The following is a 91,740-nucleotide window of genomic DNA, read 5'->3' as shown; positions in this document are numbered from 1 at the left end:
CGCGCTTCAACGCGTTCCCGAAGATCTTCTGAATACGCCTTGCCCATGATCCACCTCCGATAAAGATGAATCACATCCAGACCAAAAAGGGAATCCTTCGATTCCGCTTTCTCGCGCGATGCTCTAGGTCGACAGGGATGTTGACGCCGCCGCGCGTTTCTGGCGGGTGCGGGTCCATATCATCCAGCCCATGCCGATGGCCTGCAAAATCAGGCCGGTTGTTCCTAACACCAGGGCAGGGCCGACGGCCCCATTATCGATACCAAGCTGGAACTGGTTGGCGCTGAACAGGATCAGCCGTGCCACCGGCATGATGACCCAGGCCAGATAGGGCAGGGCAACCGCCAGGGTCGGCCCGCGCAGGGCCGGATCACGATGGCGCAACAACAGGAGCAGCGTCGGGGTGATCAGCAGGATCTGCGCCAGCATGGACAGGCTGAGAATGATCCCGATCAACGGACCATAGGCGGTGGCGATGACCATCAACATGATGATGGTGACAGTTCCCACCAGCAGGCCGGGCCAAGCCCCTGTGGAGCGACCCAGGAACCGGCAATGGCCGACATAATCCAGCAGAAACGCCAGATATATCAGCAGGAAGCCCGGCAGGAACAGCAGACGTAACTCCGGCTCGATGCCGACCAGATGCACGGCAGCACCAGCGGCCAGCGCCAAGCGTGCCAACGCCCAGGTGCCTACCCCCCGCAGATGCGGATTGCCAAGCCGAAAAAAAACCAACATGACGGCGGTGGCCAGCGCCACAGCCATCATGTTCAGGAACAGTGGTGCCAGATTAAGGCTGGCTGGCAATCAAGGCTCCCGCGCGCAAACAACAGCCCAATCATACAAATGTCGGACCTGCCCCTATGCCTACCTCGAAAGGGTAGGAAAGTCAGCCATTGATCAGCAGGATGCCCCATAATCTTGCAGTGGCGGCATCATTGGCAAATGCCAAGGCCGGGGCGCCCCCGCCCCGGCCGTCCCGATCATCAGATCTTGGCGACGCGCAGATTGTTGGTGCTGCCGGACTGGCCGAAGGGAATGCCGGCCACGATGACGATGCGCTGGCCGCTCTGCGCGAAGTCGGATGTCACGGCCAGTTCCTTGGCGCGGGTCACCATTTCCTCGTAATTGCCGACATCGCCGGTCTGGATGGCGTGCGCGCCCCAGACCAGGGCCAGACGGCGGGCGACATCGGCATTGGGGGTGGCGGCCAGCACGGCCACGTCGGGCCGGTTGCGGGCGATACGGGCCACGGTATTGCCGCTGGCGGTGAAGGCGAAAATGGCGGCGGCCTTGATGGTGTCGGCCAGATCGGCAGCCGCCCCGGCCACAGCATGGGACGGGGTGCTGTCCAGCTCCGGCTCCAGCGCGGTGACGATGGGGCGATAGGCGCTGTGCTTTTCAGTGGAGGTGATGATCCGGCTCATCATTTCCACCGATTCAACCGGGTACTGGCCCGACGCGCTTTCCGCCGACAGCATCACCGCATCGGCGCCATCATAGACGGCGGTGGCGACGTCGGATGCCTCGGCACGGGTGGGGGTGGGGGCGCTGACCATGCTGTCCAGCATCTGGGTGGCGACGATCACCGGCTTGGCGGCCAGACGCGCGGCGCGCACCAGCTCCTTCTGCCGGCCGGGCACCTGTTCGGGCGGGATTTCCACGCCCAGATCGCCGCGCGCCACCATGATGGCATCCGACAGGCGGATGATATCATCGATCTTTTCCAGGGCCTGCGGCTTTTCGATCTTGGCAATCAGCCCGGCGCGGTCGCCGATCAGGCTCTTGGCCTCCATCACGTCGGACGGGCGCTGCACGAAGGACAGCGCCACCCAATCCACGCCCAGCGACAGGCCGAATGCCAGGTCGGCCCGGTCCTTTTCCGTCAGCGGCGACAGGTCCAGCGCCGTGCCCGGCAGGTTGACGCCCTTGCGGTTGGAAATGACGCCATCCACCATCACGTCGGCGTCAATGGCATTGTCGGTGACGCCACGCACGGTGACGCGCACCCGGCCATCATCGATCAGCAAATCCTGGCCCGGCATGATAGCGGCGAAGATTTCCGGGTGCGGCAGGGGGATATTCTGCTTGGTCCCCGGCTCCTTGCCCAGAACGAAGCGCACCCGCTCGCCCTTCACCAGCTCTTCCTTGCCATTGATCAGGGTGCCGATGCGGATCTTCGGGCCCTGCAGATCCTGCAGGATGCCGATGGGGCGGCCGACTTCCTTTTCCAGGGCGCGGATGGCGGCATGGACCTTGGCATGGTCCTCATGCGTGCCATGGCTGAAATTCAGCCGGAACACATCGGCCCCGGCCAGGAACAGTTCGCGCAGCTTTTCCGGCGTATTGCTGGCCGGGCCGACGGTGGCGACGATCTTGGCGTGACGATGGCGACGCATGGGGACGGTGCTTCCTTCCTGAAACGGATTGGCGGCCGACGGGTGCAGCCGCTCGTTATCCCTTTCTAGCACCGATCCGGGCGGATTTGATCCCCCAACATGCGGGACGGGGTAAAAAATGTAACCCCGTTACCAGATTTGGTGCCAGAAAGGGATGTAACGTTTCAGGGGGTGCGCTATCGGGGGTGATTACCCCGCCGTGGGGCGCGGGCCCCGTGGCCCGCGCTGGGCATGGCCAGTGCCGGAGCCGGCGGCGCCAACCCCATTGCCCCGGTGCCGGCGACGGCGGCGGGCGGGGTCGCCCTGCTTCTCCCCGCCGGCCTCTTCTGTGGCGCGCGGGGCTGGCCGGGCGGCGCGGGGGGTGTCGCCCCGGCTGCCGGTCGGCTTGGCCTGGGCCGGGCGGGCCCCCTCCGGCCGGGGACGGCGCGGGCGCTGCGGCTGGGCAGGCCGGTCGGGCTTGGGCATCGGCAGGGCCGCAGCGGCGGCCGGCAGCATGGCATCCGCCGCGATGGTCTGGCGCGTCAGCTTTTCAATGGCGCGCAGCAGCGGCCGCTCACCGGGGGTGACCAGGGAGACGGCGCGGCCTTCCCGACCCGCACGGCCGGTGCGGCCGATGCGGTGCACATAGGCTTCGGCCACTTCCGGCAGGTCGAAATTGAACACATGGGTGACGCCATCCACATCAATGCCGCGCGCGGCAATGTCGGTGGCGACCAGGGCGCGGGTTTCGCCATCGCGGAAGGCGTTCAGCGCCCGTTCGCGGGCATTTTGCGACTTGTTGGCGTGATAGGCGGCCGCCTCGATCCCGGCGCCGGCCAGTTGGGCGGCCAGCCGGTTGGCGCCATGCTTGGTGCGGGTGAAGATGATCGCCCCCTTCACCGCCGGATCGCGCAGCAGCGCCACCAGGGTGGGGGCCTTCTGCGTCGGTTCCAGCATGATGACGGACTGGGCGATCCGTTCCACCGTGGTGGATGGCGGCGTCACCTCCACCCGGACATGTTCGCGCAGCAGGCCGGCGGCCAGGGTGGAAACCTGATCGGGCATGGTGGCGGAGAAGAACATGGTCTGCCGCTTCTTCGGCAGGGCGGCGACGATCTTCTTCACCGCTGGCAGGAAGCCCATGTCCAGCATCCGGTCGGCTTCGTCCAGCACGAAATATTCCACCGCATCCAGCCGGCATTTGCCCTGGGCCATCAGGTCGATCAGGCGGCCGGGCGTGGCCACCAGGATATCGATCCCGGCGGAGAGCTGGCGGATTTGCGGATTGATGGAAACGCCGCCATGCACGACGGCGATATTCTTGTCCAACTGGATGCCCAGCAGGTCGAAAACAGTGCTGACCTGGATGCCCAGTTCGCGGGTCGGCACCACCACCAGGGCGCGCGGCGCACCGGGGCGTGCCCGGCCACCGCTGTTGGCCAGTGCCTGCAGCACGGGCAGGGCGAAGGCGGCGGTCTTGCCGGTGCCCGTCTGGGCCAACCCCAGCACGTCGCGCCCGGCCAAGGCTGCCGGCAGGGCGGCGGCCTGGATGGGGGTGGGCTTGGAATAACCGGCGGCAACCAGACCAGCATTAAGGGGAGCCGTCAGGCCCAGCGTCGAGAAATCATCCATGGAGAACTGAAAATCCTTGTAAGCTCTGCCGGCCGCGCATGTCGCGGCCGCCCGGCTTCTTCGGGGCCGCCGGTGCCCATCCTCGCTGTATGCAGGCCATGGCGCCCCCAACACAAGCGGGCTTTCCGGCCCGCTGGCATGTGTGGAACGGCGGTAGGTGTTTTCCGGTTCCCTTAATCGCCGGGCGCCGTCATCCGGCGGCTTGGCTTGCCCGTCCACGCGGACGCGGGCCGGCAGTCGCCGGCCGCCAAGGGGCACGCCCCTTGGCCTTACCCCTTGCCCGCGCTGGATTGCTCCAACGCCGCCGCCAGCCGCTTCAACGTGCTGCGCAGTTCCACAATATCGGGCAGGTCCATGCCGGTGGCATGGCCGATTTCCAGCGGGATGCGGCGGGCCTTTTCCCGCATGGTGCGGCCTTCTTCGGTCAGGTCGATGCGCACCACCCGTTCATCGGCGGTGTCCCGCCGGCGGGTGACGATGCCCTGTGCCTCCAGCCGCTTCAGCAAGGGGGTCAGGGTGGCGCTGTCCAGCCCCAGCCGCTCCCCCAATGCCCGCACCGGCAGCCCGTCCCCCTCCCACAGTACCAGCATCACCAGATATTGCGGATAGGTCAGGCCCAGCGCATCAAGCCGGGGGCGATAGGCCCGCGTCATGGCGTGGGACGCCGAATAGAGCGAGAAGCAAAGCTGCTCCGACAGCAACAAAGGGTCGCGGGCGTCGTTTTCCATGGGATGGGTCGTTTCAAGGCTCGTCTGGTCAAGCCGACCATAACACGCCTGCCGGCAAAGCGGCACCAGCATCAAAAACGCATAGCAAGCGATCTATTTGCGTCCGATCAAAATCCTTGCGAGCGATCAATTATCGTGCGATCTATATCCCATCAAACGGGGCGCGCTGCGGCGGTCCCACCCTTAACCGAAACAAGACAGACCAGGAGATGTCATCATGAAGATCCTTTATACCGCAACGGCCAAGGCAACCGGTGGCCGTGATGGCCGCGCCACCTCGGACGACGGCCTGCTGGATGTGGCGCTGGCCGCCCCCAAGGCGCTCGGCGGGGCCGGTGGTGCCACCAATCCGGAACAGTTGTTCGCCGCCGGTTATTCGGCCTGTTTCATCGGCGCGCTGAAATTTGTTGGCGGGCGTGACAAGATCGCCGTGCCGGCCGATGTCTCCGTCACCGCCAATGTCGGCATCGGCCCGCGTGATGATGGCGAAGGGTTCGGCCTGGATGTGACGCTGAATGTCAGCCTGCCGGGCCTGGATGCCGCTGCGGCGGAGGATCTGGTGACCCGCGCCCACAAGGTTTGCCCCTACAGCCACGCCACCCGTGGCAATATCAATGTGGCCACCAAGCTGGTCTGATCCAGTCTTGCTGCCCCGCAAAACCCCCGTGGCATAAGCCACGGGGGTTTTGTGTTCACGAAACTGTCTTGATCCCTGTGATAGCTCTTGGCTTTGCCGTTCAGGCCGCGTTCAGGCTGGTCCCGCCAGGATGCCCGCCATCCAGAATCGCATGAGACCAAGGAGTTGACGATGAAGGCCCCCTCCGCCGCCCTGTTGACGGCGCTGCTGTTGCTGTCCGCCTGTTCACCGGAAAAGAAAGCGGAGGCGCCCCCGGCACCGTCCGCCAGTACAGCGCAGGCCGGACTGGTGGCGGTGGCAGAGGTGGCGCCGGTGCTGGAGGTGGCCCCCGGTCAGCCCGATGACGCACATAAGGGCGATGCGGATGACCCGGCCTTCTGGCTGAACCCGGCTGATCCGGCCAAAAGCCTGGTGATCGGCGCGGTGAAGAATGCTGGCCTGCGCGTCTATGACCTGTCGGGCAAGCTGGTGCAGCGCCTCGATCCAATTGCCGATGGCCGTTACAACAATGTCGACGTCGCCTATGGGCTGAAGCGCCCGGACGGCAGCCGCATCGATATCGCCGTGGCCAGCGACCGGGGCGGCGACCGGCTGATCGTCTGGCGCATCGATCCGGCGGCCCCAGGCGGCCCGCTGGTCGATATCACCGACCTGTCCCAGGGCCAGGTCTTCCCCACCCGCCGCGCGCCGGACAGTTCGGGGGAGGTGGAAAACCCTGTTACCGATCAGCACAGCGCCTATGGCCTGACGCTCTGGCATGACAAGGCCACCGACACGGTCAATGCCATCGTCGCCCAGCGCAAGGAAGGCCGGCTGGTGCAGCAGCGGCTGGTGGTGAAACAAGACGGCACCGTCGGCCATGAACGGGTGCGCGCCTGGGATTTCCCCTATAGCCACAAGGGCCAGGATCTGACGGCCAAGGAATGGTCGCCGCAATTCGAAGGGCTGGTGGTGGATGAGGAACGGTCGATCCTGTTCGCCGGGCAGGAGGATGTGGGCCTGTGGCGGGTGAACCTTGCCACCGGTGTGGCGGACGACAAGCCCTTCTATGAAACCCGCGGGGCGACCGACAGCCCGTTCAACAATCCCGACAGCCGGGTGGTGCGGGATGTGGAAGGGCTGGCGCTGTATCGCGGGGCCAATGGTCAGGGCTATCTGGTGGTCTCCAGCCAGGGCAGTGCCCATGGCGATCATCCCAAGCCGGATGGGGCCGGGCTGGATGACACGTTCGCCGTGTTCGAACGCGGTGGGGATAACCGCTATCTTGGTTCCTTCCGCATCAAGGCCGCCAATGGCGTGGATGGGGTGCAGGAATGCGACGGGGCGGAGATCGTCTCTTTCGTGCTGCCGGGATATCCGCAGGGTCTGCTGATGGTGCAGGATGGCTATAATGACGATCTGAACGGGATGAGCGGCAAACCCGCCTCCACCAATTTCAAGTTCGTCTCCTGGGCGGATGTGGTCAGCGCTTTCCCCGTACCGCTGCCGGTGCAGCCGGGTGGGCATGATCCCCGTGCCGGCTTTGCGCCGTAACGATCAGAAAGAAGGGGGCCGCAATTCGGCGGCCCCCTGTTAAAGCTCAGACGCAGGCCGCCACGGCCTGGGCAAAGCGGCTGGCGGTTTCCACCGTCAGCCCGGCAATGTTGATGCGACCCGAACCGGCCATATAGACGGCATGTTCGGTGCGCAGCCGGGCCACCACCGGCGGCGACAAGGGCAGCAGGCTGAACATGCCGTGCTGTTCATTGACATGGGCCAGCGCCCCGCCATGGCCGGCCAGCGCCCGGCGCACGGCGCGCAGCCGGTCGCGCATCTGGTCCAGCTCCACCTTCCAGTCGGCGGTCAGGGCCGGATCGTCCAGCAACAGGGCGATGGCGGCGGCGCCATGGTCGGGCGGCATGGACCAGTTGGCGCGGGCCAGCAGCAGCATGTTGGAATTCACCCGCTCGGCATCGGCGGCATCGGCTACCTGGGCGAACAGGGCACCCACCCGTTCCCGGTAGACGCCGAAATTCTTGTCGCAGGAATAGGCGACCAGCGCCTCCGGGCAGCGCTGCAGCACCAGCCGCACACCGGCCGCATCCTCTTCCATCCCCTGGCCCAGCCCCTGATAGGCCAGATCCAGCAGGGGGAACAGGCCGCGCGCCTGCATCAGCTCGGCCACCGCCGCCCATTGCTCCAGGTTCAGGTCGGCCCCGGTGGGGTTGTGGCAGCAACCATGCAGCAGCACCACATCGCCGGCCGCCGCCTTGTCCAGAGCCGCCATCATCTCATCAAAGCACAGGCGCTGGCTGGCCACGTCGAAATGGCGGAACGTCTCCACCTTCAACCCGGCGGCCCCCATGACCGGCGGATGGTTGGGCCAGGTGGGCGTGCCAACAAAGACGCGGGCACCGGGGCGGGATGCGGCGATCAGCTCCGCCGCCAGCCGCAACGCGCCGGTGCCGCCCGGCGTCTGCACGCCGGTCAGCCGGGCACCATCCACCGCCGTGCCAAAGGCAAGCCTGGCCATGTGGCGGGTGAAGGCGACATTGCCCTCCGGTCCCAGATAGGATTTGCTGTCCTGGCTTTCCAGCAGGCGGCGTTCTGCTTCCTTTACCGATCGCATGACGGGGGTACGACCGTCATCGTCACGATAGACGCCAACCCCCAGATCCAGCTTCTGCGGGCGCGGATCGTCACGATAGAGCCCGATCAGGGCGAGCAGCGCATCGGCGGGCTGCGGACGCAGCGGGGCGAAGAAGGACATGGTTCGCAAAGCCATCCGTTTGGGGAGCAGGGAGCGGAATCATAGCCCCATCGGGCGGCAATTTCCCTGCGATATCGCCGGGAAACAGCCCTGTCCCCATCGCAAACCATCGCCCTTCCTGGGGAAAATTGCGCAAGCGCCGCGCTTCTCCCAAGGAAGCGCTTGAAAGCGGGGCGGCCGCACTGGCACCTTCCGTTGTAGGGGTTATCGGGGGATAGCATGAGTGAGGAACTGGAAGCGGTGGGCGCCATGGCGACCGCCGGGCTGGCGGCGTCAGTGCTGGAGCCTGATCAGGCCCATGGTAAGGGGCATGGCCATGGTGCCTGTGCCAATTGCGGCACTGCCCTGGTCGGCAGCTTCTGTCATGCCTGCGGGCAGGTGGGGCATGTCCACCGCTCCATGCTGCATATTGTGGAGGAATTTTTCCACGGCATCCTGCATTTCGACGGCAAGGTCTGGCACACGCTGCCCGCCCTGATCCTATGGCCGGGCCGGCTGACGCGGGATTACATCATGGGCCACCGGGTCCGCTATGTCTCCCCGCTGGCCCTGTTCCTGTTCACCGTCTTCATGATGTTCATGGTGTTTTCACTGGCCGGCGTTGCCAAGCTGCCGGAAGGCGGGGTGGCGGCGGATAACAAGGGTGTCGCCACTGCCCTGGCCAGCCTGGAAGAGGAATTAGTCGATGCCAGGGCTAAGCTGGACGCCGCCACCGTGAAACTGGCAGAGGTGGAAGCTGCCGGTGGCGATGTGGCATCGGCAAAGCAGGCCCAGGACAAGGCACAGGCGGATGTGGCTGACGCCCAGACGGCCCTGGATGCGGTAAAACAGACGGTATCGGCGACGGCTGGCCCAGCCGCGCAGGACGCCGAGGCAGTGGACCGGAACACGCAGCTGGGCCAGGTCTTGAGCAAGAATGCCAATCTGAATATCGGCAACCCGGCGCTTGAAGCCAAGATCAAGCACAAGCTGGAGAATCCGGACCTGCTGCTCTACAAGCTGCAGAATACGGCCTATAAATTCTCCTGGATACTGATCCCGATCTCGCTGCCATTTCTTTGGCTGTTGTTCTTCTGGCGCCGCGATGTGGTCATGTATGACCATGCCATCTTCGCGCTTTATTCACTGTCCTTCATGTCACTGCTGTTCATTGTGCTGTCGCTATTGTTGAAAAGCAACAGCGGTTGGGCCTCCAGCCTGACGAATATTCTGCTGCTGGCCCCGCCCGTGCATATGTTCTTCCACCTGAAGGGCACCTATGCCCTGGGGGTGGGCAGCGCTTTGTGGCGCACCTTCGCCCTGTTGCTCATCACCGCTATCACCAGCACGCTGTTTTTGCTGTTCATCCTGTCGATGGGGGTGTTGGGGTGAAGGGCATAGGTGAACTTGCTTTTTTGTGAACTATAGTTTACAAAATGATCATGGTCACGGTTCGCAAAACCTTGGCATTCACGGACTGGCTTGATGGTTTACGTGACAGGCAGGCGAGAGCCAGAATCCTTGTCCGTCTGGCCCGACTGGCAGAAGGTAATGCTGGCGATGTCAAATCCGTTGGGGGCGGCATCGCCGAATTGCGGATTGATTATGGCCCCGGCTATCGGGTCTATCTTACCCAGCGGGGCGGCGTTCTTGTCATATTGCTGGCGGGTGGGGACAAGACGACCCAAGACAGGGACATTGCGAAAGCACGCAGATTGGCTGCCGATCTGCCCGATGAGCTGACGGAGAAACCCAATGGCTGACCAATTTACCCAAACCGCTCTTTTCGATCCGGCGGAGCATCTTCAAACTGCCGAGGACATAGCCGCCTTTCTGGATGCGGCGGCGGAAGAGGATGATCCGGCTTTCATGGTGCGGGCGCTGGGGGTTGCTGCCCGTGCCCATGGCATGATGCAATTGTCCCGCGATACAGGTGTTTCCCGCGAGGGCCTTTACAAGGCATTGGGGGAGGAGGGCAATCCCACCCTGTCCACCTTGATGGCGGTGGCCAAGGCACTGAACCTGCACTTGTCCTTTACCCCCCGTTCCTGAAACCCCCAGCGGCAGGCCGGTGACACGGGCCCGCCGCTGGGGAAAGCCTCACCCCCCATGCGCCGCGCGGCGCACCTTGGCGGCAAGGCCCAGAAACGCCGGATAGGGGTGGGTGACGACATAGGTGGGCACCGGCCCCAGGAAGGCGCGCATCCGGCCCTTTTCCACGAAGCGCTTGCGGAAGCGGCTGTGGCTGAACCAGCCCAGGAAACGGGGGATGATGCCGCCGGCAATATAAACCCCGCCGCGTGCCCCCACCGACAAGGTGAGATTGCCGGCCACGGAACCCAGCATGGCGCAGAACATGTCCAGCGCCTCGACACAAACCTGATCGCGGCCAGCCACGGCACGGTCGGAAATTTCCGCCGCTGTCAGCTTCTTCGGCTCCACCCCTTCCAGGAAGGCCAGCGTCTCATAGAGGTTCACCAGACCGGGACCGCAGACGACGCGCTCGGCAGAGACATGCTCATATTGTTTGCGTAACTGCGCCAGCACAGCACTTTCGCGGTCGGTGATGGCGGGCATGGTGACATGGCCGCCCTCGGTCGCCAACGCCGTCCAATGGCCATTGTGGCCGGGCACCAAGGCGGAAACGCCTAACCCGCTGCCGGGCCCCAGCACGGCGATGGGATGGCCCGCCACGGGCGCGCCGTCGCCCACTTGCACCTTGTCTTCCTCCCCCAGTTCGGGGATGGCCAGGGCTACGGCGGTGAAATCATTAATCACATCCAGATGGCTCAGCCCCAGATCGTGCTGTACGCCCTTGATGGAGAATTCCCAGGCCAGATTGGTCATGCGGATCAGGTCGCCCAGGATGGGGGAGGCGACGGCGAAGGCTGCCACCTTGGGCGCCACCGGCAGTTTCTGTTCCAGCAGATAGAAACGGGCCGCATCGGTCAGCGTCGGGTAATCGGCGCAGCGCAGCACCTGTTCGGCGTAAGGCGCGCCATTTTCGCCCACCAGGGCGAAACGGGCATTGGTGCCGCCGATATCGGCGATCAGGAAGGGGGCCTGGTTGGTCGCGGTGCCGTCGGTCATATCTGGCTTCCTGGCAGGGCTGGGGCGGTTGACGGGGCTGGCGCGTTGAGCGCCCGGCATCTGAGGGTAAAGGTTCAGCTTGGGACTGGGGCGGTAGACGCCCGGATGATCAGCTTATGGTCAAGGTGACGGTGGGGCAGGGGATTGTCCCACACGCCGGCATCCTTGCGGCGGATCAGTTCCACCAGCATGTCGGCCGCCGCTTCCGCCATCGCCGTCACCGGCTGATGAATGGTGGTCAGTTGCGGCCAGACCTGCGCGGCGATGGGCATATCGTCGAAACCGACGATGGAAAGCTGTTCCGGCACAGCGATGGAAAGCTGGCGGGCGGCGGCAATGGCACCGGCCGCCATTTCATCATTGCTGGCCAGAATGGCGGTGGGGCGGTCGGGCCGGCTCAACATGCGCAGGGCGCATTCCATACCGGTTTCAAAGGAAAATTCGCCCTGTTCCACCAGATCAGGCACCGGGGCCAGCCCCCGATCGGCCAGCGCCTCGCAGAAACCGGCATAGCGCAGGCGGGTGGCGGCGTGGGCCTGCTTACCCTTGATGAAGCCGATGCGGCGATGGCCCAGTGCCAGCAGATGGTCCGCCAGATCGCGCGTGGCCTGCCATTCATCAATGCGCACAATCGGGGACGTATCGATATCCCGGTCGGGCGCGATGCGCACATAGGGCACGGCGGCGCGCTGCAGCACATTCAGGATGATCGGATTGTCCGTTACCGGCGGCAGCAGCACCACGCCGGCCATACGGACCTGATTGACCAGCATCCCCGCCCGGTCGGCCACGTCCTGGGCCTTATAGTCGATTTCCTCGACCAGCAGATGGTATCCGGCCAGCCGGCAGCGGTTCAACATGCCCAACTGGATATCGTGGGTATATTGGCCGCCGGTATCGCCATAGAACAGGCCGATCAGGAAGGAGCGTTCGCCGGCCAGGGAGCGGGCCGACATGCTGGGCTGATAGCCAAGTTGGGTGACAGCCGCCATCACCTTTTCCCGCACCGCGTCGCGGACGTTCGGCTCCTTGTTCATCACCCGCGATACGGTCTTGATCGACACGCCGGCCAGATCGGCCACATCATTGATGGTGGGTTTGCGGGTGCGGGGCGGGGCCATGCATCTCTCCGACAGGGGCGCTTTCATTAGGGGGCGCGTTGCCGGCGGGACAGGCCGCCGGCAACGCCCTCCGGCACTTTTACTTGGCCAGCGCCACACCCGCCTTGGCCTGACGGCCGACGCGGTTTTCCAGCACCGAACGGGCGCAAAGCATGGCGAAGACAATGATGGAGAGATAGCACAGCACCGGCACGAACAGGGCAACATGCAGATTGGTCATGTCGGCAATCTTGCCGGTGATGACCGGCAAGATTGCGCCACCGACAATGGCCAGGCAGAGCAGGCCGGAGGCGGCCGGCGTCTGGTCATCCATGTCCTTCACCGAGAGCGAGAAGATGGTGGGGAACATGATGGAGTTGAACAGGCCGATGGCCATGACGGCATAGGCGGAGATCGCCCCCGTGGTCAGGGCCGAGACGGTGGCGAGTGCCGCTGCCACTATGGCGCATAAGCTCAACAGCCGGGTTGGTGCGATCTTCGACATCAGCAGGAAGCCGAGGATGCGGCCGACCATCGCCCCACCCCAGTAGTAGCTCAAATAATGCGCGGCGGTGTGTTCCGGCAGGGCCAGCGTGCTTTCCAGCCCCAGATAGTTGATCATCAGGCTGCCGATGGCCACTTCCGCACCGACATAGGTGAAGATGCAGAATGCGCCGAAGGCCAGACGCGGGTTTTCCGACAGAGACGGCATGTGCCAATGGCTGGTCTCCCGGCGCTCGACCTTTTCATTCCCGCGCAGAGCCCAGAAGGCAAATGCGATGACAAACATCACGATTGCCAGCACTATGCAGGGCGTTTCCAGCACGCGCAGGGCAGCAGTAGCGTCGCCGGCTGTGGCCAGATTCGCCCCCTCCGTCGCCGTATCGAAAATGATATAGCCGGCTATCATCGGGCCAACTGTGGTCGCCACCGAATTGAAGGCCTGCGCCAGGGTCAGGCGCTGCGGTGCCGTGGCTGCCGGGCCCAGGCCGGATGCCAGCGGGTTCATCACCACCTGGATCATCGTCACGCCGGTGGCGATGACGAACAGGGCCGCCAGGAAGACCCAGAATTTGGCGATTTCAATGGCGGGAATGAACAGCAGGATGCCGATGCCCACCGTGCTGAAACCGACAATGGCCCCGCGCAGATAGCCCAGACGGTCCAGCACGCGGCTGGCCGGCAGGGAGATCAGGAAATAGGCCATGAAATAGCAGAACTGGGTGAGCATCGCCTCGGTATAGCTAAGCTCGAACGCGCCCTTGAACTTTGCCACCAGCGGATCGACCAGCACGGTGACAAAGCCGACAATGAAGAACAGCATGAAGGTGAAGGGCAACATTTTGGTCGCCACCGGGAAGGTGGACGAACCCCCCGTGGCGGCTGAGGAAACGGACTGCGCCAAGGCGACCTCCCTAACGGATTATTGCCGGTTTGATTGACCGTACCATGTGGCAAAGCATGACAACGCTGTCGACAGAATTCCGCCGAACGGTCAGCATTTTTCTCGCTTTTTGTAATTAAGCAACAAAAATTGCATAGGGTTTGGTTATTTTGCTGCGTTGCAGCATGTTTTTCTTGCGGGTGCGTCCAGTGTTCGTCTTGGTTTCTTTGTGGTAACCGGTAGACAACATGCTGCAACTGCTAAATAGCCTCTAGAATAAGGGCGGCAAAGGCCGGTAATTCCGTTTCGGTCAATCGCGCGCCATTGATCGCCTGCAACGTCTGCCAAGCGGACATATCGGGCAGCCGCAAGGGAACCGATTCCGCCGACAGGTTGAACAGGCAGAGCAGCCGGCGATTGCCATAGGTCCGTTCCATGCCGAGCAGGGGCGGGGGCAGATCGCAAAAACGGGTTTCCCCCCAGCGCAGCGCCGGGTCTTCCCGCCGCAGGGCCAGCAGCCGGCGGGTGACATGCAAAGTGCTGTCTGGGTCGGCCTCCTGCCGATCCACCGCCAGGGGGCGGTGGCGCGGGTCAAGCGGCAGCCAGGGCCTGGCCCGGCTGAACCCGCCCTGCGGCGCCTCGGCCAGCCAGGGCATCGGCGTGCGCGCACCATCGCGGCCCAACGTGTGGGGCCAGTTGGCGATGGCTTCGGGGTCCACCAGATCGTCAAACGCCACCTCCGCCTGCGGCAGCCCCAATTCCTCCCCGTAATAAAGGAACAGGGTGCCGGGCAGGCAGAGCAGCAGGGCATTCAGCAGCTTGGCCTGTGCCGGGCTTGCTGCCCCCATGGCCCAGCGGCTGAGCGCGCGGGGGGCGTCATGGTTGGAGAAGGTCCAGGACGGCCAGGCCCCACCCGATGCCTGTTGCCAGCCCTCAATCACCTGCCGGGGCAGGGCGGCATCCAGCGCCCAGCGATAGAGGAAGGCGAAATTATAGGCCGTGTGGCAGCGCTTGCCGGGCTGTGTATAGTCCGCCACCAGGGAGAAGGGGGCTTCCCCCAGTTCCGCCACCATGAAGCGGTCGCCATACCCATCCACCAGCCGGCGCAATTCCTCAATGAAATCCAGCGTTTCGGGCTGGGAGATATTGTGCAGCGCCTGCTGGAACTCCACCGGCCGTTTCGGGGCGGTGGCCGCCTTGTTGGGCGGGTTGTCGCGCAACTGCCGATCATGGGTGAAGAAATTGGCGGCATCCAGCCGCAACCCGTCCGCCCCCCGGTCCAGCCAGAAACGGGCGATAGTCTTGATCGCTTCCTGCACGGCCGGATGATGGACATTCAGGTCCGGCTGGGAGGACAGGAAATTATGCATGTAGTACTGGCGGCGGCGGGCATCCCAGGTCCAGGCCGGTCCGCCGAAGATGGATTGCCAATTGTTGGGCGGGCTGCCATCGGGCTTGGCATCCTGCCAGACATACCAGTCGGCGTAATCATTGCGCCGGTCCTGCCGGCTGGCCTGGAACCAGGGATGATCGGCCGCCGTGTGGGAATAGACCTGATCGATCACCAGCCGCAGGCCCAACGCATGGGCGCGTTCCACCACGGCGTCCCAATCCGCCATGGTGCCGAAAATCGGATCGATATCGCAATGATCGGATATATCGTAGCCGAAATCATCCATGGGAGACTTGAAGAAAGGCGAGATCCAGACACTGTCCACGCCCAGGGCGGCAATATAATCCAGCCGGCCCAGCAGGCCCGGCAGATCGCCGATGCCATCGCCATTGCTGTCGGCGAAACTGCGCAGATAGACGTGATAGATGACGCCGCCCTGCCACCAGGGATGGCCGGGCCCAGCCGGGCCGGCCTGCTGTTGCTGATCAACCATGATGGATATCCGAGTTCCGCTTCCAGGTCGGGTTGCACTCGGGGTTTGTTCCTGCTGTCGTTGGTGCTGTTACCCACCGCCGACGGTTTCCCCCAATTTATCTGATCCGATCATAGGGGGCGGCTTCCGGCACCTCCAGCAGGCGCATACGTATTCGCCAGAAGGGTGCGCCGCAGCACATACGTATTCAGGCCGCGCCGGCCGGCCGGCTTGGGTCATCAATGGGATAGCCAAGGCGGCGGCGCAGGATGCCGGGGCCGGCAACAAGCGTTGAAATGGGGAGTGAGATGAACAGGAAGATGATGGCGCGCCGTATGTTTGGCAGCTTCGCCGCCCTGCTGCTGGCGGGCACCAGTCTGGCGGCCACCGCGCCACAGGTGGCCCCTGGCGCGCCCGGTGCGCCGGCCACCTGGGCCTATTCCGGCAAGACCGGCATCGGCACATCCTACGAATCCTATCAGAATGGGCGCTATCAGGATGGCGGGGCCACCGGCCCGATCTCCCGCGTCTGGTTCTCCCTGGCCCATGGCATCGTTACGGAGACGATGCGCGGCCAGATCCATGAGGCGCAGTTGCGCGAACTGCAATTTGCCATCAAGGGCGACGGTTTCCTGCATCTGGAAGCGGGCGATATGGACAGCCATATCGATTATCTGCACCAGGATGCGCAGGGCCGGCCGCTGTCGCTGGCCTATCGCATCATCAACCGCGACCGCCAGGGCCGGTATGAGGTGGAAAAGCATATTTTCACCGACCCCGACCGCGATGTGCTGTTCATCCGGACCATTTTCCGGGCGCTTACGGCCGATATCACCCCGGTGCTGCTGGCCGATCCGCAGATGGCGGGGACCGGTGGCGGTGACCGGGCGGACAGCGGCGGCGGCACCCTGAATGCCTGGGAAGGGGCCAATGCCCTGTCCATTCGTTCCGCTACCGGTTTTATCCGTACATCCGTGGGCTTTGTCGGGGCGTCGGACGGGCTGACGGCCCTGCGACGGGATGGCGTGCTGCCCGCCTATCAGACCAGCGGCACCCGCACCGGCAATGTCGCCCTGGCGGGGGAACTGCCCAAGGTGGCGAAGGGGACGGAGCGGGTGCAGGATATCGTCATCGGTTTCGGGGCTGACAAGGCGGCGGCCGCTGCTGCGGCGGATGCCAGCCTGCGCCGCGGCTACAGCGCCGTGCTGGCTGCCTATAATGGCGAAGGCGACGCTGTGGGCTGGGAGGATTACCTGGTCAGCCTCGCCCCGCTGCCCGATCTGGCCGCCACGGCCACCGATGGCGGCAAGCTTGCCTATGTCAGCGCCATGGTGCTGAAGGCGCAGGAGGATAAGACTCATGCCGGGGCGCTGATCGCCTCCCTCTCCACGCCCTGGGGCGACACGGTGTCGGCGGAGACATTCGCCACCGGTTACAAGGCCGTCTGGCCGCGCGATTTCTATCAATGCGCCATGGCGTTGCTGGCGCTGGGCGACAAGCAGACCCCGCTGGCCGCCTTCAATTATCTGAAAACCATTCAGGTCCGCCCGGATACCAAGGGCAACAAGGGGGTGACCGGCTGGTTCCTGCAAAAGACCCATGTGGATGGCACGCGCGAATGGGTGGCGGTGCAACTGGACCAGACGGCCATGCCCATCATGCTGGGCTGGAAGCTGGCCCAGGCCGGCGTGCTGGACAAGGCCACGCTGAACGCGATGTGGGCGGATATGCTGAAGCCTGCCGCCGATTTCCTGGTCACGGGCGGCAAGCCCGGTATCGACTGGAACAATAAGGACACCGTCACCCCGCCCGCCACCCAGCAGGAACGCTGGGAGGAACAGGGCGGCTATTCCCCCTCCACCACGGCGGCCGTGGTGGCCGGTCTGGTGGCGGCGGCGGAGATTGCCGAGGGGGTCGGCGATAAGGCTTCCGCCGTCCGTTACCGGGAAAAGGCCGATGCCATCAATGCCCGGATCGAGGCGACGATGTTCACCACCAACGGCCCCTATAAAGAACGCGGCGGCAATGGCCGCTATTTCCTGCGCATCACCCGGAATGACAATCCCAATGACAAGGGGCCGCTGACCGCCCGCAACGGCAAACCGGCGCTGACAGAGGATATCTATCTGGATGCCGGTTTCCTGGAACTGGTGCGTTATGGCGTGCGCCGGGCCGATGCGCCCGCCATCCTGGACAGTCTGCCGGAACTGGATGATACGGGCCTGCCCGATGAGGTGCGGGTGAAATACCTGTTCAAATTCCCCGGCGATGACGGCACCTATCCCGGCTGGCGCCGCTATGGCAATGACGGTTATGGGGAAGATGTGCGCAATGGCGCCAATTACGGCACCGGGGAGCTGGAAGGCGGCATGGGGGCCGGCCAGCGCGGCCGCGTCTGGCCCATCTTCACCGGCGAACGCGGGCATTATGAACTGGCCGCCGCCAGCCTGAAACCCGGCGGGGCGACGCCGGCGGATATCGACGCCATCCGCCGCACCTATGCGCGCGGCATGGAGAAATTCGCCAATGAAGGGCTGATGATCCCGGAACAGGTCTGGGATGGGGTGGGCGTTGCCCCGCCCGGCTATAGCCTGGGCCAGGGCACCAATTCCGCCACGCCCCTGGCCTGGAGCCATGCGGAATATGTGAAACTGCTGCGGTCGCTGCATGACCGCCGGGTCTGGGACTGGTACGCGCCGGTGGCGGCGCGTTACGCAAAATAACCCAAAGGGGCGGCAGGGAGTAACCCGCCGCCCCGTTCCGCTTACCAGTGGAAGGCGTCGACCGTGCGGCGTTCGCCGCGCAGGAAGGCGTCGGCGACCAGATGCAGCGGTGCCATATCGGCGTCGATGCCGGCCTTGGGCACCAGTTGGGCGAAACGGCGGTACAGGCCGGGATACTCCTGTTCCTTCTGTTCCAGTTGCGCCACGCCATCAATGGACATGGCAGCCCCGCCGCGCGACAGGGTCAACACGCCGTCTTCGGCCTCCACCTGGATATCCCAGGTCTGCGGGCCGGTCTGCAGCCAATGGAAATCGGCCGTCACCGGCAGTCCCGCCACATCTTTCATCGACAATGTCGCCGTGACCGGCGAATGGCGGTTGGCGGGGAAATCCAGCGTCGCTTCCTGCATGATCAGCGGGTTGGGCAGGATGGCGGTGATGATCGACAGGGCATTGATGCCGGGGTCGAATACACCCAGCCCGCCGGCTTCCCACACCCAATCCTGGCCGGGGTGCCAATGGCGCACATCTTCGCGCCAAGTGACATGCACGCGGCGCAACCGGCGCTGGGCGATCCATTCCTTGGCCGGAATGACTGCCGGGGCGTAACGGGAATGCCAGGTGGCCATCAGCGCCAGATCGCGCCGGCAAGCCAGATCGATCAGATCATGCACCTCTGTCACCGTGGCGCCGGGCGGCTTTTCCATCATCACATGCCGCCCGCTTTCCAGCACGAAACGGGCAATCTCATGCCGGCTCTGCGGGGGGGTGCAGATGGAGACGGCTTCAATCTCCGGGTGGGCGGCCAGCATTTCCGCCACATCATGATAGCTGGGCAACCCATCGACCGTGGCGTGGCGGCTGGCCACGGCCACCAGATCGAAATCCGGGTTGGCATGAATGGCGGGGAAATGCTGGTCGCGGGCGATCTTGCCAACACCGACCAGCCCGAGCTTGATAGCAGCCATGGGCGGTTTCCAATCCTTCCTGTTCGGCCTGTCACTGCCCCGGCGGTGCGGCCGGGGCAAGGCGGCCGTTTCATTGGCATCATTTATATGATTAGTTCGGCAACACCAACCATAAACATCGGCCCCCCAGCAGACGGGAAAGATCGGGATGGAAACAAGAATGGCGGAATGCAGGCCCTTCGGCCAATTGAACCGGGGGGGCAGCGTTGATTGCATTACCCTGCGTAATGGGGCACTGTCGGCCACCATCCTGACCCTGGGCGCCACCCTGCAGGGACTGGTGGTGCCGGACCGGGCGGGGAAGCCGGCCGATATTGTTCTGGGGCATGACGATCCGCAGGCCTATCTGGATCATGCCTGCTATCTGGGCAGCGTCGTCGGCCGCTATGCCAACCGCATTGCCGGCGGCCGTTTCAGCCTGGATGGGGTGATGCGGCAGGTGGATGTCAATAACGGTCCCAACAGCCTGCATGGCGGGACCGGCGGCTTACATCAACGGATCTGGCAGGTGGCGGGGCTGACGGCCGATCCGGTGCCGCAGGTAACCCTTTGCCTGGACAGCCCGGATGGCGACCAGGGTTTCCCCGGTCAGTTGCGCGCCAGCGCCACCTATCGCCTGCATGAAGACCGGCTGGAACTGGTGCTGGAGGCGGTCAGCAACGCCCCCACCATCGTCAACCTGACCGGCCATGCCTATTTCAATCTGGCCGGTCAGGCGGCGGGGCGGGACATCAGCGGCCATCATCTGGAAATCGCCGCCGACAGCTTTCTGCCGGTGGATGCCAGCGCCATCCCCAGCGGCCCGGCCCGGTCGGTGGCCGGCGGCTGGTTCGATTTCACGCAAACCCGACGGGTGGGGGAGGGGCTGGAACAGGGCGGCGGTGACGAGCAACTGGCGCTGGGTCATGGCTATGACCATGATTTTGTGCTGCGCGCCGGTCGCCAGCCGGAACCCGCCTTCGCCGCCCGCCTGTCGGAGCCGGAAAGCGGCCGGGTGATGGAGGTCTGGACAACCGAACCCGGCCTGCAATTCTATACCGGTAATTTCCTGCCTGACGGATTGTCCGGCAAGGGCGGTGCCGCCTATGGACGGCGCGGGGGCCTGTGCCTGGAACCGCAGGCTTTTCCGGACACGCCCAACCGGCCCGATTTCCCCCCCTGTCGGCTGGACCCCGGTCAGACCTACCGCCACCAGATTCTTTATCGGTTCAGCACCGATGCGGGGGCTTGATCAGCCCCCGTTTCTGCCGCATCCAGACTATCCCGCAACCAATGACAAGAAATCGGACAGGATCATGAAACGGGGAAAGATTGCCACGTTGCTGGCCGGGCTGCTGCTGCTGCTGTCGGCCGCCTGCCTGCCGGCCATGGCGGAGACCAGCATCATCCATGCCGGCCATCTGCTGGCCGTGCCGGGTGAAAAGGTGCTGGAAAAGCAGAGCATCATCGTTACCGACGGGCGCATCAAGGATGTGCGCCCCGGCTATCTGGGCGCGGCGGCGGCTGGGGTGGCCCGGGCGACGCTGATCGACCTGAAGGATGCCTGGGTGCTGCCCGGCCTGATTGACCTGCATGTGCATTTCAGTGGCGAACTGGGCTCCAACAACCTGTTGGAAGAGGTGCAGGAAGACCCGGAAGCCACCGTGCTGAAAGGTGTCGTCTATGCCGGGCGCACCCTGCAGGCGGGCTTCACCACGGTGCGGGAACTGGGGTCGCCGGCCCGCACTGGCTTTGCGCTCCGCGATGCCATCAACCGGGGGGCGGTGGAGGGGCCGACCATCTATGCCGCCGGGCACATGATCTCCATCACCGCCGGCCATGGCGACGCTAATGGCTTCAACGAGGCGGTGACCCATGCGCTGCGGCCGGAAAGCGTGTGCAATGGCCCGGATGATTGCCGCCGCGCCGTGCGCGAACAGATCCGCATGGGGGCCGATGTCATCAAGCTGGCCACCACCGGCGGTGTGCTGTCCAACATCGCCGCCGGCACCGGGCAGCAGATGTTCGATGATGAGATCAAGGCCATCATCGATACCGCCCATCTGATGGGCAAGCGCGTCGCCTCCCACGCCCATGCCGCCGCCGGCATCAACGCCGCGCTCCGGGCCGGTGTGGATACGGTGGAACATGGCAGCTACCTGGATGCCGAGTCCATCAAACTGTTCCGCCAGACCGGGGCCTCTCTGGTGCCCACCCTGCTGGCCGGCCATACGGTGACGGAGCTGGCGCGCAACAGCGCCACCCTGACCCCGGCACAGAAGGAAAAGGCCTTGGAGGTGGGACCGAAGATGCAGGCCGCCTTCGGCGGGGCGGTCAAGGCGGGGGTCAAGGTGGGTTTCGGCACCGACAGCGGTGTCAGCCACCATGGGCTGAATGCGCAGGAATTCGAGCTGATGGTGGATGCCGGCATGGCACCAGCCGATGCCATCCGTTCCGCCACCGTAACAGCAGCCGAAATCCTTGAAAAGCAAAACAGAATTGGGGCCATCCGCACCGGTCTGGATGCCGATATCATTGCCGTGGCGCGCGACCCGCTGGCCGATATCACCGCCTTGCAGCAGGTGGCCTTCGTCATGCGGCGCGGTCTGGTCCATCGCAGCGCGGGCCAGCCCGCACCCTTCGTCCCCTCCCCCTGACCCGGACTATCGATTCGATCTAACCTTCAAGCTGGCGTGCCAAAGAATATTCCCCATTGGCCTATTGATGGGGCAATGTTGTTATATCAGGAAACAAGCGGCAGTGCCGGTAAGGGCAGAGAGACCGTTACATCCTGTCTATCGCGTTGGGAGGTGCAACATGGGATCGGATTGCCTGATCTATACCCGCCATGCCACGGAAGGTGTGGCGGAGATCATTTTCAATCGGCCCGCCGTGCTGAATGCCATGAATGTAGAAATGGCGGCCACGCTGGCCGGCATGGCAACGGAGGCGGCCAATGACCCGGCGGTGCGGGTGCTGGTGCTGACCGGCCGTGGCACCAGCTTCATGTCGGGTGGGGATATCCCGGCCTTCCACAAGATGCTGTCGGCGCCCGCAACTGAGCGGCGTGATTATTTCACCAAGCTGATGGATTTCACCCATCAGGCCGTCACCGCCCTGCGCCGCATGGAAAAGCCGGTGATTGCTGGGGTGCATGGCACGGCGGCCGGGCCGGGCCTGGGCATTGTGCTGGCCTGCGATCTGGTGGTGGCGTCCGACCGGGCGGTCTTCCAGATGGCCTATGGTCCCTTGGGCACTACGCCCGATGGCGGGGCCACCCATTCGCTGCCCCGTCTGGTCGGTTCCCGCCGCGCGGCTGAACTGGCCCTGCTGGATCGCCGCCTGACAGCGGCGGAGGCACTGGAGCTGGGCATGGTCAACCGTGTCTGCCCGGCCTCGCGTCTGGCGGAGGAAACCCGCTGCACCGCCCGCCAGCTGGCCTTTGGGGCGGCCACGGCGTCGGGGCGGACCAAGCGGCTGCTCTATCTGTCGCTGGAACATAATTTCCAGCAGCAGCTGGCGGCGGAACGAGAGACCTTCCTGGCCGCCATCGACAGCGCGGAATTTGCCGAGGGCATCACCGCCTTTGTGGAACGTCGCCGCCCGCAATTCAGCCGCTGCGCCATGCCTGCCTGCGCTGACTAAAGACGATAAGGGAAAAAGGGGGCCTTGGGTCATGGTCGACCCAAGGCCCTTCCCTGTTTTACTCCGCCCCGAAGCCACCAGGGGCGGTGGGCCCCTTTTCATCCGCGCGTACGCGGAACCAGGCGGCATACATGGCCGGCAAGCTGTAGATGGTCAGCAGCGTGGCCACCAGCAGCCCGCCCATGATGGCAATCGCCATCGGCCCCCAGAAGGTGGAGCGCGACAGCGGGATCATGGCCAGCACCGCCGCCGCCGCCGTCAGCATGATCGGGCGGGCGCGGCGGACCGTGGCATCCACCACCGCATCGAAACGCCCGTGACCGGCGGCAATATCCTGTTCGATCTGATCGACCAGGATGACGGAATTGCGCATGATCATGCCGGCCAGCGCGATCACGCCCAACTGGGCCACGAAGCCGAAGGGCTGGTTGAAGGCCAGCAGGGCGATGGTGACCCCGATCAGCCCCAGCGGGGCGGTCAGGAACACCAGCACCACGCGCTGGAAGCTCTGCAATTGTATCATCAGCGCCACCAGCATGATCATCATCATGGTCGGCATCACCGCCATGATGGATGCCTGACCCTTGGCGCTTTCCTCCACCGCGCCGCCCAGTTCAATACGATAGCCGGTGGGCAGGCGGGATTTCAGATCAACCAGGGCCTTTTCAATCTGCCCCGTGACGGTCGGTGCCTGCACATTGCCAACGATGTCGGCGCGCACCGTCATGGCCAGATCGCGCGAACGGGTCCAGAGGATGCCTTCCTCCTGCCCATATTCGATGCGGGCGATCTGGCTCAGCGGCAGGGTCACGCCATTGGCGCCGCGCAGACGGATTTCCCCCAGCCGGTCGACGGCGCGGCGCTCATCCTCATTGGCGCGCAGCACCACATTGATCAGCTCGATCCCTTCCCGGAACTGGGTGGCGGTATAGCCGGTCAGCACCGTCTGCATCGCCTGTGCCAGTTCCTGGCTGCTGATGCCCAGCGCCCGGGCGCGTTCCTGATCCACCACCAACCGCACTGACTTGATCTTTTCGTTCCAGTCGAAATTCACGTCAGCGGTATGCGGGTTGGCCCGCATGATCTCCCGCACCTCACCAGCGATCTGGCGGATCACATCGGCATTGCGCCCCATCACGCGGAACTGCACCGGATAGCCCACGGGCGGCCCATTTTCCAGCCGCGCCACGCGGATGCGGAATTCGGGGAACTGGTTTTCCAGGGCCGGCTGCAAGCTCTTGGCCAGCCGGGTCGTATCCGCCAGCGAGGTGGTCATCAAGATGAACTGGGCGAAATTCGGCCGCTTCAGTTCCTGGTTCAACGGCATGTAGAAGCGGGGCGACCCGCTGCCGATGAAGGCGCTCTGCCGGGTGATGGCCTTTTCCTTGGCGAAGAAGGCTTCCATCTCCTTCACCTTGGCCGTGGTGGCGGCGATGGCGGTGCCTTCGGGCAATTCCATATCCACCACCAGTTCCAGCCGGGCCGAATTGGGGAAGAATTGCTGCTGCACAAAGCCAAAGCCGAAGACCGAGAGGCCAAAGGCCCCCACCGTCAGGATGATGACGATCCAGCGATGGTTCACCGTCCAGATCAGGCTGCGGCGCAGCCGGCGATAGATTGGCTTGTCATAGGCCGCATCATGGCTGTTTTCCGGGTCGTGCCCCTGTTGCCCATCATGCGGGGCGGGCAGCATCTTGAAGCCCAGATAGGGGGTGAAGATCACCGCCACGAACCAGGAAACCAGCAGGGCGGTGGCCACCACCCAGAAAATGGCGCCGGTATATTCACCGGCCGCCGAATGGGCAAAGCCCACCGGCACAAAACCCGCCGCCGTCACTACCGTGCCGGTCAGCATGGGGAAGGCCGTGCTGGTCCAGGCAAAGGCGGCGGCGCGTGCCCGGTCCCAGCCCTGTTCCAGCTTCACCATCATCATTTCCACCGCGATGATGGCATCATCCACCAGCAGGCCGAGCGCGATGATCAGCGCGCCGACGGAAATTTTGTGCAGGTCGATCCCCGCCGCCATCATGACGGCGAAGGTCACCGCCAGCACCAGGGGCACCGACAGGGCCACCACCACACCGGTGCGCACCCCCAGGCTGATGAAGGTGACGACCAGGACGATGCCCAGTGCCTCAGCCAGGGCCTTGATGAATTCGTTGATACTGTCCTTCACCACAGTCGGCTGGTCGGCGATCTTCTCAATCTCGACACCCAGCGGCAGGGTGGACTGGATGGTGGCCATTTCGGCATCCAGCGCGTCCCCCAGCTTCAGGATGTCGCCACCGGCCGCCATGGACACGGCAAGCCCGGTCACACGTTCCCCATTATGGCGCATCAGGGTTTCCGGCGGGTCTTGCAGGCCGCGGCGCACCGTGGCGATATCGCCCAGCCGCATCTGCCGTCCATTGGCCTGGATGGGGACGGCGCGGACCTGATCTTCGGTGGACAGGGCACCGGTGATGCGCACCCGCACCCGTTCCTGCCCCGTTTCCACAATGCCGCTGGCATTCACCGCATTCTGGGCGGCCAGGGCCTGGCCGATCTGCTGTACCGTCACGCCATATTGGGCCAGCCGGCCGCTGTCGAACTCCACATAGATGCGTTCATCCAGCAGACCCAGCAAATCCACCTTGGCGACCGAGGGGATGCGCAGCAGCCGCTGGCGGGCGGCCAGCAACACCTGATGCATCTCGGTATCGCTGAAGCCCTCACCGGTGAAGGCATAGACATTGCCGAACGTGTCGCCGAACTCGTCATTGAATTGCGGGCCGATCACGCCGGCGGGCAGCTTGTCGGCAATGTCGCCCACCTTCTTGCGCACCTGATACCAGATATCCGGCACCACATTGGACCGGGTATAATCCATCAGATTGACGAAGATCACCGTCTCGCCGGGGCGGGCATAGGTCTTGGTATGGTAGAAATTGGGGATCTGCTGCAGCGCCTGTTCGATGCGGTCGGTGACCTGTTCCTGCATCTCCTTGGCGGTGGAACCGGGCCATTGCGCCGTCACCACCATGGTGCGGATGGTGAATTGCGGGTCTTCTGCCCGGCCCAGATGGAAATAGGCATAGACCCCCATCACCAGCGACAGGATGATGGAGAACAGCACCAGCGCCTGGTGCCGGATGGCCCAGGCGGAGAGATTGAATTGGCTCACGGCAGGCCCCCGTCCCAGACGCGGACGGGCAGGTTGGCGTCCAGCCGGTGGACACCGGCCGTCACCACCAGCTCCCCGGGGCGCAGACCATCCGCCACGACGATGGCGTTGGGCCGGTAGCGCGCGATGGTGACGGGGCGCAGGACCACACGGTCCTTCTTGTCATTCATCACCCAGACCGCCGGCTTGTCCCCCTGCTGGTACAGGGCGGTGGTGGGCAGCACCACCACCTCCTGCGCCTGTTCACGGTCGAACAGCACGGTGGCGGTCATGCCCAGCCGCACCTTGTCGGCCTGATCCTCCGGCAGGGCCACCCGTACGCGGAAGGTGCGGCTGGCGGTATCGGCAATGGGGGTGATCTCCCGCACCGTGCCGGTCAAGGTCAATTCACGGTCGGCCCACAGCGAAAGGTTGGCCGGTGTGCCCACCTTCAGCCGGGTCACCTGGCTTTCCGCCACATCAATGGCCACTTCGCGGCCCAGATCGGTGGCGACGCGCATCACGGCCTGTCCGGCGGCCACCACCTGGCCGACATCGGCATCCAGTGCCGTCACCGTGCCGGCCTGGGTCAGGGTCAGATCGGCATAGGAGAGTTCATTGCGGGCCAGCGACAGCCCGGATTTGGCCTGCGCCAGTTGGGCATCGGCCGCCTGCGAGGCTGCCTTCACCTGATCAAACTGCGCCTGGGAGACATGGCCGGATTTCAGCAGCGGCGTATAGCGCCGCAGATCGGCGGCGGCCTGCGTGGCACCGGCCTCTGCCTGGGCCAGCCGCGCTTCGGCCTGACGCAGTGATAGTTTCAGATCGGCCGGGTCCAGTTGGGCCAGCTTCTGCCCTGCCTCCACCCGATTGCCCACCTCCACCAGACGCTGGGTGATGCGCCCCCCAACGCGGAAGGCGGCCACCGTTTCGGTGCGCGCCACCACGGTGCCGGTATAGCGCATGACGGAGTCGGCCTTGCTGAGCGCCACCTCCGCCACCCGCACCGCCCGGACGGGGGCCTTCACCTCCTCCTTGGCGCCGCATCCCGACAGGATCAGCAGAGGCACAAGCAGCAATGCGGACCGGGTGAGCGGCCAAACCATGATCTATTCCTTCGGAAGGGGTACGGCGCAAAGGGCAGGAGAAACCGCGCGACAGCGTGGCAGAAGATAATGTAACGTACATTACAGTTCTTCAAGTGACGCGTGTCACAGAACAGACGAAGGAAAGCGGTGTGGCGGAAGGGGAACAGTCGGCGAAGATGGCAGCCCGGCGGCAGGCGATGCTGGATGCTGCGGCGGCCGTCATCTTCGAGGTTGGCTATGAAAGGGCCAGTCTGGCAGCCATTGTGCGCCGCTCCGGCGGCTCGCTCAGCACATTGTATCAGCTGTTCGGCAGCAAGGAAGGGCTATTCGAAGCCATGATCGTCGAGCGCTGCGCCTGCATCATGGAGGAGCTGTCATCCCCTGACCTGTCCGCCCGGGGCGCGCGGGCCGTGTTATTGGCCATCGGCCATGCCTTCATGCGCGTGCTGTTGGCGCCCGATGCCCTGGCGCTGTGGCGCATGGTGATGGCGGAGGGGATCAAATTCCCCCGCCTGCCGCAGATTTTCTTCTCCTGCGGGCCGGACCGGCTTCATGCAAAGCTGGCGGAATATCTTCATGGTCTGGATCAGGCCGGCTACGCCCGCGTGCCTGAACCGTTGTTCACGGCCAAGTCGTTCTGCATGTTGGTGCATGGCGATCTTTACTATCGCGTCGTCACCGGCGTGAGGCCGCAGCCGGAGCCGGCGGAACTGGCCGCCCATATCGAACGGGCCATCGACATGTTTTGCCGTATCATTCAGCTGGCCCCGGCAGGGGAGGCGGGAGACAGCGGGGCTTAATCCCGCCCCTCTTCCCGATCCCGCCGGCGCTGGCGGCGCTGCAGTGTGGTGAACAGGATGAACAGGCCAAGCGCCCCGATAATGGCCGCGGCCATGGCCCCGCGTGCCGCCAGCGGCAGCGGTTCCAGCCCCATGGTCAGGTGAAAGGCGGCATAGGCCAGCAGGCCCAGCAAAAGGCCGGCGACCAGGATCAGCAGGAGGGCGGCGCGCATGGGCAAAGCTTTCACTGCGGGTGAGGGGGCTATCCTATCACACAAATTTCCCTCAATCGCCGGGCACCCGCTTCCGCGGGCTTGGCTCACACCGCATAAGCGGCGGGCCGGCGGTCGCCGGCCTTCACCCCGCCTGAGGCACAACCTTCAGGCGGGGTGGTTTCATACCAACGCTGTCGCCATCTCTGTCACCGGTGGGGGCCAGATCAGCCGCAGCGCCTGTTCCGGCCCCCGCCCGTGCGGTTGCCATTGCTTGGGATAGCCCAGGGAGACCTCTTCAAACCGCACCCCGTCACGCCAATGGGTGGCCGGTACATGCAGGTGCCCATGCACGCAGACCACAGCGCCGAACTGCTGGTGCCAGTCCTGCGTCAGCACCGTGCCGCACCAGGGGCTGAACCGGGGGATGCGGCGCAATGTCACCAGATCGGCCCGCAGCGGGAAATGGTTTACCAGGATGGTGGGCATCCCGGCCGGCCGTTCCGCCGTCAGCCGCTCAGCCGTGGTGGCCACCCGTGCGGCACACCAGGCGGCGCGGCTGTCATAGGGGGCGGGTGACAACCGCACCTCATCAGCGCTGCGCAGCCGATGTTCCCAGGCCCAGGCCAGTACATCGGCAGCCGCCACCGTCGCCGGGCGGAAGCTGTAATCATAGAGCAGGAACAGCGGCACGATCAGCACCGGCCCATCAGGGCCGGTCCAGACCGGGTAGGGGTCTTCCGGGGTCAGCACACCGTGGCGGCGGGCGACATCCAGCATGGCCTGATATTTTGCCTGCCCGCGCAGGGGGCCATCGGGGCCGGGCAGGGTCCATAGCTCATGATTGCCCGGCACCCAGATCAGCCGGGCGAAACGCTGGGCCAACAGGCTGAAAGCGTCGTCCAGATGGTCCGGCCGTTCGGCCACGTCCCCGGCCAGGATCAGCCAGTCATCGCCATGGTCCGGCAGACTGGCCAGGGCGGCGCGATTTTCCGCAGCCGCCAGATGCAGGTCGGCGATGGCCCATAGCCGCATCAACCCACCACCACCCGGTTGCGCCCGGCCCGTTTGGCGGCATAGAGGGCGGCGTCGGCCGCCTCGATCAGGGTGCCAGCCTCGGCCTGCCCGTCATCCTGCACGATGCCAGCGCTGAAGGTGACGCGGAAATCACCCATTCTGTGCGGCTGCACCAATTGGGCAAACTGCACCCGTAACGCGTCCAGGCGGCGTTGGGCATCAGCCAGGGGGGTGCGTGGCAGGATGATGGCGAATTCCTCCCCGCCATAGCGGCCGATATGGTCGCTGCGGCGCAGGTTCTGGCGCAGCAGCCGGGCCAGGGATTTGATCACCCGGTCGCCGCTGGCATGGCCGCGGCTGTCATTGACCTGCTTGAAATGGTCGATATCGATCATGGCGAGGCAGAGCCCGTCTCCCTCCCGCCGGACCCGACCCAACTCACTGACCAGCATCTCCTTGATGCTGCCATGGTTCAGGGTGCCGGTCAGGCTGTCGCGCACCATCAGGGCACGCAGCGCCCGTGCCCGCCGGGCGCGCGCCCGCGCCGTTTCTACCAGATCGCCCAGCTGCACCGGCTTGGTCAGAAAGGCGTCGCTGCCCAGGTTGACGGCGCTGCGCCGGCTGTCCTGCCCGGCATCCCCGGTCAGGAACACGATGGGCAAGGCGGTCAAATCCGCATGGCTGCGGATGACGGCGGCCAGTTCCAGGCCGGAACATTGCGGCATGTTCAGATCGGTGATCAGCAGGTCGGGATCGCTGTCATGGATCGCCTCGATCACCAGGGTCGGATCGGCGATGCTGCGCACCTCCATTCCCGCCCGGACCAGGGCGGCCAGATAAATCTGCCCCATCACCGGATCATCTTCGACCAGCAGAATGCGGAAAGGCTGCGGCGGCTGCATCTCCGTCAGCTCATCCAGCCGTTCCAGCAATGTCTGCGGGTCAACCGGCTGGCCCAGGAACGCCGCCGCCCCGGCCCTCACGGCCGCCAGCCGGGCAGCAAAATCCTGCTGGTCGGCCGTAACGATCAGCGGGCAGCGCGTCCGCCCCGCTGCATCACGGGGCACCAGATCCGCCAGAGCCGGCATATGCTCGGCCAGCGGCTGCTGGCTGGCGCCCAGAATGACCGCATCCGGCACAGCCTCTGCCATCCCGGCGGCCAGCTGCGCAGGATTGTCAAAAAACTGGACCGCATATCCGTAGAGTTGTAGGAAATCGATCAGGCTATCCCCGAGGCACGGGCCATCATCGAGGAAATATATCGTGCGCATCGTTTGATCCACCCGCCGGCAACGGGCGGCCTTTATTCCAAAACGGCAACTGGACCATATTTCGTTGCCTTGATCAGAACCTACTGGTTTGGATCAAGGCCCTCAATCGCCAGCGCCGCCATCCGGCGGCTTGGCTTCACGCGGCACGTGCCGCGCGGTAGCGGTCGCCGCCATACCAAACCGCGATGAGTTCTGTCCATCACGGTTTAGCATAACACGGGTGCTGGAATTTTGCAGCGTCGCCACATGCCACCATAGGCCGCTTTGGACGGCTTCTTTAATAACTCAGTATGATTTTCTTTGTATGTTCCAAAAAAATCCGGTCACGCCATCAGCTATCAGCAACGTACAGGACGATCCTTCATTCATGGCTGCCTGTGCGCGGGGGCGGTATGCGCAAGAGATGAAAAGAAAAACCAAGGCATTGATCTTTAACGTTCTGGCAGGGTTCAGGCGCTGGTTAGGATACCGGGCCTGGCTGGTGCTGTCGGCTTGCCTGCTGCTGGCGGGCGGATCAATGGCGGCACCGGCGTCTGAGCGCTATTGGGAAGATCAGTCGGCCGTGATGTTCCAGCGCCTGGGGCGGGACCGCGGCCTGCCCGGCGATATCGTTACCGCCATTGCCCAGGATGGGGCGGGATTCATCTGGGTGGGTACGCCCGTGGGGCTGGCCCGTTATGATGGCTATCGTTTCACCCTGTTCCAGCCCGATCCGCGTGACCCGGCCTCCCTGCCCGATGGCTATGTCAACGCCCTGCATGTGGACAGGGTGGGGCGGCTGTGGGTGGCCACGAATACGGGCGGCCTTGTCCGCTATGTGCCGGATACGGGCGGCTTCGCGCGCTACGCCGTCCATGCCGGTGGCCGGGGCGAGGTGCCGGTGGAGCGCATCGCAGAGGATTTCCAGGGGGATTTATGGCTGGCCACGCGTGCCGGCCTGGTTCGGATGAACCCTGACAGCGGCGTGCTGCAAACCGTTCCCCTGGACGGGCCAGTGCCCGTGACGGCCGGGGCGGGCATCGATGTAACGGCCCTTCAGGTTGATCATGATGGTGTGCTGTGGATTGGTACCAGCCGTGGCCTGCGGCGGCGGACGCCCGCTGATCCTGTGTTTCAAGATGCCGGGGCCCTGTTGCGACAGGCGGGGCTTCCCGAGGATGCCGCCATCTCTGCCCTGTTCAGCGATGGCCAGGGCCGGTTATGGGTGGCCACCCGATCGGGTTTTGTGCTCTGCCATGATCTGCTGCACCAGACGGTGCGCCTTTATGATGTCCGGCTGGCAACGGATCAGATGGCAGACCACCATGTGATCCAGGCGCTCCAGGATTTGCCACCCGTCGCGGGGGGCGATTCCCGCCGACGCATCTGGATGGCGACCAGCCCTGGCGGTCTGCTGGAACTGGAGGAGGCGACGGGCATGGTGCGGCCCATCCGCCACGATCCGGCGCTGGGCACCAGCCTTAGCGGTGATGCGGTTCATATGATGCTGCGCGATCGGGCCGGGCTGATCTGGGTTGCCACCTGGGGTAGCGGGTTGAATGTGCATAATCCTGCCAATACCGGCATTCTCTCGGTCTTCTATCTACCAGGGCCGTCCGGCGTCCCCCGGCAGGCGCTGGTGCGCTCCGCCTTAACCACCCGCGAGGGGGAAGTCTGGCTGGGGTTGGAAGGGCAGGGCATTGAACGGCTGGACCCGGCCAGCGGTCGCAATGCCTTGTTGCTGCCGGGCACCGGCAACGCTGCCGCACTGCCACGTGCCACGGTGCTTTCCCTGGCGCAGGATGCGGCCGGCGATGTCTGGATCGGCACCCTGCTGGGGTTGGTCCGCTATAACCGCCAGGCTGGGCGGGTGGAGCGGGTGCCCCTGCCGGCCGGCCTGGACCTGCTGCCGGTTTATGCCATCCTGCCGGTGGAGGGTGCCCTGTGGCTGGCCAGCGATGGCTTGATCCGCTACGAACCGGCCAGCGGCGCCGTCACCCGCTTTCGTCATGATCCCGATGATGAAGGCAGCCTGTCGGATGATCGGGTACGCGTGCTGGCGGCGGCTCCCGGCGGGGCCATCTGGGTGGGCACCCATAATGGCCTGCACCTGCTGGATACCAGCGAGGGCCGGCTGCGGCGGGTGCAGAACCGGTCATGGGATCTGCGGTCGCTGGCGCATAATTTTATCACCGCCCTGCTTTATGATCGGAACGGACAGCTCTGGGTGGGTACGCTGGGCGGCGGCATCAGCGTTCAGGATAAAAACGCCGGTGCAGGGCATTTCCGTTTCCATCAGGTCAACAGCCGCACCGGCCTGCCCGGCGACAGTGTCCATGCCCTGGTGCAGGACGCCGATGGCCGCATCTGGGCCAATACGGAAGGCGGGCTGGCCCGCATCGATCCGGAAACCCTCAGCGTGCGGGCCTTTGATCTGGATGATGGGGTTGGGGTGCATGGGGCCAGCATGGCCGTCGCCGTCGCCCTGCCGGATGGCGCCCTGCTGTTCGGCGGGCGGGAGGGGCTCAGCATCGTGCGGCCGGCCTGGCTGCGCGACTGGACCTATCAGCCGCCGCTGGTGGTGACGGATATGCGGATCGACAATCGCCCGGTGCCGTCCGGGGCCCTGAATAATGCCGTCAGTGCAGTCAACGGGCGCCCGCCTACCAGCCCGACCCAGGTGACGCTGCCGCCGCACAGCCGCACGCTGGCCCTGTCCTTTGCGGCGTTGGATTTTGCCGGACCGGACTCGGTGCATTATGCCTATCATCTCAGCGGCTTTGATGAAGGCTGGGTCCAGGCGGATGCCTTGAGCCGGACGGCCACCTATACCAACCTGCCACCCGGTGATTATGTGCTGCGGCTGCGGGCCACCAATAAGGATGGGCAATGGGGGGCCAGCATCCGTTCCCTGGCGGTGAAGGTGCTGCCGGCCTGGTATCAGACCCTGTGGGCAAGGGCGGCAGCCCTCCTGTTGGGGCTGGGGCTGGTGGCCCTGCTGGTGCAGGCCCGCACGGCGGCCTTGCGCCACCAGCGCCGGCGCCTGGAATCGGTGGTGGCGGAACGCACCCGCGACCTGATGGAGGCCAATGCCGAGCTGCAGCGGCTGGCCAGCACCGACCCGCTGACCGGTCTGCTGAACCGGCGGCGGTTCGATGAACTGGCCCAGGCGGAGATTGACCGCGCTTCCCGCTATGCCCGTCCGCTCAGCCTGCTGCTGATTGATCTGGACCATTTCAAGCGCATCAATGATACGCATGGCCATGCCATGGGCGATGTCGCCTTGCAGGAAGCAGCGCGCCGTCTGCTGAAGGCGGTGCGCTCCACCGATCGGGTGGCGCGCTATGGCGGGGAGGAAGTGGCCGTACTGCTGCCGGAAACCCCGGTAGAGGTGGCGCGGGAACTGGCGGAACGGCTGCGGCGGGTGATCAGTGATCTGCCGATCAGCCATGAAGGGCTGGCCGTGCGGCTGACGGCCAGCCTGGGGGTGGCCAGTTTCCAGGCCGCCGATGGGGACGTTGCCCACCTGCTGAGCCGGGCTGATGCCGCGCTTTATGTTGCCAAGCAGCAGGGGCGCGACCGGGTGGTGGTCGCCGATGATGCGGCCACTGCTGCGGCGGCGTCAGCATAAAAAAGGGGCGGCCCGTGCCGGCCGCCCCTGTCACATTTAAATACCCACCGCGTGACCGTCGGCCTGATCAAGCGCCAGGTTGCGGCGGATATGGGCGATCAGCAGTTCGGTGGTGGTGGGTATGTCGAATTCCGCCGTATCCAGCACCAGATCGGGGCTGGCGGGGGCTTCGAACGGGGCCGACACGCCGGTGAACTGGGCGATCTTGCCGTCGCGGGCGGCGGCATACAGGCCCTTGGGGTCACGCTGGGCGCAGGTATTGACGTCGGCCTTCACCCATACTTCATGGAACCCGTCCCCGACGATGGACCGCGCCAGCTCGCGCAGTTCGGCGGTGGGGGAGATCAGGCTGACCAGCACGACGCTGCCATTTTCCGCCATCAGCTTGGCCACTTCGGCCACGCGGCGGACATTTTCCAGCCGTTCGGCGGGGCTGAAGCCGAGATCCTTGTTCAGCCCCTTGCGCAGATTGTCGCCATCCAGCACCAGCACGCGCCAGCCATCATCAAACAGGCGGCGTTGGGCCCCCATGGCCACGGTGGACTTGCCGGCACCCGACAGGCCGGACAGCCACAGCACGCCACCGCGATGGCCGTTGCGCGCTTCGAACGCCACACGGTCAACGGAGCTGTCAACCGCCGTCACCGGGCCCTTGACGCTGCCGGCATTCTCCGCCGCCCCCAGCACCACGGCCCCGCCGACGATGCGGGTGCCACGGGCGAGACCGGCGCGGCCGGTGATCGGCAGATCGGTATGGGGGTCAAAGGCGATGGGGGCCGCACTGCGCAGCACGATCTCCGCGATGCCACCCTGGCCCAACTCCTGGCTGTCGGCATCGTTGAGGTTTTCCACATCGACGATGCGTTCGAACTTCTCCACCACCACGGCATGTTCAGCCGTGGTCAGGCGCAGGGTCAGGCGGGAACCGACGACCAGCGGCTCGCTATCCAGCCAGAAGGCCCGCACGCGGAGCGCCAGGGCCAGATGCGGCATATGGCCGGCAGGGGCGATGATCTGGCCACGCGCCAGGGCCGCATCTTCAATGAAGGAGATGGCGGCGGACTGGCCGGCGCGGGCGAACTGCTCACCGTCACCGCGACCGGTATCGATGCTGGCCACCGTGGCTGGCTGGCCGGTGGGCGCAATTTCCACCTTGTCACCCAGGCGGATACGGCCCGTCTCGATCCGGCCAACCGCCATGCGGCGGTCGCCGCGGCGATACACGTCCTGGATCGGCATCCGGAAGGTGGCATCGGCCCGGCCTGCCGGCGGGGTCAGCAAATCCAGCGCTTCCAGCAGGGTCGGCCCCTGGTACCAGCCCATCTGCTGGCTGCGCGTGGCGATATTGTCGCCATGGCGCGCCGACAGCGGGATGACGTACAGCGGCTGCATCCCCAGCTTGGCGAGATAGGCGGACACCTCGTCCTTCACCGCCTGCCAGGCCGCCTCCGCATGGCCCATCAGGTCCATCTTGTTGACGGCGATGATGACCTTGGTGACGCCCAGCAGCGACAGCAGATAGGCATGGCGGCGGGTCTGTTCCGACACGCCGCGTTCGGCATCCGTCACCAGCACGGCGGCATCGGCTCCGGATGCACCGGTCACCATGTTGCGCAGGAATTCGCGGTGGCCCGGCGCATCGATGATCACATAGGGGCGCTTGGCGGTCTTGAACCAGATGCGGGTGGTGTCCAGGGTGATGCCCTGGTCTCGTTCGATCTGCAAGGCGTCCAGCAGGAAGGACCATTCCAGTTCCAGCCCGCGCTGGCTGGAAACCTTCTGCAATTCGGCCAGACGGCCTTCCGGCAGGCTGTCCGTATCATGCAGCAAACGGCCGATCAGGGTGGATTTGCCATGGTCGACATGGCCGACGATCACGATCGGATAGGGGGCCTGGGCCTTGCGGGGGGCCAGGACCGGGGCTTCGGCGCGCGGGGCGGCCAAGGTAGCGGCGGGTGCCATGATCTTGCTCTTTTCCGCTAAGGCTTACAGGTAACCGGTGGTGCGCAGGCGCTCAAACGCGTCTTCGGCCTCATGGTCCATGGACCGGCCGGCGCGTTCAGGCGTGCGGGTATTCTCCAGCTCCTCGATGATTTCCTCGATGGTGCTGGCATGGCTATCCACCGGGAAGGTGATGCCGATTTCGCCCAGCGAGCGGAAGCGCTTGCCATCCTTGGCGAAATAGAGCGGCACCAGGGGGATTTCCTCCCGCTGGATGTAGCGCCAGACATCCAGTTCGGTCCAGGCCAGCAGCGGATGCACGCGCATATGGGTGCCCGGCGCGCGTTCAATGGTGAACTGGTCCCAGAACTCCGGCGGCTGGTTGGCCGCCTGCCAGGAACCGTCCAGCCCGCGCGGGCTGAAAATACGTTCCTTGGCGCGGGTAGCCTGTTCGTCGCGGCGGATACCGGTGATCAGCCCGTCAAACTGGTATTTTTCCAATGCGGCCGCCAGACCCAGCGACTTGCGCGCAGCGATACGGGTGCCGGGCGGCAGGGTCGGGTCCGTCATCTCAATCGGCGGGCACTCATCCTTGATCAGGTTCAGGCCCCATTCCTGGCTGTACCGGTCGCGGAACTCATAGGATTCCGGGAATTCCAGACCGGTATCCAGATGCGCCACCGGGAAGGGAAGCTCGCCCAAAAAGGCCTTGCGGCACAGCCAGATCAGGACATTGCTGTCCTTGCCCAGCGACCAGAGCAGACCCAGCCGCTTCAGGCGCACGCGCGCCTCGCGCAGGATGAAGATGCTCTGGGCTTCCAGTTGGTCGAGATGGTCGAGATGCTGTTGGTCGAGGCTGCTCATTTGGAGGCTCCCACCCCTTAGCTGTTAATCGGCGAAAGCGGCAGGTGGATTCCGCATTCCGTCTTTTCTTGACCGCGCCAGCGGCCGGCTCGAATGTCTTCACCGGGGGCGACCCGGTCGGTACAGGGCATACAGCCGATGGAGAGGTAACCATCCTCCTCCAGCGGATGCCGGGGCAGGTCGTACCGGTCCAGATAGGTTTCCACATCCGTCCGGTCCCAGCCGGCCAGTGGGTTCACTTTGATCCGGCCGTCCGCCGCCTCGAACAAGGGCAGTTCGACGCGGGTGGTCGCCTGATAGCGCTTGCGACCGGTGATCCAGGCATCAAATGGGGCCAGCCCGGCATCTAGCACCTTCACCTTGCGGAAGTCACAGCAGGCCAGATTGTTGGTACGCCAGAGCATCCCATCCCTGTCATGCTCCGTCTCCGCTTCCGGGGTCGGTGACAGTTCGCGGATACCGGTCAGGCCCAAGCGCTGTTCCAGGGTGCGGCGGTAACGCAGCGTTTCCCCGAACAGCTTGCGGGTATTGACGAACAGCACCGGCAGCGACGGGTCGATCTGCGCGATCTGGTGCAGCAGCACCGCCGATTCCGTCCCGAAGGACGACACCAGCGCCAGCTTGCCCTTAAAAACCTCTTCGATCAGCGGGCGCAGCAGCGCCTCGCCTTCCAGATGGCCATAGGCGGCGGTCAAATCGCGCGCCTTCGCGGCCAGCGCTTTCATGCTCATCCCTGCACCTCTGGTTTCAGATGCCGGCGCAGCAGCGACACGGTGCCGTGATCCTGCAAGGCCGGCTGATAGGCGATGGAAATCTCGGTCAGCGCATGGGCCCAGGCGGGGCCGAGGCGATCGGCCGGCACCACCACCGTATTCACGCCCAACCGGGTCAGGAACTGATACTGGTCGGGGATGATATGGCCGAAGGCGCGGATTTCGCCCTTATAGCCAAACCGCTCCCGCAGCTCGCGGGCGGCGGAAAAGGCGCGGCCATCGCGGAATTTGGGGAATTCCAGCGCCACCACACCCAGATGCGCCAGATCATCCGCCAGTTCCGTGGCCAACTGATTGGATTTCAGCCGCACGCCCACCGGCTGGCCACGGGCGATCAGCGCATCACGCTCCGCCCGCCAGCGCTCCAGAGAGACGATCACCCCACCTTCGGCGGGCAAGGCCGCATCATCGGCCAGATCGGTCCAGCGGTCTTCGATCTCACGACCATGATCAAGCACGGGCATAGAGGGCCTCCTTGAACGGGGCGTGGCCGGTACGGGCCAAGGTATCGATGAAGCGTTCGCCCTGCTGACGCAGGCCGACAAAGGTGGACACCACGGTTTCCACCGCATTGACGATCTCGTCATAGGAGAAGCCGGGGCCGACAATCTCCGCCAGGGCTGCCGTGTTGGTGGCATCGCCACCCAGCAGGATCTGGAAGAATTCCTCGCCCTTCTTGTCCACACCCAGAATGCCGATATGGCCGACATGGTGATGGCCGCAGGCATTGATGCAGCCGCTGATCTTGATCTTCAGCTCACCCAGATCATGCTGGCGGTCCAGATCGGCAAAGCGTTCGGAAATTTCCTGCGCGATGGGGATGGAGCGCGTATTGGCCAGGGCGCAATAATCCAGGCCGGGGCAGGCGATGATGTCGGAGATCAGGCCGGCATTGGCCGTGCCCAGCCCCACCTTGTCCAGCCCCAGCCACAGATCATACAGGTCATCTTGTTTGACATGGGCCAGCACCAGATTCTGCTCGTGGCTGACGCGCAACTCCCCAAAGCTGTAGCGTTCGGCCAGATCGGCCACCGCTTCCATCTGCTCGGCCTCAATATCGCCGGGGATGCCGCCGATGGGCTTCACGCTGATGGTGGCAATGGCGTAACCGGGTGCCCGGTGGGCGCTCAGGTTGCTGCGCGTCCAGCGGGCGAAAGCCGGATCGGCTGCCTTGGCCGCTTCGAACTTCTCTGAAACCGCCGGCAGGTTCTCCCAAGGGGGAGAGGTGAAATGCTGCTCAATCGCCTCTACAATGGCGGGGTCGAGATCGTATTTCTGCCGGGGCAGGCGGGCATATTCCTCTTCGATCAGGCCGATGAACTTGTCCGGCCCCATCTCATTGACGGTGATCTTGATGCGCGCCTTATAGATATTATCGCGCCGGCCCAACTGGTTATAGGTGCGCAGCACCGCTTCCAGATAGCCCAGGATTTCCGGCACCGGCACGAAGTCCCGCGCCTTGGTGCCCAGATAGGGCGTGCGGCCCAGCCCGCCGCCGACATAGACGGTGAAGCCGATCTCGCCGGCCTCGTTCTTCCTGGCGATCAGGCCGACATCGTGGATCTGTACGGCGGCGCGGTCGTTCGGCGCGCCGGAAATGGCGATCTTGAACTTGCGCGGCAGGAAGGTGAATTCCGGGTGCAGCGTGGACCATTGCCGCAGAATTTCGGCATAGACGCGCGGGTCCACCAGCTCATCCGCCGCCGCCCCGCAGAACTGGTCGGTGGTGACATTGCGGATGCAGTTGCCGCTGGTCTGGATGGCGTGCATGTCCACTTCCGCCAGCTCATGCAAAATGGCGGGAATGTCCTTCAGTTCCGGCCAGTTGAACTGGATGTTCTGCCGGGTGGTCAGGTGGCCATAGCCCTTGTCATAGACGCGCGCAATGCGGGCCAGCCGGCGCAGCTTGGTGCTGTCCAACATGCCATAGGGCACTGCAACCCGCAGCATATAGGCGTGAAGCTGAAGGTAGAGCCCGTTCATCAGCCGGATCGGCTTGAACTCTTCCTCCGTGATCTCGCCCTTCAGGCGGCGTTCCACCTGGGCGCGGAACTGCTCCACCCGCTCAAAGATGAAGGTCTTATCGAACTCATCATAGCGATAGACGGCGGCGTGCGCGTCTGCCGGCTGATTGCTGCGGGGGTTGGTCACGGTCGTGTCAGGCATGGGGGTATAAGCCTAGGTTACCGGTCATGGATCAAAGGGCGGGCGTGGGGCCGGTGACCTGCTTGCCCAGGTCACGGCGCACGCTGGGGCCGATGGCCTTCATGCGTTCGCGGATATGCAGCGGGCGGGTGCCCTCAGGCGTGGCTTCCACATCCAGCGGATAGACATCGACAACGATCTGCCGCTTTTCGTCCGCCTTGGCGGTATCCAGCGCTTGGGCAATGGCCTCGCCTTCGAAAATGGCGGCATCGGCCACATGCTCCACCCATTGATTGCCGGCACCCAGCCAGACGGCCACGCCGTCGATCAGACGGTTGGCGGTGATGGATTGCTGGGCACCCTTGGCTTTGACCAACATTTGGGGATCGACCTTCCTGCTGCTTTCGTCAGACGGCTTGGCGCAGATGCGCCGGGACAAGCTCGGTAATGCGGGCGGGGTCGGCCAGCGTGACAACGGAACCGACAATGATGATGGCCGGCCCCGTCAGCCCGTGGGCCGCCGCCAGTTCGGGCAAGGCGGCCAGCGTACCGACCACCAGCTTCTGATCCGGGCGCGTGCCCTTTTCCACCAGGGCCGCCGGGGTATCGCCGGACATGCCGGCCTCCACCAGCCGGCGGGCAATGGCATCTGCCGCCGTCAGCCCCATATAAATCACCAGCGTATGGCGCAACCGGGCCAAAGCCTGCCAATCCAGGTCCGGTTCGCCATCCTTGCCATGACCGGTCACAAAGGTGACGCCCGGCGCATGGTCGCGGTGGGTGACGGGAATGGTGGTCGACGCCCCGCAGCCCAGTGCCGCCGTGATGCCGGGCACGATTTCCACCGGAATGCTCTCGGCGCGCAGCACCTCCAGCTCTTCCCCGCCGCGCCCGAACATGAAGGGGTCGCCCCCCTTCAGCCGCACGACGCGGTGGCCGGCCTTGGCCTCGGCCACCAGCAACTGGTTGATGGCATCCTGGCTCATCGTATGGTGGGATTTGGACTTGCCGACATAATGGCGGCGGGCATCACGGCGGACATAATCCATGATCCGCTCATCCACCAGCTTGTCATGCACCACCACGTCGGCATCCTGCAGCACGCGGAGCGCGCGCAGGGTCAACAGGTCCGGGTCGCCGGGGCCGGCCCCCACCAGCGCCACGCGTCCGCCGGCCTGCTGGCCGAACTGGGCATCGTTCAGCGCCAGCATCAGCTTTTCATGGGCGGCCTTTTCGTCCCCCGCCAGGAAGGATTTGGCCACGGGCCCGTCAATCACCGCTTCCCAGAAGCGGCGGCGGGCGGTTTCATCATCGCGGGTGGCCTTCACCGCACTGCGGAACCCGTCCAGAAAGCGGGCGAACTTGCCCAGCCCCGGCTCCAGTGCGGCTTCCAGTCGTTCGCGCAGGCGGCGCACCAGTACCGGGCTGGCCCCGCCGCTGGTGATGGCGATGCTGATCGGTTCCCGGTCAATGATGGCCGGCATGATGAAGCTGCAGAGTCGCGGCCTGTCCGGCACATTGACCAGCACACCGGCCTTATGCGCTGCTTCGGCCACCGAAATATCCACCGCCTCATCATCCGTGGCGGCGAAGACCAGCCGGTGATTTTCCAGATCAGCCAGTGTGAAATCCCGTTCACGGATTTCCGCTGCCAGTGCGACCAAGGCGGGCAAGGGGTTACGGGCCACGATGGTCAGGCGGCAAGCGGATTTGGCGACCAGCCGCGCCTTGCGCAGCGCCAGTTCACCTCCCCCCACCACCAATACCGGCTGCCCCTCCAGGGGCAATGTCACCGGAAAACCACGTAAAGCCATTGCAGCTCATCCCTTGCTTACCGCAGTCGCGGCATAGCCAATGGTTTGGGGTTGTCAGGGCCGCTTGTCGAGGTGAAATATTATTTCTCCAATATCTCTACGTTAAATATAGAGTTTACCAAGAAGGTAAAAAAGTAAGGAATATCAACGAAAATTCATTGATAATGATTATCATCTACGTTAATGCTGCTGTTGGGCGTCACAGCAGCCATGCGCATCATGCACATTTTGATGTGAAATAGGCGGTTGAACGCGACGCCTTTGTATTTTAGCTGATAGTGCATCGCATCAGGGTGCCGGGACTCTGTTACCAGCCAGTGTCTCCCCCGTCGGATTGAAGGAAGTCGAGTATGAGCGCGTTCATCGAAAGCAAGGTGCTGTCCGTCCACCATTGGACCGACACGCTGTTCAGCTTCACCTGCACGCGCGACCCCGCCTTCCGCTTCGAAAACGGGCATTTCGTGATGATCGGGCTGATGGTGGACGGCAAGCCGTTGACCCGCGCCTATTCCATCGTCAGCCCGAATTACGAGGAACATCTGGAGTTCCTGTCGATCAAGGTGCCCAACGGCCCGCTGACCAGCCGCCTGCAGCATATCCAGGTGGGCGACACGGTGATCCATGGCCGCAAGTCGGTCGGCACGCTGGTGACCAGCAGCCTGCGTCCGGGCAAGAACCTGTACATGTTCTCCACCGGCACCGGGCTGGCCCCGTTCATGAGCCTGATCCGCGACCCGGAACTGTATGAACAATATGACCGGCTGATCCTGACTCACACTTGCCGCGAGGTGGGGGAACTGGCCTATCACGACCTGATCACCAACGAGCTGCCGAATAACGAGTTCTTTGGTGAGCAGCTGAAGGAAAAGCTGACCTATTACCCCACGGTCACCCGTGAAGCCTTCCGCAACCAGGGCCGCATCACCGACCTGATCCGTAATCACAAGCTGTTTGAGGATATCAAGGCCGCCCCGCTGAACCCGGAAACCGACCGGGTGATGATTTGCGGCGGACCGGCCGTGCTGGCGGAGACGGTGGAGCTGCTGCGGGAGCGCGGCTTCAAGGAAGGGGCCGCCCACACGCCTGGCGATTACGTGATCGAAAAGGCGTTTGTGGAGAAGTAAACCGCCTTACCGGGCGGAAGGGCAAAATAAAACGCGGGGCCATCACGGTCCCGCGTTTTACTTTTTTTGCTTGCCAGCTGAAAGCGGCTTTCGGCTGGCCGCAAACGGCTCATGGTAAAATGGGGGGGCGGTGAAAGGTACCACCCCCCCACTCAATCAGCCCAGCAGAGCGTCGGGGCTGACAACCTTGCCCAGATGGGCGATCGCCGGGTGCGTCAACTCACCCTTGGCGACGTTCAGGCCGTTGCGCAGATGCACATCATCCTTCAGGGCCTGCACCCAGCCCTTGTCGGCCAAGGCCAGCACGAAGGGTGCGGTGGCATTGTTCAGCGCGAAGGTGGAGGTGCGGGCAACCGCACCCGGCATGTTGGCAACGCAATAATGGATCACGCCATCCACCACATAGGTGGGATCGGCATGGGTGGTGGCGTGGCTGGTCTCAAAGCAACCGCCCTGGTCGATGGCGACGTCCACCAGCACGGCACCCTTCTTCATCCGGCTGACCAGCTCGCGGTTGACCACCTTCGGCGCCTCGGCACCCGGCACCAGTACGGCGCCGATCACCAGATCGGCTTCCAGCACGGCCTGTTCGATCGTTTCCACATTGGCATAGACAGTGTTCAGGCGACGGCCAAACTGCTGATCCAACTGGCGCAGCCGGTCCAGCGACTTGTCCAGCACGGTGACATGGGCTTCCAGGCCCATGGCCATGCGGGCGGCATTGGTGCCCACCACGCCGCCACCGATGATGGCGACCTTGGCCGGCGGCGTACCGGGCACGCCGCCCAGCAGAATGCCGATGCCACCATAGGATTTTTCCAGACAATGGGCACCGGCCTGGATGGACATGCGCCCGGCCACTTCCGACATCGGCGCCAGCAGGGGCAGGCCGCCATTGCGGTCGGTCACGGTTTCATAGGCAATGCAGATAGCGCCCGATTCCTGCAACAGCTTGGTCTGCTCCGGATCGGGGGCCAGATGCAGATAGGTGAACAGCACCTGACCGGGGCGCAGCAGCTTGCATTCCACCGGCTGCGGTTCCTTCACCTTCACGATCATGTCGGCGCGGGCGAAAATTTCCTCGGCCGTATCGATGATGGTGGCACCGGCGGCGACATACAGATCGTCGGTCAGGCCGATGGCCGTACCGGCATCTTTCTGCACGATCACCTGATGGCCGTGCACCACCAGTTGGCGCACATTGCCGGGGATCAGGCCGACGCGATATTCGTGATTCTTGATCTCTTTCGGCACACCGATGAGCATATTTATTCTCCCTGTTTGGATGTGCTGAAACGATACGCCGGAATGCCGGTGAATGTCCTTGCAAAGAGGGCTTGCGTCATGGCCTCATTTCGACGTTTCGTGCATGAAATCATTCATTCGCGGTGGAATATGCGACCAATCGATCTCGATGCCATTGATGTTAAGATTCTCACCCATGTTCAGGTCGATGGACGGATCAGTGTCGCCGACCTTGCCGACAAGGTCGGCCTGTCGCCATCGGCCTGTCACCGGCGGCTGAAACGGCTGGAGGATGACGGGGTGATCGAGGGTTATGTCGGGCTGGTCAGCCCGGCCGCCCTGGGGCGCGGCACCTCGGTTTTTGTGCAGATCACCCTGGACCGGCAGCAAGATCAGGATCTGCGGGCGTTTGAGGCCAAAGTGATGGAATGCCCGGAGGTGATGGAATGTTACCTGATGGCCGGCGACAGCGATTACATGCTGCGCGTGATGGTGGCCGATGGCAGCGACTATGAACGGCTGCATACCCAGACGCTGACCCGCCTGCCGGGGGTGGCGCGTGTACGCTCCAGCTTCACCCTGCGCACGGTGGCCAAACGGACCACCGTGCCGATCCGGTAGGAGAGGTTATTGTGGCGACGCGACCGGGTTGTACCGCGTCGCCGTCAACAAGGTGGAGACGGCGCAGGATTTTGTGTCCCTGAAGCCATGAGCCCGCATATCGTTTCGGATCGCCGCATCGCCGAAGGGCGTGGCACCGCCCTTGGGGTAGAGAGTCCAGATCGGACGGCCCGTCGTCACCTGCCGCGCCATCGCCAGATCGTCGGCGCAGCTCACACAGGCAATCACCATGGCGGCCGCTGCGGGATCATCGGTGCGAGCCCCCGCCAGCGCGGTGGAAAGGGCGTCGTCGTTCCATTGGCCCAGCACCAAAGCCAATACCCCATCGGTCAGACCCAATTTCGCCTTCAGGCTGGGCGGCTCCTTGGCCAGCGCTTTGGCCCAGAGGGTTGCGGTTGCTACCCCCAGCGCCAATGTCGTCCCCTCGCCAGCGCAAACGAAGGCAAGGCCCTTGTCAGTGACGCGCACATCTGTGATTGCAGATTTGGCAAAGCGCCGTTTGATGGCACCGCGCAGGATCAGTTCCGTGCTTTCCAGCAGGGCTTTCACCTCCCCGCTTTCCCGGCCCACATTGGCGTGCGTGATCGCTTCCCTGCCCATGGCCGCCCCCCACTTTCAGGCATATTATGCCGGCAAAAGTGGGGGACAAGTCATGGTGCCGAATCGGACATCAATAATCTTGAGGATAAGCCGGATAGAGGCCTTCCACGCAGATGTAAGCACCCAGGCCGACATAGGGCGGCAAGGGGAGCGGGACGGTTTGTGCTGCCGGGATCTGCGCCGTCACCTTTTCCCCGCCTTCCACGGGGGCAGCGGCCTCCACCACATTGGTTGACGCTGGGACGGTCATATTGCTTTGGCCACCCTGCACCGGCTGATTAGGGGCGGCACCGACAACGAGATGACCCTGCAGGTTTGGCAGAGCAAATGTGGTCCTTCCGTCACCGCCATAGGTGGTCCCCAACAGAGAGAAGAGGGGGGCATATTGCTGGACACTCAGAAGCTGGCCATTGCACGGTAACCATCCCTGGATCGGCCGCGTGTAAGCGAAATAGCTGATTTGCCCCAGATAGGATTCCATGGTTTTCACTTTCCCGGATAGAGTTTCCAGTGTGTATCGCTGGCAATTTATAGGTGTATGTTTGACAGACACATGTTGCAAGCCTAATCCGCGGTATGGAAACTGTGAGGAAATGGTTCCCTTTCGGAAAATCAGAGGTGCAGAATGAACCCACGTGTCGGCTGTGGCGCCTTCATTCAGGATGATGCGGGCCGGTTGCTGCTGGTCAAGCGCCGCCGTAACCCGGAGGCCGACCATTGGGGCCTGCCGGGCGGCAAGGTGGATTTCCTGGAAAAGGTTTCCGATACGGTGGTGCGGGAAATCGCCGAGGAACTGGGGGTTGAGATCGCGCTGACCGGGTTGCTCTGCGTCGTCGACCAGATTGACCGGGAGGCGCCAAGCCACTGGATCAACCCTGTCCACCGGGCCCGGATTGTTGCCGGGGAGCCGCAGGTGATGGAGCCGGACGCGCTCGCCGATTGGGGTTGGTTCGCCCTGGATGCGCTGCCGCAGCCCCTGACGGTATCGACAAGGGCGGCGTTGGAGGCAGCCGTTTTTACCCAAGGGTCATGGCAATGACCCTTGAAGGCAGGACCAACCCCGGATGACGCCCTGCCGGCCCGCAGGTGCAGGGGCGGTCAGTTCCGTCGGCCGACGAACAGCAGGCCGGGTACCGGCTGCCCGGCCTCATGACGCAGGGTGATGGGGGTAATCTCCAGCGGGGCGAAGCCGGCGGTCGACAGCGTCTCCCGCACATAATTGGCATGGTGGGCGTAGCGGCCGGCCGGGCCCAGCACATAAGGCGCTTCGCCGGTCAGTGCCTCCACCGTCGCCACAATCAACCCGCCGGATTTGACACTGCCGGCCGCCGCCTGCAAGGGCGGCAGCAGATCACCGAAATAGTTGAACAATTCGCCAAAGCCGATCAGATCGAAGCTGTTCGGCTGGGCGATCAGATAGGCGGTCAGTTCGGCCTGATCCAACCGGTTATAGATGCCCCGACGCGCCGCCTGCTGCAGCATCCCCAGAGAGATATCAACGCCGGTGAGATTTTGCGCATAGTCGCGCAGGGACAGACCGGTGAGACCGGTGCCACAACCGGCATCCAGAATCTCCAGCGTGCCGGCAGGATCGCCCAGATGGCGCTGCAGCGCCTCGGCAATCAGCACTGGCACTTGGTAGCCCAGGCTCAGGATCATCTCGTCGAACCGCTTGGACGAGGCGTCGAAGGTCTGGGACAGATAGGCATCCGATGCCCGCTCTGGCACCGGCTCCAGCCCAAGCGCCGCGCGGGTATGTTTCAGAATGGCCGTTTGTCCTGCCACTTTCTCCCAGCGGGCCAGCAGATCGACCAATGCTTCCGCTTTGCCCTCGTTGAACAGGGCAGCGCAGACAGAGCCCAGTTCTACCTGGGATTGGGTGGATTCCGGTGCCAGCACCAGGGCGCGCAGGGCCGATTCCGCCGCCAGATCGGTGCGCCCGCGTCCCCGCCAAGCCAGGGAAAGGTTGACATGTATATTGGGGTTGGTGGGGTCAAACGACATGGCCCGTCCATAACAGGCGATCGCCTCGTCAAACTCCCCGGTCTCCATCAGGGCGATGCCCAGATTGGCATGGGTCTGCCCCATATCCGGCCGCAGAGCCAGGGCCAGCCGGAACTGCTCCACCGCTTCCACCGGTTTGCCCAGCCGCCGCAGCGTCAGCCCCAGGTTGGAGGCGGCCTCGGCATAATCCGGACGCGCCTTCAGTGCATTGCCATAATGCTGCACCGCGATATCCAGATGGCCGGATTCGAAAAACAGCGTACCGAGATTGAAATAGGCCTCGGCGAACAAAGGCTCGCGTTCCAGCGCATCGACATAATGGCCGGCGGCCTCATGCGCCCGCCCCTGTGCCTGGGCGACGGCACCCTGATTGAAATGATAGACCGGATTTTGCGGGTCCAGCGCCGCCGCCGCCGCATAGGCCTGGGCGGCGGCGGGATAATCCTCCAGATTTTCCAGGGCAATCCCCAGATCGGCCCGGATGGTCGCATCACCAGGATCATCCAGAACGGCTTCGCGGAGCAGGGGAACGGCATCGGCGAACCGGCCACTATCCAGGGCATTACGCCCCAACTCCACCGGGCTGCCGCTGGCGCTATCGCTCATCTATCTCGTCCCCCGCTCTACCACCACCGGCGCGGTCTGGGCCGGGGTGGTACGATCTGCCAAATGCGAGGCAGGATAACGGGTTACGCGGGGGCTGAACAGCCTTTGCTGTGGTTCAGGCCTTGATATCGACCAAAGCACCGCGCCCGTCGGCACCGCCACCACTTCCCGTTGCGGCGGTGGTGCCGGTTTGCAGCACCTGGGCGGCCTGCTGTTCCTGATCGGCATTCTGCTTCAGCTGGCCGGTCTGCAGCTGGCTGCGGGTCTGCAATACATTGACGGCCGAGGCATACCCGGCAGAGGAGCCGACTTCCATCGCAGTAATCCTTTATGGTTCTGGACAGATTATAGGCTGATCCGGGTCCGGGCGCCAGGGGACTTCATCCCAACGTGCTCATGATGGAAAAACATAGCGCATCGCCCTGCGCGTGAATGGTTTTCAGCGCATCCTTGGGCAGGGGGATGCGCTTTTCCCGGCAGTAGGCGACGATCAGCCGTGCCAGCTGATAGCTTTCAACCTCCAACTCCCCGCGCGGACCGCTGACGCCGTCGCTCTGAAGGCGGACAGAGGGCGGGGGCCCTTCCACCACCTGCACGCGCGTGATGCGGCGGCTGGGATCAAACCCCTCCAGCGGCACGGTCTGGAAGACCAGCTTCAGCTCATCGTTAGAGAAAATGATGTGACGGATTTCGGTGATCATGGCTCTCTGCCTCCGGCGCCTCAGCCCGTCTTCTTTTTCTGCCGACGACGGTAAATCGTGCAGGGGTTGATTTCCAACAAAGCCGCAGCGCGGGTTATATTACCACCACAGGCCTGGATTGCCGCATCAATGGCCTCTTCCTCCACCATCCAGAGCGGACGAATATGCCGTTCTGACATTTCCCCAACCGGCGGTGCCGGGGGGGGAGGGGCGGCCACCGGGGCGGTGGGCACCCCGACCAGTGTGGCTGTCGGCGGCAACGACAGGCCCGGAATGCCCAGGCTGCCAAAAGGATTGGCGCCGGCGGCGACCGTGCCCGACGACTGTGCCAGTGGCCCCATCATCGCCGCCCAGCGCGGGTCTTGCAACAAGGGCGGCACGATCATGGTTGGCTTGTTCAGCGGGGGCGGGAACATGAAGGGCTGAATGATGTCGCCATCATTCAGCACCACGACATTGCGCACCACGTTTAACAGCTGACGTACATTGCCGGGCCAGGCATAATTGCGGATGATCTGTTCCGCCTCTGGACTGAAGCCTTTGAAATCTTTCCGCTCCTCCCGGCCAAACTTGGTCAGGAAATGCCGGGCGATCAGCAGGGCATCGTCCCCCCGCTCCCGCAGGGGGGGCAATTCGATGGAAATCACCTGCAGGCGATAGAATAAATCCTCCCGGAAGCGGCCAGCCTGCACCTCGGCATAGGGATCTCGGTTGGTGGCGCAGACGATGCGCACATCCACCGGTTCCAACTTCTCCGAGCCAACCTTCTTCACCATGCCCGTCTGCAGGAAGCGCAACAGCTTGGCCTGCAGCGACAGGTCCATTTCGCCGATTTCGTCCAGGAACAGGGTGCCGCCATCGGCCTGCAGAGTAGCGCCGGAATGATCGGTCGTGGCCCCGGTAAAGGCCCCTTTCACATGGCCGAAAATCTCCGATTCCATCAGATCTTTCGGGATCGCGGCGCAGTTGATGGCAATAAAGGGGCTCCCCGCACGCGGACTGCGCCGGTGAATGGCCTCCGCACAGACTTCCTTGCCGGTTCCACTTTCCCCGGTGATGAAAACGGTGGCCTTGGAGGGGGCCGCCGCGTCGATCAGCCGATAAGCCGCCTGCATGGGGGGAGACGTGCCGATGAAGCCCATAAAGGCACTGCCATCCGGCACTTCCGGTTTGCTGTCGGCTTTCGCTGCCTTGGTCGGGCGCCTGGCCGGGCCTGGCTTTTCATCTGCCGGGCGGGTTGCCAGGGCTGCGGTCACGGCGCTGCGCAATCGCTCAGTGCCCACCGGCAACAGCAGCACATCGCTGGCACCGGCCCGCATCGCCTCCACCGCCACTTGCACAGAACCCTGTGCTGTCAGTGCAATGGCCCGCGCGGCGCTGCCAGCGGCCAGCAGGTCGTGCAACAGATCCGTCCCCGACTGGTCCGGTAACTGAAGATTGACGAGTACCAGGTCAGCCCCGGTGACCGCCAGGGCCCGCTTGGCAGCGGCAGCCGTATCCACAACGGAGATGTTATGACCATCCCGCTTCAGGGCATTAACATAAGCCAATGCCAGGGAAGGGGCAGGTTCGATAACAAGAAGATGAAGGCTGCTGTTATTCATCGCTGATATTGTCGCTGCTTTCCATGCGGATGGCAATGGCAATATTGCAACCTGCGACAGTGTTCTGCAAAATGCAGCGAATACGCGCCGACTGCCCGATCTGGAAACGGTGGCACGCAGGGCTGGCGCGGAAATTGCTTGTGCCCCTGGAGGCAATCTCCTCTCCGAGGATTGCCCGCTGGCGTGGACGCTCCATTCCTGCCAGTTCATACCCAGGAAGCCGGCTTCTGTGCTGCCGGGCCCATTTTTCGGTTCAGGGTGAAAGCACCACCTTGATACGGCGCGGATGGCCAATACCATTCGCGCCGTCTTTTCCAGCTGCCGGCTATGGCATGGCATAGCGGAAAAATTTACCCAGGAAATGAAAGCCGATCGGCAAAAATTGCCGAGCGGTATGGGCCACGCTGGAAAATCATGTCCCCTGTGGAGGCTGCCGCCGCCAATTGGCGGTATGGCCGGCATTGTGCTGGGCAATGTCATCCGCTCACCATCTGCCGTGGATTGCAAAACCAGACGGACATGGGCAATGACCGCCAGGCCCTTACAAACTCGGTGCCTCGGTCGATGGTGATGCTGTGTCGGCATCCCTCCGTGACGTCCATACCGGCGGACCCTGCCTATCCGACAGGTGGCCATTATGACCGGTGTTAATTGAAGAAAGTTCATCCAAGGAATTAGCTTTCCCACAGGCAAACGTCCGGTTCACAGGCTTTAAGCGAGCATTTTCTCAGATCGGGAAAGTGTGTGATCTCGCTAGACCAAATAACGGCTAGCCGCCAATAGACGGGAAATTGGTACCGGAAAGTAAGCCATTCGAAACGATGGAAAAATTCAAGGGGGCTTCATGTACCGTTCCAAGGTTATTGCGCTGACCACCTCAGCGGTGGTTGGTTCCCTCGCTCTCTCCGCTGCCATTCCCATGCTTGTCCACGCAGCCGAAGGGGAACTGACGCTGGATGAGATCATCGTCACCGCGCGTAAGCGCAAGGAAGACATCCAGACGGTACCGATCTCCATCCAGGCGCTGTCAGCCGACGAACTGGCTGCCAAGAACATCACCACCCTGACCGATCTGGGCAACACGACCCCCGGCATCACGGTGAGCAACATCACCGGTGGCACCTTCACCAATATCTACGTGCGTGGCCTGGCGCCGGCCAATTCCTCCACCGATCTGAACGTGGAGGCCAATGTTGGCTTGTTCATTGACGGCATCTATCAGACCAGCCGCAATGCCGCCGACATTCTGTCGGTTGTGGATGTCGCGCAGGTTGATGTCGTGAAGGGTCCGCAGAGCGCGCTTTATGGCCGTTCCACCTTTGCCGGTGCCGTCGGTTTCACTACAGCCCGCCCGAGCGACGTGGCCGAAGGCAAGGTCAGCGTCACCGTCGGCAAGAACGGCGATTATCGCGGCAAGGTCTCGCTGTCCAAGCCGATCATCGAGGATAAGCTGGCGGCCTCCATCTCTGCTGCCTATCAGACCTATGACGGCGAGTTCGACAACGCCTTCAACCCGCAGGACAAGCTGGGCGGCTATGAGAAGCGGGGCGTCTCCGGCTCGCTGCTGTTCACGCCGACCGAGAATTTCACGGCCACCTTCACCGGTTTCGCCATGAAGACGACTTCGGAGATGCCGGGCTTCTCGCTGAACCCGCTGTCCAGCCACAATTGCGGCGCCTTCAACGCGCCGACCCAGGCCTATATGCTGTATTGCGGCAGCATTCCGACCAACCTGCCGATCGACGTCACCAGCAGCCTGCCGGAAAGCTATTCCAAGGCCCGCCAGGGTGCGCTGGAACTGGAATATAAGTTCGAGGATTTCTCGATCGTCAGCGTGACCGGCATCTCCGCTTCGGAAGTGTCCGGCGTCAATGATGCCGATGTCTATGGCAATGGCGCGCTCTATGGCGTCTGCACTGTCGGCAGCACCTGCGGTGCCGCCGCTGGCACCTATACCCGCACGGTGCTGGCTAACTCCATGATCAACAGCACCGATCAGGTGGTGACCAAGAGCCAGGAACTGCGCATCCAGTCGCCGGACAGCAACCGCCTGCAATGGCTGGGCGGCCTGTTCTTCTTCCAGTCCAATGTGGACAGCAAGACCTATGCCGGCACCAGCGCGCCGGGTCTGGCCACCAACGAACGTCTGGTCCAGATTCTGCCGGGCAACCCCGTCGGTACGGGGCCCATGGCAGCGCTGGCCAATCCCGGTCTGGTCTACGACCCGTCCGTGGTCCAGCGTCTGGCCAACATGAACTACAAGCAGAACATCACCCGGTCGGTGTTCGGCTCGCTGGGCTATGAGGTCATCGACGGTCTGCGCGTGGCGGCCGAAGGTCGCTACAATATCGACAACAAGACCGACCGTTGCGTCATGACCTATTTCAACGCCTTCGGTCCCTGCGTGGCCGGCCAGCCGTTCCGGGGCGAGTTCAAGAGCTTCACCCCGCGCTTCACGGTTGATTACAAGGCCACGGATGACATCTTCCTGTTCGCGTCGGCCGCCAAGGGCGTGCGTTCGGGTGGTTTCAACTCGCTGGCCGGGCTGACCGATGCAGAGAAGACCTTCGACGAAGAAGAGAACTGGACCTATGAAGCGGGCGTGAAGTCGTGGCTGCTGGACCGCCGCGTCATGCTGAACGCCTCTGTCTTCCATGTGGACTGGAAGAACCTGCAGCTTTCCACCTTCTCGCCCAACGCGTCGGTTGCCCAGGCCATCATCATGAATGCCGGCAATCTGAAGACGAACGGCGTGGAAGTGCAGACGGAGGTCAAGGCCACCGACATCATCTCCTTCGGCGGTTCGGTCACCTATTCCGATCCGAAATATGGTTCGGGCACCTATGATCCGGCCTATTCGTCCCAGTGCGGCAACCCGTCCACGGTCTGCACCATGGTCACGATCCCCGGCCGTGGCATCCAGGCCTCGATCGAGGGCAACCGCCCGGCCCGTTCGGTGAAGTTGCAGTATAACCTGCACGCCAGTGCCAATGTTCCTGTCTCTGCCGACTGGACCCTGTCCGGCCGCGTGGATGTGAACTACACAGGCCCGACCTATACCAACAGCCTGAACGTCACCTCCTTCGGCGAACGCACGCTGACCAATCTGCGTCTGGCCTTGGAAAGCGATACCTATTCCATCGCCGCCTGGGTCACCAATCTGACCAACGAGGATTACAACGCCAACATCATCCAGCAGCCGCGTAACTATTCCGTCAGCACGCAGCGCATTATGGAAGTTTATCATGGTGAAGGCCGCCGCTTCGGCGTAACGGCGTCCGCCAAGTTCTGATTGGATGCGTGAATGTTCCCCTCGGCACCATCGCCGGGGGGAATTCCTTTTGGCCAACATTGGAAGATCGGGCGCCATGACCAGTAAATTCGCTTCCCCGCTCCTGTCCCGTCGCGCCGTGGTGAGGGGCCTTGTGGCCGCCGCTCCGCTTGTCGTCGCCTCCCGCGGCTGGGCCGCCGGTCCGTCTGAGGTCGATGTCGTTGTCGTGGGCGGGGGTCTTTCCGGCCTGAACGCCGCCTCCATCCTGGAAGGCCAGGGGCTGACTGTACAGGTTGTTGAGGCATCCGACCGTGTTGGCGGCCGTCTGCGCACCTTGCGCACGGAAGGCTATCAGGCCGAGGTCGGGGCCAGCGAGGTTGGCCTGCTTTATGGTCGCGTGCGCGATGCCTGCGGGCGCCTGAATGTCGGCCTGACCACCGATGGCCTCAAGGGCACCGATTTCATGATCAATGTCGATGGCAGCACCGTGTTGCCGTCTGAATGGACTAAGTCCCCGGTCAACAAGACAAGGGGGCGGGAGCGCGAGTTCCCCCCCTTCATCCTGCAGAACCGGTTGATGTTCGACTGGCTGCCCTTCAAGCAGACCAATGCCTGGCTGCAGCCCGAGAACATGGTCTATGACATCTCCGCGGCCGAACTGATGCGGTCCAAGGGTGTGTCGGAAGCGGCGATCCGGCTGGCTGATATCGACCTGAACGGCGCCAGCCTGGAAAGTGTGTCGTCCCTGTCCATTTTCCGCGACATGGCCCGCGCCCAGATCGAAGGCTTCAAGGACCCCAACAAGCCGCAATATGGCGGCCCGACCAGTGCCGCCGACCGCGCCTATATCATGGGCGGGTCCGATATGCTGCCAAAGGCCATGGCCGCCGCACTGAAAACGCCTGTGCGCCTGAACAGCCCCGTCGTTGCCGTCGATCAGACCGATGACAAGGTGAAGGTGCTGCTGTCGAATGGCGATGTCCTGACCTCCCGCTTCCTGGTGATGGCGGCCCCGTTCAGCGCCGTATCCCGCATCCGCTTCACGCCGGGCCTGCCGGACAATCAGGCCGATGCCATCGCCGGTGCCCGCTATTCCGCCACGACGCAGTTCCACTTCACCATCAAGAAGCCCTTCTGGGAGAAGGACGGGCTGCCGCCGTCGATCTGGTCCAACAGCGCCTTCGAACGCGCCTTTGCGATGAGGAACGCCAAGACCGGCGTCATCGACAGCCTGATCGTCTGGGTGAATGGCGACGGTGCCACCCGCTGGGACGACCGCGACACCAACAAGCAGGTGGAACTGGTGCTGGGAGATCTGGCCCGCCTGCGTCCATCCATTGCCGGCGCTCTGGAATACAAGTTCGGCTATAGCTGGGGCCGCAATCCGTTTGTGGGCGGCAACAAGCATTATTTCGCGCCCGGTCAGGTCAAGCGTTTCGCCGCCGACATGGGCAAGCCAGCCGGCCGCATCCATTTCGCCGGCGAGCATCTGCGCCGCCTGGAACATGGCATGGAAAGCGCCATGGAAACGGGTGAAGCCGCCGCCATGGAGATCCTGGAAAAGATCTGATGTTCATTCGGCACCTTCCAGCCGCTCTTTGGTCGGCACCGTAATCACCATTTTGAAGCGCGAGAAGGGATCGCTGGCCTTCTCGCGTTTGATCCTCACCCTCGCAAGCCGGAAGGCTGGAGAGGGTGAGGAAACCACCCTGGATAAATTCTACCTGAACTGAGGACACGGCCTGCCCGTAACGCGGGCTGTGACCGTTCTTCCCTGCCTGCAGGAACCGCCCCGAAGATCGACATCCACACAGCGGTCAAATGGGGAAGCGGACGATGGTCGCCGTCCGTCATTCCGGTACTGCTGGGATCAATATTTGACCGCTTCCAGAACAAGGGGGATGCGATGGGTTATCGCTTGGGCGTCGATGTGGGGGGTACCTTCACCGACCTGCTGCTGTTTAATGATGCGACGGGCGCCTTCTGGCGGCACAAAACCCCGTCCACCCCGGCCGACAGTTCCGTCGGTATCCTGAATGGCGTCACCGCCATTTGTGAGAAGGCGGGGATCACGCCGGCCGATGTGGAATTCTTCCTGCACGGCACCACGGTCGCCACCAATGCCGTGCTGGAAGGCAAGGGCGCCAAGGTCGGCCTGATCGTCACCGAAGGCTATCGCCAGATCATGCAGATCGCGCGCTCCTTCGTGCCCGGCGGTCTGGCCGGTTGGATCGTCTGGCCAAAGCCGGAACCGCTGGCCCGGCTGGAAAACACGTTTGAGATCAAGGGCCGCATGAACGCCCAGGGCAGCGAACTGCGCCCGGTCGATGACGACAATATCCGCGCCGCCCTGCTGAAGCTGAAGGAAAAGGGCGTGGAGGCGGTCACCGTCTCCCTGATCAACGCCTATCTGAATGGCGCGCATGAAAAGCGCGTGGGTGAGCTGGCGGCGGAGATTCTGCCCGGCGTGCCAGTGTCGCTGTCTCACGAAGTCCTGCCGGAAATGCAGGAATATGAGCGCACGCTGACCACCGTGGCCAACGCGTCGGTCCGTCCCATCGTCGGCCGTTATGTCCGCAACCTGCGTGAAAAGCTGAAATCGAGCGGCTTTGCCGGTTCGCTGTCGCTGCTGCGTTCCGATGGCGGCCTGATGTCGTCGGAAAAGTCGGAAGAACATCCGGTCTCCCTGCTGATGTCGGGTCCGGCTGGCGGCGTGACGGGCGCCCTGTGGGTGGGCGCCAATTCCGGCATCCGCAACATCCTGACCCTGGATGTGGGCGGTACGTCGACCGACGTGGCCCTGATTGAAAATCTGGACCCGCGCCGCGTGCGCACCACCGAAGTGGGCCATCTGGCCGTCCGCGCTTCTTCGCTGGATGTGAAGACGGTGGGTGCCGGCGGCGGTTCCATTGCCTATGTGCCGGAACTGACCAAGGCGCTGCGCGTCGGCCCGCAATCGGCCGGTGCTGTGCCGGGCCCCGTGGCCTATGGCAAGGGCGGCACCCTGCCGACCGTGACCGACGCCAATGTCGTGCTGGGTTATCTGCCGGAGGCGCTGCTGGGCGGCACCTTCAAGCTGGACCGCGAAGGGGCCAAGAAGGCGGTGCAGACCATCGCCGACACGCTGGGTATCGACCTGTATGCCGCCGCCCGCGGCATTATCGATATCGTGAACGAGAACATGTTCGGCGCGCTGCGCATGATCTCCGTCCAGCAGGGCTATGATCCGCGTGACTTCGCCGTCATGGGCTTTGGCGGTGCCGGCCCGCTGCATGTCAATGCCGTGGCCCGGCTGATGGGCTCCTGGCCCGCCGTCTCGCCGGTGTCCCCTGGCGTGCTGTGCGCGCTTGGCGATGCCACGACGCGGATGCGCACGGAAACGGCCCGGTCCTTCTCCCGCCGCTTTGACGAGACGGACGAGGCGGAGGTGATTGCGCTGCTGGAATCCATGGCAGCCCAGACCCGCGACGAGCTGAAGGCCGAAGGCATCAAGGACTCAGACATTACTAGCCTGTTCGAAATCGACGTGCGCTATGAAGGCCAAGCCTTCGAGGTGCCGCTGTCCATCGATCCGGAAACCCTGCGCCGCGACGGTCTGGCCGGGGTTACCCGCCGCTTCGATGATGAACATCAACGCCTGTTCACCTTCAACATGCCGTCCCCGCATGAGCTGGTGAACCTGCGCGCCGTGGCCCAGGGCCCCGTGCTGGACCTGCCGGCCGCCGAATTGCCGAAGGGCAATGGCGACCCGGTGGCGGCCAAGATCCGCGACCATGAATTGTGGATGGATGGCAAGATGGTGCCGGCCGTCATCTATGACCGATCCCGTCTGAAGGCCGGCGACCTGATCCCGGGTCCGGCCATCGTCATCGAAATGGACAGCACGACGCTGATCGAGGCCGGCTGTGACGGCTTGGTCGACCGCGTCGGCAATATCCTGATCAACCCGCGCTGAAGGGGAGTGTGATCCATGGCCGCAAAGATCATCCAGACCAATGACGCTCCCTTCAACAAGGTCAGCATCGACCCGGTGACGCTGGAAGTCATCGAAAACGCTCTGCGCAATGCCCGCATCGAAATGGACGCGACGCTGGTGCGCACGGCCATGTCGCCCGGCATCCGCGAACAGGGCGACGCCTTCCCCCTGATCGCCGACCGCACGGGCCAGATGGTGGTGGGGCAGTTCGGCTCCTATATCGGGCCCTTCCTGGACGGGTTCGACGGCACGGTTGAAGAAGGCGACATGATCCTGCTGTCCGACCCCTATTCGGTCGGCGGCGCCATCAGCCATCTGAATGACTGGCTGGTGCTGTTGCCCGTGTTCAAGGATGGCCGCCTGATCGCCTATACCTCCATGTTCGGGCACCAGTCCGACATTGGCGGTAAGGTCGTCGGCTCCATGCCCATCGACGCCACCTCGATCTTCGAGGAAGGGGTGCGCATCCCGCCCGTGAAGATCTATTCCAAGGGCGTCTATAATGCCGACGTGATCAAGCTGATCATGGCCCAGACCCGCAAGCCGGACTGGTGCACAGCTGATCTGAACGCCCTGATCGCATCGTGCCGCGTGGCCGCCCGCCGCGTGGTGGAGATGTGCGAGCGGTTTGGCGACGATGTCTTCGCCGCCGCCACCGACGAGCTGCTGGCCCGCAATTACCGCGCCATGAAGCAGCTGATCGCCAGCTCCATCAGCGAGGAGAAGGTCAGCTTCGAGGATTATATCTGCGATGACGGTATGGGCTATGGCCCCTACAAGATCCGCTGCACCATGCACCGCGAAGGCGAAATCGTGGTGCTGGATTTTGACGGCACCGACCCGCAGAGCCAGGCCTCGATCAATTTCTTCCTGAATGAAAACATGCTGAAGATGTTCTTCGGCATTTACATGATCATGGTCTTCGACCCGCAGGTGCTGTTCAATGACGGCTATTACGACCTGATCCGGGTGAAAATTCCCGAAGGCTCCCTGCTGAAGCCGAAATTCCCGGCAGCCCTCTCGGGCCGTACCCACGCGCTGGGCCGCCTGTTCGACATTATGGGCGGGTTGCTGGGCCAGAAGACGCCGGAATTCCTCAACGCGGCCGGCTTCTCCTCCTCCCCGCATCTGTTCTATTCGGGTTATGACGCCAAGGGCCGCTGGTTCCAGCTGTTCCAGATCGGCTTCGGCGGCATCCCCGGCCGTCCGCTGGGTGACGGGCCGGACGGGCATTCGCTGTTCCCCGGCTTCACCAACGTGCCCAACGAGTTCCTGGAGCGGTATTTCCCGCTGGTCATCGAACGGTACGAGACGGTGGCCGACAGCGGCGGGGCCGGGCTGCATCGCGGCGGCAACGGCATCATCATGTCCTATCGCTTCCTGGCCGCCGGTACTATCGCCATCCATGATGACCGCTGGTTCACCCCGCCCTGGGGTGTGAATGGCGGCGAACCCGGTGCGCGCGCCCGCAAGATCCTGGAGAAGCCCGACGGCACCCAAACCGTTGTCGGCAACAAGCTGGAAAACCTGACGGTGGAAGAAGGCGACATCCTGCACTTCATCACCTGGGGTGGTGGTGGCTGGGGCGACCCGCTGCTGCGCGAGCCGAAGCTGCTGGAGGTCGAGCTGGAGCGCGGCCTGGTTACGGCGGAAGGCGCCAAGCGTTATGGCGTCGTGCTGGTGGACGGCAAGGTCGATGAAGCCGCGACGGAAGCGCTGCGGGCCAAGATGCGGGCGGAACGCGGTCCGGTGACGGAAGTGTTCAATTTCGGTCCCGACATCGACACGCTGCGCGCCAACAGCCTGGCCGAAACCGGCCTGCCGGCACCGAAGGCACCGGTGAAGCTGGCGCATTTCGCGGCCTGATGCCAAACGCACCTCGGTGCGTTTAAACCAAGGCGGCATCTGCCGCCGCCGGGCGAGGGTCCTCTCGCCCGGCGATTGAGAAAACACAAAATCTCCCTTGCGCGGTCACGTGCAAGGGAGATTTCGTGTTTGCAAGGCGCCTGCTTCCGTCGCCTTGCAACCCACTGAATATTGCTTTCTCTGTCCTGTCGGTCGTCCTGCAACAAGGGCGGGCCAAACGTATCAAACTGTCCGTTCACCGGGGACCAACTCCCCCGGATCGGTGATGCTTGCCTGTTGCTACCGATTGAAAGGCCCCGGACATTCCGGCCCAAATATCGGGGTGAAAATATCTACCTGGTGGATATGATGGCGCTTCATCGTTTCCAGGGCGAATTCATCCGCGCGAGATTTGAACCCGGCAAGGAAGGCGGTACAGCGCCTCCTATCCAGAACAAGGGAGTTCCGGGACAATGAGCGGACCTGAATTGACGCGTCGTCAAAGCCTGGGCCTGGCGGCCATGGCGGCCACTGTCGGCGCGGTGGGTATCGGTGCTTCAGCGGCGGCGGCGGGAAGCGCGCCGCCCTTCCAGACGAAGATCGACTTCAAAGACCCGAAATGGAACCGTGACAGCTATGCCCGGCTGGATGCGGATATCGATCCCACGAAGGAAAAAATCGGCTGGTTCCGTGGCAACGTCTATGGCGTGCGCGACAATGAGCCGGTGCGGCCTCTGTTCATCATTGATGGCTTCAGCTTCGTCCGCACCAAGCGTCTTGAGGATGGCTCGTACCGCCGTATGCTGCGTGAGGTTGGTTTCTACCGGGACATCAAGACCGGTGAGATCCTCAAGACCTGGCACAACCCGTATACCAACGAGGATGTGCGGGTCGTGCCCATTGCCAACGATCCGTTCAATTTCACGATCAGCGAATTCCGTCCCCAGCCCCCGTCCTATGGCGGAATGAACAAGGACAAGCCGCCGCCGGAGCCGTTCCTGCTGGATTGGCGCTATGGTCCGGACGATACGGTGATCGTCACCACTGACATCCACATGCTCTATCAGAATGCGTTGCAGCCCGATAAGTGGGTGCGCGAATCGTCGGGCGCGTTCAACCGCGTGTCGGAGATGTTCACCTATGTGATCAAGCGCAAGGATCTGGAGAATCCCAAGCTGACCCACGTGAAGGCTGTGGGCCAGTGGTCGCGCATTACCCCGTGGCTGCCCTGGATGCTGATGGGTCAGGCGCCGGGCCATATCTCCTATTTCTGCTCTTTCGGCGCCTATGACAGCGTGAACGACATCCCGGCCGATATCCGGGAGACCGCACGCGCCATGGACCCCAAATGGCTGGCCGCTCCGACGGAAGATTACGGTCCGTCACTGTCCAGCCTGGAAAACTATGCGCGCGAACAGAAGCCGGCGCCTGTGCCGGCCGGGTGGACACCGCCGCAACCGCCGCCGCCGCGGACGTTGCCGCCAAAGTAATACCAAATTCCCTTGATCGTGACCGATCCAGGGAGATTTCGTGTCCCCTCACGCGCCGGGCGCTGCCTCCGGCAGCTTGGCTTACGCGCCCATGGGGGCGCGGGCCGGCGGTCGCCGGCCTCCAATCCACCTAAAGGTCAACCTTTAGGTGGGGTGGTATAAGTCGGTGCAGGGCGGGCGGGCGATGGTGCCCGCCCGCCCTTTTCGTTTCTGATGTACCGTGACCTTTTCAAGGATCGCCAATGACCACCGCCGTGACCGAAGCCCCCTCCCAACAAGCCGGCCGCCTGGGCCTTGTCTCGCAGGTCGGCTATGGTGCCGGACAGGTGGCAGGCCAGGTGTTCCGCGATGTGCCGTCGCTGCTGCTGCTGTTTTTCATGACGACGGTGCTGGGGATTGAACCGGCGCTGGCCGGTGTGGCGATCTTTGTGCCGAAACTGGTCTGGGGTGTTGGGTGCGACATGCTGGTCGGCGTGCTGTCTGACCGCTGGAAGCACCGGTTCCATCGCCGCTGGTGGCTGCTGGCCGGGGTTGTGGGTTCGCCCATGGCCTTTCTGCTGCTGTTTCATGTGCCGGCTGACCTGTCCATGAATGGCCGTATCGTCTATGTGGCGGCCGCCTTCAGCCTGTACATGGCGGTTTTTGCCAGCTTTTCCGTTCCCTATCTGGCCATTGCCGGCGAATTGTCGGACGATCCGCACCAGCGGACGGTGCTGATGGCCTGGCGGCTGGTCTTCACCGCCGCCGGCGTGTTGATCGGCGGGGCGGTGGCACCTGGGGTGGTTCAGCATCTGGGCGGTGGGCAGCCGGGATATGAGGGCATGTCCCGTGTTCTGGCAATTATCTGCCCCATCTCCCTGCTGATCGCCTTTTTCGGGGCCGGGCGTGCGGCGCGGCAGGCGGGCCGGTCGCCAGCCCCTGCCACCGGCTCCCGCATGACCTTTGGCGCCGCAATCTCCGTACTGGCCGCGCCGCGCTTCTCGGTGTTGCTGATGTCCAATCTTCTGCAATTGATCGGGTCGGGCATGGCGTACGCCTCCATGCTTTATTTCCTGACCTACAATATGGGGCAGGGGGCCGGCGCGCTGCAGCTGATCGGCGGCCTGATCGTCGCCGTCTGCGCCGGAATCATCGTGGCCCAGCCCATGTGGGTGGCCCTGGCCAAGCGCGTGGGCAAGAAGCCGGTCTATGTGCTGTCCGCCATCGGTTATGGCGTCAGCTATATCGCCTGGTCGCAGAATGCCCAGTCCGGCATCTTTGTCGCTTATGTGTTTTGCGTCGTGGCCGCTCTGTTCAATTCCGGCTGGGCCCTGCTCAGCTTTTCCATGATGTCCGATATTGCGGGTGAGGATCGGGCCAATGCCGGGCTCTATTCCGCCGCCTGGGTGGCGGTGGACAAGATCGGCTTCGCCCTGGGCGGCACGCTGCTGGTGGGCCTGGTATTGTCGGGCTTCGGTTTCGATGTTGCCCGGTCCATGGCGGGGCTGCCGCAGGAACCCCGCGCCCTGACCGGCGTCATGTTGGCTTTCGGGGTGTTCCCCGGTCTATTCAATCTGCTTGCGGCGGCTCTCTATGGCCGATTTGGTCGTCACTGACAGGGCTGGAAAGCAGAAGGGGCGGCGGCTTTACGATGGCTGCCGCACGGACCGGTCTGCTCCGCAATCTCCCGCCAGCGGCTCACGGCGTTGCGCCGTATCGGCGTATGCGGTCGATTGGAACCTTCAAAGCATAGTCTATCCATCAGGTGGATACAAAATCACGGTTTCTGCCCCGGACGCTGCCGAATATTGGCATCATGCCGCCCATGATATTCGACAGGTGGAGGGGGGTATGGAAAAGGGTGTGCCAATCCGTGCGATCAGCCGGGCCATCGCGGCTTTGAAGGCCATTAACCGGCAAGGGTCGCTGACCATGATGGAAATTGCCCGGTCGGCGGAGGTGCCCTATCCGACGGCCTGCCGTCTGGTTCAGACCCTGGTCTATGAAGGGCTGGTGGAGCAGGAGCCCGATCGTAAGCGGTACAGACCCACAGCGATGGTCCAGTCGCTGGCCTATGGTTTTCAGGATGATGACCGGCTGGTGGAGATCGCACGGCCGCTTATCGTGTCGCTGACGCGCCGTATCGGCTGGCCCATCTCCATTGCCTCCCGCGTCGGGCGCAACATGATGTTGCGCGACAGCACCCACGCCAACACGGCGCTGACCTTCGAACGGTATTATCCGGGCTTCACCCTGCCGATACTGGACAGCGCGTCAGGCAAGCTGTCGATGGCTTTTACCCAGGATGAGGAGCGCGAGACGCTGTTGCGTTGGATGAAGGTATCGCGGGAGGTGGACCCCGAATATCTGAAGGCCGCTCGTGCCGCGCTGAATGTTGAACGAATCCGCTCGCAGGGCTACGCCGTGCAGGGGCGCAACCATCATAACCTGACCCCCGGCAAGACCTCCTCCGTTGCTGTGCCCATCTTTCTGGGCGAGAATTTCAAGGCGGCGATGACGATGATCTTTTTCGCCTCCGCGATGAAGGTGGAGACGGCGCTGGATCGTTACTTGGACGACCTGAAGGGTACGGCCGAGACGATCAGCGCAGAGCTGACCCAGGCGGCAATGCAGAACCAGCGCTAGGACATGCTCACCCGGCTTGCGGGTCCAGTTCCATCGACTGCTTCATTTCGCGCAGCCGGGCGCCCTTTCCCCTGCTGGCCGCTGCATTGGCTACCTGTTTCCAGGAACCCCAGGGGTTGCGATACGCAGGAAACTGCCGAACTTGTCCACCCTGTGGCCGGCCGGGGACGGTTGCATCGACGCGCTGGGTGGTCTGCGCCCAAATAAACACGCGGTGCGGCGCGCTGTTTTGTGCAGGCACAGACCAGTCAAACCATGGAAATCATGAAGGAAAGCGACGCCTTCACGCGGAAGAAGCGCCAGACTGACACCGCTGTCATGACGTGACCACCCATCCAGAACAAGGGATATGAAATGCAGGGTGAAGGCAAGGACAGTCGTGGCTGGCGCAAGGTGTTCGGGGTGCTGGGGCCTAGCACGAACACCATTGTGCAGCCCGATTTCGACGATATGCGCCCTCCCGGCGTGACCAATCACTATAGCCGGATCATTGTGTCGAACGCCCAGGCGATCAGTGACGAGACGTTTCTGGCCGGTACGCAGGAGATCGCCGACAACACTGTTGATGCCGTTAAGTCGGTGATGACGTGCGATCCCGATTATCTGATCATGGGTATGTCCGCCATCACCTTCTATGGAGGAGCGGAAGGGGCAGCAAAGTTCCGCCGGCAGATCCGGGAGATCAGCGGGCTCTATCTCTCCACCGGCTCGGAATCCCTGGCAGCCGCCATCGCTGCCTATGGCGGGGTGAAGAAGGTAGCCTTCGTGTCGCCCTATTATCCCGTGGCCAACGAGCAGGTCCGTCACTTCCTCTCCGATTATGGGTATGAGACGGTACGCGATGTGCCGCTGCAGTGCGCGTCCTGGACTTCCGTCGCCCGTGTCGGCACGAACCGGCTACGCGACGTGCTTAGCCAACTGGATGGCGACGATGTGGATGCCATTCTGCAGGTTGGGACCAACCTGTCGATGGTAAAGCTGGCGGCGGCTGCCGAGACCTGGCTGGGCAAACCGGTCATCGCCATCAATACAGCGACATACTGGCACGCGCTGCGCGCCAACGGCATTCAGGACAAGGTATATGGCTTCGGTCGCCTGCTTGAGGAATTCTGATTGATGCTGTGGTAGCAGGATGGTTGCAGGGTGGCGGCGAAGCCCGGTATGGTGCGGGCATCTTGCTGGCCTTGTGTGGTGACTGCTGTTCCTGCGCGACTTGTCATGTGCAGGCCGATCCGTTATTTGCCGACAAGCTGCCCCCCCCCGTCAGCGAGAACGATCTTCTTGACAGCGCCGATTATCGGACTGCTATGTCGCGCTTATCCTGCCAGTTGACGGTAAATGCCGGGCTGGAAAGGCTACGGATAATCATCGCGCCGGACGATTGAACCTGGACGTTGCCGGGCGATATGGGGGGAAGGGGTGCGGGTGATGCAGTCAAGTGATGTGGCGATCGTTGGGGCCGGACATGCGGGTGCACAGCTGGCGCAGGCGTTGCGCCAGCAGCAATTTGCCGGTTCCATAACGATCATCGGCGAAGAAGCCGATCTTCCCTACGAAAGGCCGCCACTGTCGAAGGATTATCTGGCGGGCGACAAGGCATTTGACCGTATGCTTCTGCGCCCTGCCACTTTCTGGGCAGAGCGCGCGATTGACTTCCAGCTTGGCCACCGGGTCATTTCTGTTGATCCGGCCCGGCATGTTGTCACCACAGATGCTGGGGTAGAGCATCGCTATGGCTCCCTGGTCTGGGCGGCCGGTGGCCCCGCCCGGCGCCTGACATGTCCAGGCAGTGAACTGGCGGGTCTTCATACCATCCGTACCCGCGGCGATGTCGATCAATTGAGGGCGGAATTGCCCGATGTCCAACGGGTTGTGGTGGTCGGGGGCGGCTATATCGGCCTGGAGGCCGCTGCCGTTCTGCGGAAAGCCGGGAAGCAGGTGACGCTGCTGGAGGCGCAGGACAGGGTTCTGGCCCGGGTTGCAGGGGCGCCGCTTTCCCGCTTTTATGAGCAGGAACATCGGACACAGGGTGTCGATATTCGTCTGGGCGTGGTTGTGGCAGGGCTTAGCGGGCAGGATGGCCGGGTGACAGGGGTGACGTTGGCCGATGGCACCCTTGTGCCAGCCGATCTGGTCATCGCCGGTATCGGCATCGTGCCGGCGGTAGGCCCCTTGGTGGCGGCGGGGGCAGTCGGCGGCAATGGTGTGGATGTCGATGGGCAATGCCGGACCAGCCTGCCTGATATCTATGCCATCGGTGACTGTGCCGCACAGGTCAGTGCCTATGCTGCCGGGGCGCGGGTGCGCATCGAATCTGTGCAGAACGCTATGGATCAGGCCAACATTGTTGCCCGTCATCTGACCGGCGGCGAGGCCGGGGTGGCTGGCGTGCCGACATTCTGGTCGAACCAGTATGATCTTCGTCTGCAGACCGTGGGCCTGTCGATTGGCTATGATCAGGCGGTTCTGCGCGGGGATCCCGCGACCCGCAGCTTCTCGGTTGTTTATCTGCGCCAAGGCCAAGTGATTGCGCTGGATTGTGTCAATCTCATGCGCGACTTCGTGCAAGGCAAGGCCTTGGTGACCGCCGGGGCCAGGCTGACAGCGGACCAGTTGGCGGATGCGGCCACACCTTTGAAAGGACTGGCTCCGTGAAGCGTGGCCATGGGCGCAGGGAGAACCTGAAGGAATGAAGAATCCTTGCTTGTTGGCATTGATGGCCCTGTCACCAGCCTGACCTTGAGCTGACCCGCTGTTGGCATACCATCCTTTCCGTCTCTGCCCGTTGCACAATCCACGCCGTGCACTCCGCTGAGCCCGGCATAAATGTGGCCTGCCTGACCAGTTGGACACCGTCGGAAAATGGGTTTGGCTCAACGGGAGAATTGCGCTCGCACGATGCTACAGCCACCTGCGTTTAGTCGAACGCAGGTGGCTGTAGATCCGCCCAATAGAGCCGACCTGGCGTATCCCGGTGCGCCAAAAAAAAGCCAGGGTGGCACCGAGCAGCCTGAATTCCGCACGCAGAATTCCCGGAGGTGTCCATCTGATAATGGCGCAGGCGGAGCTGCTGCTTCTGGCAGAACGCCGGATGATCGCGGGGAGGGTTTGGCATAAATTGGTATTATTATTTGACGGTAAGAACATTCGTCATTTCCGCCTTTTTGTCCAGAATGGACTTCCTGGTAGGCTGACGATCGCATTATATTACGAAAATCGTCGAGAGTTTAGTGTTTTTTTTGAAAATATTTCAAGAAATACTCTCTGTATACTGTAATATGCGGCGATTAAATTATATTAAAATCTCCCCCGATTAATTATTTAAAATAGCCGAATATAATTTATAAAAATTTCTTGAAATGTGCAATTTTATCTCAATAAAAACTCATAATGCATTTTTAATGAGCAAATTATTCATGATTTTGTTTTGCATTAAAGAATGATGCTTGATGATTGTGCATTTCGGTATCGGCAGTCTTCACGGGGCGGAGATTCATCCTGGGTTTTCATTTAATTAATTTGAATTAAGAATTCGACGTTTTGAAATGTTATATAGTGGGCTTGACGAACCATACCAATTGCTGACATGAAGGAATGGACGACGAGAAACGAAAATAAGTCACCAGCCGTCGAACATCACCTCAGCATCATACTTAACAGGCAGGGGTTACGGGATGAGCAACTCAGTTCGTGGGAATGTCGCGGCGCTTCGCCGCAAGAAGCTGTCCTTGCTGTGCGGCACCTGCATCGGCCTGGTGGCCCTTGCCGCCCCGGCATTGGCGCAATCCTCTCCAACAGAGGAAGCGGGCTCGCTTGACGAGATCGTGGTAACCGGTTTCCGTGGATCGATTTACGCGGCCATGGAGTCCAAGCGCCTGGACTCCCGCGTTACCGACGGTATCTCGGCGGAAGATCTGGGCAAGTTCCCCAGCGAGAATATCACGGAAGCGATCCAGCGCATTTCCGGCGTGCAGATGTCTAACGTCAATGGACGTGGGGCGACGATCAGCATTCGTGGTTTGGGTCCGCAATATGCGTTGACCACCATCAATGGACAGGTCTTCAAGAGTGCCGATTTCACCGACGGCTTCCGTTACGATATTATTCAGACCGAGCTGGCCAGCTCCATCCAGGTCATCAAATCGCCGACGGCGGACATGGATGCCGGCGGCCTGTCCGGCACGGTGAATATTGATACGACCAAGCCGCTGGATTACAAGGCGCCGGAATTTGTCGCTTCCGTCAAAGGTCAGAATTCCGAATTTGCCGGCGGCAAGATCACGCCGAAGGTCGGTGTCAGCTATGTCGATCAGCTGTTGAACGATACGCTCGGCGTTTACCTGAATGTCGGCTATCAGAAGCTGGACGACCGCGCCGATTATTTCTGGATGGATCGCTGGACCACCCAGTCGATCGACGGGTCGACGGTCACGGTGCCGCGCCGGCCGCGCTATCGCCGCATCGACCGCGAGACGGAACGCAAGCAGGCCAGCGGCGGACTGCAATGGCGCCCCACCGATTCTATCGAGATCAATGCCTCGGCCATTTTCGCGCGCGACAATACGGATTACGACGTCAACCAGCAGGTTTTCCTGTTCAATACGGCGCGCCTGAAGGTCAACAAGGTGGCCAACGGCACGGCGGTCAACACCACCGCGACCAACTTCACGATGGAAAATAACCGTCAGGAGGAAGAACGCAATCTGACCAGCCAGGGCTATACCCTGTCGGGCACATGGACCGGTGATGATGGCTGGGTCGCCAAGACGGCGGTGAACTATACCCAGGGCAAGGCCTATCTGCGTGAAGCGGCGGCCATTCTGGGCATCAATATCCCCAGTGCCACCATCGATATTGCCGATCCGGATGCCATTGGCTACACGGTCAGCACCGATTTGGCCAATGCTGGGCTATATGCCCCCAACCTGCTGAACCGCAACGAATATCCCAACGGCGCCACCCGCCGGATGAAGTCCAGCGAGCTGTCTGAACAGGTCGATCTGTCCAAGGAAGTGACGTTCGGTCCGATCAGCAAGCTGAGCGTCGGTGCCAAGAACCGGCACGAAACTTTTGATCGGTACATCACGCGTCATGACATGATCGCGCTGTCCAACGCCCCGGCGCCCGGCAGCAACATTTTCCCGTCCATGCCCGGCAATTATTATTCGGTCGGCGATTTCCTGGATGGGCGGTTCGACATTCCGCATGGCTGGGTCGGTCCCAGCCCGTCCGCCTATGACAAGGCGCTGGCGGCGGCCGGCATTGTGGTTCCGGAAATCTTCGCCCCGGAATCCAGCTACAAGGTGGACCGCTATATGCCGTCCGCCTATGCGATGGCCAGCATCGACACCATGCTGGCCGACATGAAGGTGACGGGCAATCTTGGCCTGCGCTATGAATATACCCGCCAGAAGGTGAAGGGTAATGTCACCGGCCCGCGGACCGATGGTTACGAGGAGGTTCAGCAGGATATTGGCGACTATATCCAGTCGCAGCATTACGATAACTGGCTGCCCAGCTTCAACCTGTCTGTGGAGCCGGTGGATAAGCTGATGGTGCGCTTCGCCGCCGCCAAGGTGCTGGTCCGTCCGATCCTGGATTCCAACAGCTCCCTGGCGCAGACCACCTCGCGCACCACCAATTCCCAGAACACCAAGACCGATATTGTGACGGTCAATCTGGGGCAGGCCGGCCTGAAGCCGCTGACGGCCAACCAGATTGATCTGGGGGTGGAGTGGTATTACAGCCGCACCGGTGCCTTCTCCATCAACGGTTTCCAGAAATGGATCAAGAACGGCACCTATTCGGCGCTGGTCTGCCCGGGTTCCTTTGCCGGCACGCCGCTGACCAACAATGGCAATGATTGCGTGGATGCCGCCGGTAATATCTACGACATCACGCAGACGTTGAACGACCCCTCCACCATCAAGCTGAAAGGCTTTGAGGTGAGCTGGAACCAGTCGTTCGACGATTACCTGCCGGTGGATGGGTTTGGCATCATCGGCAACTTCACCAAGGTCTATCCGCAGAAGGTGAAGATTGGTACCGGCTATACCGTGCGCAACCTGTCCAAGACCTCCTGGAATGTCACGCCCTATTGGGAAAATGACAGTTTCAGCGTGCGCGTGGCCATCAACCACCGCAGCGGCTATGACCAGAACAGCGCCGACAGCTTCTTCGCCCGCGAAGGCCATACGGTGAAGGCCCGCACCCAGGTGGATCTCAGTGCCGGCTATACGTTCGATGATCATCTCAGCTTCAGCGTGGGTGTCATCAACCTGAACGAAAGCAGCGAAGAGGCCTACTACAACGATCCTTCCGTCTGGCAGGAAAGCAGCTTCTATGGCCGCAGCTTCTACGCGGCGGCGACCTGGAAGATGTAATCGCCATTGGCAGCATCCCGGTGTGCCAAGCCCATTGGGATGCTGCCAGCTTTTGATTGCCGCAAGCGCTGCGGCATCCGCGGTTGCGGGCTCAGCACTTCAACGGATGGATGACAGACATTGGCGATTTCAGCATTGGCCAACCTTTCCACCCGCTCCTTCTGCCTGATGTCGGCCGCGCTTTGGCTGATCACCAGCGGCGGTCTGCCGGCACCGGTGGCCGCGAAACCGACGCAGAAAACCGCCATACCGGCTGAGGCAACAGCAGAGGCGCAGGCCGTGCTGGGGCGGCTGGGTGTCGATACAAGCCTGATCGACCTGTCCTTGAAGAAGCTGGACAAGCCCTATTTCCGCGTGCGCACCGATAAGGGGCATCTCTCGGTGGAAGGCGATTCCGCTGTGGCGCTGGTGCATGGGGCCGTCCGCTATCTGGGGCGCCAGGGGGCGCTGGCGGTCAGTTGGGAAGGCAATCGTCGCCAGACGGTGGCCTTCGCGCCCGGCTATGACAGCGGGGACGTCACATCCCCGTTCGGCCTGCGCACCTATCTCAATCCCTGCACCTTTGGTTACACCAGCGTCTGGTGGGATTGGGCCCGCTGGGAGCAGGAAATTGACTGGATGGCCGCCCATGGCATTGATACGCCGCTGGCCATGGAGGGGCAGGAATATGTCTGGCGCGCCCTGTGGCGGGAAGAGGGGCTGAGCGATACGGCGATTGCTGATGGCTTCTCCGCCGCCCCCTTCCTGCCCTGGCAGCGCATGGGCAATATCGCCGGCTACCGCGCGCCCCTGTCCACCGGCTGGATCGACAAGAAGCACACCCTGCAAAAGCGCATCCTGGAACGGATGCGCGCCCTGGGTATGAAGCCGATCCTGCCCGCCTTTGCCGGCTATGTGCCCAAGGCCTTTGCCGAGCGCCACCCGGAGGCCCGGATCTATCAGATGCGGGAATGGGAAGGTTTCCCCGGCACCTATTGGCTGGACCCGTCCGATCCGCTGTTCGCCCGCATCGCCAAGCGGTTCATTGCGCTTTACAATGAAACCTATGGGCCGGGGCAATATTACCTGCTGGATGCCTTCAATGAGATGGTGCCCCCCATCGCGGAGGATGGCAGCGACGCCCGCCAGGCCACCTATGGCGATTCCACCGCCAACACCCCCGCCACGCGTGCTGCTGCCCTGCCGGCAGAGGTGCGCAGTGCCCGGCTGGCCGCCTATGGGGAGCGGCTTTACCGCTCGGTGACGGAGGCCGCACCCGGTGCCACCTGGGTGATGCAGGGCTGGCTGTTCGGGGCCGACAAGCATTTCTGGACGCCCGATGCCATCGCCGCCTTCCTGTCCAAGGTGCCGGATGAAAGGATGCTGATCCTGGATATCGGCAATGATCGCTATCCCGGCATCTGGCAATCCAGCAACGCCTTTGACGGCAAGCACTGGATCTATGGCTATGTCCATAATTATGGCGGCAGCAACCCGGTCTATGGCGACCTGTCCTTCTACCGCACCGATATGGAAGCGGTGCTGCGCCATCCGGGGCGCGGGTCGCTGGCCGGCTTTGGCATGTTCCCGGAAGGGCTGCATAATAACGGCATCGTCTATGATTACGCCTATGATCTGGCCTGGGGAGAGTTGGCGGGCAAAACCGGCGCGCCGCCGGTGGAAAGCTGGCTGTCCGACCGGTTGCGCGCCCGCTATGGCACGGTGACGCCGGCCTTGCTGGATGGCTGGAACAAGGTGATTGCCGGGGCCTTCAGCACGCGGTACTGGACGCCGCGCTGGTGGGAAAAGCGCGCCGGGGCCTATCTGTTCTTCAAACGGCCGACCCTGGCCGGGTCTGATTATCCGGCCCCGCCGGGCGATGCCGCCCAATTGCGCGCCGGGATCGATGCGCTGCTGGCCCAGGCGTCCGGGCTGGGGGCGGAGCCGCTTTACCTCTATGACCTGATCGATCTGACCGGCCATTATGCCAGCTTGAAGCTGGACGAGGCGTTGAAGCAGGCCATCGCCGCCTATAAGGCCGGCGATCTGGCGGCCGGTGATCGCGCTGCCGCACGGGTGGAGGCGCTGGCCCGCCAGATTGACGGCCTGCTGGGCAACCAGCAGGAAACACTGGGAAGCTGGATCGAAGACGCCCGCGCCTATGGCGACACGCCGGCGGAGAAGCAGCATTTTGCCCAGGATGCCAAGGCCATTGTCACCCTGTGGGGCGGCACGGGGAACCTGTCGGACTATGCCTCGCGCGCCTGGCAGGGGCTTTATGCCGGCTATTACCTGCCGCGCTGGCAGCGCTTCCTGAACGCCGCCCGACAGGCGGCCGTGGCGGGCAAGCCGTTGGATGAAGCGGCGGTGAAGGCCGATATCAAGGCCTGGGAGCAAGGCTGGCTCAGCGATGAGAACCTATGGCCGCGCCAGCGGCCGGCATCGCCCCTGGCCGCCCTGCGCACGCTGCTGGCAGAGGTGGACCGGCCATGAGCGTGATCAGCACAGCCGCGCCCAAGCGTTTCATCGCCCTGGATGTGTTTCGCGGCGCCACCATCTTTCTGATGATCCTGGTGAATACGGCCGGGGCCGGGGCCCCGCCCTTTGCGCAGCTGGTCCATGCGAAATGGATCGGCTTCACCCTGGCCGATCTGGTTTTCCCCACCTTCCTGTTCGCCATGGGCAACGCGATGAGTTTCGCGCTGCGCAAGCCGCTGCCGACCGGCGCTTATGTAAAGGGCCTGTGCCGGCGGGCGGCCATCATCTTCCTGCTTGGCTTCCTGATGTACTGGTTCCCGTTTGTGGCGCACGGGGAGGCGGGATGGGCCTTCCTGCCCTTTGATCACACCCGGATACCGGGGGTGCTGCAGCGGCTGGCGCTTTGCTATCTGCTGGCGGGATTGCTGGTGCGCTGGCTGGGCGTGCGGCAGATCGTGCTGGCCTGTATCGTGCTGCTGCTGGGCTATTGGGGGATTCTGCTGGCCTTCAGCGAGCCGGGTCTGGCCTATGATAAATACGCCAATATCGGTACCAAGATCGATCTCTGGCTGATCGGGCCGGCGCATCTTTACAAGAAGGATAATGGCTTCGATCCGGAAGGGCTGCTGGGCACCCTGCCGGCGACGGTGAATGTGCTGGCCGGCTATCTGGCCGGTATGGCCATCCTGCGCGGCGCATCGCTGGCCCGCACGGTTCGGCTGATGGCGGTGGCCGGGGTAGGGCTGGTGCTGGCCGGGCTGGCTTGGGCACCTTGGTTCCCGATTGCCAAGAAGTTGTGGACCGGTTCCTTCGTGCTGCTGACGACGGGGCTGGACCTGATCCTGCTGGCGGGGCTGATCGCCCTGGTGGAACTGGCGGGCCGCCAGCGTGGTACGTCCTTTTTCACCATCCTGGGGCGTAACCCGCTGGCGGTCTATCTGTTTTCCGAACTGTTCGTGATTGTGCTGGAGATGGTGCGCATCGGCCCGCAAGGCGGCATTTATCACTGGATCGGCGTCACCCTGTTCCAGCCCCTGGTGCCGGGGCCGGTGGGATCGCTGCTCTGCGCCTTCGCCTATACGATGGTCTGCTGGGCGGTGGCCTGGGGAATGGACCGCAGGGGATTGATCCTGAAGGCCTGATTCCCCAGGCACATTGAATAAGCGCCGGTATTATTCCTCCGCGTGCGGTAGCACGAAGGAGAGGGTGGCCAGATGTTCATCATGGTCCACCAGCTTGGGCTCTGCCGGGCTGGCGGTATAGGTGGCGGCTATGACGTTCAGGCCTTGGTTGCGGATGGTCACCGTTACCACGCCATCGGCATCAGTCTTCTGCGGTTCCTGATCGGGATCGGTGACCAGATCGCGCTGCACCGACACACCGGCCTGCGGTTTGCCCTGGAACAGCACGCGTAGCTTCAGGGGCTTGCCCATCTCCGTGGGGATGGCTTCCAGCGGCACCAGTTGCAGCGTGTGGCCGGGCAGGGCCGGCATCGGCTTGGTGGGCTGGCCGGTCAGATGCACGGCATATTTATAGGTATGTTCGGCCCGCACGGCGTCCGGCACCTTGTCCCGCCCGGCATTGTGCCATTTGCCGTCGGGCGCCTTGGTCCAGTTGCCATTATCCATCACAGCGGCCAGGGCCACCGTCGACCCCTTGGCTTCCGCCAGCACAATGGGGCCGGCGGCGCGCAGGGCGGTGTCCACCGGCTGCCAGCTGGCATCATAGCCGCTGGCGGCTTTGATCAGGGGTAGCCGCTTCACCATGTCCAGATCATCGGCACCGATACCATAGATCAATGCCGTCTGCTTGGCGCGCTGGGCGAACCAGATGCCATGGGCGTCGGCGGGAATGGTGGCGGCAAATCCCGCCAGGGCGGCCAATGTCAGGGCGCTGCGCATCCGTTTTTTCATGTCCCGATCCTGCTGCTTGGGTTTCATCTCGGGCGGGATTGGAACTTCCCGCCGGCGCCAACATCTGTTGGCTTGGCTTCACGCGGCACCCCGTTGCGATGAGGTCACCTCATCGCAACGGGGTATGAGAGCTTACCCCAAGCAGGCGCATCTGCGCCGGGAAGCGGCGGGCGGTAACAGCATTTTCCGCTGAAAGCAGGCCGCTGACAGTGGATTATCACCCTGCCGTCAGAAACCCGCGTACATGGTTCAAGAACAGGTCCAGCTGATCATGATGGGGCCAGTGGCCGGCATCGGGGATGGTGATATTGCTGGCCGTTTGGAACAGATCCAGCACGCCATTTTGCGTCGGATCCTCCAGCCAACTGTCGCTGCCCCGGATCAGTTGCGTGGGACAGGCCACCGCCGACCAGACGTCGCGCAGATCATCCAGCCCGATACGGGCCGGATAGGCGGCGCGGACATAATTGTCGAACTTCCAGCTGAAGCTGCCATCCTCGTTCTGGTGTGCACCATGGATGGTCAGATGTTCGGCCTGGGCCGGGGTCAGGCGGGTATTTTCCGCCTGCATCCGGGCTGTCGCCTCTGCCAGACTGGCATATTTGCGCGGCGGGCGGGCCGCCAACTTATGGACCGTGTCCACATAATCCCGCATCCGACTGGCATAGCTGGAGGGCCCCTGCAAGGACTGCCATTGCCAGGTGCCTTCCACCACCACCAGCTTTTCCACCAGTTCCGGATAGAGGCCGGCCAGCAACAGGCTGGCGGCACCGCCGAAGGAATGGCCGACGACATGCACCTTGGGGCGGGTGCGCTGGCGCAGCAACTGCACCAGATCGGCCACCACATCGCTGAGCGTATAACCGCAGCCGGGTGCCCAGGCGCTGTCGCCATGGCCGCGCAGGTCGGGCGCCAGGACGTGGTAATCGGCGGCCAGCTCCTGTGCGGCCCAATCCCAACTGCGGCAATGGTCACGCCCGCCATGCACCAGCAGCAGCGTCGGCCGGTCGGGCCGGCCCCATTCCACATAATGCAACCGCAGCCGGTTGGCGAAATAGAAGCGGGAAACAGGGGTGGTCATGGCGGTCGCTCCCTTGGGACAGTGCAGGCGGGTCAGGGTTGCTTGTTGTCGAACATTCCCATGGCATAGGCCACATGCAGGGCCAGCGGTGCCATCCAGGCCACCAGCGGGATGTAGAACCAGACCGTTTCCGGCGTCAGCAGGAAATTGACCGGCACCAGCACCACGGCCGTGGCCATATAGGCCAGTATATGGTTGATCAGGGCACTGCGCCGCTGGCGGCTGCGCTGGGCATCCGCCGCATTGGCCTGCGGGTCCGGGTGCATCAATCCCTCCATCATCATTCTTTCCATTGCCATTGCTTGTACCGGATCGCCCGCCGGGGCTAGAAAGGAAAAGTTCCAGCGGATGGTCACCGGGGTTTGATGATGGATCTGAACGCGATTTTCGCCGATGCCGTGGCGCGGCAGAACCAGGGTGACTGGCCCGGGGCGGAGGCGCTTTATCGCAAGATCGACAAGAAGCAGCCGGGGCTGGCCCCTGTCTGCTGGAATCTGGGTGTTGTGCTGAAGGCGCAAGGCCGCTGGGCCGACGCGCTGGATGCCTTTCAGCGCACTGGCAAGGCTGACCCGAAATATCGTGGCCTGCATTTCAATATCGGCTTGTGCCAGCAAAAACTGGGCAAGATGGAGGCGGCGGCGGCCAGCTTCGCCCGCGCGGTAGAGGCGGAACCGGAAGACCCGGTGGGCCGCTTCAACCTGGCCGCCGCCTGTCGTGATCTGGAACGGTTCGAGGAAGCGGTACTCCAGGTGGAACGCGCCCTGGAACTGAAGCCTGATTTCCTGGATGCCGAATTGCTGCGCACCAAGCTGCGCACCCGCATGTTGTCACTCTGGCATGTGCCGATGGTGAATGATGCGCCGCGCAACGATGCCTATGAGGCGGCGATCAAGGCCCAGGTGCGGCCGGGCGATCTGGTGCTGGAGATCGGCACCGGCTCCGGCCTGCTGGCCATGATGGCGGCGCGTGCCGGGGCTCAGGTCATCACCTGCGAGGCGGTACCGTGGATCGCCGATGCCGCCCGCCGCATTATCGCCCAGAACGGTCTGTCCGACCGCATCACCGTGGTGAACAAGCTGTCCACCGCCCTGCAGGTGGGGGTTGATCTGCCGCGGCCGGCCGATGTGCTGTTATCGGAAATCATTGCCAGCGACTTCCTGTCCGAACGGGTCATCCCGGCGGTGATCGATGCCAAGGCGCGGCTGTTGCAGCCCGATGCCCGCATCCTGCCACAGCAGGGCGGGGTGCGGGTGGCGCTGGCCGGTGGGGCGTTGCTGGAAAAGCATCTTTATACCGGGGTCACCAACGGGTTCGATCTCAGTGGTTTCAACCGGCTGTTCCCGCGCGCGGCGCGGTATGATGCAAGGCTGGTGCAGCCGGAGGCATTGTCGGAAAGCCTCGATCCGTTCCGGTTTGATTTCACAGCCGACACGCTGCCCATGCAGGGGCGGGTGCAGTTTGACCTGACGGCCGGCACTGCCGGCCGCTGTGCCGCCCTGGTGCAGTGGATCTGGCTGGATTTCGGCCAGGGCATCACGTTTGAGAACAGCCCCTTCCGCGACAGCCCGGCCAGCGGCTGGCAGCCGGGCTTCTTCCTGCCGCCCGCCCCCTTTGCCGTGGAGGTGGGCGACCCTGTGCCGGTGGCTGCCATGCATGACGGGGTGAATGTCTGGTTTTCCCTGCAGGTCTGAGGGCGGCAGCGCTCAGACCGCGACCTCAATCGCCATTCCGTGTGCCTGGGCGGCATCACGGATGGCGGCGGGGGGCTGGGTGTCGGTATAGAGCGCCTTCACCTCAGCGAAGTCCGCCACCTGGATGAAGCCAGGCTTGGTGAATTTCGTCGAATCAGCCAGCACGACGACCCGGCGGGAGCGGTCCAGGATGGCGCGCTTGAACGTTGCTTCGTCGGAATCGAAATCCAGAAAGCCGCAGGCCGCATCAATCGCCCCCATCGACAGGACGGTGATATCCGGCACGAAGCGCCGGCAAAAGGCGATGGCTTCCGGCCCGAAGGCGGCATGGTAATCCGGCTTGATCGGGCCTCCGGCCACAAACAGGCGCTGGCCGGGCCGGCCCAGCACCTCATGCGCCACTTCCATACTGTTGGTGATGATGGTCAGGTCGCGGAAACCGGCCAGTGCCCGCGCCAGCCAGAGGCAGGTGGTGCCGGAATCCAGCAGAAGGGTCATCCCCTCCGTCACCATGCGGGCGGCGTGCTGGGCGATACGCTGTTTGGCGTCTGATTGTTCGCGCAGGCGGATGCGATAGGGGGCTTCCAGCTCGCTGCTGGGGATGGAGACACCGCCATGGGTCTTCTGCACCCGTCCCGTCCGCTCCAACTGGCGGATGTCGCGCCGGATCGTCTCCTCCGACACGTCGAAATGCACCGCCAGTTCGGCAACGGAGCAATGGCCCCGTTCCTCCAGCAGTTTCATCAGGGAGGTGAGCCGCGCGACCTGGATGGGCCGCGCGCCGCTCTTGCTGTCCAGCGTGTCGATCTCAGTCATTGGCACATGATACCCACATTGATCCGGGCGATAAAGTCACAAAATCTCACAAATAACCACACGAATCTCACAATCTGTCACACAGCTGTCATCAGGCACGGTTAGTGTTCGCGCCGTCTCGCAGTTGCAGCACTGCGATCTTGGGGGAAAGGGAATAGAACGATGTTACGGAGCAAAACGGCCCTGCTGTCATTTCTGGCAGTCACCACCGCCCTGATGCCGTTGATGGCCATGGCGCAGGAAAATAATGGTTCTGAAACCCTGGAAGAGATTGTCGTTTACGGCTTCGTCCAGTCGCTGTCCAAGGCGCGGGAAGAGAAGCGCAAGGCCAATATCGTCAAAGATGTCATCGTGGCTGAGGATATGGCCAAGTTCCCGGAGCTGAATCTGGCGGAAAGCCTGCAGCGCCTGCCGGGCGTCGCCATCAACCGCGAGGCGGGGGAGGGGCGCCGCATCACCCTGCGCGGCCTGGGGCCGGATTTCACCCGCGTGCAGTTGAACGGCATGGAAGTGCTGGGCAATGTGGATTCGGCCATGGATAGCCGGGGCCAGCGTTCGCGCGACCGGGCCTTTGACTTCAATATCTTCGCCTCCGAACTCTTCTCCAAGGTGGAAGTGGAGAAGACCTTCCAGGCGGCGCAGAATGAAGGCGGCATGGCCGGCACCGTCGGCCTGTTTACCGGCAAGCCCTTTGATTACAAGGATGGCGCCACCGGTGCGGTGACGGCCAAGATCGGCACCAACTCCTATACCGAGGATACGCAGCCCCGCGTGGCGGCGATGATCAGCCAGAATTGGGGCGACCGGTTCGGGGTGCTGCTGTCCGCCGCCTATTCGGAGCGCACGACCCAGGAACAGGGCTACAATACCTATTCGCCCAGCCAGCTTTCGGCCAGCCAGTTGAAGGGCTATGTCGCCAAGGGGCTGGATATTTCCACCCTCAGTGCGGCGCAGCAGCAGAAATTCCTTTCCGGCGAGCTGGTCTTTGCCTCCGGCAACCGTCTGTCGGTGTGGGATGCAAAGCAGGAGCGGCTGGGCCTGACGGCTGCCGCGCAATGGCGCCCCAGCGACGAGCTTCTGTTCACGCTGGATGGGCTGCATGGTGAGTTCACCACCCGCCGCGATGAATATCATCTGGCGACCCGCCCCGCCTCCACCTCCGGCTCGGTGGCGTTCGATGTCGGCTCCAAGATCAAGGCGATCAGTTGGGACAGCAGCAATTTCGTCAATGATATTGATGTCGAAAACCTGACCTATGCCAGCGAGCATCGCCGCTCCCGCAACGAGAACGAATTCAACCAGATCGCCCTGACCGGCGAATGGGAACCCAATGACCGTTTCAAGCTGGATGGCCATGTCGGCTATGAGAAATCCAGCTACACCACGCCTTATGACGACAAGCTGTATCTGCAGGCCAAGGGCGGGATGCGCACCCGCTATGATGCCGACGGGACCGGTGCGACCAATTTTTATAATTGGAACACGACGGACATGTCCCGCTACAGCTTCAAGGAATTCTATTTCCGGGAATTCTGGAATGAGACCAGCCTGAAGGAAGGCGTGCTGAACGGCCGCTATACGCTGACCGACGGGCTGACCCTGCGTGGCGGTCTGGCCTATCACCGCTACACCTCATCCGGGTCGGAAACCTATAATGACGGGAAGTTCCGGCAATATTCCGGCACGCCGGTCACATCCTATGGCGATGTCTATGACGGCAATAACAAGCAGTCCTGGATCGCCGGCGATTATGACAAGGCCTTTGCCCAATATAACGCCTTCCATACGGTCCAGGGTGCCACGGATATCGAGAACACCTACCGCGTGACGGAAGAAACCAAGGCTGGCTATGGCCAGTTGGATTGGGATCAGCCGCTGGGGGATATGCGTCTGCGCGGTAATATCGGTGTACGCGGCTATTTCACCGATACCAACAGCACCGGCAATATCAATAACAGCAGCGACACGCCGCTGGGCAGCAACAAGAACAAGTCCGATTATTCCGGTGTGCTGCCGGCGCTGAACATGGCGCTGGAGGTGACGCCGGACTTCCTGGTGCGGTTCGCCGCCACCCAGAATATCAACCGCCCTTCCATCTCTTCCATGTCGGCGGCCGGTACGCTGACCCAGACGGATGGCCGTTACACGGTCAGTGTCGGCAATCCCAACCTGAAGCCCTATAAGGACACGTCTTTCGATCTGGCCGGCGAATGGTATTTCAGCACCATTGGCATGGTGTCGCTGGGCGTCTTTAACAAGGATATCAAGAACCTGATCTCCACGGAGACGCTGTATAACGTGCCCTACAGTGCCACCGGCCTGCCGGCCACGCTGATGGCCGGCGTCACCCCCAACACGGTGGTGGCCGAATATTCTCGCCCGGTGAACCTGGATGATGCCCGCATCACCGGGCTGGAAGTGGCGGCCCAGACCGATTTCGCCTTCCTGCCGGCACCGTTCGACAAGCTGGGCGTTCTGGCCAACCTGACGCTGATCGACAGCAACAGCAAGATCAAGGGCCTGAAGGGCCCGATCACCGGCCTGTCGAAGACCAACGCCAATGGCACGCTCTATTACGAAACGGAGGAATGGGGGGTGCGCGTTTCCGCCAATTACCGTTCCTCTTATCTGCGCAGCCGCTATGACGGGTCCAACCCGGCCAGCGAGGATGGTTTTGACGGCAGCGTCTATATGGATGCTGCTGCCTTCGTCGCCCTGACGCCCAGCATCCGGCTGACGCTGGATGCCATCAACATCACCAATGAAAAGGAAGTGCAGTACAACAGCATCTATCACCGCCTGCATAATGTGACGCAGAGCGGGACTACAGTGTTTGCAGGCGTCAGCCTGGATTTCTGATCCTGTTGCGGGGCGGCGGGGTGCCGCCGCCCCGTTTTTATGTGTGATCCCAATAAAGGTGAGAGTGATGGCGACCCTGCATGATCGGCGCAGCTTCCTTCGGGGCCTGATGGCCAGCGGCGGTGCGGCCAGCACCCTGATGCCTTCCATCGTGCGGGCCGCTTCCATTGGGCCGGACCGGCGTAGCGGCAGCATCCGCGATGTGCAGCATGTTGTCATCCTGACGCAGGAAAACCGCGCCTTTGACCATTATTTCGGGTCGATGAACGGGGTGCAGGGCTTTGGCGACCGTTTCGCCATTCCGGCCCCGCCGTTGCCCGAGGCGCCCGACCGCACCGTCTTTGTGCAGCCGGCGGAACAGGACAAGCCCGGTCCCCGCCTGCTGGCCCCGTTCCGGCTGGATACCCAACAGGATTTCCGCCTGATCCGCCCACTGGGCACGCCGCACGGCTTCCCCGACAGCCAGGCCGCCTGGGATAATGGCCGCATGGCGGACTGGCCGCGTTACAAGCATAACCACGCGCTGGCCCATTTCACCCGTGCCGACATTCCGTTTCAATATGCGCTGGCCGAGGCGTTCACCCTGTGCGACGCCTATCATTGTGCCCTGCATCTCAGCACCAATCCCAACCGGCTTTATATCTGGACCGGCACGCATGATCCGCAGGCCAAGGCCAATGGGCCGGCCATCGATAATGGCTATGACGGGTTTGAGGATCCGCGTGGCCATGGCGGCTATGCCTGGACCACCTATCCGGAGCGGTTGCTGGCGGCTGGGGTCAGCTTCCAGATCTATCAGGACATGTCGGATAATTTCAGCGACAATCCGCTGGTCGGCTTCAAGGCCTATCGCGCGGCACGCGGCGCGACGGTGGGGCCGGCGGCAGAACTGGCCCGCCGCACGCTGACCAGCCGCACCCTGGATGATTTGCGCCAGGATGTGCTGTCGGGCAAACTGCCCCAGGTTTCCTGGGTTGTGGCACCCGCCGTCTATTCCGAACATCCCAGCGTTTCCACGCCCTTGCAGGGGGCCGAATATACTGCCCGCGTGCTGGATGCGCTGACCGCCAACCCGGATGTCTGGTCACGTACCGTGCTGCTGATCAATTTTGATGAGAATGACGGGCTGTTCGACCATGTGCCGCCGCCCGCCCCGCCGGCCCGCGATCCGGCTGACCCGGCCCGGCTGCTGGGTGGTTCCACGGTGGAGGTGGGGGATGAATATCACCGCCATTCGCAGGGGGAGAAGGACGCGCCCTATCTCCACAGGCCCTATGGGCTGGGACCGCGCGTGCCGATGTATGTCGTCTCGCCCTGGAGCACCGGCGGCTATGTGGCACCGGAGGTGTTCGACCATACCAGCGTCATCCGCTTTCTGGAGACGCGGTTCGGCGTGATGGAGCCGAATATCAGTGCCTGGCGGCGGGCTGTCTGCGGCGATCTCACCTCCTGCTTCGATTTCGCCCGCCGGGACAGCCGGCCCTTCCCGGCCAAGCTGCCGCCCACCCGCGCCCTGTCGGACCGGGCGGCCGGGTTGAAAGAGGTGGACCCACCGCTGCCCGCGGCACTGATCGCCCCCAGCCAGGAAACCGGCCCCCGCCGCCGCCGCGCCACCCCCTATCGCCTGGATGTGGCGCTGGGGACGGGGCTGCGGTTCCTGAATGAAGGGCAGGCGCGGGCGGCCGTTTTCCATCTCTATAGGCTGGGCCAGTTGGATCAGGCGCCCGCCCGTTACACCGTAGGGGCGGGGGCAGCGCTGGAGGCGGTGCTGGAGCCAGGGCGCGACCTGTTCATTGTCGGCCCCAATGGCTTCCACCGGCGCTTGACCGGCTGGAATGGGGTTTTCGGGGCGGCCTTTGAACAGGGGCGCGGCCGTCAGGCGCTGCTGCGGGTGAGGAACCCGGGTGCGGCCGGGCTGACGCTGACCCTGGCCGACCTTGCCTATGGCCAGGGTCAGCGGCAGGTGAAAGTGCCGGCGGGTGGGGAGACCAGCCTGCCGCTGGATTTCGCCGGCAGCCATGGCTGGTACGATCTGCTGCTCTCTGCCGCGGGCCAATCCTGGCGCATGGCCGGCCATCTGGAGGATGGATCGGAATCCTTCTCCGACCCGGCCACCCTGGCGGCGGCCCCGTTGCGGGTGACGGGGCTTTAGCCCCATCAGAAGCGCGGCTTGCCGTTGCTCCTGGCGGAATGAAAAAACCCCCGGCATCTGGGTGATGCCGGGGGTTTTCAACGACAGCGATTTTACGCCTTGCCGGGTTCGGCCGGCGCTTCAACGGCGGGCGGCTCGCCATCCGTCATCGTCTTGCGCAGCCGATGTTCGCCCAGATAGAGCAGGATCGGGGCTGCGATGAAGATGGAGGACGAGGTTGCCAGCAGCACGCCGAACAGCAGTGCCCAGGCAAATTCCCGCAAGGCCTCACCGCCGAACAGGGCCAGCGGTAGGATCGACAGGAACAGGGCGATATTGGTGTTGATCGTGCGGCTCATCGTTTCATTGATGGACCGGTCGATCAACTCCCGCAGCGGCATCTTGCGATAAAGCCGCAGATTCTCACGCACACGGTCATAGACCACGACCTTGTCATTGATGGAGAAGCCCATGATGGCCAGCATGGCGGCGATGGCCGTCAGGTTGAACTGCATCCCCGTCAGGGCGTAGAAGCCGATGGTCTTGGTCACGTCCAGCATCATGGTCACCACGGCACCGACGCCGAACTGCCATTCGAAGCGGATGGTGATGTAGAACAGCATGGCCAGGGCGGCCAGCCCCAGGGCCAGCATCCCGTCATGGAACAGCTCACCGGAGACAGAGGCGCCCACGGCTTCCACGCGGCGCACCTCGGTACCCGGCACATGCTGGTTCAGCGCGTCCGTCACGGCCTTGATGGCGGCCTGCTGGTTGGCTTCGGCGCCTTCCTGGCGTTCCAGGCGCAGGATGACATCGCGGTCGGTGCCGAAGGATTGCAGGGCCACCGGCCCGACATTCACGCCCTCCATCACCTCACGCAGCTTGGCGAAATCAGCCGGCTGTTCGGTGCGGATTTCCATCACGATACCGCCGGCAAAATCGATGCCGTAATTCAGGCCGGGCTTGAAGAACATGAAGATGGACAGGGTGGACAGCACCACCGACGTCGCCAGACCGACATGGCGGCCCTTCATGAAGGAGATGTTGAGCCCGACCGTCTTCAGCTTGATCAGACCGAAAACCGGGATGCTCTTGGGCCGGCGGCGCTTGTACCAGATGGCCGTCAGCAGGCGCGCCACCAGGGTGGCGGTGAACATGGAGGTGATGATGCCCAGCGAGGTGGTGACGGCAAAACCCTTCACCGCACCGGTGCCCACAATATAGAGCAGCACCATCTTGATCAGCGTGGTCAGGTTACTGTCGGTGATGGTGGCAAAGGCCTTGGTGTAGCCCGCCTCCAGCGCCGACAGCGGCGTCTTGCCCTTGCGCAGCTCTTCCTTGATACGCTCATTGATCAGGATGTTGGCATCCACCGACATGCCAAGCGTCAGCACGATACCGGCAATGCCTGGCAGGGTCAGTGTCGCCTGCAGCATGGCCAGGCAGGCCAGCGTCAGGAACAGGTTAAAGATCAAGGCGATATTGGCAAAAATGCCGAACATGCCATAGGTCAGCCACATATAGCCGACCACCAGCACCACCCCGACGATGCAGGAGATCAGGCCGGCCTTGATGCTGTCCGCCCCCAGTTCGGGCCCGATGGAGCGTTCCTCCACCACGGTCAGCGGGGCGGGCAGGGCGCCAGCGCGCAGCAGCACGGCCAGTTCGGTGGCCGACTGGGCGTTGAAATTGCCGCTGATCTGGCCACGGCCACCGACGATCGGCTCCCGGATCACCGGGGCGGAGATCACTTTGCCATCCAGCACGATGGCGAACGGCTTGTTCACATTGTTGCGGGTAGTATCGGCGAAGCGGCGGGCCCCCACCTGATCAAAGGCGAAAGAGACCACCCACTGGCCGGTCTTGGGATCGGGGGAGGGCTGGGCGTCGGTCAGGGTGGAACCATCCACCTCCACCTTCTTGCGCACCAGCATCCGGCCCTCGCCGGCGGCACGGTCGCTGTTGGGCAGCCAGTCATAGCCGGGCGGGGCGGCGGAACCCGGCGCCACCGTGCCATCACCCACCAGATGGAAGGTCATCTTGGCGGTCTGGCCCAGCAGGCGCTTGATGCGGCCCGGATCGGTCACACCCGGCAACTGCACCAGCACGCGGGCTGCACCCTGGCGGGCCACGATCGGCTCGTTCACGCCGGTTTCATCGATACGACGGCGGACGATTTCCAGCGACTGTTCCACCGCCTTGCTGACCCGCTTGGCCAGGGCCTGCTGGCCAAAGGTGAGGCGGACCCGCCCGGTTTCCTGGGTGATGGTGAAATCACCCTGTTCGCCCGGCAGGGTGCCGATGGTCATCGGCTTCAGCAGGTCGGCAGCGCGGGCGGCATCATTGGCATCAACCAGCCGCACCAGGATGCCATCGCCATCCACAGCCACGCCGCCAATCCGCAGGTCGCCGGTGCGCAGCAGGCCGCGCGCCTCATCAGTGGCACTTTCCAGCCGTTCGCGCTTCACCGCCTCGGCATCGACCTCCAGCAGCAGATAGGAGCCGCCCTGCAGATCAAGACCCAGGTTGAAATGCCGCACCGGCAGCCAAGAAGGTATATTTCCCGGCCCGATCAGGCTGGGAACAGAAAGCAGAACGCCCAGAAGGCAGATCCCGAGGATCAATGCCGTTCGGAGCTTGGAGAAATTCAACATCGGCTTTTATCCCGACAAAGGGGGGATTGCCGCGATACCGCATAGGGGGCCGAACCGGTGGTCCGGTCCCTTGCGGTGATCGCTTGGGGGAGTGATCAGGGAATTCAGGTGAGGGCCGGTGGGGCGCGTGGGCGGCTGCCCCCGGCCATCCGCCGACGATGCGCCTGGCTTTCCGGCATCTGGGCGCGTCGCGCCGTTCCGCTGATGGTCAGCAGGCCCCAGCCATCCGGTATCAGGCCGGCAGCATGGCCGTCCGCCTGGGCCAGTGCCTTGCCATCCAGCCGGCTCAGCGCCTGCAGAATGGTGGGCTGTGCCGGGGCGGTGAGGATGGCGGCACAGCCGGTACGATCCCCATGGTGACAGACATTGCCGGCATTCTCCGCCGGTTGGCGTGCCGCCGCCGCCCCGCCCATGGCGCCCGCCAGCAGCAGCAGTGCCGCCGCCAGCCAATATCGCCAATGGGAAAGGGGAGCCCGCACTGCCATCATCCTGCCATGAAACCAGCGTGCAGCATTACGCCCAGTATCGGCGCGTGGCAAGGCAGATACCGGGGTGCGGCCCGCGATGCCGGCCGGTGGCGTCCTGCATTCGCCGCATGGGTGCCGTTATTATACCGAGCTTGCTGATAATAAGCAGGCTTATAATATGTAAGCCATGACAAACGAACCCATACCCCTCTCCCTGGGCTCCCTGTTGGGGGAGACGACGCGCCTGATGTGGCGTCGTTTCGACCAACATGCCCGTGCCGCCGGCTCCACCCGGGCGCAATGGTTCGCCATGTTCAAGATCGCCCAAGGGGAAGGTCTGAAGCAGGCAGAACTGGCCGAGTTGTTGGAGATTGAGCCGATCACCCTGACCCGCACCATCGATCGCATGGTCGAAGGGGGGTGGGTGGAGCGCCGGGCGGACCCGGGCGACCGGCGTGCCCGGCTGCTGTTCCTCACCAATAAGGCGCGTGATGCGGTAGCGCAGATGCGCCTTATCGCCAACGCGATCTTCGATGAGGCGCTGACAGGCTTCAGCCCGGCGGAGCGGGAGACGTTGCTGGCGCTGCTGATACGGGTTCGCGGCAATCTATCCAATACAGTGCCGGGTTCCCCGGTCGAGGAAGGCAAGAAATGAGTGATGACAGCACCAAGGTTTCCCGCATGGGTCGCGCGCGCCGCTTGGGTCTGATGCTCTCCCTGCCGCTGCTGCTGGGGGCGGGGGGGCTGTATGTCTGGGCCACCGGCGGGCGTTATATCGACACCGACAATGCCTATGTGCAGCAGGATATGATTTCCGTCGCGGCGGAAGTCTCCGGCCGCATTGCCGAGGTGAAGGTGGCGGAGAATGCGCATGTGAAGCGCGGCGATCTGCTGTTCCGTATTGACCCGGAACCCTATCGCATCGCTTTGGCCCAGGCCGATGCCACGATCGCCGCTTCCCGCCTGCAGGTGGAACAAATGCGTGCCGCCTATTCGCAGGAAAAGGCAGCCTTGCAGGAGGCGGAACAGACGCTGGATTACCGCCGGCGGGAATTTGACCGTCAGTCCAAGCTGGCCACCAGCGGCTATGCAGCCCAGTCCCGGCTGGATGAGGTGCGCAACGATCTGCGGATGGCCGAACAGGGGGTCGCCAAGACCCGGCAGGGTGTGGCCGCTGCCCTGGCAGCGCTGGGCGGTGACCCGGCGATCGAAACGGACAAGCACCCCTCGGTGATGCTGGCCCTGGCCGCGCGGGAACGGGCGGCCCTGGACCTGTCACGCACCAGCGTCATGGCCCCGGCCGATGGGGTCGTCAGCCAGACCGACCGGCTGCATGTCGGCCAGTTCATGCCGCTGGGCCTGTCCGCCCTCAGCCTGGTGGAGACCGGCCGCACCTATATTGAGGCCAATTACAAGGAAACTGACCTGACCCACATGATCCCCGGCCAGACGGCAACGGTGCGGCTGGATGCCTATCCCGACCGTACGCTGACGGCGCGGGTGGAAAGCATCGGGGCAGGGACCGGTTCGGAATTCTCCCTGATCCCGGCGCAGAACGCGACCGGCAACTGGGTGAAAGTGGTGCAGCGCGTGCCGGTGCGGCTGGTGCTGGACAAGGCGGCGGATGTGCCCCTGCGCGCCGGCCTTTCGGTCAATGTGGCTGTCGATACCGGCTACAGCCGTGGCCTGCCCGGTCTGGCCACCGCACGGGCGGCGGGAAAGTGAATCCTGGCGGACCGGTAATCATTTCTTTTCCGTAATGAAATGGAGAAGCCATCATGTCGGCTTCGAAACAATCGGTTGAGGTGAAGCATCGCGGGCTGATCACCCTGTCGATCATGCTCGCCACTGTCATGCAGGTGCTGGATACCACCATCGCCAATGTCGCTTTGCCGTCCATGCAGGGTAGCTTGGGCGCGGCACAGGACAGCATCACCTGGGTGCTGACCTCCTATATCGTCGCGGCTGCCATCATGACGCCGGTGACCGGCTGGCTGGCCGACCGGGTGGGGCTGAAGACCCTGTTCATCACCTCTGTCGGTGGTTTCGTCCTGTTCTCCATGCTGTGTGGCATTGCCACCAGCCTGGAAGAGATGGTGGCTTTTCGCCTGCTGCAGGGTGTGTTCGGCGCTCCGCTGGTGCCGCTGTCCCAGACGGTGCTGTTGAACATCAACCCCAAGGAACGCCATGGTCAGGCGATGGCCCTTTGGGGGACTGGCATCATGGTCGGCCCCATCATCGGGCCGACGCTGGGCGGTTACCTGACGGAGATGCTGGACTGGCGGTGGGTTTTCTACATCAACCTGCCGATCGGTATTGTGGCCTTCGTCGGGATGCTGATCTGGCTGCCCCGTTCGACCACCCGGCCCCGTGGCTTCGATTTCCTTGGCTTCGCCCTGCTCAGTCTCGCCGTGGGCGGTCTGCAGATGATGCTGGACCGTGGCGAACAGTTGGACTGGTTCGCTTCCACCGAAATCTGGCTGGAAGCGGCCTTGGCACTCAGCGCCTTCTGGGCTTTCGTCATCCATATCCTGACGGCGGAAAAGCCCTTTATCGAACCACGTATCTTGCGGGATCGGAATCTGGCGGTGGGGCTGGTGCTGATCTTCGTGGTGGGCGTGATCGTGCTGGCGGCCATGGCATTATTGCCGCCCTTGCTGCAACGATTGATGGGCTATCCCACCATCACCACCGGTCTGGTCATCGCGCCACGTGGGGTGGGGGTGATGGTCAGCATGATTGCCGTCGGCCGTCTGGTGCAGCGTGTTGATGCACGGCTGATGATCCTGGCCGGGTTGGCGTTGACCGCTTGGTCGCTGCATCTGATGACGGAATATACCATTGTCATGGGCATGGGGCCGATCATCACCAGCGGCATCATTCAGGGGCTGGGGCTGGGTTTGATCTTCGTTCCGCTTTCCACCCTGGCCTTTGCCACCTTGGCCCCGCAGGATCGCACGGATGCCGCCAGCCTGTTCAGCCTGCTGCGCAATCTGGGCAGCAGTGTCGGGGTTTCGGCTGTTACCAGCCTGCTGGCCCAAAATACCCAGATCAACCATGCCGAACTGGGCGCCTTCATCAACCCGTTCCGCGTACAGCTTGATCCCTATCTGGCCCTGCTTGGGACAATCTCGCCCGCAAAGGGGCTGGCGATGGTTGATGCCATGGTCAACCAGCAGGCGGCGATGATTGCCTATCTCAATGATTTCAAGCTGATGATGTTGGTGACGCTGGGCATTGCCCCCCTATTGCTGCTGCTTCGGAAACCCGCCCGGCGCGCAGCGGCCGGGGATGATCATCCGGCAGTGATGGAGTAATCATCCTGCCGGTGGCGGGTGTGTTTGGGCAATAACCGGTAAGGATTGCATGTCTGGCATCCCCTGTTTTGCCCTGTCCGCTGCTTGCGGGCGGGGCATCTGCGCCTTATTGCCAAGGGCAGCCCGCCGCCATTCGGGCGGCGGCACCGGTATCAAGAGGATTCCACGACCGTGAGCATCGTCCGTCTTCAGCCCGGCCGCCGCATGAGCGAAGCAGCCATCCATAACGGCACCGTTTATCTGGCCGGTCAGGTCGCCGCCGACAATAGTGCCGACATCAAGGGCCAGACCGCCCAGGTGCTGGCCCAGATCGATGCCCTGCTGGCCGCCGCCGGCAGCTCCAAGTCGCGCATCCTTTCCACCACCATCTACCTGTCCAGCATCGGCAATTTCGCCGCCATGAACGAGGTGTGGGACGCCTGGGTTGACCAGTCCAACCCGCCGGCCCGCGCCACGGTGGAGGCCCGCCTGGCCGCCCCCGGCTATCTGGTGGAAATCGTCTGCGTCGCGGCCCAGGGCTGATCCCGGCCCCCGGCTGCGTGAGGGGGTGAGTCATCACCCCCCACTTTCGGCCCCGCCCCTCTCGCCGCACTGGCGGTGGCGGGGCCGACGCGCTATGTGATGCGCCATATCATGGCGGCCCGGCCCGCCACCCCCAAAAGCCCCGGATTGGTGAGCAACCATGCCTGATGATCTTTCGCCCCAGAGCTTCAGCCTGTTCCCGCTTGGCGAGGACAAGACCCCCTATCGCAAGCTGACCGCCGATTATGTCTCGGTTAGCGAGTTTGAGGGCGAAAGCATCCTCAAGGTGGAGCCGGAGGGGATGCGCCTGTTGGCCGAGCAGGCCTTCATCGACATCAACCACCTGCTGCGTCCCGGCCATCTGGCCCAGTTGGCCAAGATCCTGGATGACAAGGAGGCCTCGGCCAACGACCGTTTCGTGGCGCTCGACCTGCTGAAGAATGCCTCCATCGCCGCCGGTGGCGTGCTGCCCATGTGCCAGGATACTGGCACCGCCATAGTCATGGGCAAAAAGGGTCGCCGTGTCTGGACCAAGGGTGCCGACGATCTGGCGCTGGCCGATGGCATCCGCGATGCTTATCTGAAGCGGAACCTGCGTTACAGCCAGGTGGCCCCGCTCTCCATGTATGAGGAGAAGAACACCCGCACCAACCTGCCCGGCCAGATCGAGATCTATGCCGAGGGAGAGGATGCCTATAAGTTCTTCTTCATGGCCAAGGGGGGCGGTTCCGCCAACAAGACTTTCCTGTTCCAGGCCACGCCGTCCGTGCTGGCGCCCGACCGGCTGATCCCCTTCATTGAAGAGAAGATGGCCTCGCTGGGCACCTCGGCCTGTCCGCCCTACCATCTGTCGGTGGTGATCGGCGGCCTGTCGGCGGAACTGAACCTGAAGACGGTGAAGCTGGCCTCGGCCCGCTATTATGATGGTCTGCCGACGCAAGGGTCGGAAAGCGGCCACGCTTATCGCGATCTGGAGATGGAGCAGGCTTTGTTCGCCGCCTCCCAGAAGCTGGGTATCGGCGCGCAGTTTGGTGGCAAATATTTCTGCCATGATGTGCGGGTGATCCGCCTGCCGCGCCATGGTGCCTCGCTGCCGATCGGTATTGGCGTGTCCTGCTCGGCCGACCGTCAGGCCTTGGGCAAGATCACCAAGGACGGTATCTATCTGGAACAGTTGGAAACCGATCCCGCCCGCTTCCTGCCGGAAGTGGATGCCTCCTCCCTCTCTGACGAGGTGGTGAAGATCGATCTGACCAAGCCGATGGCGGAGATCAGGGCGACACTGACCCAGTACCCGATCCGCACCCGCGTCTCGCTGACCGGCCCGCTGATCGTGGCGCGCGACAGCGCCCATGCCAAGCTGCGCGCGGCCCTGGATGCGGGCCAGCCACTGCCGGACTATTTCAAGAACCACCCGATCTATTATGCCGGCCCGGCCAAGACGCCGGAAGGTTACGCCTCGGGCTCCTTCGGCCCAACGACGGCTGGCCGCATGGACAGCTTTGTCGACCAATTCCAGGAAGCTGGCGGCTCCTTCGTCATGTTGGCCAAAGGCAACCGCTCGCCGGCGGTGAAGAATGCCTGCCAGAAGCATGGCGGCTTCTATCTGGGCTCCATTGGTGGCGCTGCCGCTCGCCTAGCCCAGGACTGCATCAAGAAAGTTGAATGCATTGCCTTTCCCGAACTGGGGATGGAAGCCATCTGGCGTATCGAGGTGGAGGATTTCCCCGCCTTCATCATCACCGACGATAAGGGCAACGATTTCTTCGAAGCGACGAAGTAAGATCAGCCTCAGGCAAAAGCCCCGATCACCCGGTCGGGGCTTTTTTGCATTTTTGTGAAAATAGCCCTTGCATGGGCTACTGCTGGCGCCTATATACCCACTCCCACCTCGAACGAGCCGAATGGTTTAGACGATGGTGGGGATGGAGATAGCCTGAAAGCCCAACTCCAAATGGTTCTTGGGTTTCGGCCCAGACAAGTGGAATGATCTATCGTGCTGTTGGGTGAGGTGTTCGCCAGACTTTGTTCTGGTGGGTATTTTGCTTGATGGTCCGTTGACCGGATTGGTTCTGTACTTTTTGTAGCGCAGTTGCGCTGCGGAGAAAAAAGTTCAGAACGGTGAAAAAAACGGTTGACGGGTTGGTTGGAGGTGTTTAGAAAGCGCTCCACCAACGACGGCGGCGCCGCTGCCGACGATGGATTTGCAGTCTCTGAGCTG

At 63.2% G+C, this 91,740-nt stretch carries 70 protein-coding genes; 34 read left to right on the top strand and 36 right to left on the bottom strand.

Annotation, left to right across the window (positions count from 1 at the left end; genetic code table 11):
* Positions 1-123: 123 nt before the first annotated feature.
* The 4 genes from GE253_RS22480 to GE253_RS22465 all read right to left on the bottom strand — a co-directional run bounded on the left by GE253_RS22480 (position 124) and on the right by GE253_RS22465 (position 4,741).
* Complete coding sequence (locus GE253_RS22480; RefSeq protein ID WP_153206381.1) at positions 124-810, bottom strand: hypothetical protein; 687 nt, start codon at positions 808-810, stop codon at positions 124-126.
* Positions 811-989: 179 nt separating this feature from the next.
* Positions 990-2,402: a pyruvate kinase gene (gene pyk / locus GE253_RS22475; RefSeq protein WP_153206380.1), complete on the bottom strand. Its 1,413-nt coding sequence runs from the start codon at positions 2,400-2,402 to the stop codon at positions 990-992.
* Between the two features lie 189 nt (positions 2,403-2,591).
* On the bottom strand, positions 2,592-4,013 hold the full coding sequence (locus tag GE253_RS22470; RefSeq protein WP_153206379.1) for a DEAD/DEAH box helicase: 1,422 nt from the start codon (positions 4,011-4,013) through the stop codon (positions 2,592-2,594).
* Positions 4,014-4,282: 269 nt separating this feature from the next.
* Positions 4,283-4,741, bottom strand: coding sequence for a MarR family transcriptional regulator (locus GE253_RS22465; protein WP_153206378.1), 459 nt, complete (start codon positions 4,739-4,741; stop codon positions 4,283-4,285).
* A 217-nt stretch (positions 4,742-4,958) separates the two neighbouring features.
* Here GE253_RS22465 and GE253_RS22460 point away from each other — a divergent pair, with 217 nt between their 5' ends.
* Both GE253_RS22460 and GE253_RS22455 read left to right on the top strand, forming a co-directional pair.
* Positions 4,959-5,378 (top strand): organic hydroperoxide resistance protein, encoded by a 420-nt coding sequence (locus GE253_RS22460; RefSeq protein WP_153206377.1) that lies wholly within the window; start codon positions 4,959-4,961, stop codon positions 5,376-5,378.
* A gap of 171 nt (positions 5,379-5,549) precedes the next feature.
* A complete protein-coding gene (locus GE253_RS22455) occupies positions 5,550-6,911 on the top strand; it encodes a phytase (RefSeq protein ID WP_153206376.1) in 1,362 nt (453 codons plus the stop codon).
* Positions 6,912-6,957: 46 nt separating this feature from the next.
* Here GE253_RS22455 and GE253_RS22450 read toward each other — a convergent pair whose 3' ends face one another.
* Complete coding sequence (locus GE253_RS22450) at positions 6,958-8,127, bottom strand: amino acid aminotransferase (protein ID WP_173012778.1); 1,170 nt, start codon at positions 8,125-8,127, stop codon at positions 6,958-6,960.
* A 219-nt stretch (positions 8,128-8,346) separates the two neighbouring features.
* Here GE253_RS22450 and GE253_RS22445 point away from each other — a divergent pair, with 219 nt between their 5' ends.
* From GE253_RS22445 to GE253_RS22435, 3 genes are read left to right on the top strand one after another with little or no spacing between them, the layout of a single operon-like run.
* Positions 8,347-9,498: a DUF3667 domain-containing protein gene (locus GE253_RS22445; protein ID WP_153206374.1), complete on the top strand. Its 1,152-nt coding sequence runs from the start codon at positions 8,347-8,349 to the stop codon at positions 9,496-9,498.
* Positions 9,499-9,548: 50 nt separating this feature from the next.
* A complete protein-coding gene (locus GE253_RS22440) occupies positions 9,549-9,869 on the top strand; it encodes a type II toxin-antitoxin system RelE/ParE family toxin (protein WP_153206388.1) in 321 nt (106 codons plus the stop codon).
* Entirely contained in the window at positions 9,862-10,158 is a 297-nt protein-coding gene (locus GE253_RS22435; RefSeq protein WP_153206373.1) for an addiction module antidote protein, read from the top strand. Before GE253_RS22440 ends, GE253_RS22435 begins: the two co-directional genes overlap by 8 nt.
* Positions 10,159-10,206: 48 nt before the next feature.
* Here the strand turns inward: GE253_RS22435 and GE253_RS22430 are convergent, their stop codons facing one another.
* The 4 genes from GE253_RS22430 to GE253_RS22415 all read right to left on the bottom strand — a co-directional run bounded on the left by GE253_RS22430 (position 10,207) and on the right by GE253_RS22415 (position 15,566).
* Positions 10,207-11,196 carry a glucokinase gene (locus GE253_RS22430; RefSeq protein WP_153206372.1) on the bottom strand — a complete coding sequence of 330 codons (990 nt, stop codon included), beginning with the start codon at positions 11,194-11,196 and terminating at the stop codon, positions 10,207-10,209.
* Between the two features lie 74 nt (positions 11,197-11,270).
* Positions 11,271-12,317 (bottom strand): LacI family DNA-binding transcriptional regulator, encoded by a 1,047-nt coding sequence (locus tag GE253_RS22425; protein WP_153206371.1) that lies wholly within the window; start codon positions 12,315-12,317, stop codon positions 11,271-11,273.
* A gap of 79 nt (positions 12,318-12,396) precedes the next feature.
* On the bottom strand, positions 12,397-13,701 hold the full coding sequence (locus GE253_RS22420; protein ID WP_153206370.1) for a sugar MFS transporter: 1,305 nt from the start codon (positions 13,699-13,701) through the stop codon (positions 12,397-12,399).
* Between the two features lie 239 nt (positions 13,702-13,940).
* Positions 13,941-15,566 carry an alpha-amylase family glycosyl hydrolase gene (locus GE253_RS22415; RefSeq protein ID WP_153206369.1) on the bottom strand — a complete coding sequence of 542 codons (1,626 nt, stop codon included), beginning with the start codon at positions 15,564-15,566 and terminating at the stop codon, positions 13,941-13,943.
* Between the two features lie 299 nt (positions 15,567-15,865).
* Between GE253_RS22415 and GE253_RS22410 the strand changes: the two genes are divergently transcribed.
* Entirely contained in the window at positions 15,866-18,268 is a 2,403-nt protein-coding gene (locus tag GE253_RS22410; RefSeq protein WP_247878816.1) for a glucan 1,4-alpha-glucosidase, read from the top strand.
* 41 nt (positions 18,269-18,309) lie between these two features.
* Here GE253_RS22410 and GE253_RS22405 read toward each other — a convergent pair whose 3' ends face one another.
* On the bottom strand, positions 18,310-19,236 hold the full coding sequence (locus tag GE253_RS22405) for a Gfo/Idh/MocA family oxidoreductase (RefSeq protein ID WP_153206368.1): 927 nt from the start codon (positions 19,234-19,236) through the stop codon (positions 18,310-18,312).
* Between the two features lie 160 nt (positions 19,237-19,396).
* On the opposite strand from GE253_RS22405, the gene GE253_RS22400 reads away from it, so the two are divergent.
* The 3 genes from GE253_RS22400 (at position 19,397) to GE253_RS22390 (ending at position 22,860) form a co-directional block, all read left to right on the top strand.
* Entirely contained in the window at positions 19,397-20,467 is a 1,071-nt protein-coding gene (locus GE253_RS22400) for an aldose epimerase family protein (RefSeq protein WP_153206367.1), read from the top strand.
* Between the two features lie 64 nt (positions 20,468-20,531).
* A complete protein-coding gene (locus GE253_RS22395; RefSeq protein ID WP_153206366.1) occupies positions 20,532-21,872 on the top strand; it encodes an amidohydrolase family protein in 1,341 nt (446 codons plus the stop codon).
* A 160-nt stretch (positions 21,873-22,032) separates the two neighbouring features.
* On the top strand, positions 22,033-22,860 hold the full coding sequence (locus GE253_RS22390; RefSeq protein WP_173012777.1) for an enoyl-CoA hydratase-related protein: 828 nt from the start codon (positions 22,033-22,035) through the stop codon (positions 22,858-22,860).
* A gap of 58 nt (positions 22,861-22,918) precedes the next feature.
* On the opposite strand, the gene GE253_RS22385 is transcribed toward GE253_RS22390, so the two are convergent.
* Entirely contained in the window at positions 22,919-26,023 is a 3,105-nt protein-coding gene (locus tag GE253_RS22385; protein WP_348770934.1) for an efflux RND transporter permease subunit, read from the bottom strand.
* Entirely contained in the window at positions 26,020-27,108 is a 1,089-nt protein-coding gene (locus GE253_RS22380; RefSeq protein ID WP_153206363.1) for an efflux RND transporter periplasmic adaptor subunit, read from the bottom strand. The genes GE253_RS22385 and GE253_RS22380 overlap by 4 nt, the downstream gene beginning before the upstream one ends.
* Positions 27,109-27,203: 95 nt before the next feature.
* On the opposite strand from GE253_RS22380, the gene GE253_RS22375 reads away from it, so the two are divergent.
* Positions 27,204-27,890, top strand: a complete 687-nt coding sequence (locus tag GE253_RS22375) for a TetR/AcrR family transcriptional regulator (protein ID WP_153206362.1) — start codon at positions 27,204-27,206, stop codon at positions 27,888-27,890.
* Here the strand turns inward: GE253_RS22375 and GE253_RS22370 are convergent.
* The 3 genes from GE253_RS22370 to GE253_RS22360 all read right to left on the bottom strand — a co-directional run bounded on the left by GE253_RS22370 (position 27,887) and on the right by GE253_RS22360 (position 30,369).
* Positions 27,887-28,102, bottom strand: coding sequence for a hypothetical protein (locus GE253_RS22370; protein WP_153206361.1), 216 nt, complete (start codon positions 28,100-28,102; stop codon positions 27,887-27,889). The genes GE253_RS22375 and GE253_RS22370 overlap by 4 nt on opposite strands.
* A 162-nt stretch (positions 28,103-28,264) precedes the next feature.
* Positions 28,265-29,116, bottom strand: coding sequence for a metallophosphoesterase (locus GE253_RS22365; RefSeq protein ID WP_153206360.1), 852 nt, complete (start codon positions 29,114-29,116; stop codon positions 28,265-28,267).
* On the bottom strand, positions 29,116-30,369 hold the full coding sequence (locus GE253_RS22360; protein WP_153206359.1) for a diguanylate cyclase: 1,254 nt from the start codon (positions 30,367-30,369) through the stop codon (positions 29,116-29,118). The genes GE253_RS22365 and GE253_RS22360 overlap by 1 nt, the downstream gene beginning before the upstream one ends.
* Positions 30,370-30,850: 481 nt before the next feature.
* On the opposite strand from GE253_RS22360, the gene GE253_RS22355 reads away from it, so the two are divergent.
* The gene (locus GE253_RS22355; RefSeq protein ID WP_173012776.1) at positions 30,851-33,979 is read left to right on the top strand and encodes a ligand-binding sensor domain-containing diguanylate cyclase; all 3,129 of its coding nucleotides are present in this window, start codon (positions 30,851-30,853) and stop codon (positions 33,977-33,979) included.
* A 36-nt stretch (positions 33,980-34,015) separates the two neighbouring features.
* Here GE253_RS22355 and cysC read toward each other — a convergent pair whose 3' ends face one another.
* Genes cysC through cysG form a run of 7 tightly spaced genes read right to left on the bottom strand, consistent with a single transcriptional unit; the run spans position 34,016 to position 41,516 of the window.
* Positions 34,016-35,941, bottom strand: a complete 1,926-nt coding sequence (gene cysC, locus GE253_RS22350) for an adenylyl-sulfate kinase (protein ID WP_153206357.1) — start codon at positions 35,939-35,941, stop codon at positions 34,016-34,018.
* A gap of 24 nt (positions 35,942-35,965) precedes the next feature.
* Positions 35,966-36,784, bottom strand: coding sequence for a sulfate adenylyltransferase subunit CysD (gene cysD, locus GE253_RS22345; RefSeq protein ID WP_153206356.1), 819 nt, complete (start codon positions 36,782-36,784; stop codon positions 35,966-35,968).
* A gap of 17 nt (positions 36,785-36,801) precedes the next feature.
* Positions 36,802-37,515, bottom strand: a complete 714-nt coding sequence (locus GE253_RS22340; protein ID WP_348770933.1) for a phosphoadenylyl-sulfate reductase — start codon at positions 37,513-37,515, stop codon at positions 36,802-36,804.
* The gene (locus GE253_RS22335) at positions 37,512-38,021 is read right to left on the bottom strand and encodes a DUF934 domain-containing protein (protein ID WP_153206355.1); all 510 of its coding nucleotides are present in this window, start codon (positions 38,019-38,021) and stop codon (positions 37,512-37,514) included. The genes GE253_RS22340 and GE253_RS22335 overlap by 4 nt, the downstream gene beginning before the upstream one ends.
* Positions 38,008-39,723, bottom strand: coding sequence for a nitrite/sulfite reductase (locus GE253_RS22330; RefSeq protein ID WP_153206354.1), 1,716 nt, complete (start codon positions 39,721-39,723; stop codon positions 38,008-38,010). Before GE253_RS22330 ends, GE253_RS22335 begins: the two co-directional genes overlap by 14 nt.
* 31 nt (positions 39,724-39,754) lie before the next feature.
* Entirely contained in the window at positions 39,755-40,081 is a 327-nt protein-coding gene (locus GE253_RS22325; RefSeq protein ID WP_153206353.1) for a DUF2849 domain-containing protein, read from the bottom strand.
* 28 nt (positions 40,082-40,109) lie between these two features.
* Entirely contained in the window at positions 40,110-41,516 is a 1,407-nt protein-coding gene (gene cysG, locus GE253_RS22320) for a siroheme synthase CysG (RefSeq protein WP_153206352.1), read from the bottom strand.
* Positions 41,517-41,866: 350 nt separating this feature from the next.
* Here cysG and GE253_RS22315 point away from each other — a divergent pair, with 350 nt between their 5' ends.
* Positions 41,867-42,640: a ferredoxin--NADP reductase gene (locus GE253_RS22315; protein ID WP_153206351.1), complete on the top strand. Its 774-nt coding sequence runs from the start codon at positions 41,867-41,869 to the stop codon at positions 42,638-42,640.
* Positions 42,641-42,796: 156 nt separating this feature from the next.
* Here GE253_RS22315 and ald read toward each other — a convergent pair whose 3' ends face one another.
* Complete coding sequence (gene ald / locus GE253_RS22310) at positions 42,797-43,906, bottom strand: alanine dehydrogenase (RefSeq protein WP_153206350.1); 1,110 nt, start codon at positions 43,904-43,906, stop codon at positions 42,797-42,799.
* Positions 43,907-44,035: 129 nt separating this feature from the next.
* On the opposite strand from ald, the gene GE253_RS22305 reads away from it, so the two are divergent.
* Positions 44,036-44,506, top strand: a complete 471-nt coding sequence (locus GE253_RS22305; protein ID WP_153206349.1) for an Lrp/AsnC family transcriptional regulator — start codon at positions 44,036-44,038, stop codon at positions 44,504-44,506.
* Positions 44,507-44,512: 6 nt separating this feature from the next.
* Here the strand turns inward: GE253_RS22305 and GE253_RS22300 are convergent, their stop codons facing one another.
* Together GE253_RS22300 and GE253_RS22295 are read right to left on the bottom strand one after the other, a co-directional pair.
* Entirely contained in the window at positions 44,513-45,106 is a 594-nt protein-coding gene (locus GE253_RS22300; RefSeq protein WP_153206348.1) for a hypothetical protein, read from the bottom strand.
* A 70-nt stretch (positions 45,107-45,176) separates the two neighbouring features.
* On the bottom strand, positions 45,177-45,587 hold the full coding sequence (locus tag GE253_RS22295; protein ID WP_153206347.1) for a tail fiber protein: 411 nt from the start codon (positions 45,585-45,587) through the stop codon (positions 45,177-45,179).
* 144 nt (positions 45,588-45,731) lie between these two features.
* On the opposite strand from GE253_RS22295, the gene GE253_RS22290 reads away from it, so the two are divergent.
* Positions 45,732-46,145, top strand: coding sequence for an NUDIX domain-containing protein (locus GE253_RS22290; RefSeq protein WP_153206346.1), 414 nt, complete (start codon positions 45,732-45,734; stop codon positions 46,143-46,145).
* 59 nt (positions 46,146-46,204) lie between these two features.
* On the opposite strand, the gene GE253_RS22285 is transcribed toward GE253_RS22290, so the two are convergent.
* The 5 genes from GE253_RS22285 to GE253_RS22265 form a co-directional block, all read right to left on the bottom strand.
* Positions 46,205-47,716 (bottom strand): tetratricopeptide repeat protein, encoded by a 1,512-nt coding sequence (locus GE253_RS22285; RefSeq protein ID WP_153206345.1) that lies wholly within the window; start codon positions 47,714-47,716, stop codon positions 46,205-46,207.
* Between the two features lie 115 nt (positions 47,717-47,831).
* Positions 47,832-48,032, bottom strand: coding sequence for a hypothetical protein (locus tag GE253_RS22280; RefSeq protein ID WP_153206344.1), 201 nt, complete (start codon positions 48,030-48,032; stop codon positions 47,832-47,834).
* Between the two features lie 64 nt (positions 48,033-48,096).
* Entirely contained in the window at positions 48,097-48,417 is a 321-nt protein-coding gene (locus GE253_RS22275) for a hypothetical protein (RefSeq protein ID WP_153206343.1), read from the bottom strand.
* Positions 48,418-48,437: 20 nt separating this feature from the next.
* Positions 48,438-50,021, bottom strand: a complete 1,584-nt coding sequence (locus tag GE253_RS22270; RefSeq protein WP_153206342.1) for a sigma-54 dependent transcriptional regulator — start codon at positions 50,019-50,021, stop codon at positions 48,438-48,440.
* Complete coding sequence (locus GE253_RS22265) at positions 50,014-50,217, bottom strand: hypothetical protein (protein WP_153206341.1); 204 nt, start codon at positions 50,215-50,217, stop codon at positions 50,014-50,016. Before GE253_RS22265 ends, GE253_RS22270 begins: the two co-directional genes overlap by 8 nt.
* Positions 50,218-50,865: 648 nt before the next feature.
* On the opposite strand from GE253_RS22265, the gene GE253_RS22260 reads away from it, so the two are divergent.
* From GE253_RS22260 to GE253_RS22200, 12 genes are all read left to right on the top strand, one after another.
* Complete coding sequence (locus GE253_RS22260; protein WP_153206340.1) at positions 50,866-53,313, top strand: TonB-dependent receptor; 2,448 nt, start codon at positions 50,866-50,868, stop codon at positions 53,311-53,313.
* Positions 53,314-53,389: 76 nt separating this feature from the next.
* Positions 53,390-54,862 carry an NAD(P)/FAD-dependent oxidoreductase gene (locus GE253_RS22255; RefSeq protein WP_173012775.1) on the top strand — a complete coding sequence of 491 codons (1,473 nt, stop codon included), beginning with the start codon at positions 53,390-53,392 and terminating at the stop codon, positions 54,860-54,862.
* A 336-nt stretch (positions 54,863-55,198) separates the two neighbouring features.
* Positions 55,199-57,247, top strand: a complete 2,049-nt coding sequence (locus GE253_RS22250; protein ID WP_153206338.1) for a hydantoinase/oxoprolinase family protein — start codon at positions 55,199-55,201, stop codon at positions 57,245-57,247.
* A gap of 15 nt (positions 57,248-57,262) precedes the next feature.
* A complete protein-coding gene (locus tag GE253_RS22245) occupies positions 57,263-59,134 on the top strand; it encodes a hydantoinase B/oxoprolinase family protein (protein WP_089290000.1) in 1,872 nt (623 codons plus the stop codon).
* A gap of 452 nt (positions 59,135-59,586) precedes the next feature.
* A complete protein-coding gene (locus GE253_RS22240) occupies positions 59,587-60,603 on the top strand; it encodes a DUF1838 family protein (RefSeq protein ID WP_153206337.1) in 1,017 nt (338 codons plus the stop codon).
* A 242-nt stretch (positions 60,604-60,845) separates the two neighbouring features.
* A complete protein-coding gene (locus GE253_RS22235) occupies positions 60,846-62,198 on the top strand; it encodes an MFS transporter (protein WP_153206336.1) in 1,353 nt (450 codons plus the stop codon).
* A gap of 235 nt (positions 62,199-62,433) precedes the next feature.
* The gene (locus GE253_RS22230) at positions 62,434-63,228 is read left to right on the top strand and encodes a helix-turn-helix domain-containing protein (RefSeq protein WP_153206335.1); all 795 of its coding nucleotides are present in this window, start codon (positions 62,434-62,436) and stop codon (positions 63,226-63,228) included.
* Positions 63,229-63,582: 354 nt separating this feature from the next.
* A complete protein-coding gene (locus tag GE253_RS22225) occupies positions 63,583-64,341 on the top strand; it encodes an arylmalonate decarboxylase (protein WP_153206334.1) in 759 nt (252 codons plus the stop codon).
* A 315-nt stretch (positions 64,342-64,656) separates the two neighbouring features.
* Positions 64,657-65,883: an FAD-dependent oxidoreductase gene (locus GE253_RS22215; protein ID WP_153206333.1), complete on the top strand. Its 1,227-nt coding sequence runs from the start codon at positions 64,657-64,659 to the stop codon at positions 65,881-65,883.
* Between the two features lie 1,019 nt (positions 65,884-66,902).
* The gene (locus tag GE253_RS22210) at positions 66,903-69,611 is read left to right on the top strand and encodes a TonB-dependent receptor (RefSeq protein WP_153206332.1); all 2,709 of its coding nucleotides are present in this window, start codon (positions 66,903-66,905) and stop codon (positions 69,609-69,611) included.
* A 120-nt stretch (positions 69,612-69,731) separates the two neighbouring features.
* Complete coding sequence (locus GE253_RS22205; protein WP_211101548.1) at positions 69,732-72,083, top strand: alpha-N-acetylglucosaminidase; 2,352 nt, start codon at positions 69,732-69,734, stop codon at positions 72,081-72,083.
* Entirely contained in the window at positions 72,080-73,210 is a 1,131-nt protein-coding gene (locus GE253_RS22200) for a DUF5009 domain-containing protein (protein ID WP_153206331.1), read from the top strand. Before GE253_RS22205 ends, GE253_RS22200 begins: the two co-directional genes overlap by 4 nt.
* A gap of 30 nt (positions 73,211-73,240) precedes the next feature.
* Here GE253_RS22200 and GE253_RS22195 read toward each other — a convergent pair whose 3' ends face one another.
* The 3 genes from GE253_RS22195 to GE253_RS22185 all read right to left on the bottom strand — a co-directional run bounded on the left by GE253_RS22195 (position 73,241) and on the right by GE253_RS22185 (position 75,346).
* A complete protein-coding gene (locus GE253_RS22195; RefSeq protein ID WP_211101547.1) occupies positions 73,241-73,981 on the bottom strand; it encodes a DUF4198 domain-containing protein in 741 nt (246 codons plus the stop codon).
* Between the two features lie 217 nt (positions 73,982-74,198).
* A complete protein-coding gene (locus GE253_RS22190; protein WP_153206330.1) occupies positions 74,199-75,062 on the bottom strand; it encodes an alpha/beta hydrolase in 864 nt (287 codons plus the stop codon).
* A 32-nt stretch (positions 75,063-75,094) separates the two neighbouring features.
* A complete protein-coding gene (locus GE253_RS22185) occupies positions 75,095-75,346 on the bottom strand; it encodes a 2TM domain-containing protein (RefSeq protein WP_173012774.1) in 252 nt (83 codons plus the stop codon).
* Positions 75,347-75,427: 81 nt separating this feature from the next.
* Here GE253_RS22185 and GE253_RS22180 point away from each other — a divergent pair, with 81 nt between their 5' ends.
* Positions 75,428-76,753 (top strand): tetratricopeptide repeat protein, encoded by a 1,326-nt coding sequence (locus tag GE253_RS22180; RefSeq protein WP_153206328.1) that lies wholly within the window; start codon positions 75,428-75,430, stop codon positions 76,751-76,753.
* Positions 76,754-76,765: 12 nt separating this feature from the next.
* Here the strand turns inward: GE253_RS22180 and GE253_RS22175 are convergent, their stop codons facing one another.
* A complete protein-coding gene (locus GE253_RS22175) occupies positions 76,766-77,569 on the bottom strand; it encodes a DeoR/GlpR family DNA-binding transcription regulator (protein ID WP_153206327.1) in 804 nt (267 codons plus the stop codon).
* Positions 77,570-77,731: 162 nt separating this feature from the next.
* Here GE253_RS22175 and GE253_RS22170 point away from each other — a divergent pair, with 162 nt between their 5' ends.
* Together GE253_RS22170 and GE253_RS22165 are read left to right on the top strand one after the other, a co-directional pair.
* Positions 77,732-80,428, top strand: coding sequence for a TonB-dependent receptor (locus GE253_RS22170; protein ID WP_153206326.1), 2,697 nt, complete (start codon positions 77,732-77,734; stop codon positions 80,426-80,428).
* A gap of 67 nt (positions 80,429-80,495) precedes the next feature.
* Positions 80,496-82,580, top strand: coding sequence for a phospholipase C, phosphocholine-specific (locus tag GE253_RS22165; RefSeq protein WP_153206325.1), 2,085 nt, complete (start codon positions 80,496-80,498; stop codon positions 82,578-82,580).
* A gap of 92 nt (positions 82,581-82,672) precedes the next feature.
* Here the strand turns inward: GE253_RS22165 and secD are convergent, their stop codons facing one another.
* Positions 82,673-85,213 carry a protein translocase subunit SecD gene (gene secD, locus GE253_RS22160; protein WP_153206324.1) on the bottom strand — a complete coding sequence of 847 codons (2,541 nt, stop codon included), beginning with the start codon at positions 85,211-85,213 and terminating at the stop codon, positions 82,673-82,675.
* Positions 85,214-85,317: 104 nt separating this feature from the next.
* Positions 85,318-85,692 (bottom strand): hypothetical protein, encoded by a 375-nt coding sequence (locus GE253_RS22155; protein WP_153206323.1) that lies wholly within the window; start codon positions 85,690-85,692, stop codon positions 85,318-85,320.
* Positions 85,693-85,867: 175 nt separating this feature from the next.
* On the opposite strand from GE253_RS22155, the gene GE253_RS22150 reads away from it, so the two are divergent.
* From GE253_RS22150 to GE253_RS22130, 5 genes are all read left to right on the top strand, one after another.
* Positions 85,868-86,335, top strand: a complete 468-nt coding sequence (locus tag GE253_RS22150) for a MarR family transcriptional regulator (protein ID WP_153206322.1) — start codon at positions 85,868-85,870, stop codon at positions 86,333-86,335.
* On the top strand, positions 86,332-87,405 hold the full coding sequence (locus GE253_RS22145) for an HlyD family secretion protein (RefSeq protein WP_153206321.1): 1,074 nt from the start codon (positions 86,332-86,334) through the stop codon (positions 87,403-87,405). The genes GE253_RS22150 and GE253_RS22145 overlap by 4 nt, the downstream gene beginning before the upstream one ends.
* A gap of 53 nt (positions 87,406-87,458) precedes the next feature.
* Entirely contained in the window at positions 87,459-88,997 is a 1,539-nt protein-coding gene (locus tag GE253_RS22140; protein ID WP_153206320.1) for a DHA2 family efflux MFS transporter permease subunit, read from the top strand.
* A gap of 171 nt (positions 88,998-89,168) precedes the next feature.
* A complete protein-coding gene (locus GE253_RS22135) occupies positions 89,169-89,519 on the top strand; it encodes a RidA family protein (RefSeq protein ID WP_089289584.1) in 351 nt (116 codons plus the stop codon).
* 160 nt (positions 89,520-89,679) lie between these two features.
* Entirely contained in the window at positions 89,680-91,302 is a 1,623-nt protein-coding gene (locus GE253_RS22130; RefSeq protein WP_153206319.1) for a fumarate hydratase, read from the top strand.
* Positions 91,303-91,740 lie beyond the last annotated feature (438 nt).

It is taken from the genome of Niveispirillum sp. SYP-B3756, from assembly GCF_009495745.1.
GTDB lineage: Bacteria > Pseudomonadota > Alphaproteobacteria > Azospirillales > Azospirillaceae > Niveispirillum.
The sequence above is the reverse complement of the archived record's forward strand: the minus strand, read 5'-3'. Positions and strand labels throughout refer to the sequence as shown.

What these genes read in the sequence shown, in the direction of transcription:
- GE253_RS22130 (WP_153206319.1), top strand. Translation starts at nt 89,680, where the DNA reads ATGCCTGATGATCTTTCGCCCCAGAGCTTCAGCCTGTTCCCGCTTGGC.
- GE253_RS22405 (WP_153206368.1), bottom strand. Translation starts at nt 19,236, where the DNA reads ATGGCTGCTATCAAGCTCGGGCTGGTCGGTGTTGGCAAGATCGCCCGC.
- GE253_RS22325 (WP_153206353.1), bottom strand. Translation starts at nt 40,081, where the DNA reads ATGTTGGTCAAAGCCAAGGGTGCCCAGCAATCCATCACCGCCAACCGT.
- GE253_RS22400 (WP_153206367.1), top strand. Translation starts at nt 19,397, where the DNA reads ATGGCGGAATGCAGGCCCTTCGGCCAATTGAACCGGGGGGGCAGCGTT.
- GE253_RS22380 (WP_153206363.1), bottom strand. Translation starts at nt 27,108, where the DNA reads ATGGTTTGGCCGCTCACCCGGTCCGCATTGCTGCTTGTGCCTCTGCTG.
- GE253_RS22270 (WP_153206342.1), bottom strand. Translation starts at nt 50,021, where the DNA reads ATGAATAACAGCAGCCTTCATCTTCTTGTTATCGAACCTGCCCCTTCC.
- GE253_RS22435 (WP_153206373.1), top strand. Translation starts at nt 9,862, where the DNA reads ATGGCTGACCAATTTACCCAAACCGCTCTTTTCGATCCGGCGGAGCAT.
- cysG (WP_153206352.1), bottom strand. Translation starts at nt 41,516, where the DNA reads ATGGCTTTACGTGGTTTTCCGGTGACATTGCCCCTGGAGGGGCAGCCG.
- GE253_RS22425 (WP_153206371.1), bottom strand. Translation starts at nt 12,317, where the DNA reads ATGGCCCCGCCCCGCACCCGCAAACCCACCATCAATGATGTGGCCGAT.
- GE253_RS22255 (WP_173012775.1), top strand. Translation starts at nt 53,390, where the DNA reads ATGACCAGTAAATTCGCTTCCCCGCTCCTGTCCCGTCGCGCCGTGGTG.
- GE253_RS22150 (WP_153206322.1), top strand. Translation starts at nt 85,868, where the DNA reads ATGACAAACGAACCCATACCCCTCTCCCTGGGCTCCCTGTTGGGGGAG.
- GE253_RS22335 (WP_153206355.1), bottom strand. Translation starts at nt 38,021, where the DNA reads ATGCCCGTGCTTGATCATGGTCGTGAGATCGAAGACCGCTGGACCGAT.
- GE253_RS22190 (WP_153206330.1), bottom strand. Translation starts at nt 75,062, where the DNA reads ATGACCACCCCTGTTTCCCGCTTCTATTTCGCCAACCGGCTGCGGTTG.
- GE253_RS22260 (WP_153206340.1), top strand. Translation starts at nt 50,866, where the DNA reads ATGTACCGTTCCAAGGTTATTGCGCTGACCACCTCAGCGGTGGTTGGT.
- cysD (WP_153206356.1), bottom strand. Translation starts at nt 36,784, where the DNA reads ATGAGCAGCCTCGACCAACAGCATCTCGACCATCTCGACCAACTGGAA.
- GE253_RS22265 (WP_153206341.1), bottom strand. Translation starts at nt 50,217, where the DNA reads ATGGAGCGTCCACGCCAGCGGGCAATCCTCGGAGAGGAGATTGCCTCC.
- GE253_RS22460 (WP_153206377.1), top strand. Translation starts at nt 4,959, where the DNA reads ATGAAGATCCTTTATACCGCAACGGCCAAGGCAACCGGTGGCCGTGAT.
- GE253_RS22450 (WP_173012778.1), bottom strand. Translation starts at nt 8,127, where the DNA reads ATGTCCTTCTTCGCCCCGCTGCGTCCGCAGCCCGCCGATGCGCTGCTC.
- GE253_RS22315 (WP_153206351.1), top strand. Translation starts at nt 41,867, where the DNA reads ATGAGCGCGTTCATCGAAAGCAAGGTGCTGTCCGTCCACCATTGGACC.
- GE253_RS22215 (WP_153206333.1), top strand. Translation starts at nt 64,657, where the DNA reads ATGCAGTCAAGTGATGTGGCGATCGTTGGGGCCGGACATGCGGGTGCA.
- GE253_RS22360 (WP_153206359.1), bottom strand. Translation starts at nt 30,369, where the DNA reads ATGCGCACGATATATTTCCTCGATGATGGCCCGTGCCTCGGGGATAGC.
- GE253_RS22145 (WP_153206321.1), top strand. Translation starts at nt 86,332, where the DNA reads ATGAGTGATGACAGCACCAAGGTTTCCCGCATGGGTCGCGCGCGCCGC.
- GE253_RS22275 (WP_153206343.1), bottom strand. Translation starts at nt 48,417, where the DNA reads ATGATCACCGAAATCCGTCACATCATTTTCTCTAACGATGAGCTGAAG.
- GE253_RS22440 (WP_153206388.1), top strand. Translation starts at nt 9,549, where the DNA reads ATGGTCACGGTTCGCAAAACCTTGGCATTCACGGACTGGCTTGATGGT.
- secD (WP_153206324.1), bottom strand. Translation starts at nt 85,213, where the DNA reads ATGTTGAATTTCTCCAAGCTCCGAACGGCATTGATCCTCGGGATCTGC.
- GE253_RS22415 (WP_153206369.1), bottom strand. Translation starts at nt 15,566, where the DNA reads ATGGTTGATCAGCAACAGCAGGCCGGCCCGGCTGGGCCCGGCCATCCC.
- GE253_RS22250 (WP_153206338.1), top strand. Translation starts at nt 55,199, where the DNA reads ATGGGTTATCGCTTGGGCGTCGATGTGGGGGGTACCTTCACCGACCTG.
- GE253_RS22210 (WP_153206332.1), top strand. Translation starts at nt 66,903, where the DNA reads ATGAGCAACTCAGTTCGTGGGAATGTCGCGGCGCTTCGCCGCAAGAAG.
- GE253_RS22295 (WP_153206347.1), bottom strand. Translation starts at nt 45,587, where the DNA reads ATGGAATCCTATCTGGGGCAAATCAGCTATTTCGCTTACACGCGGCCG.
- GE253_RS22235 (WP_153206336.1), top strand. Translation starts at nt 60,846, where the DNA reads ATGACCACCGCCGTGACCGAAGCCCCCTCCCAACAAGCCGGCCGCCTG.
- GE253_RS22395 (WP_153206366.1), top strand. Translation starts at nt 20,532, where the DNA reads ATGAAACGGGGAAAGATTGCCACGTTGCTGGCCGGGCTGCTGCTGCTG.
- GE253_RS22410 (WP_247878816.1), top strand. Translation starts at nt 15,866, where the DNA reads ATGATGGCGCGCCGTATGTTTGGCAGCTTCGCCGCCCTGCTGCTGGCG.
- GE253_RS22330 (WP_153206354.1), bottom strand. Translation starts at nt 39,723, where the DNA reads ATGCCTGACACGACCGTGACCAACCCCCGCAGCAATCAGCCGGCAGAC.
- GE253_RS22365 (WP_153206360.1), bottom strand. Translation starts at nt 29,116, where the DNA reads ATGCGGCTATGGGCCATCGCCGACCTGCATCTGGCGGCTGCGGAAAAT.
- GE253_RS22140 (WP_153206320.1), top strand. Translation starts at nt 87,459, where the DNA reads ATGTCGGCTTCGAAACAATCGGTTGAGGTGAAGCATCGCGGGCTGATC.
- GE253_RS22170 (WP_153206326.1), top strand. Translation starts at nt 77,732, where the DNA reads ATGTTACGGAGCAAAACGGCCCTGCTGTCATTTCTGGCAGTCACCACC.
- GE253_RS22200 (WP_153206331.1), top strand. Translation starts at nt 72,080, where the DNA reads ATGAGCGTGATCAGCACAGCCGCGCCCAAGCGTTTCATCGCCCTGGAT.
- GE253_RS22290 (WP_153206346.1), top strand. Translation starts at nt 45,732, where the DNA reads ATGAACCCACGTGTCGGCTGTGGCGCCTTCATTCAGGATGATGCGGGC.
- GE253_RS22195 (WP_211101547.1), bottom strand. Translation starts at nt 73,981, where the DNA reads ATGAAAAAACGGATGCGCAGCGCCCTGACATTGGCCGCCCTGGCGGGA.
- GE253_RS22305 (WP_153206349.1), top strand. Translation starts at nt 44,036, where the DNA reads ATGCGACCAATCGATCTCGATGCCATTGATGTTAAGATTCTCACCCAT.
- GE253_RS22285 (WP_153206345.1), bottom strand. Translation starts at nt 47,716, where the DNA reads ATGAGCGATAGCGCCAGCGGCAGCCCGGTGGAGTTGGGGCGTAATGCC.
- GE253_RS22185 (WP_173012774.1), bottom strand. Translation starts at nt 75,346, where the DNA reads ATGATGATGGAGGGATTGATGCACCCGGACCCGCAGGCCAATGCGGCG.
- GE253_RS22465 (WP_153206378.1), bottom strand. Translation starts at nt 4,741, where the DNA reads ATGGAAAACGACGCCCGCGACCCTTTGTTGCTGTCGGAGCAGCTTTGC.
- GE253_RS22165 (WP_153206325.1), top strand. Translation starts at nt 80,496, where the DNA reads ATGGCGACCCTGCATGATCGGCGCAGCTTCCTTCGGGGCCTGATGGCC.
- GE253_RS22430 (WP_153206372.1), bottom strand. Translation starts at nt 11,196, where the DNA reads ATGACCGACGGCACCGCGACCAACCAGGCCCCCTTCCTGATCGCCGAT.
- GE253_RS22180 (WP_153206328.1), top strand. Translation starts at nt 75,428, where the DNA reads ATGATGGATCTGAACGCGATTTTCGCCGATGCCGTGGCGCGGCAGAAC.
- pyk (WP_153206380.1), bottom strand. Translation starts at nt 2,402, where the DNA reads ATGCGTCGCCATCGTCACGCCAAGATCGTCGCCACCGTCGGCCCGGCC.
- GE253_RS22390 (WP_173012777.1), top strand. Translation starts at nt 22,033, where the DNA reads ATGGGATCGGATTGCCTGATCTATACCCGCCATGCCACGGAAGGTGTG.
- GE253_RS22230 (WP_153206335.1), top strand. Translation starts at nt 62,434, where the DNA reads ATGGAAAAGGGTGTGCCAATCCGTGCGATCAGCCGGGCCATCGCGGCT.
- GE253_RS22300 (WP_153206348.1), bottom strand. Translation starts at nt 45,106, where the DNA reads ATGGGCAGGGAAGCGATCACGCACGCCAATGTGGGCCGGGAAAGCGGG.
- GE253_RS22280 (WP_153206344.1), bottom strand. Translation starts at nt 48,032, where the DNA reads ATGGAAGTCGGCTCCTCTGCCGGGTATGCCTCGGCCGTCAATGTATTG.
- GE253_RS22370 (WP_153206361.1), bottom strand. Translation starts at nt 28,102, where the DNA reads ATGCGCGCCGCCCTCCTGCTGATCCTGGTCGCCGGCCTTTTGCTGGGC.
- GE253_RS22175 (WP_153206327.1), bottom strand. Translation starts at nt 77,569, where the DNA reads ATGACTGAGATCGACACGCTGGACAGCAAGAGCGGCGCGCGGCCCATC.
- GE253_RS22455 (WP_153206376.1), top strand. Translation starts at nt 5,550, where the DNA reads ATGAAGGCCCCCTCCGCCGCCCTGTTGACGGCGCTGCTGTTGCTGTCC.
- GE253_RS22245 (WP_089290000.1), top strand. Translation starts at nt 57,263, where the DNA reads ATGGCCGCAAAGATCATCCAGACCAATGACGCTCCCTTCAACAAGGTC.
- GE253_RS22225 (WP_153206334.1), top strand. Translation starts at nt 63,583, where the DNA reads ATGCAGGGTGAAGGCAAGGACAGTCGTGGCTGGCGCAAGGTGTTCGGG.
- ald (WP_153206350.1), bottom strand. Translation starts at nt 43,906, where the DNA reads ATGCTCATCGGTGTGCCGAAAGAGATCAAGAATCACGAATATCGCGTC.
- GE253_RS22240 (WP_153206337.1), top strand. Translation starts at nt 59,587, where the DNA reads ATGAGCGGACCTGAATTGACGCGTCGTCAAAGCCTGGGCCTGGCGGCC.
- GE253_RS22445 (WP_153206374.1), top strand. Translation starts at nt 8,347, where the DNA reads ATGAGTGAGGAACTGGAAGCGGTGGGCGCCATGGCGACCGCCGGGCTG.
- GE253_RS22470 (WP_153206379.1), bottom strand. Translation starts at nt 4,013, where the DNA reads ATGGATGATTTCTCGACGCTGGGCCTGACGGCTCCCCTTAATGCTGGT.
- GE253_RS22340 (WP_348770933.1), bottom strand. Translation starts at nt 37,515, where the DNA reads ATGAGCATGAAAGCGCTGGCCGCGAAGGCGCGCGATTTGACCGCCGCC.
- cysC (WP_153206357.1), bottom strand. Translation starts at nt 35,941, where the DNA reads ATGGCACCCGCCGCTACCTTGGCCGCCCCGCGCGCCGAAGCCCCGGTC.